Below are 113695 nucleotides of genomic sequence, written 5' to 3'. Positions count from 1 at the left end.
GTGAACTCGGCATGGTCTCCTCCGCGCTCTACCGCTACTTCCCCAGCCGCGACGACCTGCTGACCGCCCTCATCATCGACGCCTACGACTCCATGGGCGAGGCTGCCGAGGCCGCCCACGCCGCAGTCGCGGACACCGGCCCGCTGCGGCGCTGGGTCGCGGTGTGCGAAGCGGTGCGCGGCTGGGCGCTGGAGAATCCCCACGAGTACGCGCTGATCTACGGCTCCCCGGTCCCCGGGTACAAGGCGCCCCCCACCACCGTGCCGGCCGCCTCGCGCGTCGGACTGCTGCTGATCGCCGTCGTGCGCGACGCCCACCGGGGCCGAGGCGTGGCACTCACCCCGATCCCCGCCGAACTGCGCCCCGAGGCCGAGCGGTTGGCCGCCGACATCGCCCCCGACCTGCCACCGGAGACGGCGGTGGCGCTCGCCGCGGCCTGGGCGCAGGTGTACGGGCTGGTCGGGTTCGAGCTGTTCGGCCAGTTCAACCGGGTGGTGGAGGACCGGGAGGGGTTCTACCGGTACGCCGTCAGCCGGATCGCCCATGGGGTGGGGCTCGTGTTCCCCGAGGGGGAGAAGGAGTAAGGAAGGGGAGAAGGAGTCGGGGCGGGTGCGGCGGAAAGGGCGCCCCCGGCCTCGTACTCCCCGGGGAGTACGGGTGATCACCTCGCCCGGCGGACGCCGTCGAGGGGCGGCGCCGTCTAGCGTGGCGGACATGGACGAGCAGCGCGGACGCGGACGCGGGGGAGGCCCGCCCCGGTGGTGGGGGTACCGGCGCGGGGAGGGGCCGGCAGGGGCGGACCGGGGTGCCGGCCGGTGGCCCTGGCGTTCCGTCGTCCCGCTGACCGCCTTCGTGCTCCTCGGCTCGAAGTTCGCCGCCGGCCGGCAGGAAGGGGACCGCGCCCACCTGGACCTCTTCGCGTGTCTCCTGCTCGTCGCCGGTTCGGCGCTGCTGCTGTGGCGGCAGCGGCATCCGGTGCTCGTCGCCTTCGGCACCGCCGCTGCCGCCATGGTGTATCTCGGCGCCGGATATCCGTACGGGCCGGTCTTCCTAACCGTGGCCCTGGGCTGCTTCAGCGCCGTCGTCGCCGGGCGCCGCGGGGCCGCGTGGGCGGCCGTCGGGATGCTCTGGGCCGGGCACGTACTGATCGCGCACTGGCTGTACCGGTGGCTGCCGCCGTCCGGCGACGAGGCCGCCTCCTGGGGTCAGGAGCTTGTTGTCGCCGCCTGGGTGGTGGCCATCGTTGCGGTCGCCGAGCTGGTCAGGGTGCGACGGGAGCAGTGGGACCGGGAACGCGCCGAGCGCGCCCAGGCCGTCCGCCGGCGAGCCGACGAGGAGCGGCTGCGGATCGCGCGCGAACTGCATGACGTACTCGCGCACAGCATTTCGGTCATCAACGTGCAGGCCGGGGTCGGTCTCGCGCTGCTCGACTCCGACCCCGAGCAGGCCCGCACCGCGCTCACCGCCATCAAAGGGGCCAGCAAGGAGGCGCTCGGCGAGGTGCGTCAGGTGCTCGACACGCTGCGTACGCCGGGGGACGCGCCGCGCGCTCCGGCGCCCGGGCTGAACCGGCTGTCCGAGCTGGTGGAGCAGGCGGCGGCGGCCGGACTGACCGTCGAGGTGCGCGGCGCGGCCCCGAAGCTTCCGCCGGGTGCCGATCTCGCCGCCTTCCGGATCGTCCAGGAGGCCCTCACCAACGTCGTACGGCACTCCGGTTCGCGGCACGCGCGCGTGCTGGTCGAGGTGGACGAAGCGGACGGCACCCTGCGGCTCCGCGTCGACGACGACGGGCCCGCGACCGGCGCCGACGCGGGTGGCAGCGGGAACGGGCTGGCCGGCATGCGGGAGCGGGCCGTCGCCCTCGGTGGCACGATCGAGGCGGGGCCGCGCGCGGACGGCGGTTTCCGGGTGCTTGCGCGGCTGCCACTCAAGGCGCTGCCACTCAAGGCGAAGGAGGACCGGTGATCCGTGTACTGCTCGCCGACGACCAGTCGTTGGTCCGCGCGGGGTTCAGGGCACTGCTCGACGCGCAGCCCGACATCGAGGTGGCAGGGGAGGCCGCCGACGGGGAGGAAGCGCTGCGCGCGGTACGTGAACTGCGCCCCGATGTCGTCCTGATGGACATCCGCATGCCCGTGCTGGACGGGCTCGCCGCGACGCGCCGGATCACCGGCGACACCGCGCTGAACGACGTCAGGGTGGTCATGCTGACCACCTTCGAACTCGACGAGTACGTCTTCGAGGCGATCCGCAGCGGCGCCTCCGGTTTTCTGGTGAAGGACACCGAGCCGGACGAACTGCTGCGTGCCGTAAGGGCGGTGGTCGCCGGTGACGCGTTGCTGTCGCCCGGAGTCACCCGGCGTCTGATCGGCGAGTTCGCGGCCCGTTCGAAGGAACCGGCCGCCGCCGACGCCCTCGCCCGGCTCACCGAACGGGAACGGGAGGTGATGGCCCTGGTCGGAATGGGCCTGTCCAACGAGGAGATCGCCCGTCGTCTGGTCGTCAGCCCGCTCACCGCGAAGACCCATGTGAGCCGCACGATGGTGAAGCTGGGCGTCCGCGACCGGGCCCAACTGGTGGTGCTGGCCTACGAGTCGGGGTTGGTGCGGCCGGGCTGGCTCGGCTGAGGCCCGTCGGCGGCGCCGTTCTCGCGGGCGAAGCGGTTCAGTACGCTCACCACGCGCACGGTGAACAGGACGGCGCCCAGTGTCGCGCCCGAGGCGACGAGTGTGCCCTGCGCGGCGTCGGACAGGTCGAAGGCCCACGCGGGACCGGCCACCACCCCGAAGACGACGGCCGCGAGGAACACGGCGCTGCACAGGGCGTAGCCGATCTCCACGGTGACCGCGTCCCGCCGTGCCTGGGAGTCCCTCGCGCGGCCCTGCCCCAGGTGTGCCCCGTAGTTGTCCATCCGCTGAGTCAAACAGCCGGACGCCCGGCCGGGCAAGCCACCCCGGCCGGGCTCGGACGCTGGACAGGTCCGGTCAGTCGCGGGCCGCCACCGATTCGGGCGTCGCCGCCTCCTTCTCTTGCTGCTGCTGAAGGGACTTCGCGACAACGACGGAGCGGCCCGGACGCCGTGTGCGCAGTCCGGGGAGTGTGGCGAGCAGGCCGACGAGCGCGATGCCCGTCACCACGATCAGCCCGGGCCGGTAGGCGTCGAGGACGGCCTGCGGCGAGGGGTTCGCCGGGGTGCCCGCGGTGACCACCGCCGTCACGACGGCCAGGAAGATCGCCCCGCCCACCTGGACCGAGGTGTTCAACAGGCCGGAGACCATGCCCTGTTCGTGGTCGTCGACGCCGCTCGTGGCCTGGATGTTGAGCGAGGGGAAGACCAGTGCGAAGGCGCCGCCGATCAGGACCATCGACGGCAGGATCAGGGTGGCGTAGTTCGGGTCGAGGCTGACCCGGAGGAACAGGGCGTACCCGGTGATCATCAGCGCGAATCCCGCCACGATCAGCCGCTGGGTGCCGAACCGGTCGACGATCGCGCCCATCTTCGTCGCCGACAGCGCGACGATCGCACCCGCGGGAAGGAAGGCGAGCGCCGTGTGCAGCGCCGACCAACCGAGGAGTGACTGCATGTAGATGGTCACGAGGAACTGGAATCCGACGTACGAGCCGAAGAGCGTCAACGCGCCGAGCTGTGCGCGGATCTGGGGCCCGGAGCGCAGCACACCCAGCCGGATCAGCGGCCCGGCGGAGCGCCGCTCTACGCGGACGAAGACGCTGAGCAGCACGGCCACGGCGAGGAAGGACAGCAGGGTCCGGGCGGATGCCCAGCCGACCTGCGGGGCCTGTACGACGGTGAAGACCAGCAGCAGCATCGAGGCGGTGCCGAGAATCGCGCCGGGGACGTCGTAGCCGTTGTGGTCCTTCTCGCGTTCGCTGCGCGGCAGCAGCTTCAGGCCCGCGACCAGGGCGAGTACGGCGACCGGGGCCGGCAGCAGCATGGTCAGGCGCCAACTCGCCTCGGTGAGCAGGCCGGAGAGGACCAGGCCCATCGAGAACCCGGTGGCCGCGCAGGTGGTGTAGATGGACAGGGCCCGGTTGCGCAGCGGGCCCTCCGCGAAGGTCGTGGTGATGATGGACAGGCCCGCCGGTGCGGTGAAGGCGGCGCTGAGTCCCTTGATGAAGCGGCTGGCGATCAGCAGGGGACCCGAGTCGACGAGGCCGCCGAGCAGTGAGGCGAGGGCGAAGACGCCGAGCGCCACGAGGAACACCTGACGGCGGCCGAGCAGGTCGGCGGTCCTCCCGCCGAGGAGCAGGAGTCCGCCGTATCCCAGGATGTAACCGCTGACGATCCATTGCAGCGTCGAGGTGGAGAGGTCGAGTTCGGAGCCGATGGACGGCAGTGCGACACCGACCATCGACACGTCAAGTGCGTCCAGGAACATCGCGGCGCAGAGCACCAGCAGGGTGCCCCACAGACGGGGAGTCCAGCGTCCGTCGGTCGCTGGGGTGGTGAGCGGAGAGGTCATGTCGAAGACAGTACATGCACGTGCATTGAATGCAAGTGCAGTTAATGTGGATGCAACAAAATGGTCGGTGGTGCGGAACGCGGGTCGGCGTCAGACGGCGGACCTCTCCTGCCACAGGGCGGCGAGCTCGGGATCGCCGGTCACGCCGGGGAACGGCTGCCGGTTCCACAGCGCCAGGTAGAGAGCGGCCGCCGGGCCGGTCACCTCGCAGTCGGCCTCCTGAGCCGTCGACGCCGCCTGAGCCGTGGTTCGTTCGGCTGCCGCCGGCTCCGACGACAGACGTACGGTCCACACCGCGTCGTCCCTGTCCGTCGCCCGCACCCGCACCACCCGGGGTTCGTCCGTGCGGAGCCGGCTCTTGGTGCGGGCGTGGAAACCCAGCAGCAGTTCCTCGATGCCGTCCACGGCGAACTCCGGTGCGAGCGGCGTGCGTGCGGCACCGACGGCGGACTCGGCGTCCACCCGGTGGACGGCGGTTTCATGGGCCTGCCGCCGGGCCCAGAAGGCGAGGGGTGAGGGGGCCGCCATGAAGCTCCAGCACTCGACGTCGGGCGGGGCCGAGGCGAGGGTGTCGACGAGGGTGCGGTGGCCCTCCCGGAACCAGGTGAGCAGCGCGTCGCCGTCGAGGTCGGGCGGGCTGCCGGGGCGATGGGGTGACATGGTCCGCTCGGCGACGTAGGAGGCGGCCCAGCGGTGCACCCCGCCCGTGTGAAGCAGCAGGTCGCGCACCTGCCAGCCCGGGCAGGTCGGCACCTTGGCGTCGGTCCCCGCTCGCTCGGCGGCGTCGGCCATTAACCGGCCCTGCGCGTCCAGGATTTCCACGAAACGCACGATTTCCATCAGGCTGGCTCCAGTCGGGAGAGTGGGGTGAGTCGGGAGTTGAGAGGTTTGGGAGGAGTCCGGGCGGTGGTCGCTCACCTCAGGAACGCCTGGGTGGTCGCCACGAACCGGTTCGCGTCGTCGAGCCACGGGAAGTGGCCTGCACCGGGCTGGACGACGAGTTCGGCGTGCGGGAACAGTTCCGAGAGCTCGGCCATCGCGGGTGGCGGGGAGTTGAGGTCGACCTCCCCGGCCAGGACGAGGACCGGCGAGGCGAGAGAGGCGAGCGCCGCCCGGGTGGCCGCCGGGTCGAAGGCGCCCTCGGCGGCGAAGACGGCCGCGGCCTCGGCGTGGCGCTGTTCGTCCTCGGCCGTCCGGTGGGCACGCGCGGTCTCGTCCAGGCGGCCGTACCAGAAGGGGGCGATGGCCTGAAAGGTGTCGGCGTCGGGCCGGCCGGCGACGAGGGCCTCCAGGGCCGCGAACGCCTCCGGGAACCACGGCTCGTCCCGGCGCAGTTGTGCGGTCCGGATTCGGACGTCTCCGGTGACGGTGACGCCGACGGCCAGGACGCTCGGGGTGATCAGCGCGAGGCTGCCGACGCGCTCGGGGTACCGGGCCGCGTACAGCACGGCCAGGTTCGTGCCGGCGGAGTGGCCGAGCAGGTCGAGCCGGTCGAGGCCGAGGTGTTCGCGCAGGGCCTCGACGTCCTGCACGAGACGGTCGCAACGGTAGGACGCGGGGTCCTCCGGCACCGCGGACCGGCCGGTGCCCCGCAGATCGAGCATGATCAGACGCCGGTGCGCGGACAGACCGCCGAGGTCCCCGAGGTAGTCGGAGTCCCGCATCGGGCCGCCGGGAAGACAGACCAGCGGTGGCCCCTCCCCGAGTTCGCGACAGGCCAGCTCGGTTCCGTCGTACGCGGAGAAGACAGACATGGCCACGACTCTCGCAGCGGCGTTCCGTCCGGGCAACCGGGTTTTGCGCGGGGCCGAACCACGCAGGGGGCGTTGCCTGCGAACGTGTTCGACACTGCGGTCCCCGACGGTGCTGCACGTGGCGAGCTGCGACCGGGGTGCGGTGAGCGTCGACGAAGCGGGCGAGGTGTGCCTCGGCGACACCACCGGACTGCGGCTCGGCGGAGATCGTGGACGGGCAGATCCGGTCCCTGGGATTCACGGGTGCGTTCGTCGGCCTGGGGCCTGACGGGCGGGGGCCTTCATGTCGACTTCGGCGAGACGATGTACCGCGTCGCCGACTGATGCGTCGGGTGCGAGGTGACGTACGGTCAGTTCGTAGCCACGCGGCGCGTCGTCACGCCGATCAGGGCGGCGAGGGCCGCCAGCGCGGCCACGCTGGTGAGGGCGACGGGGAGGGAGAACCAGTCGGCCATGAACCCGATGGCGGGCGGGCCCAGGAGCATGCCGCCGTAGCCCAGTGTGGACGCGATCGCGACTCCGTCGGGTCCGGCCAGGGCGCCGGCGCGTTCGACGGCGACGGGAAAGAGGTTGGCGAGCCCGAGCCCGGTGATCACGAAGCCGAGTAGCGCCGCCCACAGTGAGGGCGCGAGTGCGCCGAGCAGCATGCCGACCGCCGCGGTCGCACCGCCGTACACCAACGTGCGGGTCTGGCCCAGGCGTTCCAGCAGCGTCGTACCGGTCAGCCGGCCGATGGTCATCGCGAGCGCGAAGCAGGAGTAGCCGATCGCCGCGAGGCCCGATGTGGCGTCCAGGTCCTGCTCCAGGTGCAGGGCGCTCCAGTCGGCCAGAGCTCCTTCGCCGTACGCCGTGCACAGCGCGATCAGGCCGAAGACGAACACCAGGCGGCGGGCGCGGGAGTCCATGCGGCGTGGAGTGCTCTCCCGCGGCGCCGAGCTCTCCGGTGAACCGGGCGGCTGATGGCGCAACAGGGTGCGGCCCGCGAAGAGGGTGACGAGCAGCCCGATCACGGTGAGGCCGAGCAGATGGCGGGTGGGGGACAGGACCCCGGCCACGAGTCCGCCGAGCCCGGCGCCGATCATGCCGCCGAGGCTGAAGGCCGCGTGGAAGCTGGGCATGACCGGGCGGCGCAGCGCGGCGACCAGTTCCACGGCGGCGCTGTTGAAGGCGACGTTGATGCCGCCGAAGGCCATGCCGAAGATCAGCAGGACGGCGCCGAGTGCCAGGGCGGAGTGGGTGAGCGGCGGCAGGGCGACGCTGAGGCAGAGGAGGACGGCGCAGACGACGGTGACCTGGTGGTTGCCGTAGCGGCGGCAGAGGCGCCCGGTGAGGACCATCGTGACGACGGCTCCGCCGGAGACGCCCAGGAGGGCGAGGCCGAGGGCGCTGGCGGAGGCGTCCGTCTGTTCCTTGATGGCGGGGATACGCACGACCCAGCCGGCGAAGACGAAGCCGTCGAGGGCGAAGAACACGGTGAGGGCGATGCGGAGTCGGGTGAGGGTGTTTCCCGGCATGGCGTTGCGCGTTCGGATTTTGTTTATTTGTGGCACAAATTGAGGCTAGGGTGGTGTCGGTGATCGGGGCAAGAGCGACGGTCAGGGCGAGACGCCCGGGACCGTGCCGGGGACAATCGAGTTCCGTGTCCCCGAGAAGATGACGCCGGGGTCGGACGGGGCGTGGTTGAGGACCCACAGGCCGATCAGTACGGCGAGGGTGAACACGACGGCGATCAGCACGGCGAGGACGAGCCGACGGCGTCGCTCCCGTCGCAGCCAGTCGCCGCGCGCCGTGCGGTAGGCGTCGGGGGAGGGGGCGGCGCTCACTCCGCAGGCCAGCGTCTCCAGGGCGGCGCGCAACTCCCTTTCCGTACGGTCCTGTTGTGTGCGGTCCTGGTTTGTGAAGGGCTGGTCCGCGAGGTCCTGTTCCGTGAAGTCGTTGTCGGCCCGGTCCGGGCTGGTGTCGTTCATCGCCGTGTCTCCATCGCCTGGGTCAGAGCGGCGATGCCGCGTGCGGTGTGTGTCTTGACCGAGCCGCAGGAGATGCCCATCGCGGCGGCGATCTCGCTCTCCTTGAGGCCCAGCCAGTGGCGCAGGACGAGCGCCTCGCGCTGCCGGGCGGGCAACTGCTGCAGGGCGCCGATCAGTACGCGCTGGTCGTCGTGGAGCAGAGCGGTGCTCTCGGCGGAGGCGACGGAGTCGTCCGGCGGGGGCGGGTTCTCCACATGCCGTCGGGCGACCTGGAGGTGGCGTATGCGCATCCGGGTCAGATTGCACACGGTGGAGCGCAGATACGCCTCCGCCGCCCCGGTCTCCCGCAGCCGCCGCCACTTCCGGTAGAGCTGGTAATAGGCCTCGGCCACCACGTTCTCCGGGTCGTCGGCACCCAGCAGGACGGCCAGTCGCAGCATCGAGGAGTAGTGCAGCTCGAAGAGGCCGGCGAGGGCGGCCTCCCGTTCGGCCTCGGCCGGATCGCCCGCCACGGGGGCAAGTGCCTCCCCCGGGGCGGCGGGGCGTGGAAGGAGCGGTGCGGTGACGGCCGGTTCGGCCAGGGCCGCGGCCACCGGTGGCATCACCGGCAGGGGCATGGGCTGTCTGCGTCTCACGGGTGGTTCGCTCCCGTCTCGGGGCGTCGCCTGACGGTCAGGCGGGACGGCAGGTCGGTCGCGTCGGCGCCGCGCGGGACGCCGAGACGTTCGAGGACGGCAGTGCCGAGCACGGCCACGGCCAGGTTGAGCAGCAGGGCGGCCAGACCTGCGTAGATCTGGAGGGGCCGGTCGGCGGGACCGAACGGCACGATGGACGAGAAACCCTCGCGCACCACCATGAACGTGCCGGCCGCCATACCGGTGGCCCACCCGGCGAGCAGCGCACGCGGATGCAGTCGGCCGGTGAACAGGCCGACGGCGACGGCCGGGAAGATCTGCAGGATCCAGACACCACCGAGCAGTTGGAGGTTGACGGCGTCCTGGTCGCGCAGCCCGAACACGAACGCGACGGCCCCCACCTTCGCGGTGAGCGACACCGCCTTGGCGATACGCACCTGCCGCTTGGGCGTGGCCGTCGGATGTACGTACTCGACGTACACATTGCGTACGAAGCTGGTGGCGGCGGCGATCGACATCACGGCGGCCGGGACCAGCGCGCCCACGGTGATCGCGCCGAACACCAGGCCCGCCAGCGGCCCGGGCATCAGCCGGTCGACCAGCATCGGCACGGCCGCCTCGGCACCGCCCTCCGGTGCCCGCACCCCCGCCGCCAGGGCCGCGATGCCGAGGAAGCCGAAGAGCGCCAGCAGCCCCGTCCACGCGGGCAGCGCCACGGCGACCTTGCGGACGGTACGCGTGCTGTCGGCGGCGAAACCGGCGGTGAGCACATGCGGGTACATCAGCAGCGCCAGCGCGGAGCCGAGGGCGAGTGTGGCGTACGCGGGCTGCTGGGCGGGGCACAGGAGCAGCGGCGAGTGGGCGGCGTCCGTTCCGCCGAGGCGCCGCGCCGCCCCTTCGAAGACGGGCCCGGGGCCGCCGAACCGGTTGAGGACCAGCCAGCAGACGACGCCCAGCGACACGAAGACGGCCACCGCCTTGAGCGCCGAGATGACGGCTGGTGCGCGCAGCCCGTGCCGGTACGTCGCCACCGCCAGCCCCGCGAACAGCGCCACCATGACCAGGTCTCCGGCGGCGCCCCGCGGATAAAGGCCTCCGGCGGTCAACACGGCTCGTATGCCCAGGAGTTGCAGCGCCAGATACGGCATCGTCGCGAGGATCCCGGTCAGCGCGACCACCAGCGCCAGCGGCGGCGAGCCGTACCGCCCGCGCACGAAGTCGGCGACGGTGATGTAACCGTGCCTCCGGGCCACCGCCCACAGCCGGGTCAGCAGGACGAAGGCGAGCGGGCAGACGATCACCGTGTACGGCACCGCGAAGAACGCCGGCGCACCGTTGCCGTACGCCAGTCCGGGCACGGCGGTGAAGGTGTACGCGGTGAAGATCGTGCCGCCGAGCAGCAGCCACGTCCACACCGGGCCGAGGCTGCGGTCGGCCAGCGCCCAGCCCTCCAGCGAGGGCAGCCGGTCGTTGCAGCGCAGGCGGCGCGCGGTCACGGCGAGCAGCGACGCCCCGCCGATCACGGCGAGGAACGTCGTGGTCATGGCGCTGTCCGCCATGGGTCACCGTCCTTGGTGTGCCTGAAACCCCTCGCCGAAGAGTTGCGCGGCCGGCCGGTTCGGAGGACAGGGATCCGGCGGGAAATCTTCTGGAAATTCGGTGTCAACCGTTTCCGGCGGGTGGGCAACTCTTGCACAGACCCACAACGAGCGGGAGAGGAGCGCAGGTCATGGCACGGACCGGACACCAGCGACTACGGCGCGTCGCCGTCACGGTGCTGCTCCTCGCGCCCGCGGCGGGGCTGCTGTGGGTCCCCTGGTACGCCGGTGCGAGGCCGTATCTCGCCGGGATGCCGTTCTTCTACTGGTACCAGCTCGCCTGGGTCCCGGGGAGCGGGCTCTGTCTGCTCGCCGCCTACGCGCTGACCAGGAAGGAAGACCGCGACCCCTGACCGGCTCGGCCGGCCATCGACGTCACCCCGCTGAGCCGCGCACCCGATGCGCGCTCAGCCATCACCCAACCACCGTCAAGGTGAGGAGCCGCCATGCCCGCATCAGCCATGCCCGAATCCGCTCGTCCGGCGCCGGAAGGCCCGCGGTCCATCCCCTCGGGTCCCTCCGGGCCCTCCCGGATGACGTCACGCTCGATCCTGGTGTGGGCCGTCGTCGCCCTGGTCGGCGCGGTCGGCTGGGGTGTCCTCGCGCTGGCCCGGGGCGAGGAGATCTCCGCGGTCTGGCTGGTGATGGCGGCCCTCGGCTCATACGCCATCGCCTACCGCTTCTACTCCCGCTTCATCGTCCGGCGCGTTCTGAAGCCCGACGACCGCCGGGCCACTCCCGCCGAACGCCTCGATGACGGCGTCGACTTCCAGCCGACCGACCGCCGGGTGCTGCTCGGCCACCACTTCGCCGCGATCGCGGGCGCCGGACCGCTGGTGGGGCCGGTGCTCGCGGCCCAGATGGGTTACCTGCCCGGCACCCTGTGGATCGTCGCCGGAGTGATCTTCGCCGGGGCGGTGCAGGACATGGTGGTGCTGTTCCTGTCCATGCGCCGGGACGGGAAGTCGCTCGGGCAGATGGCCCGGGACGAGATCGGCAGGGCGGGCGGCGCGGCTGCTCTGATCGCCGTGTTCGCCATCATGATCATCCTGCTCGGGGTGCTGGCCCTGGTCGTGGTCAACGCACTCGCCCACTCGCCGTGGGGCACCTTCTCCGTCGCCATGACCATCCCCATCGCCCTGTTCATGGGCTTCTGGATGCATGTCATCCGCCCTGGGCGGGTCGTCGAGACCAGCCTCATCGGGGTCGCACTGCTGCTGCTCGCGATCGTCGGCGGCAGCTGGGTCCAGAACTCCTCGCTCGCCGACACCTTCACCCTGAGCCCGACCACGCTGGTCTTCTGCCTGGCCGGATACGGCTTCGTCGCCTCCGTCCTCCCCGTGTGGATGCTGCTCGCGCCCCGCGACTACCTCTCCACCTTCATGAAGATCGGCACCATCGCGCTCCTCGCGGTCGGCGTCGTGGTCGCCGCGCCGGTGATGCGCGCCGACGCGGTGAGTGACTTCGCCTCCTCGGGCACCGGCCCGGTCTTCGCGGGTGCGCTCTTCCCGTTCCTGTTCATCACCATCGCCTGCGGGGCCCTGTCGGGCTTCCACGCGCTGGTCGCCTCCGGGACCACTCCGAAACTGATCCAGAAGGAGTCCCAGGTCCGGATGATCGGCTACGGGGCCATGCTGATGGAGTCGTTCGTCGCGATCATGGCCCTGATCGCCGCCGCCACCCTCGAACCCGGCCTCTACTACGCCATGAACGCCCCCGCCGGACTCCTCGGCACCACCGCCGAATCCGCCTCCCACGCGGTGGCGGGACTGGGCTTCACCATCACCCCCGACCAGCTGACACAGGCGGCGAAGGCCGTGGAGGAACAGACGCTGATCGCCCGCTCCGGCGGCGCACCCACCCTCGCGGTCGGCATGTCGGAGATCTTCTCCGGGATCTTCGGCGGGGCGGCCCTGAAGGCATTCTGGTACCACTTCGCGATCATGTTCGAGGCGCTGTTCATCCTCACGACGGTCGACGCGGGCACCCGGGTCGGACGCTTCATGCTCCAGGACATGCTCGGCAACGTCTGGAAGCCCATCGGCAGGGTCAACTGGAAGCCCGGCATCTGGCTGTGCAGCGGACTCGTCGTGTCTGCCTGGGGCTACTTCCTTTACAGCGGCGCCACCGATCCGCTCGGCGGAATCAACCAGCTCTTCCCGCTGTTCGGTATCGCCAACCAGCTGCTGGCTGCCGTTGCCCTCACCGTCTGCACGACCGTGCTGATCAAGTCCGGCCGACTGCGCTGGGCCTGGATCACCGGCGTCCCGCTGGCCTGGGTGGTCGCGATCACCTTCACGGCCGGCTGGCAGAAGATCTTCTCCGCCGATCCCCGGGTCGGGTTCTTCGCCCAGCGCGCCAAGTACTCCGACGGCATCGACGCCGGCCAGGTCCTGGCGCCCGCGAAGACCCTCGACGACATGCACACCGTGGTCACGAACTCGACGGTCGACGGCGTCCTGATCGCCCTGTTCCTGCTGCTGGTCTCGGTGGTCATCGTCAATGCGGCCGTGGTGTGCGTACGGGCCGTACGCTCGCCCGTCCCGCTCCCGACGACCGAGGCGCCGTACGTCGAATCCCGCATCGAGATCCCGGAGGGCGCCGCCGAACCCCTGGTGGGGGCGCGCTCATGAACGCCGCGCGCGGCCCGCGAGCCGTGTTCCGGTACCTGCGCTGGTACCTGCGCGAACTGACCGGAGAAGCCGAGTACGACCGCTACCGCGCCCGCCACCTCGGCCACCACCCGCACGCTCCTGTGCTGACCCGCCGCGAGTACGAGGTACTGCGCACCCTGCACCGGGAGACCCACCCGCAGAGCCGCTGCTGCTGACACCTGGGAACCCTGGGCCCCTGGCCCCCGGCCTCGGCCGGGGGCCAGGGGCCCAGGACGGTTCAGTCGCGGGTGGGCGGCGTGTAGAAGTCGCCGACCGACGTCCAGACGCCGTTCTTCACCTCCACCCTCTGCACACTGCGCGTGCCGAGGTGGCCGCTCGTGCTGAACTTCATCACCGGCGACACCCCCGGGTCCACGGTGGAGGCCTTCTGGTAGGCCGCGCTGATGGCCTGGGACGTGACGGACCCCTTGACGGTCCTGGCGATCTCGGCGAACACCTTCGCGTTGCTCCAGCCCCACAGTGCGAGGAATCCGGCGTCCTGACCGGGCTCGTACTTCGCCATGGCCGTGCGGAACTCCTTCACCGCGGGATCCGGGTCCGAGGGCGCCTTGACCAGCTGGACCGCCTTGACGCCTTCGGCGGCGTCCTTGGCCAGGGAGATCGTCGACTCGGCCGCCACCGGCGCGTAGGCGTAGGTGGGCAGTGAGAGTCCCTGGAGCTTGGCCTCCTTCATGAAGGCCGCCGCTTCGGGGGAGGTGAGGATCAGGATCACCGCCTGGGTCTTCGCGGCCTTGACCTTGCTGATCACCGGTGTGTAGTCCGTGGTCTGGTACTTGACCGCCAGCCGGTCGACCTCGACCGAGGGGTTCACCTTCTTCGCGACCGGCTCGACCTGCTCGGCCACGTTCACGAAAGCGGCCGGGTCACTGTGCACGACGAGGATCTTCTTCGCGCCGTCCTGCACCGCCCACGCGGCGACCGCGGCGGCCTGGTCCTCGTAGAGGGTCTGCGTACCGAACAGGCCCGGGCGGGGCGGGTCGTACCAGGACTCGCTGCCACCCACCTCGTTGAGGACCGGGACCTTGGACTGGGTGAGGACGAACGGGAAGGCGGCCTCGGCCTGGGAGGTGCCGTTCGCGTTGACGATGGCCACGACCTTGTCCTGGCCGACGAGTTCACGCGCGATCTGTACGGTCTGCTGCGGGTCGGCCGCGTTGTCCCTGACGGTCCACCGGATCTTGCGTCCGTTGACACCGCCCTGTGCGTTGACCATCTTGAAGTACGCGTCGGCGCCCGCCTTCTCGGGCACGCCGTACGAGGCGGTGGCACCGGTGAGGGGGAGCCACGCCCCGATGTGGATCTCCGACGGGTTGCCTCCGCCTGCTCCCGCGGAGTCCTGGTCGGCGCATGCGTTGGCCGTCAGCGCCACCACAGCCAGGACGGCCGTGGTTCCTGCGGCGCGACGGAGTCTTCTCATTGTCCGGAACACGTTCCACCTCGTTCACAACGGGATTCACACAACTGGGGAGGTCCGGGCGGCGTCCGCCGCGGTCGGGGCGGCCGTTTCCGGGCGGCCGCCGAAGTACGCCGCTTCCGCCAGGGCCGCGAACCCGGGGTCGCCCGGCCGCCCGTGGGCCGCGACGACGCCCTCGTGCAGCACGGCCACCTCGTGGCAGACGGACATGGCGCGGCTGAGGAGTTGTTCGAGCAGTACGACGGTCAGGCCGTCGTGGGCCAGCCGCACCAGTCGGTCGTAGACCTCGTCGACCAGCGCCGGTGCGAGCCCGAGCGCCGGTTCGTCGACGATCAGGACATCGGGCCGGACAATGAGCGCCCGGGCGATGGCGAGCATCTGCTGCTCGCCGCCGGACAGTCCGGCGGCGGAGACGTGCATCCGGTCGCGCAGCCGCGGCGGCAGCCACCCGACCGTCTCCTCCAGCCGCTCGCGCAGGGGCGCGCCGGTGATTCCCGCCGCGTACGCCGCCACTTCGAGGTTCTCGCGCAGGGACAGCGTCTTGAACAGGGCCCGGCCCTCGGGCGCCAGGCTGGTGCGGACGGCGTCGCCCGTCTCCCGCTCGCCGTGGGCGGGTTTCAGGGAGCCGTGCAGGATTCCGGCCAGGGTGCTCTTGCCCGCGCCGTTGGCGCCCGCGATCCCCAGCACGACTCCCTTGCGGACATCGAGGTCGACGTCCCGCAGGGCGGTCACCCCGCCGTAGCAGTGACCTGTGCCGCGCAGTCGAAGCAGGCTCGACTCGCTTACCCGCTCAGGTAGTTGAGCCCGGCTGCCGACCGTTCCCAGATATGACGAGCGCACCTTGGGATCCTGGAGGACGGTGTCCGGGGTGCCCCCGCCGATCGTGCGTCCGAAGTCGAACGCGATCACCCGGTGGGCGACGGAGAAGAGGTCGTCGAGGACATGGTCGATGATCACCACGGCGGTTCCCCCGGCGTGCAGCCGCCTGATGTGCCCGGCCAGCAGCGCCCGTTCACCCGCGTCGAGGCCGCCGAACGGCTCGTCCAGTACCAGCAGCCGCGGTTCCTCGGCCATCGCGCGGGCGAGGTCCAGCCGTTTCTGGAGGCCGAACGGCAGCTCCGTGGGGCGGCGGTCCGCCACCTCCGCGAGGCCCACGGAATCCAGCAGCCGCATGACGTCGGCCCGGTCCCGGGCCCTGACCCGGCGGCGGGTGCACAACACGTTCTCGGCGACGGTGAGTTCGGAGAAGACCTCCGCGTGCTGGAACGTACGGCCGATGCCCAGCCGGCGCCGCGCGGTCGCCCGCGCCGTCAGCAACGGCCGTCCGGCGAACTCGGCGGTCCCACTCACGCGGCCGTTGCCGGTCAGCCCCGACAGGGCGTTCAACAGGGTCGTCTTTCCTGCCCCGTTGGGGCCGATGACGGCCAGGATCTCGTCCTGCCGCAGCGACAGAGAGGCGTCCTCCAGGGCTTTGAGCCCGCCGTACGCGACGGACAGGTGCTCCAGCCGGAGCAGGACGGTGCCGTCGGCCGTGGGCCGGACCGGCACGAGATCCGCCTGCGGCTCGGGAACCGACGGGTTCCTGACCGCCGGCCGCCAGGGAACGCGCCGCAGGAGACCGCGCGCGGGTCTGGCGAGGAAGGGCACGACTCCACCGGGCAGGAAGAGAAGCACCGCGATCAGTACGGCGCCCTGCACCACCGGCTGGGGCAGACCGACCGCCGACGAGAGCGAGGGGTTCCAGGTCAGGTAGATGCCGCCGGCCACTGCGCCGACGACCGTGCCCACCCCGCCGAGCACACACGCCGCGATCAGCGAGATGCCGAAGGTCAGCGAGAACGGATCAGGGCTGACGAACCCGGTGAGCAGACCGAGCAGGACGCCCGCGAAGCTCGTGCACGCACCGCTCACCGCGAACGACAGCGCCGACTGCGCCTCGGGCGCGATGCCGATCGTACGGGCGGCCAGGGGATGCGACTTGGCGGCCACCAACCGCATACGCAGCCCCGAGGCGGCGGCCGGCACGGCCAGCCCGAGCACCACGGAGGCGGCCCCCACCGCGAGGTACTGCGCGTCGGTGCCACCGCCCAGGACGGTGCCCAGGCCGAGCGCGCTGCGCAGTTGGAGCACCGGAACTCCCTGGTCGCCGCCGGTCACACTGCTCCAGCGGTTGATGAGCTCCAGGGTCACCGTGGTGAAGGCGAGGGTCAGCAGGGCGATGTAGAGCACGGAGAACCTGGCACCCGCGTATCCGATGAAGGCGCCCAGGACCGCACCGGTGGCGACGGCACCGAGGACCACCGCCTCCAGGGGCCAGTCGTGGCCGCTGCCGTACGCGGCGAAGTAGGCGCCGATGGCGAAGAAGGCGGGGTGGCCCACCGACCAGATGCCGGACCAGCCGGCCAGCAGGCCGACCGACAGCACGACGACGGTGTACACGGCCGCCAGCCCCACCGAGTACATCTGGTACGCCGGGATGGCGCCGGACGCCATGCAGGCCATGAGCACCGCCCCGGCGGCCGGTCCCAGGGCGGCCTTCGCCAGGAGGGAACGGTTGAAGACCATGGATGCGACCCCTCAGACCCGTTGGAAGGTGCGGGTGCCGAACATGCCCTGCGGGCGGATCAGCAGGACCAGCACGGTGAACGTGAACACGAACGTGTCCCGGAAACTGGCGGAGACGTAGTTCGCCGCCAGGTTGTCCAGGACGCCGATGGTCAGTCCGCCCACGACAGCGCCGTACATGCTGGTGAGGCCACCCAGGAAGATCCCGGCGAAGGCCCGGAACAGCGGGGCGACGAGGGCGGTGGGCACCAGCCCGGAGCGGGGTGCGTACAGACAGGCGGCGAGCGCGGCGAGACCCAGGCCGAGCGCCCAGGAGAGCCGGGCGATGCGCTGTGCGCCGAGGCCGACGACACGGGCGGTCTCCGCCGACTCGGCCACCGCGCGCATGGCCGAGCCGAGCGTGGTGCGGGCGAACAGATAGCCCACCAGCGCCATCGCCACCGCTGCGACGGCGATCGTCACCAGGCTCTGGACCGGCACCGCGGCACCCGACCAGCGCACGGTCCCGTCGACCAGGCTGGGGAAGGACTTGGGCTGGTCGCCCCAGATCGAACCGGCCACGCTCTCCACCACGAGGGACACGCCCATCGTCACGACGAGCGCGGAGAACAGTTGGCCCTGACCCAGCGGCCTGATCACCGTCTCCCGTACCAGGAGACCGGCAGCCACGGTGATCGCGACGGCGGCGAAGACGCCGACGACCGTCGCCACGCCCCGGTCGTGGAGCGAGACCGCCACATAGAGGCCCAGGGTCGCGAGGGAGGCCATCGCGAAGTTCACGACGTCCGTGGCCCGGTAGATGATGACCAGCCCCAGACCCATGAGGCCGTACACGGCTCCACTGGCCACACCGCTGACCAGGACGAGCAGGAACTGACTCACAGCCACTCCCTTGAAGGAACTTGGGAACTCTGAACTCGGGAACATGCGGAACTCGGGGGCTCGGGCCCTGGGAAGAGCGCGTTTCGCGCCACTTACGAGAAACCGTGTTCACCTTGCGAATCATGGAGCGGATCCATAAGTCAAAGTGAACTCAATTCAGTACGCTAGGCATCCGGCGCCGGACGGGCAAGACTCGTGCACGACAATTTGTGCGTGCGGCCTACCGGCACTCAGGGTCGGACGGGCGCGGGTGCCTCGTCGAGCGCGGTGTGTGCCGCCGCGAGGCCGAAGACCAGGGCGGGGGCGAGGCCGCCTGCGTAGGCGCGCCGGTACAGTCCGCCCGCGTCCGCGCCGGCCGCGAGCAGGCCGGGGATCCGGCGGTGCCCGGCCGCGTCGGCGGACAGCGCGTGGGCGCCGGTGTCGATCAGCAGGCCCCCGAAGGCGAAGGTGATCGCCGGGGCCGCTTCGACGACGTAGAACGGCGGTTCGTCGAGCGGTCGGCCGTCGAGCAGCCGCCCCGGGGCCGGCGCGCCGTCACCGGTGGTGGTGGCGTTGAACTCCTTGATCCGGTCGCGGATCACGGCGCCCGGGTAGCCCCACTCCTCGGGCATCGACGCGAAGTCGTCCAGGCTCTCGGCCACCGCGCTGCGGGCCCCGGCGCGATGGCAGAGCTGGAACTTGTCCACGCCGGGGATGCCCTCCACGTACGAGGCGCTGATCCATTCGCGGTGCACCCGCGCGTCGGCGACCAGCAGGCCGCGGGCTCCTGGCCGTTCCAGCAGCGCCATGGTGGTCAGATGGTCGCCGACCGTCTCGTCGACGAAGCGCTCGCCCGTGGTGTCGAACAGCAGGGCGTGCTCGCTGTAGTAGAGCGCCAGGTCGACGAAGCGCGCGGGGTCGGTCAGGGAGACGTCGGCCGGCATCAGGTGGCCGTAGAACCCCGCGTCCTTCTTGCCGAACGCCGCGCCCGCCGCCCGGCCGAGCGCGAGACCGTCGCCCGCGCTGTGCGGGTTGGCCCGTAGCGCGATGTTCGCGGCCCGGGGGTGGATGTGCTCGGCGCGCAGGGCCGGGTCGCCCTGGAATCCGCCGGTGGCGAGCAGGGTCCAGGTGGCCTCGATCCGGCGTACGGATCCGTCCGGCAGGAGGCACTCCGCGCCCTTGACCACGCCGTTCTCCGTCAGGAGGGCGTGCGTCCGGGTGGCGGTCAGTACCTCGTGACCCCTGTCGCGGATCAGCCGCTCACAGGTGTCGAGGTAGTGATTGCTGTCGACCTGATGGCCGCGCCCGAAGCCGAGCACGGGTACCGGTGGCCGGCATTCCACGCCCAGCGACCGTATCCACGCGATGCCGTCGGCGAACCCGTCGATCAGGGCCTCGGCCAGCTTCGGGTCGCCGTCGGGATTCACCCGGCGCAGCTCCTCGAGGGTCGGGGCCGTCCATACGAAACCCGCGAAGCGGGCGGATCCGCCGGTGCGTTCCGCCTTCTCCACCAGGACCACCGAGCCGCCCTCGGCCGCCACCCGGGCGGCGGCCGAGAGACCGGCCATCCCGCCGCCCAGCACCAGAAGATCCACTGTTGCCGCATCCATAGCGGGTCCCACCGCCTTCATGTCGCCGATCGGATACAAGACGCTAATTGAACTCACTTCTGGAGTCGAGGGGTCGGTCGGAGCGTGGTGGAGCCGTACGAGTTCCGGCCGGACCGGTGGGGTCGGTCGGGTGGGGCATCGGTCGGGCAGGGGGTCAGTCGGGTACGAGAACCGCGCGACCCCGCACCTCGCCGGAACGCAGCGCCTCGATCGCCTCCAGCGCGCGCGACAGCGCGAACCGCTCGACCTCCACCTTCAGGGCCCCCTCGCGTGCCAGGGCGACGACCTGTTCCAGTTCGGGGAGGGTCCCCCAGAAGGGCAGGGAGATCCGCGTCCCGGGAGGGAGTGCGCCGGGCTTGCGGACCGTGACCTCCCCGCCGCCGCTGCCCACCACCGCCAGCTCTCCGCCCGCCCGCAGCACGCCGGTCGCGAGGTCCAGACTGGAGCGGCTGCCGACGAAGTCGAGCACGGCGACCGCCCCGACCCCGCCCGTCCGGCTGCGCAGGACCGCCGCGCTGTCGGGTCGCAGGAGCGTGCCGAAGTGTGCGCCGCACTCGTCGGCCAGAGTGAGTGCCTCCGCCCGTACGTCCACGGCCAGCACCTGCGCCGTCGTTGTGGCGCGCAGGATCTGGACGGCCAGATGTCCCAGCCCGCCGACGCCCAGCACGACCACACTCGTGCCGTCACCGATCGAGCGCCGGACCGTGGTCACGGCGTGGAACGCGGTCAGCCCGGCGTCCGACAGCGGTGCGGCCTGTACGGCGGCCAGCCCGCCGACCGGTACCAGCAGCCGTCCGGACGGCACGAGCAGCCAGTCGGCCATACCGCCGTCGCGTCCCAGCCCGGCCCCGGTGCCGACGCGGTCCGCGTCCAGTGCCGCGCGCCGGTCGCAGTAGTTCTCCGCCCCGGACGCGCAGCGTGCGCAACTTCCGCAGCCCCAGGGCCCGTACGCGACGACCCGCTCGTCGACCGCCGGGCCCACCGCGAGGGGACCCTGCTCCGCCACCCGGCCGGCGACCTCGTGCCCAAGGGTGAACGGGGTTCGGTAGGGGAGATCGCCCGGCCGTGCGTCGATGACATGGAGGTCCGAACGGCACAGGCCGGCCGCCTCCACCTGGATCAGGACCTCTTCGCCCGTGGGGACAGGCCGTGCCACCTCGCTGATGACCGGCGGGCCGCCCCACCGGGTCAGCCGGACCGCTCTTGCGCCGCCTGTTGACATACCTGGGACGCTAACAAAAATGAAGTCAGTTCAGGAAGCGGGCGGAGAAAAGTCGGGTGGAGGAAAGCGGAGGGAGAGGTGATCGCGCATGGGTGTCGAACACGCGGGACGACCGGGTGTCGAACACGCGGGACGGTCAGGTGGTGAGCACATGGGACGGTTCGACGGAAGGACCGCGCTCGTCACCGGTGCCGGATCCGGCATCGGCGCCGCGGTCGTCCGGCGGCTCGCCGCGCAGGGCGCCGAGGTCTTCGCCGCGGACATCGACCGCCTCGCGGCCGAGGCGGTGACGAAGGAACTGCCGCGAACGCACCCGCTGACCGTCGACGTGGCCGATTCCGCGGCGGTGGACCTGCTCTTCGACGAGATCGTACGACGGCACGGACGGCTCGACATCGTGGTGCACGCGGCCGGAATCGACGACCCCACGGCCAAGGAGTGGATCGCCGAAGCGCTGGTCGGGAACCGGCCCCCGGAGGTGACCGGGCGGCTCGACGACGACGCCTGGCGGCGCGTCATGCGCGTCAACCTGGACGGCACCTTCCACGTCCTGCGCGCCGCACTGCGGGTCATGACACCTCGCCGGTCCGGAGCCGTGGTCACCGTCGGCTCCTCCTCAGCCTTCGACACCCCGGCCGGATATCCGCACTACGCGGCCTCGAAGGCGGGCGCGCACGCGTTGAGCCAGTCCGTCGCGAAGGAGGCGATCGCGTTCGGCGTCCGCGTCAACACCGTGGCACCGGGACCGACCGACACCGGCATGGCCGTCAGAACCCCCGCCGCACTGCGCCAAGGCTTCGCCGATCCGCGCGTACGCCCGTATGCCACACCGGAGGAGATCGCCGACATCGCCCTGTTCCTCGCGGGTGACGAGGCCGCGAACCTCGTCGGCGCGGTACTCCTCGCCAACGGCGGACGCTTCACGGTCTGAAGGTCTGAAGGTCTGAAGGTCTGAAGGTCTGAAGGTTTGGAGGTCTGGCGGGCTGATGGTCCAGAAAACGCATTACGGCTGAAGGAGACTCGGATGTTCCGGCTCGACCCCGATCCGGCGCTGCTGCTGGAGAGTGACGAACAACGTCAACTGCGCGACATCCTGCGTCAGTTGCTGGCCGACACCTGCGGGCCCGAAGAGGTGCGCGCCCAGACGCGGAGCCCGCGTGGACACGACCGCCTGCTGTGGGACCGGCTCGCCGTCGAGGTCGGCGTGCACGGGCTCGCCGTGCCCGAGGAGTACGGCGGCGCCGGTGGCACCTTCGCCGACCTCGCCGTCGCCCTGGACGAGGCAGGGCGGGTGCTGTGCCCCGCACCGCTGCTGTCCACCGTCGTCCTCGCCGGGCACGCCCTGCTGGACAGCGGCGACCGGCGGGCCTGCGCACGCTGGCTGCCGGGCATCGTCTCCGGCGCGCTCACGGCCACGGTCGCCGGACTTCCGTGCCGGGCCGACGTGACCGCCGAGCGCGGTCCCGGCGGATGGGTGCTGCGCGGAGAGGCCGACTTCGTGCTCGACGGCGAGGGCGCCGACCTGCTGCTCGTCGCGGCCCGGGCGCCGGACGGGGAACGGCTGTTCGCCTGCGAGCCGGACGCCGCGACCGTCGACCGGGTCGCCCACCGCGTCCTGGATCCCACCCGCCGGCAGGCGCTGATCCGCTTCCGGGGGGCGTCCTGTGAACCGGTCGGCGAGGTCGGGCAGGCGTCGGGGATCGTCGGCGCGGTCCTCGACGCCGGGCGGGTGGCGCTGGCCGCCGAGCACGTCGGTGGCAGTGCGCACGCCCTGGACGCCGTACTCACGTATGTGTCTCACCGAACCCAGTTCGGCCGCGTGATCGGCTCGTTCCAGGCCGTCAAACACCGGCTGGCCGACCTGCTCGTAGAGGTCGAGGGCGCGCGGTCGGCGTCGGCGTACGCGAGCGCCTGCCTCGCCGGGCGGGCGGAGGAGACGCCGGTGGCGGCGAGCGTGGCAGCGGTGGTCTGCACCGGCGCCTACCGTCTGGCGACCGCCGAATACGTGCAGCTCCACGGCGGTATCGGCTTCACCTGGGAGCACCCGGCCCACCTGTACGTACGCCGGGCGCGGGCCGACGAGGCCCTGTTCGGCACCGCCGACGACCACCGGCTGCGGCTGGCCGGACTGCTCGGCCTCGGCGGCCGCTCCGGCTGATCGTCGGTCCCGGTCCATTGACAGGGCCAACCGCCGCACCCAGAATCGTACTGAATTCAGTTCAGGTTGGAGGAGCTCATGGCAGTCGAAGACGAGATCCAGTTCGAGCGCGACGGGCACGTGGCGCGGGTCTGGCTGAACCGGCCGCACAAGAAGAACTGCGTGACGGTGCCGATCCTCGAGCGGCTCGACGAGATCATCACCGAGGTCGACGCGGACCCGGAACTGCGCGTGCTGATCCTGCGCGGGCGCGGCAACACCTTCTGTTCCGGGTTCGACCTGGACAGCCTCCAGGCGGACTTCGTCGGCCGGTCCAACGCCATCGACGTCGCCGTACTGTCGGCGAAGGTGTGCGACCGGCTCTACTCGATGAGGACGCCGTCGATCGCCGTCCTCGAAGGCCATGTCACCGCGGGTGGCTTCGAGTTGATGATCTCCTGTGACTTCGCGATCGCCGCGGACGACGCACTGATCGGCGACTTCCACATCCGCCGGGCGCTGTTCGGTGGCGCCGGCCCCATCTACCGCGTGCCGCGGATGATCGGCGTCCGCAAGACCAAGGAGCTCATGCTCACCGGCAAGCTGCTCAGTGGGGTCGAGGCCGCCGAGTTCGGCCTCATCAATTCCTCGGCGCCCGCGGACAAGCTGGACGCGACGGTCGAGGAGTTCGCCGACCAGCTCATCGACAAGAGCCCGTTCACCATGTGGATCACCAAGATGACCATCGACCGCAGTCTCGACGCAGACATCCAGTCCCTGATGGTCATGGAGCACCTCGCGGTCGGTGTGATGCTCAACTCCGAGGACGCGGCGGAGGGCGTCGCGGCCTTCCTGGAGAAGCGGGAGCCGCAGTGGAAGGGCCGCTGAGCGGCGCGGCGCACGCCATCGGCCGACTGCACGGCTCGCGGTGCGCCGGGTGCGCGGTGGCCGTGTACCCGGCGGACCCGGCGTGTCCGCGCTGCGGGGGCCCGGCCGACCCGGCCGTCCTCTCGGACACGGGCATGCTGTGGACGTGGACCGTGCAGCGGTATGCGCCCAAGTCGCCGCCGTACGCCGCACCTGACACCGGGTTCGAGCCGTTCGCTGTCGGATACGTCGAACTCGCTGACGGGGTAAGGGTGTTGGCCGTTCTTGACGTATCGCCGGACGATGTCACCATCGGCATGGCGCTGCGGGTCGGGGCGGCGGACGGCGTCCCCAGGGCCGTTGCCGCGGGAGCCCTCGCATGAGTGCTGACGACGTCATGATCTGCGGCGCGGGGATCACCTCCTTCGCCCGTACGGAGGCCGGCGGCAGGCAGCTCGCCGTGCGGGCCGTTCGGGCGGCTCTCGCCGACGCCGGGCTTCCGTGGTCGCGCGTCCGAGCCGCCTACGGCGGCAGCGACTCGGCCGGGAACGCCGACACCCTCGTGGCCGAACTCGGTCTGACAGGCGTGCCGTTCGTCAACGTACGCAACGGCTGCGCGACCGGAGGCAGCGCCCTCGTCTCGGCCGTCAACGCCATTCGGGCCGGCGCGGCGGACGTCGCCCTCGCCGTCGGGTTCGACAAGCACCCACGGGGTGCCTTCGATCCCCGGCCGGCCGACTGGGGGCTCGACGAGGCCTACGGCCGTGACGGACTCATGGTCACCACCCAGTTCTTCGCCATGAAGATCCAGCGCTACATGCACGACCACGCGATCAGCGCCCGTACCCTCGCGCTGGTCGCCGAGAAGGCGTACGCGAACGGGGTGCGCAACCCCCACGCCTGGCGTCGTGAACCGCTCGACGCGGCCGAGATCCTGGGGTCGGGCATGGTCAACGACCCGCTGACCCGGTACATGTTCTGCTCGCCGGGACAGGGCGCGGTCGCCCTGGTCCTGTGCAGCCGAGCGGTCGCCAGGGAACTGGGCGGAGCCACGGTCGCGCTGCGGGCCGCCGTTGTGCGGACCCGCGGATTCGGTTCGTTCGAGGTGTTCAGCCCCTGGGCGCCGCCCGGCACACCGAGCAGCGTCAGCACGGATGCCGCCCGACTGGCCTTCGAGCAGGCCGGGTTGGGGCCCGGTGACATCGATGTGTGCCAGCTGCAGGACACCGAGAGCGGCGCCGAGGTGATGCACATGGCGGAGTGCGGGTTCTGCGAGCACGGCGAGCAGGAGCGCCTCATCGCCTCCGGCGCCACCGCGATAGGCGGCACGCTGCCGGTCAACACCGACGGCGGCTGCATCGCCAACGGCGAGCCCATCGGTGCCTCCGGACTGCGCCAGGTCCACGAGATCGTCCAGCAATTGCGCGGAAGAGCGGGCGAACGACAGGTGCCCGGCGGCCCGTCGAGCGGCTTCACCCAGGTGTACGGCGCACCGGGCGTCAGCGCCTGCACCGTGCTGACCCGCTGAGCCGCCAAGGCGCCCCGCGGCAGGAACGAAGGGAGGAGAACCATGAGTGACATCCCCGGCCCCGAGGAGTTCAGGGCCGAGGCCCGACGCTGGCTGACCGGCGTGGCGAAGACCCGCGCCGCCCGTCAGGAGTGGGGCCGCGGCGACGACTCGGTGGCCGTCTTCGAGAACCGCACCGAGGCCGAGGAACGTGAGCACACCGACCGCACACGGGAGTGGGAACACACCCGGTACGACCAGGGGTGGGGTGCGCTCGACTGGCCGAAGGAGTACGGCGGCCGTGAACTGCCTGCCCACTACGAGCAGTTGTACCGTGCGGAGGAGGCCGCCTTCGACGTCCCCCGGCGCACCGAGATCTTCCCGGTCACCCAGCAGCTCGTCGCCCCCGCGATCCGCGTCTGGGGGACGGCGGAGCAGAAGCGGCGGTGGCTGCGCCCCATGCTGCGCACCGACGAACTCGCCTGCCAGCTCTTCTCCGAGACGGAGGCGGGCTCGGACCTGGCCGCCGTCCGGACCCGGGCCGTGCCGGACGGCGACGGTTGGATGCTGCGCGGCCACAAGGTCTGGACGTCCGGCGCACAGGTCGCCACCTGGGGCGTCGCCGTGTGCCGCACCAACCCGGGCGTGCCCAAGCACGCGGGTATCACGGTCTTCCTGGTCCGGATGGACGCGCCGGGGGTGACCGTACGTCCCATCCGCCAGATGACCGGCGGCTCCAGCTTCAACGAGGTCTACCTGGACGACGTGTTCGTCCCCGACGCAGACCGGCTCGGCCCCGTCGGCGAGGGCTGGCGGGTCACCCTCACCGTGCTCGCCGCCGAACGCCTCGACTCCGGCGGACTCGGCCTGGGCAACGCGGACCGCGCCCTCGACCTAGCCCGGCACCTGCCCCGACCGCTCACCGGCGGCGAACGGCAGCAGGCGGCCGACCTGTTCGTCCGTGCCCTGGTCCAGCGGCTCATCGGCCTGCGCGTCTCGGCGGCCCTGGTCGCCGGGCGTGAACCGGGCGCTGAGGCCTCGGTCGGCAAACTCCACGCCACCGCGACCATGCGCGCCACCACCGATCTGGTCCAGCAGCTCCTCGGGCCGCGGCTCGCCGCCGACACGGGGGAGTGGGGCACCTTCGCCTGGACGGAACACCTGCTCGGCGCCCCCGGCTACCGCATCGCCGGTGGCAGCGACGAGATCCAGCGCACCATTCTGGCGGAACGCGTACTCGGGCTGCCCAAAGAGCCGAAAGGAGCGGGGAGTTGAGCACCACGACCGAGGTGACGGAACTCGCCGCACGGGTCCGCGCGCACCTCGCCGACCGACACCCGGGCGAACCCTTCGGGGACCTGCGCACCCTGCCCGGAGGACACTCCGGACTCACGTACGCCATCACGGCGGGGACCACCTCGTACGTGGTGAAGGCGGTACCGCCCGGGCAGCGTCCCGTCGGTCGCAACGACGTGCTCCGGCAGGCCCGGATCCTGCGCGTTCTCGCCGGATCACCGGTGCCCGTGCCGCGGGTGAGCGCCGTCGACGAACGCGAACCCGCCTGGTTCGCCATGGAGTTCGTCGCGGGCGAGGCCGTCGAGCCGGTCCTCGACGAGCACCGGATCCATCCCCGGCTGTGCCGCACGCGGATGCTGGCGCTGGCCGACGTACTGCGAGACCTGCACGGAACGGGAGCGGTGACGTCCGGGGCGCCGGCGTCCGAACCGCTGCTGGAACCGGACGGTGAACTGGCGCGCTGGGCCCGCACCATGCGAGCCGTACCATCCGAACTCCGCTACGGAGCCGAGGAGTTGCTCGACCTGCTGGCAGCCCGCGTCCCGACGGCCGTGCCGCCCGTGCTGACCCACGGGGACTTCCGGCTCGGCAACGTCCTGTGCCGGGGCGAGCGGCCGGCCGCCGTCATCGACTGGGAGATCTGGACCCAGGGGGACCCCCGCGGCGACCTCGCCTGGTTCCTGCTCTTCGCCGACCACCGCAACTTCCCCCGGCTCGGGCGCCCGGTGCCGGGCCTGCCGGGCGAGGGTGAACTGCTCGCCGCGTACCTCGACGGCCGCCCCGAACCTCCCGACCTCGACTGGTTCCGTGCCCTGGCCCGCACCAAGATGGCCGCGATCATGGGCCACAACCTGCGCAGACACCGCGAGGGCAAGCACCACGACCCCGACCAGGAACGGCTGCCGCCGACCATCGCGGCCATGATCCGCTCGGCGCGCGACATCGTCGCCCGCAGGCCCTGAAGGAGCGCCACTCATGGATTTCGGACTCTCCCCGAAGGCCGAAGAACTCCGCACCCGGATGGCCGCGTTCATGGAGGAGTACGTCCTGCCCGCCGAAGCCGTGTACGACCGGCAGCTGGCCGAGGCCGACGACCCCCATGAACTCCCGGCGATCATGCGGGAGTTGAAGGAGAAGGCGCGCGCCGAAGGGCTCTGGAACCTCTTCCTCGCGCACGGCGACCGAGGCGCCGGCCTCACCAACCTCGAATACGCTCCCCTCGCCGAACTGGCCGGACGGTCGGTGATCGGCCCCGAGGTGTTCAACTGCTCCGCCCCCGACACCGGCAACATGGAACTGCTCGCGCTCTTCGGAACTCCCGAGCAGCAGGACCGCTGGCTACGGCCCCTGCTGGCCGCCGAGATCCGCTCCTGCTTCGCGATGACCGAACCGGAGGTCGCGAGCTCCGACGCGCGCAACATCCGCACCCGGATCACCCGGGACGGCGACGAGTACGTCGTGAGCGGCCGCAAGTGGTACACCTCCGGCATCCTCGACCCCGACTGCCGACTGATCATCCTGATGGGCGTCACCGACCCCGACGCCCCCACCTACCGGCAGCAGAGCATGCTGCTGATCCCCCGGGACACCCCCGGCATCACCGTCCTGCGCGACCTGCCGATGTTCGGCTACACCGACCGCTGCGGCCATGGCGACGTGCTCTTCGAGGACGTACGCGTGCCGGTGTCCGCCGTGCTGGGCGGCGAAGGGGACGGATTCGCCCTGGCACAGGGACGGTTGGGGCCCGGACGCATGCACTACGCCATGCGAGCCGTCGGATTCGCCGAGCGCGCACTGGAGTTGATGTGCCGCCGCACCCTCACCCGCACCGCCTTCGGGGGCGCGCTCGCGGAGCAGGGGGTCGTGCGGGAGTGGATCGCGCGCAGCCGTATCGAGATCGAGCAACTGCGGCTGCTCGTCCTCAAGTCGGCCTGGCTGATGGACACCCAGGGCAACTCGGCCGCCCGTACCGAGGTCGCCGCCATCAAGGTGGCCGCGCTGGAGGTCGCCCACCGGGTGGTCGACCGCGCCGTCCAGGCGCACGGCGCGGCCGGGGTCAGCGACGACACCGTACTGGCGCGGCTGTACGCCATCACCCGGGCACTGCGGATCGCGGACGGCCCCGACGAGGTCCACCTACGGACGGTCGCACGACGCGAACTGGCCAAGTATCCGGAGGAGTCGGTGTGAACGAACAGGTACTGAGCGGCCGGGTCGCCGTGATCACCGGCGGCTCCCGGGGCATCGGCCTCGGGATCGCCAAGGCGTACCGGCAGGCGGGCGCCCATGTGGTGATCGCGGCCCGCAAACCCGACGGACTCGCCTCGGCACGTGCGGAGTTGCTGCGCGTCAAGGGCGACGGCGAGGTCCACGAAACAGTCGCCAACGCGGGCGAGCCGTCCGACGCCGAACGGTGCGTCGAGGAGACCATGGCCCGCCTCGGACGCCTCGACATCATGGTCAACAACGCGGCCACCAACCCCTATATGGGCGACCTCATCGACCTCGACCTGCCACGCGCGGAGAAGACGGTACGGGTCAACCAGTTCGGGATGCTCGCCTGGACCCGCTGCGCATGGCGGGCCTGGATGGCGGAGCACGGGGGAGCGGTCGTCAACATCGCCTCCGTCGGCGGACTGGTCGTCGACCCGCACATCGGCTGGTACAACGCGACCAAGGCGGCCATGCTGCACATGACCAGGCAACTCGCCTACGAACTCGGCCCGAGGGCACGGGTGAACGCGATCGCGCCCGGACTGATCAAGACCGAGCTGGCCCGGGCCGTCTGGGAACCGCGAGAGCCCATCCTGACCGCGAAGCTGCCCCTGCGCAGGCTCGGGACCGTGGAGGACGTGGCGCACGCGGCCCTCTTCCTGGCGTCCGACGCCTCGTCCTGGATGACGGGGCAGACGCTGGTCCTGGACGGCGGAGCGACAGCGCTGCCGATCGGGGTGGACGGATGAGCCCCGTGGCAGGACCGGCGGTGCACCCGGTGACGGACCTGTTCTCGCTGCGGGGTCGGACGACCGTCGTCACCGGGGCGTCCTCCGGTCTCGGAGCGCGGTTCGCCACCGTGCTCGCCTCGGCCGGTGCCACCGTGTTCGCCGCCGCCCGGAGGCTGGAGAAGCTGAAGGGACTCGCCGACACCGACCCACGGATCCACCCCGTCGTCTGTGATGTCTCGCGGGAGGAGGACCGGCTGCGGCTGATCGCGACCGCACTCGACGAGAGCGGCCGGATCGACGTGCTCGTCAACAACGCCGGCGTGCCCGGAGCCGTACGCGCCGAGGAGGAGAACGCCCAGGACTTCGCCGACGTACTGGCCGTGAACCTGGTCGCGCCCTTCCACCTCGCCCGGCTCATGGCGGAGGCGCCGACGCCGGCTTCGGAGTCCTCATCCGGTCGTACGAGATCGGTCGTCAACGTGTCGTCCGTCCTCGGGCTGGTCTCCGGCGCCCCGCTGGGCGGCGCGGCCTACGCCGCGTCCAAGGCCGGCCTGGTCGGGCTGACCCGCGAACTGGCCGGACAGTGGGGGCCGTTGGGGGTGCGGGTCAACGCTCTCGCCCCCGGCTGGTTCCACTCGGAGATGACCGAGGGGCTCTTCTCCGACGAGCGCTCCCGGCGCTGGGTCGAACGCGGCACGATGCTGGCGCGCGGCGGTGAGCGGGGGGAGCTGGACGGGGCGCTGCTCTTCCTGGCCTCGGACGCGTCCTCGTACTGCACCGGGCACGTGCTCACGGTGGACGGCGGGTGGACAGCGCGATGAGGGTCACCGTGGAGGTCGACGGCGACGGGCTGGCACGGGTCGAGATGTGCCGGGGTGCGGGCAACGCGATCGATCTGGCGATGGCCCGGGGGCTCCTGGACGCCGCCCGGGAGTGCGAGAAGGCGCGGGCGCGGGCCGTGCTGCTGACCGGACGGGGCCGGTCCTTCTGCGTCGGCGGCGACCTCAAGGAGTTCGCCGCGCTGTCCGGGGAGGAGTTGGCAGCACATCTCGCCGAGGTCACCGACGCACTCCACGGAGCACTGCGCATCCTCGCCGGGCTGGACGCCCCGCTCGTGGCCGCCGTCCAGGGGGCGGTCGCGGGAGCGGGGCTCGGGCTCGCGACGGCGGCGGACGTGAGTGTCGCGGCGAGCGACGCCCGCTTCACGGCCGCGTACACCGCGATCGGCTACACGCCGGACGCCGGGACCAGCTGGTCGCTGCCCCGGCTCGTCGGACCCCGGCGAGCCATGGATCTGCTGCTGACCAACCGGCGGGTACCGGCCCCGGAGGCGCTGGAGATGGGGCTGGTGAGCAGGGTCGTCGAACTGGAACGGTTGTACGAGGAGGCAGTGGAGGTGGCGGGTGCGCTGGCGCGCGGCGCCACGGAGGCGTACGGCGCGAGCCGACGCCTGGTCGACGGGGCGTTGTCGGTGGGCCTCGGCGAACACCTCGATGCGGAGGCCCGCCGGCTGGTCGCCGCCGCGGTGTCCGCGGAGGGCCGGGAAGGCGTGGCGGCGTTCCTCGCCGGGCGCCGGCCCGACTTCGGACGCCGCGACCGTGCGCGGTCGGACCCCGCTCGGGCGGACGGCGAACCCGGGACCCGGTCGGTCTTCGAGTCGAAACCGACTTGAACTTGGGTCTACTCTCGGACGACCGGACGGTGATCGGTACCGTCGGTGGAGCAGAGGGAGAGACGATGGCAAGGGCGCGGATCGTGGATCCGGAGGAGGGGCCCAGGTCGAAGCGTGGCGCGATCCTCGTGGCCGCCGTGGAGCGGTTCGGCGAGGACGGCTACGAGAACACCAAGTGGTCGGAGGTGGCGGACCGGGTCGGCATCGGGCAGACCGCGCTCTACCACTACTTCGAGTCCAAGGCCCACTGTCTGCTCACCATCATGCGCCTGGAGCTTCAGCGCTCCCACGACATGTTCGTCGAGGTGACGTCCGGAGAGACGGAGCCCGTGGAGGAACTGCGCGCGGCCGTACGCTCCGCCTTCGCGGTGACCGACCACGAGATCCGCCAGATGCGCATCCTGCAGGCCAACATGTCCCTGCTCGCCACCCCGCGGAAGTCCAAGCGCGAGGAGACCGAGCGCGTCGCGGCCCGTCAGCTGGTCCAGATGGTCGAGCGGGACTGGACGAGCCTGCTGATGCGCGGCATGGCCAAGGGTTCCTTCCCGGTCCGGGACGCGCACACCCTCGGTCTCGGTGTCCTCGGCATGATCGTGAGTGTCTGGCGCTGGTACCGCCCGACCGGCGCGATTCCGCTGCCGGAGATCAGCGAGATGATCGAGGGGTGTGTGGTGCGGATGGTCGCGGAATAATCCTTCGGTCCTGTCGGCGCCCCGCCTCTTGTCGGAGGCGGGACGCTGTCTTACAGTCAAACTGAACTGAACTCAGGTTGTTTCATGGAGCTGAGGGAGAGCGATCAGTGATGGTGCTTCGCGAATACATGGCCAGAATGGACGGCCAGGACCCGGACAAAGCCCTCGAACTCCTGGAGCCGGACTTCCGGTTCCTCATCGCCCTTCCCAGCGGCCAGCAGTCCGGCACCTCCCGTGCGGACTTCGCCGAGTACATCGCGGGCCGCGCCGCGGTGGACCGTACGCATGAGATCACGCGGTACGCGGTCGACGGCGACGTCGAGACGGCGTACGGCTTCGTCGTCGAGAAGGGCGTGGCCGTAGGTGCGTTCCTGTCCGCCGTCCGGGTCTCGCCGGACGGGCTGATGGCGCGCTACCAGTCGTTCTTCACCACCGACTTCGACCTGGTGGACCGGCCGTGACCGCCCCGGCCACGCCCGCCGCGTCGTTCCTGACCACCTGGTTCGGCATCCTGGACAGCGACGACGCCAACCGGATCCTCGATCTGATCGGCGACGACTTCGCCTTCTCCATCCTGTTCTCCACCGGCGGCGACACGGGCACCGACTTCCACGGCGGCCGGGCCGAGATGGAGGGCTATCTCGCCCAGCGCGAGACGGGTGTCCGTACCCACCACCTGCTCACCGCGTCGACCGTCGGCCGAGACGAGCTGTACCTCGGTGAGGTACGCAGGTCGGGAGTGCCGGAGGCGACCTTCGTGGCCTCGGCGCGGCTCGACGAAGACGGCAGAGTGCGGCGCCTGATGATCGGACGCTCGCCCGCGGTCCTGTTCACCTGACTCACCCGAGGAGGACGGATGTACAACCTCGTACTGCTGGCGGCCCGGCCGCCCGAGTGGACCCACGAGCGGTTCATCGCCTGGTGGCGCGGCGAACACGCCGAACTCACCTACCGGCTGCCCGGACTCAGATCCTGGCGGCACACCGACATCGACGCGGCCCTCGAACCGCGCTCGGAGGGCTGGGACGGCCTCTCCGTCCTGAGCTTCGACACCGCCGACGATCTGCGCAAGGCGCTCCGCAGCCCGGAGTGGGCGGCGGCCGTCGCGCAGGTCGGAGACATGCGCGGCCGCCGGATCGCCGTCATGGGCGGCGAGGCGGAGCTGTACACGGGCTGAGCCCGGTGTGCACGGGCGGGCCGAAACGGTGCTTCACCCCTTCGCGAAGAGGCGAGGAAGCGGATGCGACAGACAGTGCGGGAGTTCTACGACCGGGCCCAGCGGGCCGACTTCACAGCGGTCGTCGACGACCAGGGCCGGCACGGCGCCCGTGACCTGCTCCAGCGTGCGGCCGATCTGGCCGAGACGATCACCCCGGACTGGACGCCGGGCGGCACGGTGCTCCTCCAGGCCGACAACTCTTGGCGCACCGTCGCCACGACCCTCGCCGTCGGACTGACCGGCGGTGTCCTGGCACTGGTCAACCGGCACACGACCGCTGCCGAGTTCGAGGCCGCCATGGAGGACATCAGGCCGGACGTCGTGATCGCCGAACCGTCGGCGACGGCGGAATGGGACGTCGGCCGGGCCCTGCCGGACGCGCGGACGGCCGAGGGCCTCGACGGCTGGACGGTACGAGCCGGCAACGGTCCGCACGATGTCTCCCGCTGGTCCGGCGGCGCCCTCATCGGACTCACGTCCGGCTCCACCGGACGGCCCAAGGGCGTCGTCCAGTCCGAGGACTCCCTGCGGTACGCGTGCTCCCGCACGGTCGACGTCAACGGTCTGCACGACGGCGACGCGGTGGCCGCCGTGGTCCCGCTCTCCTCGACCGCCGCCTACTGCTTCGGGGTCTGCCTGGCGCTCATGCTGGGCGGACCGCTCGTACTGACCGGCCGATGGGACCGCGAGGAGGCACTCGCGCGGATGGCCGGCCACGACGTCAGGTGGACCATGTGCGTACCGACCATGGCCCTCCAGCTGGGCGCGGCCGCAGCCGGCTCGAAGGCCCTAGGCGGGGTCCGTTCGATGACCGTCGGCGGCGGCCCCATGGACCGAGGTGCCCTCGCCCGCGCCGAACGCTCCCTGGGGACCAGAATCCTGCGCGTCTTCGGCATGTCCGAATGCCTCGGCCACACCTCGCCCCGGCCCGACGACCCCGAGGAGATCCGCCTGGGTTGTGACGGACGGCCCTTCCCCGGCACCGACCTCAGGGCGGTCGCGGCCGACGGCACCGTCCTCGGACCGGGCGTGACCGGGCGCGCCCAGGTGCGCGGCCCGTCCCTCTTCCTCGGCTACGCCCGCGACGGCAGGACCGAGCCGCCGGCCCTCACCCCGGACGGGTACTTCCCGACCGGCGACCTGCTGACGACCGGCGAGGACGGCACGGTGACCGTCATGGGCCGGGAGAAGGACGTCATCATCCGTGGCGGACGCAATCTCGACGTCACCGAGATCGAACGCGCCGTCGCCACTCACCCGGCGGTGGCCCGCGTCTGCGTGACCCCCGTCCCGGACCCCCTCCTCGGCGAACGTGCCGCCGTACTCCTCGTGCCCGAGGACGGCAGCGGCGAACTCGGCCTCGACGAACTCCGTGAACACCTCGCCAGGACCGGCCTGTCCAAGGCCAAATGGCCCGAATTCGCCTTCACCGTGAGCGAGTTGCCGCAGACCACCGTGGGCAAGCTCGACCGCTCGGGAGCACGTGGCCTCGCCCGCCGACTGCACGCGCGGATACCGGCATCCCATGACCAGCACCGCCAAGGAGACGCATGACCACCCCCACGCCTCCCACCCCCACGCCTCCCGGCCCCCGCTTCGACCGCGGACGGTGGGCGGAAGGCGGACCCGAGACCGTACGGCCCGGCGTCCACCGCATTCCGCTCCCGTTGCCGGACGACGGACTGCGAGCCGTCAACGTCTACGCCCTGGAAGGGCTGACGGAAGGGCTGGTCCTGATCGACGGAGGCTGGTCGATCCCTGAGTCCCGCAAGGCACTTGAGGACGCCCTGACCGGCCTTGGCCACGACCTGGGCGAGATCAGCCACATCCTGGTCACCCACATCCACCGCGACCACTACACCCAGGCCGTCGAACTGCGCAGGCTGTTCGGCTCCCGTGTCTACCTCGGCGCGGGCGAACAGCGCGGGCTGGAGCTGCTCGGGGAGCTGCGCTCGGACCAGCCGTACGGTTCGCTGCGAACGCTGCGCCGCGCCGGGGCCCACGAACTCGCCGACCGGGTCGAGGCGATGGACCACGGAGGCTTCGACCCCAGCGTGTGGGAGCCCCCGGACCGCTGGCTGCGGGAAGAGGAACTCCCCTTCGGGGAAGCGGCGTTGACGGTGATTCCGACGCCCGGCCACACCCGGGGTCATGTCGTCTACCTGGACCGGGCCCGGGGGCTGCTGTTCTCCGGCGACCACGTCCTGCCGCACATCACCCCGTCCATCGGGTTCGAACTCGGCGGCGCCGACCTGCCGTTGGGCGACTACCTGGACTCGCTGCGCCGGATGACCACGCTCACCGACGCGCGACTGATGCCCGCGCACGGTCCGGCCGGTGGCAGCGTGCACACGCGCACCGAGGAGCTCCTGGCCCACCACGACGACCGGCTCACCGAGACGCTGACCGTACTCGGCGACCGGACGCGCAACGCGTTCGATGTGGCGGGGGAGTTGGGATGGACCCGGCGCAGGCTGCCCTTCACGGACCTGAACGCCTTCAACCAGATGCTCGCCGTCAACGAGACCGCGGCGCACCTGGACGTACTGGTGGCCCGCGGCCGGGCCGGCCGCACACTGGCCGACGGCGTCAACTGGTACGCGGCCATGCCTGTTTGACACCGGCCGGCACCCTCCAGGCCGTCCGCCGCACCCATCCATCACCGGCCGTACCTTTCCAGCCCAGGCCCGCACCTCCAGCCCGTCCGGCGTTTGAGGACGAGGCCCCTTCAGGGCCGACAGCGGGGTCTGGGGGCGCAGCCCCCAGGTACAGGATGGGACGGGTAGGGGCGGCGGGGGCGAAAAAGCCGCCCGGCTCAGCGCGCTGTCCACCCCCCGTCGACATAAAGCTCCGACCCGGTCACAAAGCTCGCGTCGTCGGACGCGAGAAAAGCCACAGCCCCGGCCACCTCCCCGGGCGTACCGAGCCGGCCCAGCGGCGTCCCCTCGACCATCGCGGCCAACCGGGGCGTGTCGTGCCACAGTTCACGTGAACGGGGCGTCTCGATGAAACCGGGATGCAGGGAGTTCACCCGGACCCCGCGCTTGGCCCAGTGCAGCGCCGCGTTCTTCGTCATCAGACGTACCGCGCCTTTGGCAGCGTGGTACGAGAACTGGGCACCGAAGCCGCCGACCGTACCGAAGATCGACGCGACGTTGACGATCGAGCCGCCGCCGGAGCGTTCGATCGCCGCGCCGCCATGCTTCATACCGAGCCAGACCCCGGTCTGGGTCACGCCGAGAACCTGTTCCCAGGACTCCATGGTCTCCGTCTCGACCGTGTGCATGGCGGCGATGCCGGCGTTGTTCACCAGCACGGACAGGCCGCCCAGCGCGGAGGTCACCGCGCCGACGACCTCGCGCCACGCCGCCTCGTCCGAGACGTTCAGTGCCAGTCCCAGGGCGCCTCCGCCGACCTCCTCGGCGAGTTTCTCGCAGCGACCGGCGTCGAGGTCGGTCACCACGACCGCCGCGCCCTCCGCCGCGAGCCGCCGTACGACGGCGTCACCGATGCCTCCCGTGGCGCCGGTCACCAGCGCCGTCCTCCCGGCCAGTCCCGACAGCATCGAGTCCCCTCTCCTGTGGTCTCCTCCGGTGGGCCCCGGCCCATGTGCCGGTCGTCCTCAGTCCCGCACACCGAGCCAGGCGAGCGCGCCGCCGTCGATCACGTACGACGCTCCCGTGATGAACGCCGCGTCGTCCGAGGCCAGGAAGCACGCCAACTTGGCCGCCTCCTCCGGGCGCCCGAGCCGCTCGACCAACTGCGGTGCGGTCAGCTCGCGTTCCATGGCCGCCCGGTCGTGCGCCGCGGCGAAGTAGTCCTGGGCGAGTGGTGTGTCGATGACGCCCGGGCAGAAGCAGTTGCAGCGCACCGGGGCCAGATCGACGGCGGTCACCTTGGTCAGATGGATGACACCGGCCTTGCTGACACCGTAGGCGGGCGCGTTGGGGAAGCCAGTGAGGCCGGAGACGGAGGCGGTGTTGACGATGGCCGGCCCCCGCCGTGAGCGGCGCAGGTGCGGTGCGGCGAACTTGGTGGTCAGCCACACCGCCTTGAGATTGACCTCGTAGACGGCGTCCCAGACCTCCTCGGAGAGGGCGTCGACGCCACGGTCCCGGTCCGCCGTGAACGCGGTCTCGATCACTCCCGCGTTGTTGACCAGGACGTCGAGGCCGTCGAAACACTCCGCCGTACGCGCCACCATCTCCTGGATGCTGTCCCGCACGCGCAGATCGCAGACGATCACCTCGGCCCGCGCGCCCTCGGCGCGGACGAGGTCCGCCGTCTCGGCGGCGGTCTCCTTGTTCCGGTCGGCGACCGCCACGGCGGACGCGCCCTCCTGGGCCAGCCGCACCGCGATCGCCCGCCCGATGCCCTGCCCCGCACCGGTGACGAGCGCGGTCTTTCCGTTGAGAGAACCCAGCATGAGTCTGCTCCCTGATCCAGGACTCGCATCCTGAACCGGATCATGAAGAACCACAAACCTGAACTGAACTAGCTTCATTTTCTCTGAGTCTAGATTTGCGGGTCGGCGGGGGACAAGGCCCACGGCGGAGTGAAGTTCGGCCGAGAAACATCGGGCGGGGTCCCCTGAAGGGCGCTTCGCGCCTTACGTTCTCCTCAGCGATCTTTCCGTCCGACCTGTCCGCCCCCCAACTCCGCGCACCGGGAGCCCCCTTGGACGCCGAAGACACCCCCACCAGCACCACGGACGACACCTGGTTCGGCCCGCTTTCCCGCCGCAGATTCCTCCAGGCCACCGCCACCGCCGCAGCCACGGCCACCGCACTCGCGACCGCCGGTACGACGGTCGCGTCCGCCGCGCCCGGTTCGACGACCAGCCTCACCTTCACCGCCGCCACGGGCGGGTCCGCGACGCTCGCCCCCTCCGGTGACCGGCTGGTCGCCGAGGTCCAGAACGTGCTGTGGGCCGTGCCGCGCGCCGGTGGCGCCGCCGTCGCGCTGACCTCGCCCGGCCTCGAACCCACCCGCCCGCAGTTCTCGCCCGACGGCAGCCGTCTCGTCGTCTGTGCCTACCGGGGCGGAGGCTTCCACCTCTGGACACTCCGGCCCGACGGCACCGGGCTGCGGCAGCTCACCGACGGGCCGTGGGACGACCGGGGGCCGGCCTGGTCGCCGGACGGCACCCGGGTCGCGTTCGCCTCCGAGCGCGGGGGCGACACCGTGACCGGCGCCCCGTACCGCGTCTGGGTCGTCGACGTACGCACCGGCGCGCTGACCCGGCTCACCGGCCGCTCCGGGCAGCAGGGCCCGGGGCAGGACACCGCCTGGGAGGACTTCGACCCGACCTGGTCGCCCGACGGCACCCGGGTCCTGTTCGTACGGGCGACCGTGCCCGCGCCGGGCACCCTTCGCGCGGCCACCGTCGCGTCGGTGGCCGCGGACGGCTCGGGCCCGGTCACCGCGGAGCACACCGACGACTCCGGTGCCCAGCTCATGACCCCGGCCGTCTCACCGGCCGGACGCCTCGCCTACCTGCGCACCACGGCCGCACCCGCCGCCTCCTGCACCCTTGTCGTGGACGGCACACCGGTCGCAGTGGAGGGCGATCTCCTCCCGGCGCCGCCCCGCTGGACGCCCGACGGCGAACGCCTCCTGCTGAACGTCGACGGCCACTTCCGTCTGGTCGACCCGGCCGCGCCGGGCGACGGCGAGGAGATCCCGTTCACGGCCACACTGCCGGTGAAACGGCCCGACTACCGCGTCAAGGCGTATGACTTCGGCCAAGCGGCCGCCGGTGCCCGTCCCGTGCGCGCCCTCCACCTGCCCGCCCTCTCCCCGGACGGCCGGACCGTCGCCTTCGCTGCGCTCAACGCGCTGTGGACCGCAGGCACCAGGGGCGGCCGTCCACCCCGCAGAGTTCTCCAAGTCCCCAGCACGCGCTATGTGTTGGCGCCGACGTGGACACCCGACGGCACGGGACTGGTGTACGCCGACGATCGCGACGGTCTGTTCACCGTACGGCGCCGGGACCTCGACTCCGGCGCGGAGACCGTGCTCGCCGGGGGCGGCCGGGTCTTCCCCGCTCTCTCGCCCGACGGGACACGGCTGGCCTGCCTGGACATGTCGGGCAACCTCGTGGTGCGCGACCTGCCCGACGGCGCCGAGCGGGTCCTGGCCGCAGCACTCGGAGCGGGCGGCCTGCCCGGCCGCCCAAGCTGGTCGCCGGACGGCCGGTACGTCGCCCTGTGCGACCGGAACCGGGTCAACCAGCGGTTCCGCGAGGGCTACAACCTGATCCGTGTCGTCGACACCACCACCGGCACCGCCGCCCTGCACGCCGTAGCCCCGCACACCTCGATCGCCGACCGTTACGACTCCGGCCCCGTCTGGTCCCCCGACGGGCGCTGGATGGCGGTCGTTGCCGAGTCGGCGCTGTGGCTGCTGCCGGTCCGCGCGGACGGCACGCCGGACGGGGAACCCCACAGGCTCACCAGCGAGGCGGCCGACCATCCGTCCTGGTCCGCCGATGCCCGCACCCTCTGCTACCTCTCCGCGGGCACCCTGCGCCTGATCGACATCGCGGACGGCAGTACCCGTACCGTCCGTGTCCCGCTGGACTACCGCAGCCCGAGGCCGGCCGACACGGTGGTGCACGCGGGCCGCTTCTGGGACGGCACCGGGCCGGACGTCCGCGAGGACATCGATGTCGTGATCCGCGACGGCCGTATCGCGCAGGTCGCCCCGCACCGGGCAGGCCGCCCGGCCGTGCGCCGGATCGACGCGAGCGAGCGCACGGTGATCCCCGGCCTGTGGGACGCGCACACCCACCCCTGGCAGTCCACCTACGGCGGCCGCCAGACCGCGCTGCAGGTCGCGTACGGCATCACGACGGCCGTCTCCCTCGGCGGCTTCGCCTACGAACAGGCCCGCATCCGCGAGGCCGTCGCCGCGGGAGCCCTCACCGGACCCCGGCTGCTGTCCACCGGCGAACTGCTCGACGGAGGCCGCGTCGCCTACAGCATGGCCCGCGCCCACCGCACCCCCGAGGGCCTGCGCCGCACACTGGCCCGTGCGGAGGCGCTGGACTGGGACTTCGTGAAGACGTACGTACGTGCCCCCGGCTGGGTGATGAAGGAGGCCGCCGACTTCGCCCACGACCGGCTCGGGGTACGCAGCGGAAGCCATCTGTGCAGCCCCGGCGTGCAGCTGGGCCAGGACCTGACGACCCATCTGCAGGCCACCCAGCGACTGGAGTTCGGGCACGCCACCACTGCCACGGGACGCGCCTACCAGGACCTTGAGGAGATCTACACCCGTACCGACTTCCATCTGATCGCCACCCCGTTCACGGCGTTTCCCCTGCTCGGCGCCGACCCCGCCCTCGCGAACGACCCGCGCGTCACCACGCTCATGCCACCGTGGGACACGGCGCTCGTCCGGCAACAGGCGGCGGCGCCGCCCACCGAGGCTCAACTGACTACGCTGGACCGGGAGTTGGACGTCTATCGGCGGATCCTCGCGGCGGGCGGACTGGTGGCGCTCGGCACGGACCAGCCGCTCGTCCCGGTGGGCCTGCATCTGCACCTGGCCCTGCGCGCCCTGCACCGCGCCGGCCTGTCACCGGCGGAGGTGCTGCGCACCGCCACCCTGCTGCCCGCGCGGGTTTTCGGTGCCGATGCCGACCTGGGCACGCTGGAGGAGGGAAAACTCGCCGACCTGACGATGGTGGACGGCGACCCGTTCACCGACTTCGACACCCTGATCCGCACCGTGGGGGTCCTGCGCGGCGGCATCCCCTTCGAGCAGGCGGACCTGGTCGACGCCTTCCCGTCCGCCACCGCCCGGCACCACGCCCCACAGCGGTCGGCCTCGGGCGAGGACTGGCTGGAGGTCAGCCGCCACATGCGACGGGAGGGCTGCTGCTCCCCGGAGAGCGCAGGCTGACCGCCGGGCAGGGTCGCTCCGCGATGTGACGTGGGTCTTTGCCGTGGCTGGGTAGTCTCGGGCCATGCGGATCTCCGTTTCCTCGGACATGGACGAACCCGTGGCCCGCGCCCTCCTCAGGCAGTTGCGCGACCTCGGCCACGACGTGGTGACCCACGGGGCCCTGAGTCCCGGCGACGACCCGCAGTGGGCCGCCTGTTCGGAGGCGGCGGCCCGCGAGGTCGCCGCCGGGACCGCCGACCAGGCCGTCGTGTGCTGCTGGACCGGCACGGGCGCCTCGATCGCCGCGAACAAGGTGCCCGGTGTCCGCGCCGCCCTGTGCACGGACGCCTACACGGCGGACGGCGCCCGCCGCTGGAACGACGCCAACGTGCTCGCGCTCAGCCTGCGCCTGACCTCGGAACCGCTGCTCAAGGAGATCCTCGACGCCTGGTTCGCCGCTGAGGCGAGCACGGACACCGACGACCGGGCGAACGTGGCCCGAGTCGAGCGCCTCGACGACGGCAGAAACTCCCGGTGAATCAGTTCGATCGAAGGGGGCGGCCCTCGGCCGCCCCCTTCTCGTCGTTCACCGCCCTGCGCCGAACTCCCGCTTTCGCGCATGGGTGCTTGATTCTGCTCGAAACTGGACTGTATCTTGCAGGAACGAGCATTCCGTAGGTTCTCTCGGGGAAGGGCACACGACATGACCCATGTAGAGGACGAGCTGAGAAGCCAGCCCGAGTGCTGGACCCGCGCCGCCGCGGAGGCGGCCGAGCATGCCGGCGTGCTGCCGGTGGCGGGGGAGCGGGTCGCGGTCGTCGGCTGTGGCACCTCCTACTTCATGGCGCAGGCCGTCGCGGCCCTGCGCGAAGAGGCGGGCCAGGGCGAGACGGACGCCTTCGCCGCCTCCGAGTTCCCCTACGGCCGCCGCTACGACCGGGTCGTCGCCCTCACCCGTTCCGGCACCACCACCGAGGTTCTCGACCTGCTCCGGCGAGTGAAGAGCACCGAGCCCGTGGGTGCGCGGACGACCGCCATCACCGCCGATCCCCTAACTCCCGTACGGGAAGCCGCGGATGGCCTCGTCGTACTCGGCTACGCGGACGAACGGTCCGTCGTGCAGACGCGGTTCGCCACCACCGCCCTCACGCTTCTCCGCGCCCACCTCGGACTGCACGACGAGGCCGTGGTCGACGACTGTCGTACGGCGTTGGCGACTCCACTGCCCGAAGGGCTCGTCGAGTGCACACAGTTCACCTTCCTCGGCCGGGGGTGGACGGTGGGGCTCGCCAATGAGGCCGGACTGAAGATGCGCGAGGCGTCCCTGTCCTGGACCGAGGCGTACCCCGCGATGGAGTACCGGCACGGTCCCATCAGCGTCACCACCCGGACCACGGCGACCTGGATGTTCGGCGAGGCACCGGAAGGCCTGGCCGAACAGGTGCGGGCCACAGGGGCGTTGTGGGTGCCCGGCGCTCTCGATCCGCTCGCCGAACTCGTGCGTGCCCAGCGCCTCGCGGTCGCGGTGGCGGCGGCGCGAGGCCTCGACCCGGACCGCCCGCGTCACCTCACCCGCTCGGTGATCCTCACCCCGTGACGCCTGTCGGCGGCCAGTCACCGCGCACTCGTTGACCGAAGTCCGACCGAAGTTCGACGAGGTACGACCGAAGTCCGATCGAAGTCCGATCGAAGTCGACCGAAGGGGAAGTGGCCGTGCCGATCGTCACCACCGGTGAGCTCATCACCCGGGCCGCCGCCGCGCGTACAGCCGTCGCCGCGTTCAACATCATCACCCTGGAACACGTCGAGGCCGTCATCGCCGGTGCCGAGGAGGCGGGTTCACCCGTCGTCCTCCAAGTCAGCGAGAACGCCGTCAAGTTCCGCTATGGGCGGCTCCTCCCGCTGGCCCGTGCCGCGGCTTCGGCCGCCGAACGCGCCGCCGTACCCGTCGCTCTGCACCTCGACCATGTGCAGAGCGACGGACTGCTGCGCCAGGCGGCCGGGGCCGGATTCAGCTCCGTGATGTACGACGCGGCACGGCTCCCCTACGCGGAGAACCTCGCCGCGACCCGGGCCGCCGCCGACTGGGCGCACGCCCAAGGGATGTGGATCGAGGCCGAGTTGGGTCAGGTGGGCGGCAAGGACGGTCGGCCACCGCTGGACGCGCACGAACCCGGGGCCCGAACCGACCCCGCCGAGGCGCAGGCCTTTGTCGCCGAGTCGGGGGTGGACGCCCTGGCGGTGGCCGTCGGCAGTTCGCACGCCATGACCACCCGGACGGCAGCCCTCGACCAGGACCTCCTGAAGCGGCTGTCCGCCGCTCTGGACGTCCCGCTCGTCCTGCACGGCTCGTCCGGTGTGCCGGACGACCAGCTCACGGCCGCCGTCGCGGCAGGAATCACCAAGGTCAACATCGGCACGGCCCTGAACATCGCCATGACCGGCGCCATCAGGGTGTTCCTCGCCGCCCACCCCGAGGCGGTCGACTCGCGCTCGTATCTGAGCGTGGGACGTGAGGCGATGGCACGGGCGGTGACCCGGATCATCGGCGTGCTGGGCTGACGGTCACCAGCGCTGGTAGTTTTTTACCATGCGCGAAACGGAGCTGCACCTCGGCGAACCGCCCCACGTGGCGAACGCGGGCGTCGGCGTGCACGGCGTAGCGAGCCGCACCGACGTCTTCCGGCTGCCGGAGCTGTGGCAACTGCACCTCTACCAGTACGAGGCCGAGCTCACCGTCGACGGCACGGTGCACGTGATCCGCCCCGGCCGGGTCAGCCTCGTACCGCCCGGCAGCACGGTCCGCTTCCGCTACCAGGGCCGCTCCGAACACCTCTACGCCCACCTGCGCGTCCCGCCCGTCGGTCCGTCGCGCACGGTGCCCGTCGTGCAGGACGCCGGCCCGGAACTCCCCGTCCTCACCGGCCTGTTGCTTGCGGCGATCGCCGCCGTGCCACGGGCGCCCGAGCACACGAGAGCCGAGATCTGGACCGCGCTGTGGCGCATCGCCCACCTCACCCCGGACACCGAACGCCCGGGCCCGGGACCGCACCCGGCGGTCGGCGCCGCCATCGCGTACATCGAGGGGCGGCTGGCCGCCCCGCTCACCGTGCCCGCCGTCGCCCAGGCGGCGGGAGTCTCGCACAACCACCTGACCAGGCTGTTCAGGGCCGCGACCGGCGACACGGTGGTCGGCTACATCCGCCGCCGCAGACTCGACCGCGCCCGCCACCTGCTGCGCGCCTCGACCCTGTCCATCCCCGCCGTGGCCGCCTCGGTGGGCATCCCGGACCTTCAGGCGTTCAACAAGGCCTGCCGACGCGAACTCGGCGCGTCACCCCGCGCTCTGCGGGGAGAGACGACCACTACAGCGCTGTGAACTGGTCTGAATTCACCATCACTGCTTCACGGCCTTCAGGACGACGAACTTGGCGTCGCTCGCGACGAGTTGGCTGTTGCCGAACAGCTTCCGCAGCTTGAGGTGATAGCCGAGATGACGGTTGCCGATCACATACAGCTCCCCGCCCGGCCGCAGCGCCCGCCGCGCGCCCGTGAACATCCGCCAGGCCGTGGCGTCGGTCGTCGCCTGGTGGGTGTGGAACGGCGGATTGGTGAGCACGACGTCGACACTCCCGTCCTCGATCCCGGCCAGTCCGTCGCCGACCCGGAACTCGGCACGCCCGTCCGGCAGGCCGTTGGCCCGGTACGTCGCCTCCGCCGAGGCCACCGCCTGGAACGACTCGTCGACGAACAGCAGCTCGGCCTCCGGCGCGGCCAGCGCCACCGCCGTACCGACCACACCGTTTCCGCAGCCCAGGTCCACCACCCGGGCGGTGCCCGACGGCTCCGGCAGCTGCCGGAGGAAGAACCGGGTGCCGATGTCGAGGCGCTCGGCGCAGAAGACACCCGCGTGGTTGACCACCGGGTGTCCCGACGCCGGGCCGATGCCGTCGGGCAGCTCGTAGCGGTACGGCCAGGGACTGGCACCCCGGTCCGCGGACGGAGCGACGGTGGCGTGGATGAGCCGGGCCTTCTTCTCCGCGAGGGAGGTCCGGGTCGGGCCGATGATGCGCTCGAACAGCTTCAGCGTCGAGGTGTGGATCTCCTTGACCATGCCGGAGCCGACGACGACCGTGCCCTCGCGCAGGGCCGGCGCCAGCCGCAGCAGCTGGTCCTCGAGGAGCGCGAGACTCTTCGGCACCCGCACGAGCAGCACGTCCACGCGCTCGGGCGGTGCGTCCTGCGTCGTGAGCAGCCGCACGGAATCCTCGTCCGCGCCCGCCCGCCGCAGATTCGCCCGGGTCGCCTCCTGGGCCAGGAACGAGTCGGTGATCTGCGTGGGCCGGTGCGGGGCGAGAGCCGTGGTGAGCGCGCCCCAGCGGTCGCCGACGATCACGACCGTGCCGGACAGGTCGGTCCCGGACTCCGCGAGGTGCCCGAGGAGGTACTCGTCGGAGGCGTCCCAGGCGCGCAGCCGCTCACGCGGGTCGGCGGGGAAACGGGTCAGTGTCAGCTCGGACCAGGGAGTCTTCATACGGTCGTTCATCGTGCCCCAGGCTAACCGAGCCGCAGCTCACGCCCCGTCGGCCCCCGTCGGCTCTCCTGGGGCAGGATGGAAGCCATGGATGCCGAGCTGTTCTCCAGGGCCCGTACGGAGATCGCGCCGGGCGCGGTACACGTGCCGGACTGGCTGGACGCGGGGCGTCAGCGCGAGCTGCTGGACGCCTGCCGCGACTGGGCGCGCCCGCCCGCCGGCCTGCGCACGGTCCGGACGCCAGGCGGCGGCACGATGACCGCCCGCCAGGTGTGCCTCGGCCGCCACTGGTACCCGTACGGCTATGCAAGCACGGTCGTCGACGGCGACGGCTCGCCCGTGAAACCGTTCCCGGAGTGGCTGGGCGAGCTGGGGAGGGAGGCAGCCGCGGCGGCCGGGTTCGACAGTGACGTCGACCACGACATCGCGCTGATCAATTTCTACGACTCCGACGCCCGCATGGGCATGCACCGCGACAGCGACGAGAAGTCGGACGCGCCCGTGGTCTCCCTGAGCCTCGGTGACACCTGCCTCTTCCGCTTCGGGAACACGGCGACACGGACCAGGCCGTACACCGACGTCGAGCTGCGCAGCGGTGACCTGTTCGTCTTCGGCGGCGCGTCCCGGCTCGCCCACCACGGGGTGCCGCGGGTGTACGGGAGCACGGCGCCACCCGAGTTGGGACTGACCGGCCGGTTGAACATCACGCTCAGGGTCAGCGGTTTCTAGGCCTACTGTGCGGTCACCGGGCGTAGGGATCATGGGAGACTCGCCCTCATGAGCGGCAAGGCTGACCCCCGGACGGCGGGGGAGGGGACCACCTCTAGGACGCGGTTGGACCGGGGGCGCGGCGCACTCGGGCCCGCCTTGGAGCTCGTGCACACCGGCAGGGCGCCCACCCGGGCCGTGCTCACCGCCGAGCTGGGGGTCACCCGGGCGACGGCCGGTGCGGTGGCGTCCGAGCTGGAGGCGCTCGGGCTGATCAGAGTGGACGCCCGGCCGGGGGCGGCGGCCGGTTCGCAGGGTCGCCCCTCGCACCGGCTCGAGGTCGCCGAGGACGGGCCGGTCGTCCTGGCCGCCCAGGTGCACGCCGACGGGTTCCGGGCCGCGCTGGTCGGGCTCGGCGGGCGGATCGTCGCCACCGCGCCCGGCTGCGAGACCGTCGACGCCGACCCGGCGAAGGTGCTCGGCTCGGTCGTCGAGGCGGGCGCCGAGCTGCTGCGCGACACCGGCAGGCGGTGTGTGGGCGCCGGTCTCGCCGTGCCCTCCGCTGTCGCCGAACCCGAGGGCCTGGCCCTGAACCCGCTGCACCTCGCCTGGCCGGCCGGTTCGGCGGTACGGGAGATCTTCGCCGAGCGCGTACGGGAGGCGGGCATCGCCGGTCCGGCCTTCGCGGGCAACGACGTCAACCTCGCCGCGCTCGCCGAACACCGGCACGGCGCCGGACGCGGCGCCCGCGACCTGCTGTGCGTGGCCACCGGGCACCGGGGTGTCGGCGGGGCGCTGGTCCTCGACGGGCGCCTGCACACGGGCAGTTCGGGCCTCGCACTCGAAGTCGGGCACCTCACCGTCAACCCCGAGGGACGCCCCTGCCACTGTGGCAGCCAGGGCTGCCTGGACGTCGAGGCCGACCCGCTCGCCTTCCTCACCGCGGCGGGCCGCGACCCCGGACCCGAGGTGTCCCTGCTCCAGCAGGCCAACGACCTGATCCGCGGCCAGTACACGGACCCGACGGTCCGCACGGCCGCCGAGACCCTGATCGACCGCCTCGGCCTGGGCCTGGCGGGCCTCGTGAACATCCTCAACCCGGACCGCATCATCCTCGGTGGCCTGCACCGCACTCTCCTCGACGCCGACGCGGACCGCCTGCGCGCGGTGGTCGCCGACCGCAGTCTGTGGGGCCGCAGCGGCGGCGTGCCCATCCTGGCCTGCACGCTGGACCACAACAGCCTGGTGGGAGCGGCCGAGCTGGCGTGGCAACCGGTACTGGACGACCCGCTGGGCGCGCTGGCCCAGCGCTAGCAAGGATCGTCCTGAAGCAGCGCGAAGCAGTGAGGAGCAGCGGGAAAGAGCCCGCGTACTCCCGGGGAGGTACACGTACTGCCGTCGGCCGTACGACGACCCGGACCCCCTCCCGGCGCGAACCTCGAGTCATCAACGAAAACCCCGACCCGGGAGATGACTCGACATGCAGACCCTCGCGAACTGGAACGGTGGCCCCGGCCCGTGGATCCTGTTCTTCCCGCTGATCTGGGCGTTCGTCGTGATCGGCGTCGTCACCGTCCTGCGCCGCACGGCCTGGCGCGGTCGCCGTGGCCCGTGGCGCCCCGTGAGCGGCCGTGACGACACGCAGGACCGGCTCTCCGGCGACGCGCCGCTCGCCGTACTGGGCCGGCGCTTCGCCTCCGGCGAGATCGACGAGGACGAGTACTGGCGGCGGCTCTCCGTCCTGGACGAGCAGTTCGGTGCCGCAGGCGGGCGCCCGGGCAAGGGCGGTGCGGTATGACCACCGCCGCCACCACGACCCGTACGGCGGCCGGTGTCGTCGACGCGGTGAAGGTGTACGGCGGTGGCGACACCGCCGTACGGGCCCTCGACGGGGTGAGCGTCGGCTTTCCGGCCGGGCGGTTCACCGCGATCATGGGGCCCTCGGGTTCCGGCAAGTCCACCCTGATGCACTGTGCGGCAGGCCTGGACACCCTCACCTCGGGAACCGCGTTCATCGGTGACACCGAACTCGGCGCGCTCGACGACCGGCACCTGACCCTGCTGCGCCGTGACCGGATCGGCTTCGTCTTCCAGGCGTTCAACCTGGTCCCGACGCTGACCGTCGCCGAGAACATCACGCTGCCGATCGACCTGGCCGGCCGAGACGGTGACCGGGAGTGGATCGACACCCTCGTCGACGTGGTCGGCCTGCGCGACCGGCTTCACCACCGCCCCTCCGAACTCTCCGGCGGCCAGCAGCAACGCGTCGCCGTGGCACGGGCGTTCGCCGGACGTCCCGACGTCGTCTTCGCCGACGAACCGACCGGGAACCTCGACTCGCGCTCCAGCGAGGAGGTCCTCGGCCTGCTCGGGCGGGCGGTGCGGGACATGGACCGCACGGTCGTCATGGTCACCCACGACCCGGTCGCCGCCGCCCACGCCGACCAGGTCCTCTTCCTGGCCGACGGCCGTCTGGTGGACCGGATGGAGTCCCCGACCGCCGACAAGGTCCTGGACCGGTTGAAAGCCTTCGAGGTGCCCTCATGAACGCCTCCGCACGCGCCCTTGGCCCCACCGTCCGCATCAGCCTCGCCTCGCTGCGCGCCCACAGGCGCCGCTTCGCCGGTACGTTCCTGGCGGTGTTCCTCGGGGTGGCCTTCCTGGCCGGCACCCTGGTCATGGGCGACACCCTGCGCGCCGGCTTCGACACCATGTTCGGAGACGCGACGAGCGGCACCGACGCCGTCGTCCGCAGCGCCGACGCCATCACGACCCCCGGCGAGAGCCAGGGCGTACGCGGGCCGGTCCCCACCGACCTGGTCGACACGGTCGAGCGGGTCCCGGGCGTCGCTGCCGCCGCCCCCGACATCCAGGGCGCGGGCCAGCTCCTCGCCGCCGACGGCCGACCGATCGGCGGCCAAGGCCCGCCCACCCTCGCCGGCAACTGGATCACCGACCCGAAGCTGAACCCGTACCGACTCGCCGAAGGACGCGCCCCGGCGAGGTCCGGGGAGGTCGTCGTCAACCGGGGTACGGCCGAAAAGGGCGACCTGAGGATCGGCGACACGACGATCCTGCGTACGCCCGACCCGGTGAGGGTGACGATCGTCGGACTCGCGACCTTCGCGGGCGAGGACGGCATGGCGCAGGTGACGTTCACCGGGATGACCCAGGCGGACGCCGAGAAGTACCTGACCGCGAAGCCCGGGCAGGCGGCGAGCATCCAGGTGCGGGCCGGTCCCGGGGTCGGTCAGCAGGAGCTGGTGGTCCGGCTGACTCCCGTACTGCCCAAGGGAGTTGAGGCGATCACCGGTCAGGAGTCGGCCGAGGAGAACACCGAGATGATCTCCAGTCGGTTCCTGGACATCTTCACTCTCTTCCTCCTCGCCTTCTCGGGCGTGGCGATCCTGGTCGCGACCTTCTCCATCCACAACACCTTCGCGATCGTCGTCGCCCAACGCACCCGCGAGAACGCCCTGTTGCGCGCGCTGGGCGCCTCACGCCGCCAGGTCACCGCGGCCACGCTCGTCGAGGCGACCGCGGTCGCCGTGACGGCGTCGATCGTGGGCCTCGTCGGCGGCATCGCCATCGCCGCAGGCCTCCAGGCGCTCTTCCCGGCCATCGGATTCCCCTTCCCCGAAAGCGACTTGGTGATCAGCGGGCTGTCCATGCTGCTGCCGCTCGCGGTCGGCATCGTGGTCTGCCTGAGCTCCGCCCTGCTGCCCGCCGTACGCGCCGGCCGCACCGCACCCCTGGCCGCTCTTCGGGAGACGGCCGTGGACCGGTCGGGTGCCTCGTCCGTCCGGGCGGTCACCGGCGCGGGTCTCGGGGCCCTCGCGCTCGCGCTGACGCTGACCGGCGTCCTCGTCTCACCGTCCTTGTGGCTGGCGGGACTTGGCGGCGTACTGGCTCTCGCGTCCTTCGTGGTCCTGGGCCCGGTCGCGTCCACGACAGTCGTACGGGTCCTCGGCGGCCCCCTCGGCAGACTGCGTGGAGTCACCGGGGATCTCGCCCGGCGCAACGCCCTGCGCAGCCCGAAGCGGACCGCCGCCACTGCGAGCGCCCTGATGATCGGCGTGGCCGTCGTCTCCCTGTTCACCGTGTTCGGCGCCTCGCTGAAGGCCACCATGGACCAGACCGTGTCACGGTCCTTCGCGGGCGATGTGGCCGTGAGCACCCCCTCGTTCGGCGCGGGCGGCAGCGGACTCAGCCCGGCCCTCGCTCCCGCGATCGCCCAGCGGCCCGAGGTGGCGGACGCGGTCGGACTCGGCCGGGGAGTCGCCGAAGTCGACGGCCGGGGACGGGCGTTGACCGTCACCGACCCCGTCACGCTCGGCCGGGTCTTCGACCTGGGTGAGATCCGCGGCTCGCTGACCGGCCTCGGCACCGACGGCATCGCCGTCACCCGGGCGGAAGCCGACCGCCAGGGTCTGCGGACCGGCGACACCACCGAACTCGCCTTCACCGACGGCCGGAAGGAGAGCTTCACCGTCCGCGCCGTCTACGGCCGGTCGGAGCTCGTCGGCGACTACGTCATCACCCGTGCCGCCTGGGTACCGCACCGCGCCCAGGACTCCGACACGTTGATCGCCGTCTCCTTCAAGGACGGCGTGGGTACGGACGCGGGCAAGGCCGCCGTCGAGCAGGTCGCCGCACGTTTCGGCGACCCCGAGGTGCAGACCCGCGACGAGTTCGCCCAGTCATCGGCCAAAGGCATCGACATGATGCTCACCCTCGTCTACGCGCTGCTCGCCCTCGCGGTGCTCATCGCACTGCTCGGCATCGCCAACACGCTGACCCTCGCGATCCACGAACGCACCCGTGAACTCGGCCTGTTGAGGGCGGTCGGTCAGACCCGGGCCCAACTGCGTGCCATGGTCCGCTGGGAGTCGGTCCTCGTCGCCGCCTTCGGCACGGTGGGCGGGCTCGCCCTCGGTGCCTTCCTCGGCTGGGTGCTGGTGAAGGCGTCGGACGGCGCGAGCGACAGTGTCTTCGCCTTCGCGCTGCCGTCCACACAACTCGCGGTCGTGGCCCTGGTGGGCGTCGCGGCCGGCGCACTCGCGGGTCTGCGCCCGGCCCGGCGGGCGGCACGTCTGGACGTACTGCGGGCCGTCGCCACCGAGTGACGTACGGGCACGGCGAGGCGAGGGGGTGGGAGATCGGCGGTCACCGCCCGGTCAGCCGACAACGGCCGACCGGGCGGGAGCGTGTTCCGGCCTGCGCCGGACTGCCCCCGACTTGTGTCCCTTGTCGTACGGCGGCTCGTCGAACCCGGGCCCGTCACACGGCTGCTCCTCGAACGGCAGCTGTGCGGGCGCCGCGGTCGCGGGCCGGGTCTCCGGAGCCGCCACCACAGGTGCGACCGTCGGCAGGGTGAACCACACGACCTTTCCGGACTCGCCGTCCGGCCGCACACCCCAGCTCTCGCTGACCGCGGCGACCATCGCGAGGCCGCGTCCGCAGGTGGCGGTGGGATCCGCGTCCCGGAGTTCGGGAATGCGCGGGTCGTGATCGTGGACCGAGACGGTGAGCCGGTCGAGCAGGACCTCGATCTCCACGGTGCACAGCTTGTCGGGCTGGGCGTGCCGGTGGACGTTGGTCAGCAGTTCGGTCACACCGAGCGAGGCCCGGTCTATCAAGGGATCCAGATGCCAGTAGCGCAAATGTGCAGATACGATTCTGCGGACCTGGCCGATCCGCGACGGCAGGGCTTGGAGCTCCACCGTGCAGTGCCTGCTTGGGTGACTGATCACGGCTTGCGACTCCCCGAATTGAGGTCCGGAAGAAGACACGAGAGCGGATCCAGCAGATGGCTGTCTGTAATGGCCGCCTGCTGTCTATGACCGGCGGGCTGGTTCGCAGCGTTATCACCGGTAAACCCAGAGTGATGTGTGACAAGCGTGACTCAGGGGGCGGAAACCCGCAACTCGCGGCATGGTTCCGGGCGCACTCGGTGCCCGCGCCAAGCGGGGCCCCACGGTCCCTGACGTCCTAGGGCCTAGTGCCCGCGCCCCGCCGCCTTGCGTACGGCCTCGATGAAGCGGCTCGCCGCGGGCGGGCCGGGCCGGCCCGGCGCGGGGTCGTGTTCCCCCAGCGTCAGCAGGTATCGATTGCCGTTGAGGTCGGCCAGCGCCCGGTCGTCGGCCGCGAACCAGGGCTTCGACGCGCGCACCGCCTGCACGGGAGCGCTGTCGATCTCGCTGCCGTAACTGGTGAGCAACTCCAGCCTGCCCCCGCTGATCCGGACCTGTCCGGCCCGGGTGAGGGAGCGCAACCTCTTCCCGATCCGCACGCCCGTGGCCGTGAACTCCGGCTCCGCCATGATGCTCCGCCCCCTAGTCGGCCTGTGCCGAGATGCGTGGTCGTCCCGCGTGAAACGTGATCCAGTGTGTTGATCCAGTGTGCGCCCCCGTGCCGTGCAGTCTGCCCGCCCCCGGCGAGGAGCACCAGTGCGTACGACGCTCCGCGCCAACCGGCGGGAGCACTCACCGGGATGCGCCCCGCGCTCCTCCGCCCCCGTCCCGCCTTTCCCCATCCCTCACCCCAGGCCTCCCTTTGGGTCTCCCAAAGGGGTGTTTATGCAGGTGAGGAGCGTGTGCAAGGTGTCTATGATCGAGGTGTCCGGCTGCCCGACGAGCCGTCGGCGTGCGTATCGCAAGGAGCCTGACGTGAGCATCCCCGACCCCACCCGGACCGCCGAAACCCTGGACACGCTCGACGTGGACCGCAGCGACGCCGACTACCGGGGCTGGCTCAAAGAGGCCGTCCGCAAGGTCCAGGCCGACGCCAACCGCTCGGCCGACACCCACCTGCTGCGTTTCCCGTTGCCGGAGAAGTGGGGTATCGACCTTTATCTGAAGGACGAGTCCACCCACCCCACCGGAAGCCTCAAGCACCGCCTCGCCCGCTCTCTCTTCCTCTACGGGCTGTGCAATGGCTGGATCCGCCCCGGCCGCCCGGTGATCGAGGCGTCCAGCGGCTCCACCGCCGTCTCCGAGGCGTACTTCGCGAAGCTGATCGGCGTGCCCTTCATCGCGGTGATGCCCCGCACGACCAGCGCCGAGAAGTGCCGCCTCATCGAGTTCCACGGCGGCCAGTGCCACTTCGTGGACGACTCCCGCAAAATGTACGAGGCCTCGGCAGCCCTCGCGGCGGAGACGGGCGGCCACTACATGGACCAGTTCACCTACGCGGAACGGGCCACGGACTGGCGCGGGAACAACAACATCGCCGAATCCATCTTCCGCCAACTGGAACTGGAACGTTTCCCGGAACCCACCTGGATCGTCGCCACGGCCGGCACCGGCGGCACCTCGGCGACGCTCGCCCGCTACGTCCACTACACACAGCGCGACACCCGTATCTGTGTCGCCGACCCGGAGAACTCCTGCTTCTTCGAGGGCTGGACCACCGGCGATCCGGACGTCACGTGCGACTGCGGCTCCCGCATCGAGGGCATCGGCCGCCCTCGAATGGAGCCCAGTTTCGTCCCCGGCGCGGTGGACCGCATGATGAAGGTCCCGGACGCGGCGAGCATCGCAGCGGTGAGAGCCCTGGAACAAGCCATCGGCCGCAAGGCGGGCGGCTCCACCGGTACAGGCCTGTGGAGCGCCCTCAGGATCGTGGCGGAAATGGTCACGAAGGACCAACAGGGCAGCGTAGTAACCCTCCTGTGCGACCACGGAGACCGCTACCTGGACAAGTACTACTCGGATACGTGGCTGAAGGAACAGGCCCTGAACATCGAGCCGTACGGAGCAAAAATCGAGGGCTTCCTAAAAACAGGCCTGTGGCCCAACTGACCTCTAGGGGCGCGGGGAACTGCGCGACAAGCCACAGCGGCGCCGCACCCGCAAACGCACCAACCGAGGCACCCCTTTAGGCGCACCCTCAACTGCCAACTTCACCGGCGACAACCAGCCGCCGCAAATGCTCCGAAACCTCAGCCCGAGCCTCAGGCACCAACCCCGAGTCCGTCACCAACGTGTCCACCTGCTCCAACGCCGCGAACGAACTGAGCCCCACCGTCCCCCACTTGGTGTGGTCGGCGACCACGACAACGCGCCGAGCGGACTGCACCAGCCGCCGATTCGTCTCCGCCTCCGCGAGGTTCGGCGTGGACAGCCCGGCCTCGACCGATATCCCGTGCACGCCCAGGAACAGCATGTCGAAGTGGAGTGACGCGATCGCCTGGTCGGCCACCGGCCCCACCAGCGAGTCGGACGGCGTCCGCACCCCGCCGGTCAGCACGACCGTCGCCGCCCCCTGCCGTTGCCCCGACACGCGCTGCGCGGTGTGGAAGACGTCGGCCACGCGCACCGAGTTGGTCACCACGGTCAGATCCGGCACGTCCAGCAGATGATGCGCCAGCGCGTACGTCGTCGTACCGCCCGACAGAGCGATCGCCGAACCCGGCGCGACCAGTTCCGCCGCGGCCCGGGCGATGTCCTCCTTGGCCGTCAGTTCCAGGCCGGACTTGGCCTCGAACCCCGGCTCGTGGGTACTCGCCTCGACGACCGGCACCGCGCCGCCGTGCACCTTCTCCAGGACGCCCTGGCGGGCCAGGGCGTCGAGGTCACGGCGAACCGTCATGTCCGACACGCCGAGCTTCCGGGTCAGCTCGTTGACGCGAACGCCCCCGCGACGCCGTACCTCGTCGAGGATCAGGGCGCGGCGCTGCTCCGCGAGGAGGTTCTGGTTGTCATTCACGGCCGCTCCACGTCTTTCCGGGGTTGCTCCGGGCCTGCCGGTCCACTCGCCCCCACCAACTCCGACACGTCCCGCACACCCGCTGTGCACCTGCTGCGAACCCGCTCCGACAAGGACATTCCTCCTGCTAGCGGCCCGGCGGACGTCCCATACTCGCATGGGCCGGTACTCGTCGCGCCACTGCCCGTCACGACGCGGACATGTCACTCTGGCAACACCGGCTCCACGCTTGTCACACGGATCGGGGAGATTCCGTGACGAGAGGTGTACGGAGCCCACCTGGCGGAGATCCTCCAGTCCCGCCCGGCATCGTCGTTCACAGGACGCGTGGCCGTCGGCGGGGCACGGGGGAAGCACGAGCGACGGGGGAAGTGCGAACAGTGGAGCACGTACAGGAACGGGCCGCGGCGCCCGGAACGGACAGCGCGGCCGGGCCGCCCGAAAGACCCGAACGGACCGGGGCGGCGACGACCACCGGCATCGCCCTGGAATTACTGGTCCACGGCGTGGGAGGTGCCACGCCCGAGAAGATGCTCAACGATCCGCGGACCGTCCGCATCACCGGCGACGACACGGCCGCTGTCTTCCGGCGAGTGGACGACGCCGGGGCGGAGGACCGGCCCGCGGACCCGCACGGCGCGCCGGTGCGCGAGGCGTACGTGTGGTGCAACCTCACCTCCGGGAACGGCACGCGCGCCCTGTGGCTGTTGCTGCTGCCGTTCATGGTGGTCAACCTCGCCCACTGGATGCGCCCCACTGCCCGCGACCGGCAGCGCACGGTCCGCCTCTACGGCCTCCTGGTGCGCCTCGCGGGCCTGACCCTCACCGTCCTCCTGGTCGCCGCCGCCTGCGAGGTCGCCCTCGACCTCACGGCCTGGCAGTGCGCTGGCACCCGCTCGTGCGCCGAGGCGCACTCGTGGCTCGGTTTCCTCTCGCCGACCGAGTCGGGCGGCGGCTGGTGGAGCGTGCCGGGCCGCCGCCTGGCCCTGGCCGCCGTGGTGCCCGCCGCGCTCACCGGCCTGCTGTGGTTCCTGTCCCGTCGCACCTGGCGGGCGTACGAGTCCCAGCGGCCGATGGCCCACGCCCCCGAGCCCGCCGACGAGAACATCCGTACGGCGCTGGGGCGGCCCGGATTCTGGTACGGCCGACGGCTGGTCGCCCGGCTGCGCGCCGCGCACACCGCGGCCGGCCTGCTGACGGTCGCCGCCGCCCTCGGCTCGGCCGCCGCCCGCCACGACCGCGAACCAGGCGGTCCGGCGATCCTGGCGACCCTGGCCGGGCTGCTGTACGTGTCGCTGGCCGCCGGGGCCGTCGCCGTGGTGTGGGTGGTGTGCCGCCGGGGACGCAGCGAGAGACGCCTCGACCAGGAACTCGACGCCCGGCTCGTCCGCCTCCTGCCGGGCGGCGCGCTCGCCCTGCTGCTCCTGACGGCCGTGTACGCGGGCTGGTCGCGTCCCGGGTGGCGGTCGGCGGGGCGGCTGCCGGGCGACACGACCTTCGGCACCCTCGCACTGCTCCAGGGGATCATCGTCGTCGTCCTGGCCGTCGTCGCCCACCTGCTGTACCGCACCCACCCCGACCCGCGAGCCGCTCTGCGCGGCCTCGGCGGACCGGCCGTCGCGACGCTCGCCTGCGCGCTGGGCGGCGTGATGTCCGGCGGCGTGTCCCAGCGCGTCGCCGACTGGCTGGACGGCACCGGCGCCACCGTCGAAGGACCGCCCGTGCTGCTGACCTGGCAGGCATCGGTGATCCCCGCCGTGCTCCTGGTGGTCCTGGGCCTGATCGGCTGGCTGGCCCGGCGCACCCTGCAACTGCGCCGCGCCGAGCTGGACGCCGTCGAGCAGGACTACGACGACGGCTCCGGGGAGCCCATGGACGCCGCGCGCACCCGTCGGATCGCGAGCATGCGAGCGATGGCCGCCCTCACCGACCGGGCGCCCCGCATCGTCGGGATCACCTCCGCGGTCACGCTGCTCCTGGGCGCTACCGCGCTGATCGGAGCCCGGATCACGGACGACACGCCGGGAGACGCCTCGCACGGCACGTACGGGATCGTCCAGGGCGCCGCCGAGACCGCCCAGGCCCTCGGGTCCTGGCTGATCGGAGTCGGCTTCCTGCTGTTCGTCACCTGGGGACGGCGCGCCTACAAGGACCCGGCGGCGCGGCGCACCATCGGCATCCTCTGGGACGTCGGCACCTTCTGGCCGCGCGCCTCCCACCCCTTCGCACCGCCCTGCTACGCGGAACGCGCCGTGCCCGACCTCACCTGGCGGATGGCCACCTGGACCGAGGCCACCGGCGGACGCCTGGTCCTCTCCGGGCACTCCCAGGGCAGCGTCCTCGCGGCGGCCGCCGCCTGGCAGCTGAAGCCGTCCGTGCGGCGGCGCGTCGCGCTGCTGACGTACGGTTCACCGCTGGAGCGCCTGTACGGGCGCTGGTTCCCGGCCCATTTCGGCCCCGCCGCGCTCACCTCGCTGCACCACGACGTGGCCTGCTGGCGCAACCTGTACCGACTCACCGACCCGATCGGCGGCCCCGTACACCTGCCCGGCGACTGCGGCCCCGAAGTGGACCGCGCACCGCTCAAGGACCCGCTCGCCTACGGCCGCGACAAGGAGCATCCGCTGCCCTCACCGATCCTCGGCCACTCCGACTACCAGGCCGACCCGGCCTTCGCCGACGAGCGCGAGGAACTGCTGGGGCGGCTGACGCCACCCGAGGCGCTGCCCGGACCTAGGCCAAAGGCCGGGGTTCAGGGCAGCTCGGGCAGGTCCTCGGGGTAGAGCAGGGTCAGGTCGTCCGTGCTCGGCTCGGGGTGCTGGGCGACGCGGCCCGCGTGCCGCTCGACCATCGCTTCGAACGTCTGCCGCGCCGTGCGGCCGTTGCCGAACGTCGCACCCTTGGGGATCGCCTCGAAGTACTTCAGCAGCGACTCGGAGGCGCCCGGGCCGAGCCGGTACTCGTGCTCCTCCGACTGCTGCTCAACGATCCGCAGCAGTTCCTCGGGGCCGTAGTCACCGAACGTGATGGTCCGCGAGAAACGGGAGGCGACCCCGGGGTTGATCGACAGGAAGCGCTCCATCTCGGCCGTGTAGCCCGCGACGATCACCACCACGGCCTCCCGGTGGTCCTCCATCAGCTTCACCAGCGTGTCGATGGCCTCCTTGCCGAAGTCACGGCCGGAGTCCTCCGGGGACAGCGCGTACGCCTCGTCGATGAACAGCACACCGCCCCGCGCCCGGTCGAAGGCCTCCTGGGTGCGGATCGCCGTCGAACCGATGTGCTCGCCGACCAGGTCCACCCGGGACACCTCGACGAGATGGCCCTTCTCCAGGACACCGAGCGCGGCCAGGATCTCGCCGTAGAGCCGGGCGACCGTCGTCTTGCCGGTACCGGGGGAGCCCGTGAAGACCAGATGGCGGCGGGCGGAGGCCGCCTTGAGGCCCGCCTGCTGCCGGCGCCGGCCGACCTCGATCATGTCGGTGAGGGCCCGCACCTCGCGCTTGACGCTCTCCAGGCCCACCAGCGCGTCGAGTTCGCCCAGGACGTCCTTCGAGGACCGCGCGGCCTCCTCCGGCGCCGAGGGGCCGACCGCCGACTCCGGCTCCGCGCTGCGCTGACCCGGGATCCCGCCCAGCACCCCCGCCGACTGGACCGCTGTCAGCACGGCCGTCTCCGGCACCAGGGGCGTGCGCAGGGCCGCGCTCTCGTCGCTGGTGCAGTCCTCGACGACCGGCCCGCCGCCGGTGGCCGCGCCGGAACCGCCGTCGGCGAACTCGTAACCACCGCGCGCGCAGCGTTCCGTGCGGCACTTCGTCAGCGTCGTTCGGCAACCGTCTATGACATGGAAGCCGTAGCCCTCGCTGCCCGTCACCCGGCAGTGCAGGAAGCTGCCCCGGCCGCCCGCCGACACATAGAAGCCCGCCTCGGCGGGGGAGTCGACCGTGCAGCGCTCGATGGTGGGGTCGGCGCCCTTGGTGACGATCACGCCCGTCTGGGTGCCGACCACGGTGCAGCCGTTGAGTGTGCCGCCGCTGCCGTGGTCGCGGAACCAGGCGCCCGTCGCCGCGTCCCGGATCCGGCAGTCGTCGAGCTGAGCGGTCGCGCCGTCACTGACCGACACAGCCGTGTTGCGCACCTGCGAGAGATCGCTGTCGACGACGTCCGCGCGTGAGCCCCGGTCGAGCACGAACAGCGCGTCCGGCACGTCGTGCACCCGGCAGGACTCGAGGACGGCCGTGGCGCCGTCGCTGATCCACACCGCCGGGTAGTCGCCGGTGCTGTCGAAGATCTCGCACTGGTTGGCGTCCACGCGTGTGCCCGGATCCCACACCGACAGCCCGTTACGCCCGAACTGACGCACCGTCGTGCGGGTCAGGGTGAGAACCGAGCGGGACCGCAGGTCGACCGCGTTCTCCGGGATGTCGTGGATACGGCAGTCGGCGAGCGTCAGCACGGCGTCGGTGTCGAGCGTCACGCCGTCCGCGGACGTACGGTGCACACCACAGTCGGTCAGGTGGGCCGTGGCCCGGCCGGTGATGTGGACGCCGCTGCCCTTGACCTCGTAGATCTCACAACCGACCGCTTCCAGCGCCGAGTTCTCGCCCGAGACCGACAGACCGACGCCCGAGGCGTGGTGCACGCGGCTCCGCTCCAGACGCGGACGGCCGCCGTCGCGCACGGTCACGCCCGCCTGGCCGGCCGCGACGACCTCGCACTCCTCGAACACCCCGCCCGCGTCGTCCAGTACGGCGATACCGGCGCCCGCCGGGTTGTCGACCGTGCAGCGTCGCACCGTTGGGCGCGCGCCACCGCGCACCTCGATGCCCGCGGCGGACCGGGTGACGATCCGCAGGTCCATCAGCTCAGGTGTGCCCTCCTCGACGAGCACGGCCGCCGAGGTCGGGTCCTGGCCCTCCACATGCAGGTCCTGGACCACCGCCGAGGCACGCACGGTGAGCGGTACGCCGTCGGCGGGTGCGATGCGCACCGAGCCGGGGGAGCCCTCCGGCCCGCGAAGTGTCACCGCCCGCTCGACGACGAGGTTCTCCCGGTAGGTGCCGGGCGCGACGGTGAGGACGTCGCCGTCCGCCGCGGCCTCCAGGGCGGCGGCGAGCGACGCGTACTCACCCGTGCGGCGCCGCCACCTCGAAGTGCCGGTGTGCGTCACCTGGACCGTGCCCTGTGCCATGGCGCTGCTGTGCCCCCACCTCGTGGAACGCGGGATGTCGCGGAAGGTGCCGAACGATGTCGGCCGGTCCACCGTAGCGTGCGCGGGCACGGTGGGTTGACCAGAGCCGAAAGGCGGTCAACTACCGGTCCCGGTCCGGCCCCAGTCGGGTCCGGCCCGGTCCCAGGCCTGGTCCCAGCGGGCGTACCGGCGACGGACCATGCGCCAGAGGACCAGCCGCCGGACGCTCTCGACGAACCCGGCCGACAGGACGGCCGCACCGAATCCGGCGAGTACCGCGTGGGTCGTCGCGGTGGCGGTGTCCAGCGGCTGGGCGGCTATTCGCCCCTGTTCGTCCGTCCACAGCGTGAAGTGGTCGCCGGGATGCGGGGACTTGAGGCTCGCCATGACCTTGCCGTGCTGCTGCGTGCCGTCGGGTCCCCTCCAGTCGGCCTCCACGCGGCTTCTCGCCTCCCGAGGGGAGGCCGACTCGGGGTCGGGCTCCAGCGGGGAGCGGGCCAGCCTCTTGATCACGGTGGCCGTCACGAGATGACGGGCCTCGCGCTGGTCCCGTACGGCCTGTTGCAGCGCGCCCTGGGCGGCACCGCCGACGAGGACGCCGATCAGGGGCGCCGCCAGCAGGATCAGCAGCAGGGCCGCGAGCGCCACCCAGGCCTCCGCCAGGTCGGTCGCGCGGCGCAGCGGATTGTGCCGCCAGCGCCAGAGTCCACCGATCGCCCGCACAGCCGCACCCCCTTCCCGCTCCGTGATAACCCGGTCCGAGAAGTTCACGCACGACGCAGGCCGAAGAGAGAGCGAAATCACTGCTCGCCGGCTCTCGTCCAGGCAGTCTCATGAACTTCTCACAAAGGCCAACGGATCAGCCCCGTGCCGGTGTTCCCGCCTCCGGGACCAAATGGGGAGATCACGCCCGCCTATGCGATGACCGTGAAGGGATCGCCGACGCGGATGGTGCCGGGGTTCTCCGGAATCAGGTTCTGTCCGAAGATCAGCTGGTTGCCGAAGCGGCGATGGCGTCCGAGGGTGCGCAGTGGTTCCCGCCCGCGTTCGGAGGTGTCCTGGTCGGTGGTGGTCACCACACACCGCCCGCACATCTTGGCGACCCGGAAGGAGACCTCGCCGATGGCGATCCGGGACCAGTCGTCCTCGGCCCAGGCGGCCGTCCCCGACACGACCACGTTGGGCCGGAAGCGGTTCATGGGCAGGGGGCCCTCCTGGGCGCGATCCCCTTGCGCGATCAGGGCGTTGAGGGCGTCGAGCGAGGCGAGCGTGGTCACGAGCAGGGGATAGCCGTCGGCGAAGCTCACAGTGTCGCCGGGCAGTGCGAACTCCGGGTCGACCGCGCGGCGGGTGGCCGGGTCGTCCATGTGCAGAAGGCGTACGTCCTCACCCAGATACCCCCCGCACCAGGCATGCGCGTCGTCACCCGCGAGCACCGCCTGCACCTTGGTGCCGAAGATGTCCACCGTCGTCGTGCCCGTCACCTCCGGGACAGGCACGGTCAGGGGTGTGCGACCGGGTGCCGACAGACGAATGCCGCCGTCGGGCAGCAGCTCGGCCGCGGCCTGCGCCAGGCGCGGGTGCTGGCGTTGGGTGACGACCTTCCCCTCGGCGTCGATCAGAACCCAGCGCCGGTCTCCGGCCAGCCCCCAGGGCTCCACCACGGCCTGCCGGGGTGCCTGGCCCCGGAACGCCTTGACCGGATGGATGTGAATCGAGTGCAGCTCCGCATTCCCCATGCCGCCATCGTGCCAGCAGGCACGGACACTCCGGGGGCGAGATTCAGTACCCGCGGTACTGCTGGTTGTTGTACGGGTCCTGGTACGGAGTCGGGGCGGGCCGGGGGGCCGCGGGGCGCATCGCCTCGTAACCGGTGGCCGCCGCCGGACGCTGCTGCTGCATCGGCTGGCCGGCGGGATAACCGCGCGGCGGCGCCTGCTGCGGGATGTACGCCGCCGGCGCCTGCTGCAGTGGCGAGGGCTGCTGCGCCTGCGGGTAGCCGTAGGACTGGGCCTGCTGGGACGGGCCGGCCGGCAGCGCGGGAAGCGAGGACGGCAGCGCGGGCAGGTTGTTGCCCGTGTCGTAGGCAGCGGGGACCCGGATCGGAGCGATCTGCGGGGCCCCCCGCTCGGCGACGAGCGAGTCGTAGATCGGGGTGTCCGGGAAGGCGGAGTAGTAGCCGCCGCCGTAGGTGGAGCGGGGGGAGGTCATGGCACATAAGTTAAACCCACGATGAGGTGGTTGGGGAGACCGATAAGAGGGTTGTTTTCCGTGTCGGCGGTGATGTGGGACCCCCAATGCGAGCGAACTCGGCAAAAGGGGCACAGGATCGTGCTGTGATCAGGTAAAGGCCAGGTTCCGGGCGGGTTACCGACGGGTCGCCCCGCGTTCTTCCCTCCTTCGTCAGGAGAGTTCAACGGGAGTTCACGGGCCCGGGAGCATAGGTTGTCGGCGAGGCTGGCAGAGATGGGGGCAGACATGTCGATGTCCAAGGGATCCAATACGCCGGTGCCCACGGTGGCACTCCGGGTCGAACTGGGCTGGCGCTCCGGTGCGGGTGTGCCCGACGCGGACGCCTCCGCGCTGCTGCTGATGTCCGGAAAGGTCCGTTCCGACGGCGACTTCGTCTTCTACAACCAGCCCGTGCACTCCTCCGGCGCGGTCCGGCACGAGGGCAAGCGGGACGACGGCGGCCGGGTGACGGACACCCTTCTCGTCGACCTCGCGCGCGTGGAGCCGGCCGTCGAGACCGTGGTCCTTGCCGCCTCCGCCGACGGAGGAACGTTCGGGCAGGTTCCCGGTCTGTACATCGAGGTCCGCGACGCGGCGCAGGGCACGGTGGTGGCCCGTTTCGACAACGCGGGCGCCAGTGTCGAAACCGCGTTCGTGCTCGGTGAGTTCTACCGTCGGCAGGGCGCCTGGAAGTTCCGCGCGGTCGGACAGGGCTACAGCAGCGGACTGGCTGGCCTGGCCACGGACTTCGGCATCACCGTGGACGAGCCCTCACCCGCGCCCGCCGCGCGGGCCTCCGCGCCCATGGCTCCGCCTGTCGCAGCTCCGCCCGTCACACCTCCGGTCACCCTGCCTCCGCCCCCCGCGCCGCCCGTGACCATGCCCCCGCCTCCCGCCGCGCCGGTACGGCTGACCAAGGTGACGCTCACCAAGGAGGCCCCGTCCGTCTCGCTCACCAAACAGGGAGGCACCTCGGGCGCCCTGCGCGTCAACCTCAACTGGCAGGTCCACAAGCAGTTCTCGGGGTGGGGCAGCAAACTCGGCCGCGCGGTCGCCCAGCACTCCGACCTCGACCTCGACCTGTGTGCCCTCTTCGAGCTCTCCGACGGCAGGAAGGGCGTCGTACAGGCACTCGGCAACGCCTTCGGGGCACTGCACCAGCCGCCGTACATCCACCTCGACGGCGACGACCGCACCGGGGCCATGTCCAGCGGCGAGAACCTCACCGTCAACCTGGACCACAAGCAGGACTTCCGGCGCATCCTCATCTTCGTGACCATCTACGCGGGCGCGCGTTCCTTCGCCGACCTGCACGCCACGGTCACCCTGACCCCGGCGAGCGGAGCCGCGGTCGACTTCTCGCTCGACGAGTGCACGGTGCCCTCCACGGTGTGCGCGCTCGCCCTGATCACCAACAACGGCGGCGACCTGATCGTCCAGCGCGAGGCCCGCTATCTCGTGCCCGAGCGCGGCGTGAGCCCGCAGCGGACCGTCGACCACGTCTACGGCTGGGGCATGAACTGGACCCCCGGCCGCAAGTGACGCACGAGGCTCAGCTCTCCTCGGCGGCGGTTTCCGGCCGGGCGTACGTCCGGCCCTTCCAGGCGGCGCCGCGTCCCCGGTAGTGACGCACCGCCGAGTCGACCGTCATGAGGAGGTACAGGAACGCGGTGAACGGCAGCAGGGGAGCGAGCCACAGCGGCTGCCCGTAGTAGCGCAGCATCGGGGCGTACGTCCCCGCCATCACGACCCACGCGAGGCCGCCGCACACCGCCGCGGGTGTCGTCCCGGTGGCGAGCCCGGCGAACAGGGCGAACGGCGGCACCAGATACACCAGCGCGAGGCCGAGCACCGTGCCGAGCAGGAGCGGCGGGCTGTGGCGCAACTGTGTGTACGCGCTGCGCGAGACCATCCGCCACAGGTCGTGCAGGCGCGGGTAGGGCCGCACGCTGTCCACCCGCTCGGCGAGCCCCAGCCAGATGTGGCCCCCGCCGCCCTTGACGGCCCGCGCGAGGGCCACGTCGTCGATGACCGCGTGGCGGATGGCGTCCGGGATCCGGGCCCGTTCGGCCGCCTCCGTACGCAGCAGCACGCACCCGCCCGCGGCGGCCGCCGTCCGGGATCCCTTCCGGCCGATCCGGCGGAAGGGATAGAGCTGAGCGAAGAAGTACACGAAGGCCGGTACGACGAGCCGCTCCCAGGCGCTCTCCACCCGCAGCCTGGCCATCAGCGACACGGCGTCGAAGCCGCCGCCCCGCGCCGCCGCCACCAGCTCCCGCAGGCTGTCCGGCGCGTGGGCGATGTCCGCGTCCGTCAGCAGCAGGAACTCGGGTTCACGCGCGCGTGCCAGGTCGATGCCGTGGCGCACGGCCCACAGCTTGCCCGTCCAGCCCGCGGGCGGTTCACCGGGCGAGTCCACGGTCAGCGGCAGCCCTCCGTGGTGGCGCGACAGTTCCCGGGCCAGCTCCCCGGTGCCGTCCGAACTGCCGTCGTCGACCAGGAAGACCTCGGCCCGGCCCGGATAGTCCTGGGCGAGCAGCGACGGCAGACTCGCGGGCAGTACACCGGCCTCGTCGCGCGCCGGGACGACGACACAGACGGCCGGCCAGGACTCCGGTTCCCGGTCGTACGACGGCAACCTGACGTCCGTACGCCAGAAGAAGCCCTGGCACAGCAGCAGCCACAACCAGGAGGCGAGTGATCCGACGGCGGTCCACACAACGGCGTTCACCGCCGCAGTCTGCCCCACCCCGAAGGCCCGTAAGGGCACGCCGTTTATAGTGACCGGGTGAAGATCGCGCTGATGGACTCCGGAATCGGACTTCTGCCGGCAGCCGCGGCGGTACGGCGGCTGCGGCCCGACGCGGATCTCGTGCTCTCCCTGGACCCCGCGGGCATGCCCTGGGGCCCGCGCACCACGCAGGACCTCACCGAGCGCGCCCTGGCCGTCGCCGAGGCCGCCGCCGCGCAGCGGCCCGACGCCCTGATCGTCGGCTGCAACACCGCGACCGTGCACGCGCTGACCGCACTGCGCGCCCGCTTCGAACCGGAGCTGCCGGTCATCGGAACGGTTCCGGCGATCAAGCCCGCCGCCGCGGGAGGCGGCCCCTTCGCGATCTGGGCCACCCCCGCCACCACCGGCAGCCCCTACCAGCGCGGCCTCATCCGGGACTTCGCCGAGGGCGTGGCGGTCACCGAGGTGCCCTGCTGGGGACTGGCCGAAGCCGTCGAACACGCGGACGAGGCGGCCATCGACGCCGCCATCTCCGCCGCGGCAGCCCTCACCCCCGACGAGGTAACGACCGTCGTCCTGGGCTGCACCCATTACGAACTCGTCGCCGAGCGCATCAGGGAGGCCGTCCAGCAGCCCGGCCTCCCCCCGCTCGTCCTGCACGGCTCGGCCGGCGCGGTGGCCGCCCAGACGCTCCGCAGGCTCGGCGCGCACCCCGCCCCGGAGTCGGCGGCCGACGGCACCCTCACCGCACTGCTGAACGGCACCGCGGGCCCGCTGCCCGCGGCCGCGCTGGTCTACGAGGAGGGCCGGCTCCTGCAGGCGGCCACCCCCGTCCGCTGACCGGCTTGCGTGCGGGGGCCGGGCGGAGCAGTCACCCTCCGCAAGCCGGTGCCCGCGGAGCGGAATCTGAGTAGTCTCAAAAGCATGAGGGACCTCTCCCGCGAAGAGACCGTGCCGACCGAGATCTGGACCGGCCGGGCGACCAACCGCGCCCAGTGGCTGCTGGCGCTCGGCGGCTGCGCCTTCATGGCACTCGGTATCGAATTGGCCGTCGACTCGGCGTGGACTTCCGGTGTCGCACCGCTCGCCATGTCCGTCGTGGGCTGCATCGCGGCCGGGCTGCTCGTCCTCTTCGGTACCCTCGCGTTCGTGCACGTCGCCGTGAAGGTCGACAAGGACGCCCTCGAAGTGCGCTGCGGTCACATCGGCCTGCCGCGCCGCCGTATTCCGCTGTCACAGATCGTCGGCGCCGAGTTCGTGGCGAGGGTCACCCCGCGCCAGTGGGGCGGCTGGGGCTACCGCTGGCGGCCCCAGCAGGGCACCGCGGTCGTCGTACGCCGGGGTGAGGGCGTGATGCTGCGCCTCGGGGACGGACATACGTTCACGATCACGGTGGACAACGCGGAGGCGGCCGTACGTGTCATCAAGGACCGGCTGCGGGGCGCGGCGGGAACCGCACTCTGACCGTCGGCCCGCTCCCGCCACGGGTCACCGGTGTTCCCGCTGCTCCCGCGCGCGTGTCGACGCCGGGGCCGGGTCAGGGGGCTCGTAGACGAGTGGCCGGGCCGTCGCCAGGCCTGCCAGGAGGCCCGCGCCCACGGTCACCGTGGTGAAGCTCAGCACATTGCCGACCGCCGCGAGGGCGGCCACAGCTGTCAGGGCCGCGCCCGCGGTCAGCGCGACGGAGGCCGGGCGCGGGGTGCGCCACAGGCTGTACAGCACCCAGCAGAAGACCGCTGCCAGCAGGGCCACACCGACCACGCCCTGCTCGGCCGCCTGTTGGAGGGGCGCGGAGTGCGGTCGGGCCTCGGCCGGCAGCGACAGGGAGGCCGTCTCGCCGAGTTCCGCGAACCTGCCCGGCCCCACGCCCAGCGCCGGTTCACGGTGCGCCAGCGTCAGGGCGTCGCGCCACAGCTGGAGCCGATGCTCGCCCAGTTGTCCCTCCAACGAGTCGGACAGGCCGCCCGGCAGTACGTCCTCGGCGGCAGCCCAGACCGTCCCGGTCACCAGGGCCGCCGTCAGTGCCAGCCCCGCGAGGCCCACCCCCCGGCGCGGCATGTGGTCCGCGGTGAGCGAACAGAGCAGGACGGCGGCACAGAGGCCGAATCCGGCGACCGGGCCGAGCACCGCCGACGCCCCCGTGATTCCGGCGGCCAGGGCGCGCAGCGCCAGTCGCAGCAGCGGCGGGCGGGCCGCCAGGGCGGCGCAGCTGACGGCGCCGGTGGCCAGGACCAGAAGGGCGGCCACAGCTCCGAGGTGTCCGGGCGGAGCGGCGGTCTGCGGCCCCGGCAGAGTGTGCGCCGCGGCCACCGCCAGCCCGAACCCGGCCAGCGCCGCCGTACAGGGGGCGGCGACCGGCAGCAGCGCCCCGCAGATCCGTCCCGCCGCGTAACCGGCGGCGACCGCGAGCACCGCCAGGAGCATGCCCTCGGGGCGGCCGTCATGCGCGGCCGCGGTGATCAGCGACCAGGTGGCACACGCGCCCAGTACGACGACGCCCGCCGCGTCGGAAACGTTGCGTCTCTCACTGTCCGACGGCGCGTCCGCCGCCGACGTCATCCCCGTGGACCCCAACCCGTCGCCCCCCGACCTGTGACGGGCCCCGACCGCACGGGCCGTCACCGGCGCGCACGTCAGGGGCTCCGGCACACCGTAACGGCTGGTGCGTCATTTGTGGACGAGTTGCGCAGAAACGATGCGGCAGGCGGGCCTGACCGGTCCCACCGTCACCGGCCGGACCGTGCTGTCGGCGGCCCGGGCAGGCGCCGTACACTCCCGGAGTGACCGCCACCGCTCCTTCCACAGCCGAGCCGGACCAGCTCGAACCGCAGCTCGCGCCCGCTTCGCGCCGCGCCCGGCTGCTGCGCCTCTGGCCAGCCGCCACCGCAGCGCTCGCCGGAGTGCTGCTGTACGTCAGCTTCCCGCCCCGCACCCTGTGGTGGCTCGCGCTGCCCGCGTTCGGGCTCTTCGCCTGGGTGTTGCGCGGCCGGTCCTGGAAGGCGGGGCTCGGCCTCGGCTATCTGTTCGGCCTGGGTTTCCTGCTTCCGCTGCTGGTGTGGACCGGGGTGGAGGTCGGCTCGGGCCCCTGGCTGGCACTGGTCGTCGTCGAGGCCGTCTTCGTCGCGCTGGTCGGCGCGGGCATCGCGGCCGTGTCCAGGCTGCCCGGGTGGCCGCTGTGGGCGGCGGCCGTGTGGATCGCGGGCGAGGCGGCACGCGCGCGCGTGCCGTTCCGCGGCTTCCCCTGGGGCAAGATCGCCTTCGGCCAGGCGGACGGCGTCTTCCTGCCGCTCGCCGCGCTGGGCGGCACCCCCGTGCTCGGCTTCGGGGTCGTCCTGTGCGGGTTCGGGCTGTACGAGGTCGTGCGCCAGGTGATCGAACGGCGCCGTACCGGTGCCGGGGCGTCCGTACCGCGAGCCGCCGCGGTCGTCGCCGCGCTGAGTGTGGCCGTCCCCGTGGTGGGCGCCCTGGCCGCGCGGACGCTGGTGAGCGACAAGGCCGAGAACGGCACCGCGACCGTCGCCCTCATCCAGGGCAACGTGCCCCGCGCGGGCCTCGACTTCAACGCCCAGCGGCGTGCCGTGCTCGACTACCACGCGCGGGAGACCCTGCGGCTGGCCGCCGAGGTCAAGGCCGGCAAGGTGGCGCGGCCCGACTTCGTGCTGTGGCCGGAGAACTCCTCCGACGTGGACCCGTTCGCCAACCCCGACGCCGCCGCGGTCATCGAGAACGCGGCCAGGACGATCGGGGCGCCCATCTCGGTCGGCGGTGTCGTCGAACGGGACGGCAAGCTCTACAACGAGCAGATCCTGTGGGACCCGGTGAAGGGCCCGACCGACACCTACGACAAGCGGCAGGTCCAGCCCTTCGGCGAGTACCTCCCGCTGCGCTCGGTGCTGGCGCACATCAACAAGAACTGGACCACCATGGTCCACCAGGACTTCAGCCGGGGCAGCAAGCCGGGTGTGTTCACCATGGACGGCGCCAGGGTCGGCCTGGCCACCTGCTACGAGGCCGCCTTCGACTGGGCGGTGCGCGACACCGTCACCCACGGCGCCCAGATGATCTCCGTGCCGAGCAACAACGCCACCTTCGACCGCAGCGAGATGACCTACCAGCAGCTCGCGATGTCCCGGATCCGCGCCGTCGAGCACAGCCGGACCGTCACGGTCCCGGTGACCAGCGGGGTGAGCGCGATCATCATGCCGGACGGGAGGATCACCCAGCGGACCGGCATGTTCGTGGCCGACTACCTGGTCCAGAAGGTCCCGCTGCGCTCCTCGGAGACCCCTGCCACCAAGCTCGGCATCCTGCCCGAGATGCTCCTCGTCCTGGTCGCCGCCGGCGGTCTCGGCTGGGCGATCGGCGCGGGAGTGCGCGGGCGGCGCGCCGGTGGCGTGTAGTCGTACGCCGGTCGCACGCCCCTGTGATCAACAGGAGTGACCGGGCCGCCCGGTTAGGGTCGGGGCATGGCTACTCCTGACTTCATCAGCGCCCTCCGGGCCTCCGCCGGCCACCAGTTGCTCTGGCTCCCCGGTGTCACCGCCCTCGTCTTCGACGACGAGGGACGGGTGCTTCTGGGCCGGCGCACCGACACCCGCAAGTGGTCGGTGATCGGCGGCATCCCGGACCCGGGTGAGCAGCCGGCGGCCTGCGCGGTGCGTGAGGTCTACGAGGAGACCGCCGTCCGGTGCGTGCCCGAGCGGGTCGTGCTGGTCCAGGCACTGGACCCGGTGACGTACGAGAACGGCGACGTCTGCCAGTACATGGACATCACCTTCCGCTGCCGGGCCGTCGGCGGGGAGGCGCGGGTCAATGACGACGAGTCCCTGGACGTCGGCTGGTTCACGGCGGACGCGCTGCCGGAACTGAACGAGTTCTCGCGGTTCCGGATCAAGCAGGCGATGTCCGACACCGAGGCCCCCACCTGGTTCGACACCGCCGGTTTCGCGAACCTCGGATGACCTGACCGTCGCCACGCGGTGACCGGCCCGCACGACTCTCCGGCGGGCCGTCTCGCATTCCGGGTCAGCGGCGAACCGGCAGGGCCGTGTTCACCGGTCAGTCGCGGCCCGCGCCCCGGTAGAGGTCCAGCTCACCGTCGAGTTCCACGGCCAGGACGGTCGCGTACTCGTCCAGGTCGTCGGCCCCGGGTGCGTCGATCCAGGTCACGCCGGGCACCTTGTCCAGGCCCCCGGTGACATGGTGGCCCAGTTCGGTGCCTGTGCCGACGACCGAGACACGCCGTACCGCGTTGCGCAGGCCCCGGATCGACACGGCCTCGCGGGGCGCGTCGAAACAGACCAGGTACAGGGTGCGCCGGTCGGCGGAGAGCGTGCTCGGACCGTAGTGGTGCCCGGCGGGCAGCCCCGCGACCGTGCCGTACACCGCGTCGGCGTGCTTCGTCACCCAGGCGCCGAGCCCCTCCAGCCGCTCGACCTGCTCCGCGGGAATCGTGCCGTCCTCCATCGGGCCGGCCCCGAGCAGCAGGTTGCCGCCCATGCCGATCGTCTCCGTGAAGTAACGCACCAGCTGGCGCACCGACTTGAAGTCGCGGTCCTTGGCCCGGTAGCTCCACGAGTCGTTGATCGTCAGGCACAGTTCCCACGGGCCGTCCGGGGCGACCAGCGGAACGCCCTGCTCGGGGGTGGCGTAGTCGCCGTAACTGAGCATGCGGGCGTTGAGGATGGTGTCCGGGTTGCCCGCGAGGATCTGCTCGGACAGTTCCCGCATCCGCCACTGCTCCTCGGTGCGCTCCCACTCGCCGTCGAACCAGAGGACGTCGGGGCGGAAGCGCTCCACCAGCTCGCCCACCTGGCCGTCGCGGTAGGCGAGATAGCGTGCCCAGGCCTCCGGGTCCTCCTCGCCGGGGCGGGCCTGGGAGTAGTCGTTGGGCTCGACGATGTGCGGGCCGGGGTGGCGTTCGCTCGCGTAGTCGGGGTGGTTCCAGTCGGAGTGCGAGTAGTACAGGCCGACCTTGAGGTTCCGCTCGCGCAGGGCGTCGACGAAGCCGGTGACCAGGTCGCGGCCGGTCGGGGTGTCCCGGACCACGTCCAGACCGCGGTGGTCGGTGTCCCACAGGGCCACGCCGTCGTGGTGCTTGGTGGTGAGGACCGCGTACTGGGCGCCGACGCGGGCGAACAACTCCGCCCATGCCTGAGGGTCGTAGCGCGAGGCGGTGAAACGGTCGAGCTGTTTCATGTACTCCTCGTGCGTGACCTCACCCGTGTAGAAGGACCACGACTCGGCCCAGCCGTCCACGGCGTAGATGCCGTAGTGGATGAAGATGCCCAGCTTGGCATCGGGGAACCAGGGTTGCATCGGCATGGGCCCACGCTAGGCACGGGCTCCCGGCGCGCGCGTGGGCGCCGGTCACCACTTCTGGTCTGTTTTCACCATCGGCGACGCCACCTGCACGGGTGTCCCGAACGGCTCCCGATGTGTCCTGCCGGGTCACGCATGCCCGCGATCGCCTCGGGTAGGCGACTGCCACTGTGCCCGGGGCCTGCCGTGCTCCGGGCGGCCCGTACGACCGCCGCTACCAGGGGACCCATCATGGAGACACCCGCCAACCAGGACACCGCCACACCGGCCCGACGGGCGCTGGACGCCCTGGCCTACAACACCCAGGACCCGGCCGCGCTGGACGTCCTCGCCATGAGTGACGTGCTGGTGCCCGTACCGGACGACGTCAGTGATGTGGACGCCCGCAACCCCTCGACCGTGGCGCTGCCCGTCCTGGAGGAGCCGGACGGGCGGGAGGCCGTGCCCGTGTTCACCTCGGAGCCCGAACTGGCCGAGCTGCTGCCGGCCGTCTCCCGCTACCGTCTGATCCCGCTGGGGGCTCTCGCCGACCAGTGGCCCACCGGCGATCTGTCCCTCACCATCGACGCGGCCTCCCCGCACGGGATGACGGTCACCTCCGAGGGTGTACGAACCCTCCTGGCCAGGCCGTTCGAGTACTGAACCCCGCCGCCCGTCCGTGCTCGCCGCCCAGCGTCCCGCGAGGCGGGTGCCCCGGATCTCCGGGGCCCCGTCAGGGGGAGCTGCGGACGAACCCTGCCGCACCGGCTCTGCAGCGGAGCGCCTACTCGCCCAACGTGCGTGCCAGCGCGGCGCGTTGGAGCGGCAGCACCTCGCTGTGCAGCTCGCGTCCCCGAGCCGTCAGAGCGACCCGCACCCCGCGCCGGTCCTCCACGCACATGCTGCGCTCCACCAGCCCGTCCTTCTCCAGCCGCCCGATGAGCCGGGACAGCGCGCTCTGGCTGAGGTGGACCCGGCCGGCGATGTCCTGCACCCGGCACTGCTCGCCCGGGCCGGTGGCTTCCCTCGAGGCGGCCGCCTCGGCGACGAGGACGTCCAGCACCTCGAAGTCGCTGGCGCCCAGGCCGTGCGGATGCAGTACGCGGTCGATCTCGCACATCGTGCGCGCGTGCGCCGCCAGGATGTCCCGCCACTGGTCCGCCAGACCCGCACCGGCGTTGTTCGCTGCCATGTACTCCATGTTAATGCGTATGCATAAAAACCGGCGTGGCCGAGGCGGTGTGATCGCCGACTCAAGCAGAACCCAAGCGGAACTCAGGCAGAGCCCCGCTTGATCAGCTCGGTGGGCAGGATCACCGCCGCCGGATCCTCGCCGCCGATCTGCGCCAGCAGCACTCGGACCATCTCGGCGCTGATCCGGTCGTAGGGCTGCCGGATGGTCGTCAGCTGGGGGCGGGCGGCGAGGGCGGCCGAGGAGTCGTCGAAGCCGCCCACCGACACGTCCCCGGGGACGCTGCGACCCGCCCGTTCCAGTGCCGTGAGCACGCCTTGCGCCATCAGGTCGGACGCGACGAACACGGCGTCCAGGTCCGGGGACCGGGTCAGCAGTCGCTCCGCGCCCGCCTCGCCACTGGCCCGGCTGTAGTCGCCGGAGACGACGAGGCGCTCGTCGTACTCGATGCCCTCCTCGGCCAGTACCTCGCGGTAGCCGGCGAGGCGCTCCACACCGCCCGGGGTGTCGAGCGGGCCGGTCACCACGGCGATGCGGCGGCGGCCCAGGGACAGGAGGTGGCGGACCATGTCCCGGGCGCCGTCGCGGTCGTCCGCCGCCACGTAGCTCACCTTGGAGCCGAGGCCGATCGGCTTGCCGCACGCGACCAGCGGTACGCCCGCCTCGCACAGCTCCTGCGCGACCGGGTCGCCGGAGTGGCTGGAGACCAGCAGCACCCCGTCGACGTGACCTGCGGTGATGTACCGCGTGAGGCGGCGCCGCTCGTCCTCCGTGCCCGCCAGCATCAGCAGCAGCGGGATGTCGTGCGCCGCCAGTGCCTGGGTGCAACCCCGCAGCAGGACATTGAAGTTGGGGTCCTCGAAGAAGCGTTCCTGAGGCTCCGTCAGCAGGAAACCGATGGAGTCGGAACGGCCGGTGATGAGCGAACGGGCGTGGCGGTTCACCACGTAACCCGTCTTGCGGATGGCTGCGTTCACCGCCTCGTGGGCGGTCGGGCTGACGTAGTGCCCGCCGTTGAGCACGCGCGAGACGGTGCCTCGGGACACTCCCGCCTCGCGGGCCACGTCGTGGATCGTCGGCGGTTTGCGCCGGCCCCCGGTATTGCTCATGGTCATGACTTTACGGCTCCGGAAAGCAGGTCGAGGCTCCAGAACCGCTGGATGACCAGGAAGAGCGCGATCAGCGGGAGGACCGCCAGGAAGGCGCCCGTGATCACCAGCGTGTAGAGCGCCGGGGTGGCCGCTCCCTGTTCGAGAAGCGTGAACAGACCCAGCGTGATCGGGAACTTCTCGTCGTCGCTGAGCATGATGTAGGGGAGCAGGAAGTTGTTCCACACCGCCACGAACTGGAACAGGAACACCGTCACCAGGCCCGGGATCATCATCGGGAGCGCGACCCGGGTGAAGATGCGCCACTCGCCCGCGCCGTCCATCCGCCCGGCCTCGACCACATCAGCCGGCACCGCCGCGGCGGCGTAGATGCGCGCGAGGTAGATGCCGTAGGGGGAGAGGATCAGCGGCAGCAGCACGGACGCGTAGGAGTCCGTGATGTCGGCCTTCGCCAGCAGCAGGTACTGGGGGATCGCGAGGATCACCGGCGGCATCAGCACGCCGGCCAGCAGGACGCTGAACACCGCCTCGCGGCCCCGGAAGCGATAGATCGCCAGGGCGTAGCCACTGATCGCCGAGACGGCCGTCGACAGGAGGGCGCCGAGGCCCGCGTAGAGGGCGGAGTTGCCCATCCACTTCCAGTAGACGCCGTCGCGGTAGGCGCTCAGCTCCTTCACGTTGTCGGTGAAGCCGCTGCCGGGCAGGAACGTGAACGTGGAGAACAGTTCACTGCCCGACTTCGTCGCCGCGATCACCACCCACGCCACCGGCAGCAGGCAGTACAGGGCGCCCAGGAGGAGAGTGATCGTCGGGACCAGGGCGATCCTGCTGCGCAGGGGCGGGCGCCCGGCGGTGCCGGGCCTGGTGCCCGTCGCCGCTTCCGGCTTGCCCACGGCAAGAGAACTCATCGTGCTGCCTCCTGCTTGTTACGGGAGTTCGCGGCCCGCAGGAAGCCGAACGAGAGGACGAGCGTGACGATCGCGATGATCGTCGCCTCGGCCGCCGCCGAGTAGATGTCACCCTTGCCGAAGGCGTCCTGGTACACCTTCATCAGCGGACTCCACGTCGTGGACACGGAGTTGGTGAGGGGCTTGAGGGTGGTCGGCTCGCTGAACACCTGGAGTGTCGCGATGATCGAGAAGAAGAAGGTCAGCACCAGCGAGGGCGCCACCATCGGGATCTTGATCCTGAGGGCGATCTGCAGCGGGGTGGCGCCGTCCAGCTTCGCCGCCTCGTACACCTCGGCCGGGATGGACCGCAGCGAGGTGTAGATGACGATCATGTTGAAGCCGGTGCCGCCCCACACCGCGATGTTGGAGAGGGCGAGGTAGAGCGGACCGCCGTCCAGCAGGTCCGGCTGCGGCAGCCCCAGCTTGTCGAGGACGAAGTAGAACGGGCTGACGTCCGGCAGGTAGAGGAAACCCCACAGCAGCGCGGCGACGACGCCCGGGATGGCGTACGGCAGGAAGATCGCGAGCCGGGTGAAGGGGGTGAACCGCACCTTGTCCGCGTCGAGCATCAGCGCGAGGACGAGGGCGAGCCCCAGCATCACCGGGACGACGATCGCGCCGTAGCCGGCCACGCGCAGCGCGCCGCCCAGCAGCTCGCTGTCGGTCAGGGCGTCGGTGTAGTTCCCGATACCCGCCCAGACCTCCTTCCGCGCCCCGGCACCGAGGCCCAGGCCGGACACCTTCACCTTGTGCAGGCTCAGCCAGAGCGCGTAACCGATGGGCAGCGCGAAGAAGAGGGCGAACAGAATCACCGCGGGGAGAAGGAACGCGTACGGGGCCCCCTTGACCCCGTACGACGTCCGGCGTGCGCTGGTCACTCCGCGACTCCGAAGCCCTGCTTCTTGAGGTCGGCGACCGTGTCGTCCTGCATCGTCTTCAGAGCGGCACCGAAGTCGGACTTGTTCTTCGCGGCCGAGGCGAACGCGTCCTTGAACGAGGTGTACGCCACGTTCACGTTCGGGCCCCACGCGGAGGGCGCCGTCGTCTTCGCGATCTCCGCGGCCTTCGGGTAGAAGTCCGCCTGGTTGGAGAAGAATTCGGGCGACTTGACGAACGCGCCGCTGAGCTGGGCGCCGGTGGCGGCCGGGTAGATCCCGCCCTCCTTGGCGAGCGCGGCCAGCGCGTCACGGTCGGTGTTCAGCCAGGCGGCGAACTTCGCGGCGGCCGACTTGTGGTTCGAGTCGGTGGTGACCGCGGTCGAGGAGCCGCCCCAGCTGCCCGTCACGTCCTCGCTCACGGACCACTGGGGGAGCGGGGCCATGGCCCACTTGCCCTTGGTGTCCGGCGCGGCCGTGGTCAGCGTGCCCGGCGCCCACACCGCGCTGACCCACGCGATCTGCTTGCCGGTGTTGAGCGCCTTGTTCCAGGCCGGGGTGTACATCGGCTGGTTGTCGATGGCGTCGTCCTTGACGAGGTCGCCCCAGAACTTGGCGACCTTCTCGGTCGCCGCGTCGTCGATACCGACCTTCCACTTCTCGCCGGAGGTCGTCCACCACTTGGCGCCGGCCTGCTGGGCGAGGCCCGCGAAGAGACCGGAGTCGTTGGCGGAGAAGGTGGTGAGGTCCTTGTCCGGTGCCTTCTTCTTCAGGTCCTTGGCGGTCTGGGCGAACTCGGCCCAGGTGGTCGGGACCTTCAGGCCGTACTGCTTGAAGAGGTCCTCGCGGTAGTAGAACATCATCGGCCCGATGTCCTGCGGCACCGCGTACACCGCGTCCGTGCCGAGGGTCGTCTGCTGCCAGACACCCTCGGCGAAGTCCTTCTTCGCGTCGCCGACCTCGCCGGAGATGTCCGCGAGGGCGTCATTGCTGACCAGCGTGGGCAGCGCCTGGTACTCGGCCTGCACCAGGTCGGGCGCCTTCTTGGCCTTGTGTGCGGTGAGGATCTTGGTGACCAGGGTGTCGCCGGACGCCTGCTTCTTCACCGTGACGGTGATCTGCTGCTCCTTGCCCGGCCCCTTGTTCCACAGGTCGACGACCTTGTCCATGCCGGGCGTCCAGGTCCAGTACGTCAGCGACACCGGGCCCGACTGGGCGTCGCTGTCGTCGTCGGACCCGCAGGCGGCGAGTGTGGTGGCGCCGAGCGTGACGGCGACCGCGGTTGCCACGAGGCGCCACTGCTTCGTGTTCGGCATGGAACTTCTCCCCTGACCTTGGGGTCCTCGCCTGCTGCGAAGACCCGTCATGCTTCTGTGAGCGTTCACAGTAGAGAAACACACTGGACACTTGTCAATGGTTGTTGCCATGCGGTTATCTAGGCCACGCGCCATCCACCACTGTGTGTGCACGTTCCCAAGAAGTGTTCCAAAGCGACTGACCATCGGGAGACATTCCATGCCGGAGACCACCCCCACGGGCCTCACCAGGCTTGCCTTCGGCGGGGACTACAACCCCGAGCAGTGGCCGGAAAGCGTCTGGCAGGAAGACGTCCGGCTGATGCGCGAGGCCGGTGTCACCATGGTCAGCGTCGGAATTTTCTCGTGGGCCCTCCTGGAGACCGCGCCCGGGGTGTACGACTTCGGCTGGCTCGACCGACTCCTGGACCTCCTGCACGAGAACGGCATCCGCGCCGACCTCGGTACGCCCACGGTGGCCCCGCCGGCCTGGTTCTACCGGCAGCACCCGGACGCGCTGCCGGTGACGCCCGAGGGCGTGCGCTACGAGTTCGGCTCCCGTGCCGCGATCTGCCACAGCAACGCCGACTACCGTGCCGCCGCCGCGAACATCACCACGCGGCTCGCCGAGCGCTACGGCGCCCACCCCGCGCTCGCCATGTGGCACGTCCACAACGAGTACGGCGTCCCCGTCTCGGCCTGTTACTGCGACTCCTGCGCCGCCCACTTCCGCCGCTGGCTGGAGACGGCGTACGAGACCGTCGATGGCGTCAACGAGGCCTGGGGAACGGCCTTCTGGGGCCAGCGCTACACGGCCTTCGAGCAGATCAACCCGCCGCGCGCCGCGCCCACGGTCGGCAACCCGGGCCAGGCGCTGGACTACAAGCGCTTCGCCGACGCCACCATGCGCGAGAACTTCGTGACGGAGCGGGACATCCTGCACCGCCTGGCGCCCGGCATCCCGGTCACCACGAACTTCATGACCGCGCTCAGCCAGTGCGACTCCGTCGACTACTGGGCCTGGGGCCGCGAGGTCGACATCGTCACCAACGACCATTACCTGATCACCGACGGCCGCCGCACCCACGTCAACCTGGCGATGGCCGCCGACCTCACCCGTTCCGTCGGCGGCGGCGCTCCCTGGATCCTCCTTGAGCACTCCACCTCGGGTGTCAACTGGCAGGCCCGCAACCCCGCGAAGGCACCGGGCCAGATGGCCCGCAACTCCCTCGCCCATGTGGCCAGGGGCTCCGAGGGCGCGATGTTCTTCCAGTGGCGCCAGTCCCGGCGCGGCGCCGAGAAGTTCCACTCGGCGATGCTCCCGCACGGCGGAACGGAGACCCGCGTCTGGCGCGAGGTCGTCGAACTCGGCGCGTCCCTCGACTCGTTGGCCTCGATACGCGGCACCCGCACGGTCGCCGACGTCGCCGTCCTGTGGGACTGGCACTCCTGGTGGGCGCAGAACCTCCAGTGGCGCCCCAGCGAGGACCACGACCCGCGCGAGCGCGCCGACTCCTTCTACGAGGCCCTGTACGACCGCCACCTCACGGTCGACTTCGCCCACCCGGAAGCCGACTTGTCGGCCTATCCCCTTGTCGTCGTTCCCGCCCTGTACCTGATGACGGAGGCCGCCGGGAACAACCTCAGGGAGTACGTCGAGAACGGCGGCACCCTCGTCGTCTCCTACTTCTCCGGCATCGTCGACGAGCACGACGCCGTCCACGAGGGCCCCTACCCGGGCGCCCTGCGCGACGTACTCGGCCTGACCGTCGAGGAGTTCTCGCCGCTGCTCCAGGGCGACTCCGTACGCATCACGGGCCCCGACGGCTCCGAGCTGACCGGCGACGTGTGGACCGAGTTCGTCGTCCCGCGCGGCGCCGAGACCGTGTGGACGTACGCCGACGGACTCACCGCCGACCACCCGGCCGTCACCCGCCACCGCCTCGGTGAGGGCACCGCCTGGTACGTGTCGACCCGCCTCGACGCGCTCGGCCTGGACGCCCTGCTCGGCTGGGCCACCGAGGACGCCGACATCGCGCCCCGCGCCGACCTCCCGCACGACGTCGAACTCGTCCGCCGCACCGGCGAGTCGGGCACCTACCTGTTCGCCGTCAACCACACCGCGTCGGACGCCAAGGTGCCCCTGGAGGCCCCCGGCACCGAACTGCTGACAGGTGAACGAGCCGCGGGCCGCCTCGCGCTGCCCGCCGGAGCCGTCCGGGTCGTACGACTCGACGGCTGAGCCGCAAGTTCCCCTCCGCCCGTGTGTGCCACGAGAGCCGCGGGCGGAGGGGCCCCTCCTTCCCCTCGGGAGGGACACCCCCAACCCCATCACGTCGAAGGGACGACGGACGACGATGTTCCATCCCAGACGCACACCCAGGCCCATGACCAGGCGCGCACTCAGGGCCCTGCTGCTCCCGCTCGCCGCGGGCCTAGCCCTCACCGCCCTGCCCGCCACCTCGGCGCAGGCGGCGAGCACCCTCACCAACGGCGGCTTCGAGGCCGACGGTTCGGGTGTGGCGGTTCCGAACGGCTGGTCGGAGTACGGCGACACGGGCGCCTCGTACGTGGAGTCCGGTGGCCACGGCGGCAGTTACCGCCTGTCCCACTACTCCGCCTCCGCCTACAAGGTGGAGACCTACCAGTACCTGTCCGGGCTGACCAACGGCAACTACAAGCTCACCGCGTGGGTGCGCTCGGGCGGCGGACAGAAGTCGGCCTACATAGCGCTGAAGAACTGCGGCAGCGCCGAGCAGCGCACCGACCTGCCCGTCTCCGCCAGTGGGTGGATCCGGATCGTCGTGCCGATCGCGGTGACGAACAACCAGTGCACGATCAGCGTCAACTCCGACGCCAACGCGGGCAACTGGATCAACGTCGACGACCTGACCTTCGCCTCCGGCACCGGCGGACTGTCCGTCAAGGGCGCCGACATCTCCTCCCTCCCCAAGAGCGAGGCGCTGGGCGGTACTTACAAGACCAGCGCTGGGACCACGACGGACGCGCTCACCGTCCTGAAGAACTCCGGCATGAACTACGCCCGGGTCAAGGTCTGGGTCAACCCGGCCGACGGCTACAACAACAAGGCGCGCGTCCTCGCCCTCGCCAAGCGCATCAAGGCGCAGGGCATGAAGCTGCTGGTCGATTTCCACTACTCGGACATCTGGGCCGACCCGGGCGCCCAGAGCAAGCCGTCCGCGTGGGCCGGACACTCGTACAGCCAGTTGAAGACGGACGTCTACAACCACACGTACGACGTGCTCAATGCCCTCAAGTCCCAGGGCACCACCGCCGACATGGTCCAGGTCGGCAACGAGATCAACGGCGGCATGCTGTGGTCCGAGGGCTCGACCGACAACTGGTCGCAGCTCGCCGGCCTGCTCAACTCCGGCTACGACGCGGTCAAGGCGGTCAACTCCGGTACGACCGTGGCGCTGCACCTGGCCAAGGGAGGCGACCTGGCGGGCACCCGGTGGTGGTTCGACAGCGCGGTGTCCAACGGTGTGAAGTTCGACGCCATCGGGCTTTCCTACTACGGCTACTGGCACGGCCCGCTGTCGGACTTCCAGACCACCCTGGACGACGCGGCCGCGCGCTACGGCAAGCCGGTGTTCGTCGCCGAGACGGCCTACCCCTTCCGGCTCGACAGCGAGGACTCGCACGAGAACATCATCGACACGACTGGTGAGCTCGTCTCCGGGTACGCGGCGTCCACGGCCGGTCAGTCGGCCTGGTTCCGGGACATCCTGAACATCGTGGAGGCCGTTCCGAACGGCCGGGGCCTCGGCGTCTTCTACTGGGAGGCGACCTGGACCGCGGTCACCGGCAACGGCTGGGACCCCACGGACTCGTCCTCGGGCAACGGCTGGGAGAACCAGGCCCTGTTCGGCTACGACGACAAGGCGCTTCCCGCGATGACGTGGTTCAGCCACCGCTGAGCCGTGAGTGACGGGGGTTCGGCCGTCTGAGGGGGGCGGCCGGGCCCCTGCTTGTTGGGCCGCAAGGGCTTGCTCGAACGCATGTACGTGACAGAAAGAGTCCGACCTCGGCCAAGAGGTACGAAGCCCCGGACGCGGTGGCCCCGACTGCGGGACATTGGGAGGTACGGCACGCGGTGACCGGGACGAGGAGGCGCGATGCTGAAGAGACCGGGAGGCGGGCAACGCCTGGAGATCCTGGAGTGGCTGAAGGACCCGGCCGCGCACTTCCCGCCCCAACGGCACGGCGATCCCGTCGAGGACGGTGTCACGGCCGCCGCCGTCGCCGCGAAACTCGGTGTCCGCCGCTCTGTGGCCCACACCCACCTGGGTCTGCTCGCGGGCATCGGCATGGTCCGGACGAAGAGAATCCGCTGGCGCACGTTCTACCGCCCCGACGAGGTTCGTATCGCGGAGGTGGCGCGGATGTTCGAGAAGGGCTGGTAGGCGGGGGCTGTCCGCCGTCGGCCGGCCGGGTGCGTCGGCTTACCGCGAGTCGTGTGTCGTGGTTGGCGAGGCGGCCGGGCCGAGCGCGCGGTGTCGATGCATCCGGGGTGCGGTACAGCACCCCGACAGGGGAGCACCCCGACAGGGGCGCGGGGAACCATGCGACAAGCCCCACCGGCCCACAGGCCACTGGACGCGCCAGAAGCGACCGGATGTGCCGAGGGCGCCGACCGATCCGGATGCAGTCCCCGTACCCCCGGCGCTACCCTGGTGACCGGCCGCGATCAACCGCTCGCGGCGCGGCGGTGGGGCCCGCCGTACCCGAACCGCGGCAGCTTCGCCGCCAACGGTCCCTACTTGCTCACACGAGCGCGCCCGCACAGCCGGGCGCCGGCGAGTAGGAGACGTACGACCATGACCACCCCCGACCTCAGGACCGGGACCGTCGCCGCCCCACCACGCCCTTCCGTCCTGCACGGTCAGGCGCCGGTCGTCGCGGTGGTCGCGATCGGCGGCGCGATCGGCGCCAGTGGCCGTTACGCGGCTTCGCTGGCCTGGCCCGCGCGGACCGGCGGATTCCCCTGGACCACCTTCTGGATCAACGTCGTCGGCTGTGCCGTGATCGGCGTCTTCCTGGTCGTCATCACGGAGACCTGGGCCGCCCACCGCCTCGTGCGCCCTTTCTTCGGCACCGGAGTGCTCGGTGGCTTCACCACCTTCTCGACGTACGCCGTCGACATCCAGAAACTGGTCGACCACGGCCGTCCCGGCACCGGGCTCGCCTACCTCGCCGCGACCCTGCTCGCGGCCCTCACCGCCGTGACACTCGCGGCGACCGCAACCCGCCGGGTCCTGAAGCGGAGGCGACGATGACCAGACTCACCGGCCGTGCCCTGCGCCTGACCGCCCTCATCGGCGAGCACGACACGTGGCACCACAGGCCGCTCTACTCGGAGATCGTCCACCGCGCCCGGGCGGCCGGTCTCGCGGGCGCGAGCGTCTTCCGCGGCATCGAGGGTTTCGGCGCCTCTTCCCTCATCCACACCTCGCGTCTGCTCTCCCTCAGCGAGGACCTGCCGGTCGCGGTCGTCATCGTCGACACCGAGGAGAACGTACGGTCCTTCCTGCCGCAGCTCGACGAACTCGTCACCGAGGGGCTCGTCCTCCTCGACGACTGCGAGGTCATCAGGTACGTCGGCCGGACAGAGGGGAAACCGGGCGAAGCGGACAGGCAGGGTAAGAAGTCGTTGTGAACTGGCTGCTCGTGGCGGCGGGCGGAATGGTCGGCGCGCCCCTCCGCTATCTCACCGACAGGTTGGTGCAGTCCCGCCACGACACGGTCTTCCCCTGGGGCACCCTCGCCGTCAACGTCACCGGCTGCCTGATCCTCGGCCTGCTCACCGGCGCCGCCCCGGGCTCGAACCTCCAGTTGCTCCTGGGTGCGGGCCTGTGCGGGGCGCTGACCACGTACTCGACCTTCTCCTACGAGACGCTGCGGCTTGCCGAGGACGGAGCCGGTCTCCTCGCCGTCGCCAACATCGTTCTGAGCGTGTCGGCCGGCCTGGGCGCGGCTTTCGTGGGGGTGTGGGTGGGTGGCGCGCTGTAGTCGCGGGGCGTCCGGGACTTGTCGGCATGTAGTAGGACTGACCCTGCCGCTGCCCGTCCCTCTCCAGCAGAACTGGATTCCATGAGCGCCATCTCCATCGGTCAGGCCGTCATCCTGGGAGCCGTCGAGGGGGTGACCGAGTTCCTGCCGGTCTCCTCCACCGGCCATCTGAAGATCACCGAGGGGCTGATGAACATCCCCGTCGACGACGACGCCGTGGTCGGCTTCTCGGCCGTCATCCAGGTCGGCGCGATCGCCGCCGTGTTCGTGTACTTCTTCAAGGACATCGTCCGGATCGTCTCCGCCTGGGGGAGGGGCCTGAGGAACCGCGACGAGCGGTACCACCACGACTACAAGTTCGCCTGGTGGGTCATCTACGCCACGATTCCGATCGTCGTCGTGGGTCTCGCCGCCAAGCCGCTGATCGAGGGCCCGCTGGCCTCGCTGTGGGTGGTCGCCGCCTCGCTGATCGTCGGGAGCGGGGTGATGTGGGCCGCGGACCAGATGGGCCGGCACAAGCGCGGTGAGGACGACACGTCGTTCAAGGACGCGATGCTGGTGGGCAGTTCACAGATCCTCGCCCTTCTCTTCCCCGGCTTCTCCCGCTCCGGCGCCACCATGTCGACGGCGCTGATCCTCGACCTCGACCGGGTCGCCGCCACCCGCCTCTCCTTCTTCCTCGGCATCCCCGCGCTGACCGGTGCCGGGCTCTACGAGCTCAAGGACGCCCTGGGTGCGGGCGTGGGGGTCGCGCCGCTGGCCGTCGGCACGGTGGTGTCCTTCGTGGTCGCCTACGGCTCCATCGCCTGGCTGCTGAAGTTCGTCGCCAAGCACTCCTTCAACGCCTTCGTGATCTACCGGATCGTGGTGGGCCTGGCGCTCTTCGGGCTGCTGGGCGCGGGTGTACTGAACTGAGCCGGCGCAGGGTGGGAGACCGGCCCCCGGACTTCCATGGACTCCCACCCTTGACAGCCCCCTCCCGTCACCCGCAGGATCACCTCCGTGAACCTGTCAGACAGCCAGACAGGTGGCTCGGTGCCGCGGCGCGTCAGCGCTATGGAAGCGGTCCTCGGTCATCTGCGCAGCGCCATCGAGCGCGGAGATTACGCCGTGGGGGACAAGCTCCCCTCCGAGGCCGAACTGTGCCGCCGCCTGGAGGTGAGCCGGCCCGTACTGCGGGAGGCTCTGCGGGCCCTGCAGACCATGGGCCTGACCGTCTCCCGGACCGGCAAGGGCACCTTCGTGGTGTCCAGCACCGTCGAGGACCCCACCTTCGGCGACTACGCGGCGAGTGACCTCCTCGAAGTCCGTCGGCACGTCGAGATCCCGGTCGCCGGCTACGCGGCCCTGCGGCGGACACCCGAGGACCTCGACCACCTCGCGCACCTGCTGGAACGCATGGAGCACGAGACCGACACCACCGCGTGGGTCGCCATGGACACCCTCTTCCATCTGGCCGTGGCCCAGGCCGCCCAGAACCCGGTGTTCCGCCGGGTGATCGAGGAGATCCGGGACGCGCTGGCCCGTCAGTCGGCGTTCCTGAACGAGCTGGGCGGCCGGCGCGAGCAGTCCAACCGTGAGCACCGGGCGATCGTCGAAGCCCTGATCGACCGCAGCGAGGACGACGCGGTGGCGGCCATGTCCCACCACCTCGACCGGGTCTCGACGAGCCTCACAGACATCGTGCGCGCCGCGCACACGGACACCCCCACAGGACCATCCCCGGAAGGCGGACCCGAGGCGTGAGCGAGCAATCCCTCCAGGACGAGACGGCGAACGGTACGGCGCAACAGAAGGCCGCACACGTCGACGCCGGTGACGCGGGCTACAGCAAGTCGCTGAAGGCCCGGCACGTCAACATGATCGCCATCGGCGGTGCCATCGGCACCGGCCTGTTCCTCGGCGCCGGCGGCCGGCTGGCCGACGCCGGCCCGTCGCTCTTCATCGCCTACGCGGTCTGCGGCGTCTTCGCCTTCCTCGTCGTCCGGGCACTGGGCGAACTCGTCCTGTACCGGCCGTCGTCCGGGGCGTTCGTGTCGTACGCCCGTGAGTTCCTGGGCGAGAAGGGCGCGTACGTCGCGGGCTGGATGTACTTCCTCAACTGGGCCACCACCGGTATCGCCGACATCACCGCGGTGGCCCTCTACACCCACTACTGGGGCATGTTCTCCGACATCCCGCAGTGGGTGATCGCACTGATCGCCCTCGCGGTCGTCCTCACCGTGAACCTGATCTCGGTGCGGTTCTTCGGCGAACTGGAGTTCTGGTTCGCCATCATCAAGGTCAGCGCCCTCGTCGCCTTCATGCTGATCGGCATCTTCCTGCTGGCCACCCAGCACCAGGTCGACGGCACGACCCCCGGCCCGGCCCTGATCACCGACAACGGCGGCATCTTCCCCAACGGTCTGCTGCCCATGCTGCTGATCATCCAGGGCGTCGTCTTCGCCTACGCCTCCGTCGAACTCGTCGGTGTCGCGGCGGGCGAGACCGAGAACCCCGAGAAGATCATGCCGAAGGCGATCAACTCGATCATGTGGCGGGTCGGCCTCTTCTACGTCGGCTCGGTCCTCCTCCTGTCGATGCTGCTGCCGTGGAACAAGTACACGTCGGGCGAGAGCCCCTTCGTGACCGTCCTGTCCAACCTCGGCATCCCGGCGGCCGGCGGTGTGATGAACCTGGTCGTCCTCACGGCGGCCATGTCGTCCCTCAACTCGGGCCTGTACTCCACCGGCCGCATCCTGCGCTCGATGGCGATGTCCGGCTCCGCGCCGAAGTTCACCGGCCACATGAGCCGCAGCCAGGTCCCGTACGGCGGCATCCTGCTCACCAGCGGCTTCTGCGTACTCGGCGTCGGCCTGAACTTCGTCGTCCCCGCCGACGCGTTCGAGATCGTGCTGAACTTCGCCGCGATCGGCATCCTCGCCACCTGGGGCATGATCATGATCTGTCACCTGGTGTTCTGGCGGAAGACCGAGAACGGCGAGCTGAACCGGCCGAGCTACCGCCTCCCCGGCTCCCCGTGGACCGAACTCGTGACGCTGGCCTTCCTCGCCTCCGTCCTGGTCCTGATGTACGCCGACGGCGGCGCCGGCCGCACCACCGTGCTGTGTCTCCCGCTGATCGCCGGAGTCCTGGTCGCGGGCTGGTACGGCGTCCGCAACCAGGTGGCCCGCAAGGCCGCCGAAGCGACCGCGTCAGCCGGATCCACAGAATCCCCCGAGTCCCCCAAGTCCAACGGGTCGGCCGGAGCCGACGCGTGAACCACGCAGTGATGCAGGATGAAGTAATGCAGGAAGCAGTGCAGGCAGCCATGTACGGCAGTTCACTCGCGGACGCTCCCACGATCCGTGAACCCCTTCACTCGCCCGTCGCGCACCTCGTGCGCGGCGGGGTCGTCGAGGGCATCCACTACGGTTCCGTCGTCGTCCTCGGCGCCGACGGCCAGGTGGAGCTGCAGATGGGCGACATCGAGGCGGCCTTCTATCCGCGCTCCGCCCTGAAGCCCGTCCAGGCGGTGGCCATGCTCAGGGCCGGTCTGCCCCTCGACGGCGAGCTGCTCTCCCTGGCAGCCGCCAGCCACTCCGGCGAGGAACGCCACCTGGCCGGCGCCCGCCGCATACTGGAGCTGGCCGGTCTCGCCGAGGACGACCTGCGCAACGTACCGGACCTGCCGTTCGACCCGGTGGTCCGCGACGTCTGGATACGCGAGGGCCGCCTGCCCTCCCGCCTCGCCCAGAACTGCTCGGGCAAGCACGCGGCCATGCTCTACACCTGCAAGCTCAACGGCTGGCCCCTCGACAGCTACCTCGACCCCGGCCACCCCCTCCAGCAGGCGATCGCCGAGATCGTCGAGGATCTCACCGGGCAGCGCATCGCCCGGGTGACCGTCGACGGCTGCGGCGCACCCCTCTTCTCCATCTCCCTGCACGGCCTGGCCCGCGCCGCGGCCCGGATCACGACCGCCGCCCCGGACACCCCGGAGGCCCTGGTCGCCGACGCGATGCGCGACCACGCCGAGATGGCCTCCGGCTCGGGCCGCGACGTGGCCGCGCTGATGCGGGCCGTACCCGGCTTGCTCAGCAAGGACGGCTTCGAGGGCGTCCAGGTCGCCGCCCTCCCGGACGGCCGGGCCGTCGCGGTGAAGATCGCCGACGGTGCGAACCGGGCGCGGGTTCCGGTGACGGCGGCGGCGCTCGTCCGGGCCGGTGTCGAGGAGGCGGCGCTCGCGGAGTTCGCGGGTGAGCCTCTGTTGGGCGGCGGGCAGGAGGTCGGACGGGTCCAACCGGTCCGTGCGCTCGATCCGGTAGCGCGTCGGTAGCGCTTCGGTAGGGGGATCCGCGCGGATTTCTTCGCCCCCGCCGCCCCTACCCGTCCCATCCTTCTGGGGGCTGCGCCCCCAGACCCCCTTTCGCGCTGAACGCGCTCGTCCTCAATCGCCGGACGGGCTGAAGTGCCGGCCCCTCTCACGAAAGTAGGCTCGCCCCACCATGACCGCAGCAGCCCAGCGCAGCGCCGCCGCAGTCCACCGCAGCGAACACGACCTGCTCGGCGACCGTGACGTTCCCGCCGAGGCGTACTGGGGTGTCCACACCCTCCGCGCCACGGAGAACTTCCCCATCACCGGCATGACCATCTCCGCCTACCCGCATCTCATCGACGCCCTCGCCGCCGTCAAGGAGGCAGCCGCCCTCGCCAACGAGGAACTCGGCCTCCTCGACCCGAAGAAGGCCGCCGCGATAGTCGAGGCGTGCCGGGAGATCCGTGGTGGCCGGCTGCACGACCAGTTCGTGGTGGACGTGATCCAGGGCGGGGCGGGCACGTCGACGAACATGAACGCCAACGAGGTCGTCGCGAACCGTGCGTTGGAGCTGCTGGGCCATGCCAAGGGCCAGTACGAGTACCTGCACCCCAACGAGGACGTCAACCTCGGCCAGTCCACCAACGACGTCTACCCGACCGCCGTCAAGATCGCGACCGTCTTCGCGGTGCGGGAACTGCTCAAGGCGATGGCCGTGCTCCAGGACTCATTCGCCCGCAAGGCGGTCGAGTTCCACGATGTCCTGAAGATGGGGCGTACCCAGCTCCAGGACGCGGTGCCGATGACGCTCGGGCAGGAGTTCTCGGCGTACGCCGTGATGATCGAGGAGGACCGCAGCCGCCTCGCGGAGGCCGTCCTGCTGATCCACGAGATCAACCTCGGCGCCACCGCCATCGGCACGGGCCTCAACGCCCCTGCCGGATATGCCGAGTCGGCCCGCCGACACCTCTCCGCGATCACCGGTCTGCCGCTCGTCACGGCTGCCAACCTGGTCGAAGCCACCCAGGACTGCGGGGCGTTCGTCCAGATGTCCGGCGTGCTCAAGCGGGTCGCCGTCAAGCTCTCCAAGAGCTGCAACGACCTGCGCCTGCTCTCCTCCGGGCCGCGCGCCGGGCTCGGCGAGATCAACCTGCCGCCGGTGCAGGCCGGTTCGTCGATCATGCCCGGCAAGGTCAACCCCGTGATCCCGGAGGTCGTCAACCAGGTCGCCTTCGAGGTGATCGGCAACGACGTCACCATCACCATGGCCGCCGAGGCCGGACAGCTCCAGCTCAACGCCTTCGAGCCGATCATCCTGCACTCCCTCTCGGAGTCCATCACCCACCTGCGCACCGCCTGCCTCACCCTCGCCGAACGCTGCGTGGACGGCATCACCGCCAACACCGAGGCGCTGCGCGCGAGCGTGGAGAACTCCATCGGCCTGGTCACCGCCCTCAACCCCTACATCGGGTACACGGCCGCCACCGACATCGCCAAGGAGGCCCTCGTCAGCGGCCGGGGTGTCGCCGAACTCGTCCTGGAGAAGGGCCTGTTGCCCGCCGAACGACTCGCGGACCTGCTCCGCCCGGAGATCGTGGCGGGCAACGGCGCGTAGCGCTCCGCTGGAAGCGTGGCAGGGAAACCGCGGGCCCGTCGTGGCCGGTCGCGCGGTTCCTCGCACCCCTCAGGGGCCTGCTTGCGCACCCGATTTCGCCAGGACAGGTCCGGAGGGAGAATGGCGATCATGGCATCAGCTCCGTCGTCCTCGTCGTCCGCGCCCCCGACCTTCCAGCCGGTCCTGGAACGCATCGCCGAGGAGATCGGGCGCACCCCCGGCCGAGGACGCCCCGCCGACTACATCCCGGCGCTCGCCGCCCGCGACCCGCGCAGCTTCGGCATGGCCGTCGCCGAACTCGACGGCACGGTCTACGGGGTGGGGGACTGGCGGGAGCCGTTCTCCGCGCAGTCCGTCACCAAGGTGTTCACGCTCGCCCTCGACCTGGCCCGCGAGGGCGACGAACTCTGGGAGCACGTCGGCCGCGAGCCCTCAGGCAATCCCTTCAACTCCCTGATCCAGCTGGAGTACGAGAACGGCATCCCGCGCAACCCGTTCATCAACGCGGGCGCTCTCGTCGTCACCGACCGTCTGCACACCCGTACCGGCGACGCGGCCGGAACGCTCCTCGACTTCCTGCGCGCGGAGTCCGGCAACCCCGGCCTCACCTTCGACAAGGAGGTGGCCGCCTCCGAGGCCGGACGCGGCCACCGCAATGCCGCCCTCGCCCATTTCATGGCGTCGTACGGCAACATCGACAACCCGGTCCCGGACCTGCTGGACCAGTACTTCCGCCAGTGTTCCGTCGAGGCGTCCTGCGCCGACCTCGCCCTCGCCACCGGCTTCCTGGCCCGGCACGGCGTCCGAGCCGACGGCACCCGCCTCCTGACCCGCAGCCAGGCCAAACAGATCAACGCCATCATGCTGACCTGCGGCACCTATGACGCGGCAGGCGACTTCGCCTACCGGGTGGGCCTCCCCGGCAAGAGCGGTGTCGGCGGCGGCATCATCGCCGTCGTCCCCGGCCGCTGCACGCTGTGCGTATGGAGCCCCGGACTGGACGAGAGGGGCAACTCGGTGGCCGGCGTGGCAGCCCTGGACCGCTTCACGACACTGACGGGAGTATCGGTCTTCTGACTGAGAAGCAGAGGGCTTTCGGTGGCGGCGGCTTGTCGCCTTTCCAGGACCACGGGCGGCCGGGTTCAAGCGCCGGCGAGCTGTCGCTTTTCAGGGGCGCGGGCGGCCGGGTTCAAGCGCCGGCGAGCTGTCGCTTTTCAGGGGCGCGGGCGGCCGGGTTCAAGCGTCGAGGAACTGTCGCTCTTCAGGAGTAGGGGCGGCCGGGTTCAAGCGCCGGCGAGCTGTCGCTTTCAGGGGCGCGGGGAACTGCGCGACAAGCCCCCACGGGCCCGCACCCGACGAACAACCCCCAACCACCCACCCACCGGTAACACGCACGCCCCCGCCAGGAAGGCCCCCCGTAGCCCCCCGTCCACCCACCCTTGCCACGCTTCCCATGTGCCCACGGTTCCCGAGACAACCCTCTCCCGCTGTCAGGCCACAGGCCTCATCGGCACCGCATGCCTGGCCCTCGGTGGCGAGAGCGCCGGAGCCCTCCCCGTACGGGAACTCATCGCACCCTCCACCGCCCGCGCCGCACTGGGCCTGGTCGGCGTCTACTTCGGCGTCGTCCTCCTGATAGCCGCCTGGACGCTGCTCGGCAGACTGGTCCGCAGCACGAATCCGCCCACCGTACGTTCGCTGATGCTCGTCCTCGCCGTCTGGGCGGCCCCGCTCCTCCTCGCCCCGCCCCTCTTCAGCCGCGACGTCTACAGCTACCTCGCCCAGGGCGCGATGGTCGACGCGCACATGGACGTGTACACACACGGCCCCGCCCTGCTCGGCGGCCCGCTCGCCGCCGAGGTCGCCCCCGTGTGGCAGCAGACCGGCGCCCCCTACGGCCCGCTGTTCCTCGCCGTCGCGTCCGGGCTCTCCGGCCTGACCCGGGGCGAGATCCCCGCCGGCCTGTTCGGCATGCGCCTGGTCGCGCTGCTCGGCGTTGCGCTGATGGCGGCGGCCCTGCCCCGCCTCGCCCGGCACAGCGGCGCAGACCCGGCCGCCGCCCTCTGGCTCGGTGCCCTCAACCCGCTGGTCCTGCTGCACCTGGTGGCCGGCGCCCACAACGACGCGATCATGCTCGGGCTGCTCGGCGTCGGCCTGGTGGCGGCGCTGGGCCGGTGGCCGATCCTGGGGGCCGTCCTCGTGACGCTCGCCGCCCTGGTCAAGGCACCCGCCATCCTCGGCCTCGCCGCCGTCGTGGCGCTCCAGATCCGCGCGGGTCGCAGCCCGGCGCGGGCTGTACTGACCACGGCGGGCGCGGCGGCCGCGACCACCGTCGCCGTCACCACGCTGGCCGGCACCGGCTACGGCTGGATAGGCGCCCTGAAAACCCCGGTGTCACCCCAGAACTGGGCCCTCACCAGCCTCCTCGGCCGCGCCACCGCCGCCGGTCTCACGGAGATCGGCAGCGGTCTGGCACCGCTCGCCGTCCCGGCCTGGCACCTTCTCGGGATAGCGGTCACCGTCCTCGCCATCGCCTACATCTGGCTGCGTCGCCCCCGCATCGGCCCGCTCTACGCACTCGGCCTCAGCCTCGCCGTCGTGGTCGTCCTCGGCCCGGCGATCCGGCCCTGGTACGCCCTGTGGGCCCTGTTCCTCATCGCCGCCGCCGCGCCCAGCACCAGCCAGGCGGTACGCCACCGCCTCGCCGCCGTCACCGGAGTCGTCGCGCTCCTGGCCCTGCCGAGCGGCGCACCCGCCGGCACCGAGGAACTGGTCCTGGCCGTGTCCGGCGGCGCACTGGCCCTCGTCGTCCTGTGGCAGGCCCACCAGGCGGCCCACGTACCCCTGCGGGAGAGCACCGGATGAGCCCTGTGAGACTGCCCCGCACCGACCGGGAACGGCTGCTCGTGGTGCTCGCCCTCGCGGTCGCCGTGACCGTGTTCACGGCGACCGTGCCGCTGCTGCGCGGCTGGTTCGACCTGCGTGTCTACTACGGAACCGTCGACACCTGGGTCCACCACGGCGGCCGGATCTACGACTACCGGGTGCCCGGCACGGCGTACGGCTTCACCTATCCGCCGTTCGCGGCCGTCAGCATGCTGCCGATGGCGCTCCTCGGGCTGCGCGCCGCGATCACCGCCGCACTGCTGCTGAACCTGGCGGCGCTCGGCGCGGTGGTGTGGATGGCCGCCGGGCCCGTGCTGCGCCGGTACGGCTGGTACGGCTGGGCCCTGACCGGCTGCGCGCTGGCGCTGTTCGAGCCCGTGCGGGACACCTTCAGCTTCGGCCAGGTGAACCTCGTACTGCTGGCCCTCGTCCTCACCGACGCCTGGCTGCTGACGACCGGGCGGGCCCGCTGGGCCGGCATCGGGATCGGGTTCGCCGCCGCCGTCAAGCTGACGCCCGCCCTCTTCATCGGCCTGCTGCTGCTCGCCGGCCGACGCCGGGCCGCCGGGGTCGCGACGGCCGTCGCCGGTGCGGCCACCGCGCTCGCGGTGTGGATCGCGCCGGACGCCTCGCGCTACTACTGGAGCGAGGCGCTGTGGGACACCCGGCGCATCGGGCAACTGGCGTACGTGTCGAACCAGTCCCTCCAGGGTGTGCTGGCACGGCTGGCCGAACCGGGCGAACCCAGTCGTGTCGTGTGGCTGGTGGTGGTCCTGGCCGTCCTCGGTGTCTGGGCGTGGCGGGCACGGCGGGCCGCCGCGGTGGGGGACTGGTGGGGCGCTTTCGCGCTCACCGGGCTGACCGCCTGTCTGGTCAGCCCGATCACCTGGGTGCACCATCTGGTCTGGCTGCTCCCGTCGTTCGCCGTCCTGGTGCGCACCGGGCACGCGCGCGTGGCGGGCGCGTTGTACGCGGTGCTGTGCACGAGCGTGGTGTGGCTGTGGTTCGACGACGCGTCCGGCGTCGACGGCTTCGTGGGCGGCAGCGCATACGTCTGGGTCACGCTCGGGCTGCTGTTGTGGCTGCCGGTGGACGCAGCCGGTCAGACCCGCTTCGGGCCCGCGACGCGCAGCACGAGCGACACCGCGCCGGCACCGAGCACGGCCGCTCCCAGGATGGTCCAGGTCTCCGGCCAGCCCGGCCCGCGGTCGGACGTCACGGCGGCGGCCGTCGGCACCGGCGCCCGCACCTGCGTCGATGCCTGCACCGGTGCCTGCGGGCCCGCCTGCGACGCGGGCCGCGCGGCGTCCAGCGAACCCACGGGATCGACGCGTCCGGCGGCCCCGAAGCCCCAGTCGAGCAGCGAGCGGGCCTCCTCGTAGACGGCGTAGCCGTCGCCCTCCTGAGGGTTCATCACGGTGACGACCAGGGTGCGTCCGCCCCGGCGGGCGGCGGCGACCAGAGTGTTGCCTGCCTTGCTGGTGTAGCCGTTCTTGACGCCGATCACCCCCCGGTAGCGCTCGACGCCGTTGGCGCCGGTCAGCAGCCGGTTGGTGTTCTGGATCTCGTACGACCAGCCGCCCCCGCCGGGGAACTTCGCGTAGGCCGTGCCGCAGTACGAGGCGAAGTCGGCGTTGCGCAGCCCGGCCCGCCCGAACACCGCGAGGTCGTACGCCGACGACACCTGCCCCGGCGTGTCGTAGCCGTCAGGCGAGCGCACATGGGTGTCGCGGGCGCCCAGGGCGCGGGCCTTGGCCTGCATCCGGACGGCGGTGTCGCGCCAGCCGCCGCTCATGGCGGCCAGGACGTGCACGGCGTCGTTCCCGGAGTTGAGGAACACACCCCGCCACAGGTCGGAGACCCCGTACGTACGCCCGGCCGCGACGCCGACCAGACTGCTGCCGGCGCCGATGCCCGCCAGGTCTGCCTCGGTGACCTTGTGCCGCAGGCCCGCGGGCAGCGTGGGGAGCACGGTGAGGGCGAAGAGTGTCTTGAGTGTGCTGGCCGGCGGCAGATCGCGGTGCGCGTTGCGCGCGGCGAGAACCTCACCGGTGCCGGCGTCGGCCACCAGCCACGACAGCGCGGACACGTCCCGGGGCAGGCGGGGCGCCCCGGAACGGAGCCGGGCATGGGTGCCGGAGCGGTACAGCAGCCGCGCGTCCGCCGCGGCCGCTGTCGTCGGCTTCGGCGTCGGCGTGATCGGGGCGGCACCGGTGCGGGCGGATGCCGGGACGGGCGCGAGCGCCAGCACGCCCGTCACACACAGAGCACAGCAGGAGGCGGCGATCCGTGATGCCGCCGACGAGGACACCGAGGATGCAGCACTACGAGCAGAGAATCCGATGGTCATATCGCAAACGTAGGAATGGGTGCGCCGTATGCCGTGGTGCCGTGGCCGAGGAGCGGGCCCGAACACCCGGATGCCACACCCGAGAGCCCATACACGGGAGCCCACGGACACCGTCCGGGCCGGGTCAGCCGGCGGGCAGCGTCGGCTGGATCCGGCGCAGGAAGGTCGCGTTGTCGGGCGTGTCGCGGAGCCGCTCCAGGAGGGTCTCCAGGTTTGCCTGGCCGTCCCGCGTCTGCAGGGCCCGCCGAAGTCCATGTACGGCCGTCAACTCGGCCGGGGACAGCAGGAGTTCCTCGCGACGGGTACCGGACGGATTGATGTCGACGGCCGGATAGACGCGCCGGGAGGCCAGGTCGCGGTCCAGCCGGAGCTCCATGTTGCCGGTGCCCTTCAGCTCCTCGAAGAAGAAGCCGTCGGCGCGTGAGCCGGTGTCCACCAGGGCCGTGGCGAGGATCGTGAGCGAACCGCCCTCCTCGGCCAGGCGCGCGGCGCCGAACAGCCGCTTCGGCCCGATCAGTGCGGCAGCGTCGACCCCGCCGCTGAGGGTGCGGCCACCGGAGGCCGCCGCGTTGTTGTGGGCCCTGCACAGCCGGGTCAGGGAGTCCAGGAGGATGACGACGTCCTCGCCCGCCTCGACGAGCCGCTTGGCCCGCTCGACGACGAGTTCGGCAAGCGCGATGTGCTGCTTGGGCGTCTTGTCGAACGTTGAGGCGTACACCTCGCCCCGCACGGAGCGCCGCATGTCGGTCACCTCCTCGGGCCGTTCGTCGAGCAGCACCACCATCAGGCGGCACTCGGGGTGGTTGCCGGCGACGGCCGCAGCGATCTGCTGGAGCAGCACGGTCTTGCCGGTCTTGGGCGGGGCCACGATCAGTCCGCGCTGGCCCTTGCCGACGGGTGCGATCAGGTCGGTGACGCGCCCGGTGAGTCCGGCCGCCGGGTGTTCGAGGCGGAGCCGGTCACGGGGGTGGAGCGGGGTGAGGTCGCGGAAGTGACGACGGCCGCGCAGCTCCTCGGGGGTACGGCCGTTGATCAGCCCGACCTCGGTCAGCGCGCGCTGGGTGCCTTGCGCGCCGGTGACGAGGTCGCCCTTGCGCAGGCCGTGACGGCGGATCAGCGCCGGGGAGACCTGCAGGTCGGTGGGCGTGGGCAGGCAGCTGTCGGCGGCCCGCAGATACCCCTTCCCGTTGCCGTCGATGTCGAGGACACCGGTCGCGATCCGGGCCGGGGGCAGTTGTTCTACCGGGGGGTGTTCGAGTGTGGTGGTCATGGTCGGAGAGTCCTTTCACGGACGGAGACGCATGCCCCTTGAGGCACGCGGAAGACAGAGCAGAGGGAGGGCCGCGAGAACTGGGCGCGCCGGGCGCACCGCGGGCGGCGGAAGACAGCGACACCTCGGGTACGGCAGAAACGCATCGCCGTTGGTGAGGTGGTACTGGGAAGAGCTGATGCACCGGTCGGATACCGACGGGCGGGTCAGCGAACTGAGGAGGAACAGCACCGGCGCCCGAGAAGGGGCGTACACAAGTGCTGTCAGGACCGTACCACGGGATATGCGAGAACGGGTGTGAGTCGCGTCTCAGCGGCTCGCGAGGAGCCCGTACAGGAGCGGGATGCGCGGCTCGGGCAACCGCCACCAGCCCGACGTCGTACGTTCCATACGGGGCCAGCGGGGCCAGGGCAGTTCGTCGCTCTCGCGCAGCCGCCGGATGGTCAGTCCCGCCCCGATCAACGCGTTGACGACCTCGTCCATTCCGTGCGGCCACTCGAAGCTCTCGGCGGCCCCGGTCACGGCCGGACCGTCGGTGTAGGTGAACGTCGCATCGCGGTGCACGGCGTCCCGCGCGCCCAAGTAGTCGTGCCGCAACAGGAGTTCACCGGTGTCGCCCGAAGCGGGCTTCGGGCTCAGCGAGTTGAGCAGCGGATGGAACTCCGCGATGTACAACAGGCCGCCGGGGCGCAGGAGTTGGGCGATCACCGCCGCCCAGCGGTCCAGGTCGGGCAGATAGCACAGGGCGCCCTTCCCGGTGTACACGACGTCGAACCGCCGCTGCTCCAGGGCCTCCACGGCGTCGTAGACGTTCGCCCGGACGTACGTCACGTCGAGTCCCGCCTTCGCCGCGATGTCGCGCGCGGCCGTCACGGACGCCTCGGAGAAGTCGAGGCCGACGGCCCGCGCCCCGCGTTCGGCGAAGGCGAGGGTCTCCGTGCCGAGATGGCACTGGAGGTGGAGCACATCACGGTCGGCGAGTTCGCCCAGGTCCGCCCACTCCCAGGAGGCGAACCAGCGCGACGGGTCGAGGTTCTCGCCCAGGCCGTAGAAACGGCTGGCGAGATGGACGGGGGTACGGGCGTCCCAGTTGGCCTCGTTGGCCCGCATCATGCGCGCGTGCTCGTCGGTGGTCATGGGGGCCATCCAACCAAAGCGCGCCCGCCGCGGTAGTGCTTGAGGCGGTCACACCGACCGCGTTGGCGGGCCACTCCCGGGAGGCCCGGGGTTCGGTCAGGCGGACCCGGCGGCCTGTGCCTCCTGGGCGATCCGCTCGAACTGGGCGCCCATGGCCGCCGACAGCGCCTGCGCGGCCGACAGCGGGCGGACCATGACGGTCAGTTCGTCGATCAGGCCGTCTTCGTCGAGATGCAGGAGGTCACAGCCCTGGATCTCGCGTCCGTCCACCCGCGCCGTGAACACCAGTGCGTGGTCGCGGCTGTCGGGCGCGCCGATCTCCCGCTCGTACCGGAAGTCCTCGAAAACCCGGTACGCCCCGCGCAGGACGGCCGCGGTGATCGCCTTCCCCGGGTAGGGCCGGAACGCCACCGGACTGGTGAACACGACGTTCTCCGCCAACAGCTTCTCGACGGCGTCAAGATCCCCGGCTTCCACCGCTTCCCGAAATGCGCGCATCCGCCCACCCTAAAGGGTGAACCTTCCGAGTGGGCGTCCACGATGCCGACCCGCGCGCTCCCCCTAAGCTGAGCCGATGTTCAGCCCCGAAGGCCCCACCCTCCGTGAACTCGCCGTGCAGGCCCTGTCGTCCGTCGAGCACGGCTACGACCTGCTCGCGCCGAAGTTCGACCACACCCCGTTCCGCACCTCGGACCCGATCCTCGACGCGGTGGCGTCGGCGCTCGGCCCCCTCGGGCCGTTCGACGACGGCCTCGACCTGTGCTGCGGTACGGGCGCCGGTCTGGAGGTGCTGGAGCGTGTGTGCCGGGGGAGCGTCACCGGGGTCGACATCAGCGCGGGCATGCTGGAGGTGGCCCGACGCCGGCCGGCGACGGGTGAACGGGCCGACGGGCCGCGCGTCGCCCTGGTACGCGGCGACGCCCGAGCCCTGCCGTTCGCCTCAGCCCCTTCCGCCCCATCCGACGCCCCCGCGTTCGATCTGGTCGTCAGCTTCGGGGCGTTCGGGCACTTCCTGCCGGGCGAGTTGCCGGGGCTGTTCGCCCAGGTCCACTCCGTGCTGAGGCCCGGCGGGCGCTTCGCGTTCCCTGTCGTGGCCCCGGCCCGCCCGGGAACGCGGGCCTACTGGGCGCTGCTCGGCTTCGACGCGGTGATGAGGGTACGCAATGCCGTGTGGAAGCCGCCGTTCGTCATGTACTACCGGGCCTTCCGACTGGCCGACGTACGGCGGGAGTTGACGCGCGCCGGTTTCGACGTGGAGACCCGCGCCCTGCCCGAGTTCGGCCGGCGGCCCGACGGCAGTCCGCGCTGCCGGATGGTGGTGGCGACGCGGACACCCGCCGGGTGACAACCCGTCAGCTCTTGATGAACTCCAGCAGGTCGGCGTTGAACGCCTTCTCGAACTCGCCCACCAGGCCGTGCGGGGCACCCGGGTAGACCCTCAGCGTCGAGTCCTTGACCAGCTGCGCCGTCTTCTCCGCCGAAGCGGCGATCGGCACGATCTGGTCGTCGGCGCCGTGCGCGATGAGCGTCGGTACGTCGATGCGGCCCAGGTCCTCGGTGAAGTCGGACTCCGAGAACTGCTTGACGCAGTCGTAGGCGGCCTTCAGGCCGACCTGCATGCTCCACATCCAGAACGCGCGGCGCATGCCCTCGGACGGGGTCGCGTCCGGCCGGTTGAAGCCGAAGAAGGCCTCGCTGAGGTCCCAGTAGAACTGCGAACGATCCCCCTCGACACCCGCCCGGATACCGTCGAAGGTGTCGAGGGGCGTGCCCTCGGGGTTGGCGTCGGTCTGCAGCATCAGCGGCGGCACCGCGCCCAGCAGCACGACCTTGGCGACCCGCGCCGTCCCGTGCCGGCCGATGTAGCGGGTCACCTCGCCGCCGCCGGTGGAGTGACCGACGAGGATGACGTTGTCGAGGTCGAGCGACTCGATCAGTTCGGCCAGGTCGTCCGCGTACTGGTCCATGTGGTTGCCCTGCCACGGCTGCGAGGAGCGGCCGTGTCCGCGCCGGTCGTGCGCGATGGCCCGGAAGCCGTGCTCGGCGACGAGACGGGACTGGCCGTCCCAGGTGTCCGCGTTCAGCGGCCAGCCGTGGCTGAACACCACCGGCTGCCCCGTGCCCCAGTCCTTGAAGAAGATCTCGGTGCCGTCGGAGGTGGTGAACGTACTCATGGAGGGGTGCCTCTCGAAAGGTAGGACGTAGTCGGACAGTCGCACGACCCGCCGTGCGCCGCCCGAGGTCGTACCCCGACGCTATGCGTCCCCGGCCGGCAGGGAATCTGTCATATGACTGCGCCTGCCATACACCCTGTACGACTCACTGCCAGCCTCTGGTCCTTACCTGGTTCACAGTGCGCTGTACAGGGCGTCGATCAGCGCCATCTTCCGCGGGTCGTTGGCGATATGCGGACCCATGCGGTTCATGACGTACCCCAGCGACACGCCGGCATCCGGGTCGGCCAGCCCGCAGGAACCGCCGAAGCCGTCATGGCCGTACGCCCTCGGGTTGGGCCCGTACCAGCCGTTGTCGCCGCTCAGCCACAGGCCGAGCCCGATCTCCGTCTCGTAGTCGAAACGCGCGCCGAGCACCAGGTCGCGACAGCTGCCCTGCCCCTCGCGCACCCGCTCGGCCATCTCGGCGGAGAGGATGCGCTGCCCGCCGTACGAGCCCTGTCCCGCGAACACGCCGTACAGCGCGGCGATCGCGCGGGCCGTGCCGTGGCCGCCCGCCGCCGGAATCTCGGCGGCCCGCCACTCGGGGCTGTTCGCCTCGGCGGCGCCCGTGACCGGATTGGCCACGGCGGCGATCGTGACGGGCGTCAACTGGGCGAAGATCGCGGCCTGTTCACTGGGTGAGGGAGTCGGCGGCGGCACCAGCTCGGCGGCCCGCCCGGCCTCCTTCTCCGGCAGCCCGAGGCGGAAGTCGATGCCCAGCGGCCCGGTCACTTCCCGCTCCAGGAAGGCGCCCGGCAGCAGCCCCGACACCCGGCGGACCACCTCGCCGACCAGGAACCCGTACGTCAGCGCGTGATATCCGGACCGTGTCCCCGGCTCCCACCACGGCTCCGTCGCCGCCAGCCGACGGGTCGTCAGTTCCCAGTCGTAGAGGTCGGCGAGCGAGTGCGGCTCCCGCAGACCGGACAGGCCCGAGCGGTGCGACAGCAGATGCCGTACCAGCACGCCCTCCTTGCCGGCCGCCGCGAACTCCGGCCAGTACACGGCCACCGGGGCGTCGAGGTCGAGCAGCCCCCGGTCGGCGAGGATGTGCGCGCACAGCGCTGTCGGACCCTTCGACGTCGACCACACGTTGACGAGCGTCTCGCGTTCCCACGCGCGCGTCCGCCCCGCGTCGGCCCAGCCGCCCCACAGATCGACCACGGTCTCGCCGCCGACCGTGACGCTCACCGCGGCGCCGAGCTCCCCGCGGTCGCGGAAGTTCTCCTCGAACGCCGTACGCACCGCCGAGAAGCGTGCGTCGCAGTCGCCGTGAACGGGTGACACGTGCTCGGACATGGGTCCTCCGCGGTTCGCCGGAACTCCGGGCCACAACGCTGTGACCCGGGCACCGTCGAACATACCGACCGGTCGGATCGCGCGGAAGGCATCGGGACCGACCAGTTCCCCCTACGGAAACTGCCGAGCCGTCAGGCGTACGAGCGCAGCCAGTTCAGCTTCGTCGCCTCCTGGAACGGGCCGCCGCCCTCGTGGTCGTTGAAGTCGTAGACCTCGATCTGCTTGTCGTCGTGCGCCCAGGCGTTGAAGGCCGCGAAGACCGTCGACGGCGGGCAGGTCTGGTCCTCCAGTGCCGTCGAGAAGAGCGCCGGGGCCCGGCCGCGGGCCGCGAAGTGCACACCGTCGAAGTAGGAGAGCGTGTTCAGCGCGTCGGCGGTGCGGCCCCGGTGGGTCTTGAGGTAGCTGCCGATTTCGCGGTAGGGGTGGCGGTCCGTGAGGGTCGCCGCGCGCGGGAAGTCGCACAGGAACGGCACGTCCGGGGCGATCGCGGCCAGGTCCGGGACCAGCCCGCCGACCGCGAGCGTGATCCCGCCGCCCTGGCTGGAACCGAGGACCACCGTGCGCGCCGGGTCGACCAGGGGATGCGAGCGGGCCGCCTCCACCGCGCGCACCGCGTCCGAGTACACCCGCCGGTAGTAGTAGTTCTCGGGGGCGTCGATGCCACGGGTCATGAATCCGGGGTACGAGGGCGCGTGGCCCACCGGGTCCGCGGTCCCGCCACCGCCGCCCCAGGCGCTGCCCTGGCCGCGTGTGTCCATGGCGAAGTGGGCGCGGCCGGTCGACGCCCACAGCAGGTTCTCGTGCGGCAGGCCGCGTCCGCCGCCGTACCCGATGAACTCCACGACCACCGGCAGCGGCCCGGAGGCACCGGCGGGCACCCGCAGCCAGCCCTTCACCGGGTGGCCGCCGAATCCGGCGAACGTCACGTCGTACACGTCGACCGTGGCCAGCCCCGTCTCCACCGGCTCGAAACGGGCGTCCAGGTCGTGCTCGCGGGTCTCCTGGAGGGTCTTGGACCAGAACGCGTCGAAACCGTCGGGCTCGGCGGAGTCGCTGTGGTACTCGCGGAGTTCGTCGAGGGGGAGGTCGAACTGGGCCATGTAGGACCGCCTTCGTGAGGTCGTGGCAAGCGCTTGCGGATGATCACACCGTACGTGGGCGAACCGACGACCCGCCAGGCCTCAGGACCGGGACAGGGCCCGCGCGAGGGGCGTGCGCCTCTACGATGGCGCCCATGCCGACTGCTGTGGAACTGCTGGTCAGGGACGCCGAACTGCTCGTCGTGGACGGTACGCGCGAGATTCCCGGCGGGTGGGTGGCGGTCGACGCCGGGCGCGTCACCGCCGTGGGCACCGCCGGGACCGAGCCCGAGGCCCGGACCACCGTGTCGGCGGCCGGGCGGCTCGTCACCCCGGGCCTGATCAACACGCACCACCACATCTACCAGAACCTCACGCGCTCCTACGCGCCGGCCGTGGGCGGCACCCTCTTCGACTGGCTGACCACGCTCTACCCGCTGTGGGCCGCGCTCGACGAGGAGGCGGCGTACGTCTCCGCGTACGTCGGCATGGCCGAACTCCTCATGGGCGGCTGCACCACCTCCTCCGACCATCTGTACGTCCATCCACGCCCCGGACTCGTCGACGCCGAGATCCGCGCCGCCCGCGACATCGGCTTCCGCTTCCACGCCACGCGCGGTTCGATGACCCGGTCGGTCGAGGACGGCGGTCTGCCGCCCCGGAGCGTCACCCAGACCGAGGACGAGGTCCTCGCCGACAGCGAACGGCTCATCAAGACCCACCACGACCCGCGCCCCGGCGCGCTGATCCGGGTCGCCCTCGCGCCCTGCTCACCCTTCTCGGTGACCAGGGAGCTGATGACGGCCACCGCCGAACTCGCCGAGCGGCACGACGTACGTCTCCACACCCACCTCGCGGAGGACCACGACGAGGACACGTACTGCCTGGAGACCTACGGCTGCCGGCCCGTCGAGTACTTCGAGGAGGCCGGGTGGATGAGCGACCGCACCTGGGTCGCGCACTGCATCTATCCGAACGACGCCGAGCTGCGCCGGCTGGCCGCCGCGGGCGTCGGAGTCGCGCACTGTCCCAGCTCCAACATGCTCATCGGCGGCGGCACCGCCCGGGTGAAGGAGATGCGTGAACTGGGTCTGCCCGTCGGTATCGGCTGTGACGGCTCCGCCTCCACCGACCATGCCTCGCTCTGGATGGAGACCCGCGGCGCCCTCCTTCTCGGCCGCTACCGGGGCGGCCCCGGTGCGATGACCGCGCGCGACGCCCTCGACATCGCCACCCGGGGCTCGGCGCGCTGCCTGGGCCGCGCCGACGAGATCGGGCACCTGCGGCCCGGTGCCTGCGCCGACCTCGTCGTCTGGGACCTGCACGAGGTCGCGCTCGCGGGTGCGCTCAGCGACCCCGTGGAGGCGTGGCTGCGCTGCGGACCGGCCCGCGCCTGGACGACAGTCGTCGCCGGACGCGTCCTGGTCGACCGGGGCGAACCCGTCCTGCCGGGCCTGAGGGACGCACTCACCGACCACCGCCGGATCGCCCGCCGGATGCAGGAGACGGTGTGACGAGCGACCCCGCCCGTCAGGCCCGTCGGCCCGTCCACTCCGGTTCCGTACGCGCCCAGGCGCGCTCCCACTCCCCGAGTCGGCGCTGAACGGCCGTACGGCGTAAGGCAGTTCGGGCGAAGAGGACGATCGTGGCGGTCATCCCCGCCGCCCAGATCCCCACCGCCAAGGTGTACTGCCGGACCGCGACTGCACCGGGCGGCGGAGCGACGGCCCGCCCGCGCGCGTCGAGCCACAGGTCGACGGCGTCCCCGCGCCGCGTACCCGCCGGTACCTGCGCCGTCGCCGTACGCGCTCCCGCCCCGGGCTCCGTCCACAGCACCCGCGCACGGGACAGGTACGGTCTGCCGGCCGGCGCCGGGGGAGTCCCGGACCCGGTATCAGCCACGGCCACGGCATGGACGCGATGACGCTCGGCACGCTGCGCGGTGGCCGTCGCCCGCCCCTGGTCGTACGCCCACCGGGCCGCGAAAGCCCCGGTCAGGGGCGCGCCGACGAACAGCAGCACGGCGACGACGAGCCCCGTCCATGCCTCGACCACGTCGGAGCGGCGGCGCAGCGGATTGGGCCGCCGGTGCCGGCTGTACACCCGTGTTCGCCCGAAGACCCCCATCCGCCCATCGTCGCGCGCGGCACCGACCGAACGGGAGCCGCGTACGAGGGTCAGCGCGCACGACCCGCCCGCGCCCCCATGGGCCCGGCGCACCACCGCACGCCGTGTCGCTTCCTCGGCTTTCTCAGCTTGCTCGGGTTCCTCGGCGTGTTCAGCCGAAGCGTTCGATCCGGATCCGGTCCACGGGCTGGCCGGCCGCCACCAGCAGCCGCGAGGCGTGCTCGGCGAACGCGTTGGACCCGCACACGTACGCCTCCCACCCGCCCGGCGGCTGGCCGTCGGCCAGCAACCGCGCCACCTGGGAGGCCGCCAGCCGGCCCACCGGCACACCTTCGGGTGCCCGGCGCGTGAAGACGGGCGTGGTCTCGGCACCGTACTCGCGCGCGTAGATCAGTTCCTCGGGGCCGCGCGCGGACACCAGCAGCCGCAGCGGCACGGCCAGGCCTCGCGCGCGGTGGTGCCGGATCATCGACATCAGCGGTACGACCCCGGAACCGGCGCCGAGCAGCAGCGCGGGACGGTCGCCCGGCCAGGCGAAGAACCCGCTGAGCGGTCCGCGGACCTCCACCTCGTCACCGGGTTTGGCCAGGGTGTGGAACCAGCCGGAGACCTCACCGTCCTCGACGTGGTCCAGGGTCAGTTCGATGTGTCCGGCGTCGTCCGGGGGCGAGGCGATCGAGTAGTGGCGCTGGGCCGTGTAACCGTCGTCGGCGGTCAGCCGCAGCATCAGGTGCTGGCCGGGCAGATGACCCGCCCAGCCGGGCACCGCGAACCGGAAGGTGGACGCGTGGGGTGTCTCCCGCCGGACCTCGGTGAGGGTGGCGGTCTGCCAGTGGGCCGCCGCGCGGTTGCTGACGGCGATGCGACCCGGCACCGCGAACCGGGTCGGGGGCACGAAGGCGCCGGTCGGTGTGGTTTCGGAGGTGGTCCTAGTCACCGGAGTACCTCTGCTCCTCCCACGGGTTCCCGCGCGCGTGATAGCCGTTCTGCTCCCAGAACCCCGGCTCGTCGTGGTCGAGGAGGCGCAGACCCGCGATCCACTTGGCGCTCTTCCAGAAGTACAGGTGCGGCACCAGCAGCCGCGCCGGGCCGCCGTGCTCGGCGGGCAGCGGCCGGCCCTCGTACTCCCAGGCGATCCACGCCCGGCCGCCGGTCAGGTCGGCGAGCGGCAGGTTGGTGGTGTACCCGGTGTGCGAGTAGGCGACGGCGTGGGTGGCGGACGCGTCGGGCCGCACCGCGTCGAGGAACGCGTCCAGGGACACGCCCCCGAAGCGCACGCCGAACTTCGACCAGCTCGTCACACAGTGGATGTCACCCTCGTACGCCGACGCGGGCAGCGCGTGGGCCCCGGCCCAGTCCCAGGTGCGCTCCTCGGCCACCAGGCCGTCGATCCGGAAGGACCAGTCCGCGGGCGCCAGATCGGGGGTGACCTCGGCGGACAGCACGGGCCAGTCGTCGCCCGCGTCGTACTGGCCGGGCGGCAGTCCGGCGTTCTGGACGCGGGGGCGTCCGGTGAAGCCTCGGGTGACGTTCATAGGGTGGATGCCTCACGGTCAGGCCTGGTCAGTGGGTACGCCTACCACCGTACGGGGTCGCCGCGCATGCCCCGGACCCCGGGCCCGTGGGTGATCATTGCGGGTGTATGAACTCTCCCCCAAGGCCGCACCACCCCGGGAATAGCCCTCCCGTGATCGGCCTTGGCGATGAGTGCGGGTTGTGGTGACCGGCGTTTCGGCCGGTCCGGCGCGAGCGAAGGAGAGTGGGAGCAGATGCCCAAGGCGTACGGCTTCACAGAGTTCGGCGGTCCGGAGACCGAGGCGTTCCTCGACGTGGACCGGCCGCGCCCCGGCCCCGGACAACTGCTCGTGGCGGTGCGCGCGGCAGGCGTGAACCCCGTCGACTGGAAGCAGCGCACCGGCTACGCCCGAGCGGGCGGTGCGGCGCGCGACCTGCCCGCCGTCTTCGGCAACGAGGTTGCCGGGGTCGTCGCGGAGGTCGGTGAGGGCGTCACCGGCTTCGCCGTCGGAGACGCGGTCTTCGGCAACCCGGTCACCGGCGGCTACGCCGAGTACGCGCTGCTGCCCGTCACGGTGGCTGCGCCCAAGCCCGCCGGGCTGTCCTTCACGGACGCTGCGGCCCTGCCCGTCGCGGCGGCCACCGCGTACGACGGCGTCGACCAGCTCGCCCTGCCCAAGGGCGCCACCCTGGTGGTCACCGGCGCGGGCGGCGGGGTCGGCGCCGCGATCCTCCAGATCGCCCGGACCCGGGGACTGCGGGTCGTCGGGGTCGCGAGCGACGGCAAGAAGGACTTCGTCGAGTCGCTGGGCGCGGTCCACGTCCCGTCCGGCGCTGACTTGGTGGCACGGGTGCGGGCGGCGGCCCCGGAGGGTGTCGACGGGGTCTACGACCTGGTCGGCGGCGAGGTGCTCGCCGAGGCCGCGACCCTGCTGACCGACAGCACGAAGCTGGTCACGGCGGGCGCCCCCGCGGAGGTCGTGGAGGCACTGGGCGGGGCCCGGGTCGTCCGCGCCCGCAACGCCGCCGTGCTCGAAGCGGTCGCGGACCTCGTCGTACGTGGTGACCTGACCCCGCATGTGACGCGCACGTTCCCGCTCGACCGGGCCGGCGAGGCCCTGCGCACGGTCGAGGAGGGCCATGCGCGCGGCAAGACAGTCATCGTGGTCGAGGCGACGCCCGCGGAGACCGAGGCCGCCGTATGAGCACCGCACACCCCCTCGACCATCCCGCCCTCGCCGCCCTCACCGGCCCGCACGCCCACTTCGCCGAATGGCGGGGCCGGATCGTCCGCTACCCCGTCGACGTGACGCCCTGGCTGGCGCTGCCCGCCGAACTGGACGACCGAGACTGGGCGGACCTCGCCGCGCTCGCCGGCCCCGGGGCCGATGTCCCGCTGCTCGGATTCCAGGGACAGGTCCCGGACGGCTGGGACATCACGTTCCACGCGGAGGGCGTGCAACTCGTGGACGAAGGAGCGGCTGCGGCGCCGGACCCGGAGGCGGTGGAGCTGGGCCCGGCCGACGTGCCCGAGATGCTGGACCTGGTCGCCCGCACCAGGCCCGGCCCCTTCCTGCCCCGCACCGTCGAACTCGGCACCTACCTCGGAATCCGCCGGGGCGGCGCGCTCGTCGCGATGGCGGGGGAGCGGCTGCACCCGCCCGGCTGGACCGAGATCAGCGCGGTCTGCACCGACCCGGCCGCTCGCGGCGAGGGCCTCGCCACCCGGCTGATCCTCGCCGTCGCCCACGGTATCCGCGCCCGCGGCGAGACCCCGTTCCTGCACACCGCCGCCGACAACACCAACGCCATCCGGCTGTACGAGTCCCTGGGCTTCCGGCTGCGCCGCACCACCGTGTTCATGGGCGCCCGGGTGCCCGAACGTCTCGGCGAAGAAAGGGAGTTGGCAGTGCAGTAGGAGAGCGAATTCCGTACGGGACGCCTGGGGCCAACTGTTCGGGTAATGTTGCCGTCCGGCTGCGGATCGCCCCAGCCGGACATCACCTGGGAGGTGAGACCCATTACCGCTGTGTCAGGTCGGGTGCTCTCACCTCAAGGCAGCGCGGACCGCCTCCGCTAGGCGACCGCGAGAGCGCCCTTCGGCTTCCGAAAGGCTCTCGGTTCCATGCCCATGCCCTCCAGTTCTGCGTCCCCCTCGCTCAACCCCGCCCCGGCCTCCGTCGCCGCCGCCCTGCGCGCGGCCGGCTGTGTCTTCGCCGAGGACGAGGCACGGCTGATACTCGCCACCGCCCGTGACCCGCAGGAGACAGCCACCATGGTCGCCCGCCGCGCGTCGGGCCTGCCCCTGGAACACGTCCTCGGCTGGGCCGAGTTCGGCGGCCTGCGCATCGCCGTCGAGTCAGGCGTCTTCGTGCCCCGCAGACGCACCGAGTTCCTGGTCGCCGAAGCCCTCGCCCAGGCACCGGACGCGTCCGTTGTCGTGGACCTGTGCTGCGGCTCGGGCGCGGTCGGCGCCGCCCTGGCCGCCGTACTGACCGGAGTCGAACTGCACGCCGCCGACATCGACCCCGTGGCCGTGCGCTGCGCCGACCGCAATGTCGCCGCGTACGGCGGACACGCCCACGAGGGCGACCTGTTCGACGCCCTGCCCGCCGACCTGCGCGGCCGGGTCGGAATCCTCGCCGCCAACGTGCCCTACGTCCCCACCGAGGAGGTCGGACTGCTGCCGCCGGAAGCGCGCGACCACGAACCCCTCGTCGCCCTGGACGGCGGCGGCGACGGCCTCGACGTGCTGCGCCGGGTCGCGGCCGGGGCACCCGAGTGGCTGGCACCCGGCGGCTGCCTCCTGGTCGAGACGAGCGAACGCCAGGCACCGTCGGCGGTAGCCGCATTCGAGGCCGGCGGCCTGGTCACGCGCCTGGCGGAGTCCGACGAGCTGTACGCGCACGTGGTGGTCGGAGTCCGTCCCTAGGCACCCCCTCGGGTGCTGCCCCGAGAAAACGGTCGGCCGTCCGTGCGAACGTGCTCGCACGAACGGCCGACAGCCGGGTGTGGTCGTCGTTCAGAGCCGGTAGGGCTTGGAACGCCGACGCAGTGCCCAGGCGGCCGCCGCCGCACCGCACGCGATCAGGGCGCCGCCCGCCGCGAAGGTGAGGGTGCCGTAGTCCTTCGCGGCGCCCCCGAGACCGCCCATGACACCCCGGCTGGGGGAGGCCGTTGCCGTGGCGGAGATGGTGGGCGTCGAGGCGGTGCTGACGATGACGGCCTGGGAACCGGCTGTGGTCCCGTTCGAGCACCGCACGATGACGGTGTAGGTGCCGGTGCCGACGTCGGACCAGACGGCGGACTGGCTGGCGGCTGTCCCCGAGAGCGTGACCCTGCGCCCCTCGGAGAAGGACCGCTGGCTGCTGTTGAGGAGCGAGGCGTCGCCGTAGCCGCTGCCGCTGCTCGTGGGGCACGAGGTGGTGGTCACCGAGACCGTGGATCCGCTGGTGCTCACGGAGATCCCGGCCGCCGAAGCCGTCTGGGCGGTCAGGGCGAGCGTGAGCAAGGCGGCGGCCGCCACGGTCGGACCGGATCGGACAATGAGGAGAGGAACGGTTCGCATGTGGACTGCCCTTCGGCGGCACGGTTGGCGGTACGTCCCATGCGCCGCCGAAGGTCGGGGATCGCCCGTGCTGCTTCGGGGCCAGCCAACGTGCCCTCGCCCCGGCCCGCACCCGGACAGCCACCGGGCAGGTGACGGATTCGTTCGTACGGCGGACCCCCTCTGGGCTGTCAGGGCGATCCGGAACCAGCCCGGCGTCGTCGTACTACGGCGCCGTCACCACCGTCCGCTCCGCCGAGAACCCGCCCCACGTCCCGTCCGGCAGCCGCGCCCTGATCCGCACCCGGTACGCGACCCCCGCGTCCCGGCCCACGTAGAAGCCGTACGACGCCCGTCCGCGCGGAGCGGGCCCGCCCCACACGAGGGAGGTGGCCGGACGCCCGTCGAGTTGGATCTCGTACTCCGTGATCACTCCGTCCACGCGCGGCGGCATCCAGGAGAGGTCGAGGTAGTACGCCCCGTCCGTACGACGGGTCGCCGCACGGAATCCGGCGGGGGCGGTGGCGCGGCCGTCGTCGGTGCCGGGCGCGGTGGTGAGCCGTACGGGAGCACCGGCGGGTGACACGTTGTCGGCGGCGTCGCGGGCGCGGACGCCGAAGGTGTACCGGGTGCCCGGACGCAGCCCGGTGACCACGGCCGTCGTCCGGTCCCCGGCCACGGTGTGGATTCGCGACGTGCCCTGGTAGACGTCGTACGAGACCACACCCCGCTCGTCCGTGGACGCCTCCCAGGACAACTGGACCGACCGGCTGCCGACGGGCCGGCCCCGCGTGCGGCCGGGGCGGGTCGGGGCCGTGGTGTCCTCGGCAGACGCGGCCGGGGTCGTCGCGCGGACGCCCTCGCTGCGCGGTCCGGAGCGCCCGTCACTGCTCCGCGCCCGCACGGTGAAGACGTACGCGGTGGACGGGGCCAGGCCGACGACGTCCACCATGCGCTCCGTGCCGGGCACCTCCCTCACCTTCACCTCGCCCCGATACACCTCGTACGCGGCGACCTCGGGCCCGTCCGGCGACCGGTTCCACATCACGTGCACGCTGGTCGCACTGCCTGCGGCGGCCGTCACCCCGGCCGGTGCCGACGGGGGCCGGCTCTCCGTGCCGCTCCCGTCCCCGCTCCAACCGCAGGACATGGTGAACAGCAGCGCCCCGCAGCCGGACATGACGTACCTGACGACGCGTCGCACGGCCGCTCCCTCCGCCGCCCCTCCCGCACGGTATTGGTCCGGACCAATATGGACCCGGTGGGACGTACGCATCAAGGCGTGTGCATCAAGAGGGATGCGACTGCTTCGTACCCGACACGGACTCAGGTGCTCGGCCCCTGTCGGGAGTTCGGGGCGTGCACCGTACGGCCCCCTAACGGTGGCCGCGTGATGAGACGGGCACCAGATTGGACCGAGTGTCCGTCAGATCCCCCAGGAGAGGCCCCTATCGTGCGTGTCCAGACGCTGACGCTCGCCGTGGCCGGCGCCGCCCTGCTCGCCCCGACCGCGCTGCCCGCCGCCGTCCACCCGAACGAGCCGGTGCGCTACGAGGGCGGGGTCCGGGCCTCCGATCTGCTGGCCAAGGTGCGTGACTGCGCGCCCGTGTCCAACGGCCACTACCGCAGCGACGCCGGAGCCCCCGCGGACATCCCCGTCTGCGGTACGGACGACGTGGTGTTCTGGAAGGCCGACATGGACATCGACTGCGACGGCCAGGCCGGGCCGCGCTGCAACGGGCGCACCGACCCGTACTTCGCGGACTCCACCGCCTACCAGCAGTCCGACGGCCGCTATCTGGACCCCGAACGCCTGCCGTTCATCGTCGTCCCGATGGCCAGTGGCATCTGGAACTACCGCGACCACGGCATCCGGGGCGGCTCGGTCGCCGCCGTCATCTACAAGGACCGTGTGCAGTACGCGGTCGTCGGCGACACCGGCCCGCAGGACATCATCGGCGAGGCGTCCTACGCCGCCGCCGCGGCCCTGGGCATCAACCCCGACCCGCACGGCGGCGGAGCGGCTTCCGGCGTCACGTACATCGTCTTCAAGAACGCCAGGGTGTCGCCGATCGAGAACCACACGGCGGCGGTGGAGGCGGGGGAGCAGCTGGCGAGGCGGTTCGTGGGCCAGGAGGCGGAGAGCACCGAGAGCACGGAGAACACCGACAGCGCCGAGAGCGACGCGACCGTGGCCGGCGACTCAACCGACTCATCCGACTCGACTGACTCAACCGGCTGAACCAGAGGGGAAGGGCGGCGGGGGTGGCGGCTGGCCGGTGGTGAACCGTTCGCCGCCGCTTCCTCCTTCCTCCCTTCCCCCCCGCGCTCCCTCACACTTTGCGGTACGCGTACGCCTCCTCGGCCGCCGCCTCCACCGCCGCGAGGTCTGCGCCCGTCGACGCCGTGACGACCGCCGCCACCGCTCCCTCGACGAACGGGGCGTCCACCAGGCGTGTTCCGTCGGGGAGTTCGTCGCCCTCCGCGAGAAGCGCCTTCACGGTGAGGACCGCGCTGCCCAGGTCCGTCAGGACGGCGATCCCGGCACCCCGGTCCACGGAACGGGCCGCCGCGGTGATCAGTTCGGCGCTCGTGCCGAGTTCGCCGGACTCGGTGCCGCCCGCGGCCGCGACGGGCGCGGTCGCACCGTGGACGAGACCCCGGGCCAGGTCCGCCACCGAGGCGGCCACCGCCGCGCTGTGCGACACCAGCACCACCCCGACCAACTGTTCGCCCCTCTCGCCGCCCAGGCCGGTCGCGTCACTCACCGGCGGTCTCCGCGAGAGCCGCGACCAGCAGCGCCGCCGAGGTGGCCCCCGGGTCCTGGTGACCGATGCTGCGCTCGCCGAGGTAACTGGCTCTGCCCTTTCGGGCCTGCAGCGGCACGGTCGAGAGAGCGCCCTCCTCGGCAGCCGTGCGTGCCGCGGCGAACGAGTCGGTTAGGGCGTCCACGGCGGGTACCAGGGCGTCGATCATCGTCTTGTCGCCGGGCGAGGCACCGCCGAGCGCCATCACCGCGTCCACCCCGGCGCGCAGCGCGTCCGCGAACTGCTCCTCGCTCACCTCGGCCGCATCGCCCAGTGCCTTGCCCGTCCGGCGCAGCAACGTGCCGTACAGGGGGCCGGAAGCGCCGCCGACCGTGGAGATGAGCCGGCTTCCGGCGAGCACGAGGACCGCGCCGGGCGTGTCCGGTGCCTTCTCCTCCACGGAGGCGGCCACGGCGTCGAAACCGCGCCGCAGATTGCTGCCGTGGTCGGCGTCGCCGATCGGCGAGTCCAGGGCGGTGAGCCGCTCCGCCTCGCGGCCGACGGACACGGCCGTCGCCGTCATCCAGCGGCGGAAGAAGTCGGCGTCGAGCACAGGATCTCCTTGCGTGGTAGGTACGTCGGTCGCTGTCACACCCGGGCGCCGGACCCTGACCGCTCCGCGCGTCCGGCCGGGTTCACCCGCTCTCACCCGGCCTCACATGCCCCAGCGCAGACCAGCCGTCCGCACCGGCGCGTCCCACAGCCGCAGCAGTTCCTCGTCGATCTCGCACAGGGTCACCGAGGCGCCGGCCATGTCGAGCGAGGTGACGTAGTTGCCGACGAGCGTGCGGGCCACGGCGACCCCGCGCCCGGCCAGCACCCGCTGCACCTCGGCGTTGAACCCGTACAGCTCCAGCAACGGAGTCGCACCCATCCCGTTGACCAGGACGAGCACCGGATTACGCGGGTTGAGATCCTCCAGCACGGCCTCCACCGAGAAGTCGGCGATCTCGCCGGAGGTCATCATCGGCCGCCGCTCCCGGCCAGGTTCGCCGTGGATACCGACGCCCAACTCCAGCTCGCCCGGCGGCAGATCGAAGGTGGGGCTGCCCTTGGCGGGGGTGGTGCAGGCGCCGAGCGCGACGCCGAAGCTGCGGCAACGGTCGTTGACCTGCTGGGCGACGGAGCGCACCTCCTCCAACGGACGTCCCTCGTCCGCCGCAGCACCGGCGATCTTCTCCACGAACAGGGTGCCGCCCGTACCGCGCCGCCCGGCCGTGTAGAGACTGTCGGTGACGGCGACATCGTCGTTGACGAGGACTTTCGCGACCTGGATCCCCTCGTCCTCGGCGAGTTCGGCCGCCATGTCGAAGTTGAGGACGTCGCCGGTGTAGTTCTTCACCACGAACAGGACACCCGCCCCGCTGTCCACGGCAGCCGCGGCCCGCACCATCTGATCGGGCACCGGAGAGGTGAACACCTCACCCGGGCAGGCCGCCGACAGCATCCCCGGTCCCACGAACCCCCCGTGCAGCGGCTCGTGCCCGGACCCACCACCGGAGACGAGGGCCACTTTCCCGGCAACGGGCGCGTCCCGCCGTACGATCACCCGGTTCTCCACGTCGACGGCCAACTCGGGATGCGCCGCCGCCATGCCCCGCAGCGCGTCCGTGACCACGGTCTCCGGAACGTTGATGAGCATCTTCATGGGTACCTCCTGACGAGACCGACAGAGGCGCGTGGCCTGTGTCCCTGCCGGTCGGGCTGGTTTCTGCAAGTGGTCGATCTCGACGGTACGCGGCGGTCGCGGGCGGTCAGGTGGGCGGGCCGGATCGGAAACGGGTCGGTGAAAACGCTGCTGTCGGCAGTATCGACCTTGCCGTGGCGAAGGTCACGTGCGTGGAAGCGTGAAAGCCTGCCTGAACACCAGCGAGACCCCCGAGGCGGAGGCGTCATCGCGCTGTGGCGCCGGCGCGGGCAATGTGTGGGCGTGGTCGGCGGAGCGAACTACGATCGTGGGTCATGGTCGTGCTACGAGCGCCGGAATCCGGCGAATGCAATCTCCGAAGCGGGCGGGAGAGTCGGAGGCCGAGTCGGTTTCGTCGTACCGGGTCGGGGCACACCCGACACCCGGCGGCCGCTCACTCATGAGGAGATGACGCAGTGCTCCGAAGCGCGGGTGGTGATGGAGCGGCTGACCCGGGCGCGGCTGCTGACCGCAGACGAGGACGGCGTGCAACTCGCCCACGAGGCGCTCATCACGAGCTGGCCCCGGTTGCAGGGGTGGATCGAGGAGGACCGCGAACGTCTGCGCCACCACCGCACGCTCACGGAGACGGCCCGCGCCTGGCAGGAGCACGGCAGTTGCCCCGGCATGCTGTACCGGGGCGCTCAGTTGGCGCGGGCGGCGGAGTACTTCCCGGACCCCGCTGCCCACCCGGCCCTGACGGCGCCGGAGCGCGCCTTCCTCACCGCCTCGCACGAGGCACGTGAGGCGGAGCGCCGCGCCACCGACCGGATCGACCGCCGCCACCGCGTCCTCACCCGGTCGCTGTCCGCCGTACTGGCGGTGGCGCTGCTGACCGCCTTCGCCGTCTGGCGGGCACACGACGACGCCCTCCGGCGCCGGACCCAGGACGCGGCCCGCCGGGTCGCTTCCGCCGCCGACGGGCTGCGCACCACCGACCCCCGCACCGCGCTGCTCCTCAGCGCCGCTTCCTGGCGGATCGCCAGGCTTCCTG

The 113695-nt window shown here is 71.5% G+C and carries 107 protein-coding genes and 1 pseudogene (2 of these 108 running past the window's edge); 62 read left to right on the top strand and 46 right to left on the bottom strand.

All coding sequences use genetic code 11. The features are described from left to right. The 3 genes from OG241_RS03390 to OG241_RS03380 form a co-directional block, all read left to right on the top strand. Window positions 1-584 carry the 3' portion of a TetR/AcrR family transcriptional regulator gene (locus tag OG241_RS03390; RefSeq protein ID WP_405813575.1) on the top strand. Its footprint begins 124 nt before the window's first position, so the window shows 584 of its 708 coding nt (coding positions 125-708); the start codon falls outside the window, past its left edge; it ends in the stop codon at window positions 582-584. A 130-nt stretch (window positions 585-714) separates the two neighbouring features. Next, the gene (locus OG241_RS03385; protein ID WP_405813573.1) at window positions 715-1965 is read left to right on the top strand and encodes a sensor histidine kinase; all 1251 of its coding nucleotides are present in this window, start codon (window positions 715-717) and stop codon (window positions 1963-1965) included. After that, window positions 1962-2627 (top strand): response regulator, encoded by a 666-nt coding sequence (locus OG241_RS03380; protein WP_405813572.1) that lies wholly within the window; start codon window positions 1962-1964, stop codon window positions 2625-2627. The genes OG241_RS03385 and OG241_RS03380 overlap by 4 nt, the downstream gene beginning before the upstream one ends. On the opposite strand, the gene OG241_RS03375 is transcribed toward OG241_RS03380, so the two are convergent. The 8 genes from OG241_RS03375 to OG241_RS03340 form a co-directional block, all read right to left on the bottom strand. Continuing rightward, entirely contained in the window at window positions 2588-2911 is a 324-nt protein-coding gene (locus tag OG241_RS03375; protein ID WP_405813571.1) for a DUF6332 family protein, read from the bottom strand. The two genes, OG241_RS03380 and OG241_RS03375, sit on opposite strands and share 40 nt — an antisense overlap. Window positions 2912-2984: 73 nt before the next feature. Further along, window positions 2985-4481 (bottom strand): MFS transporter, encoded by a 1497-nt coding sequence (locus OG241_RS03370; RefSeq protein ID WP_405813569.1) that lies wholly within the window; start codon window positions 4479-4481, stop codon window positions 2985-2987. Window positions 4482-4571: 90 nt separating this feature from the next. After that, window positions 4572-5321, bottom strand: a complete 750-nt coding sequence (locus OG241_RS03365; RefSeq protein ID WP_405813568.1) for a maleylpyruvate isomerase family mycothiol-dependent enzyme — start codon at window positions 5319-5321, stop codon at window positions 4572-4574. Window positions 5322-5395: 74 nt separating this feature from the next. After that, window positions 5396-6235, bottom strand: coding sequence for an alpha/beta fold hydrolase (locus OG241_RS03360; protein WP_405813566.1), 840 nt, complete (start codon window positions 6233-6235; stop codon window positions 5396-5398). A gap of 350 nt (window positions 6236-6585) precedes the next feature. Continuing rightward, window positions 6586-7749 carry an MFS transporter gene (locus OG241_RS03355; RefSeq protein WP_405813565.1) on the bottom strand — a complete coding sequence of 388 codons (1164 nt, stop codon included), beginning with the start codon at window positions 7747-7749 and terminating at the stop codon, window positions 6586-6588. A gap of 81 nt (window positions 7750-7830) precedes the next feature. Then, complete coding sequence (locus OG241_RS03350) at window positions 7831-8202, bottom strand: hypothetical protein (RefSeq protein WP_405813563.1); 372 nt, start codon at window positions 8200-8202, stop codon at window positions 7831-7833. Then, complete coding sequence (locus tag OG241_RS03345; RefSeq protein ID WP_405813562.1) at window positions 8199-8837, bottom strand: sigma-70 family RNA polymerase sigma factor; 639 nt, start codon at window positions 8835-8837, stop codon at window positions 8199-8201. The genes OG241_RS03350 and OG241_RS03345 overlap by 4 nt, the downstream gene beginning before the upstream one ends. After that, window positions 8834-10396, bottom strand: a complete 1563-nt coding sequence (locus OG241_RS03340; protein ID WP_405813560.1) for a sodium:solute symporter — start codon at window positions 10394-10396, stop codon at window positions 8834-8836. The genes OG241_RS03345 and OG241_RS03340 overlap by 4 nt, the downstream gene beginning before the upstream one ends. 170 nt (window positions 10397-10566) lie before the next feature. On the opposite strand from OG241_RS03340, the gene OG241_RS03335 reads away from it, so the two are divergent. The 3 genes from OG241_RS03335 to OG241_RS03325 all read left to right on the top strand — a co-directional run bounded on the left by OG241_RS03335 (window position 10567) and on the right by OG241_RS03325 (window position 13265). Next, window positions 10567-10788 (top strand): DUF3311 domain-containing protein, encoded by a 222-nt coding sequence (locus OG241_RS03335; protein ID WP_405813559.1) that lies wholly within the window; start codon window positions 10567-10569, stop codon window positions 10786-10788. Window positions 10789-10881: 93 nt separating this feature from the next. Beyond that, window positions 10882-13068, top strand: coding sequence for a carbon starvation CstA family protein (locus OG241_RS03330; protein ID WP_405813558.1), 2187 nt, complete (start codon window positions 10882-10884; stop codon window positions 13066-13068). Beyond that, window positions 13065-13265 (top strand): YbdD/YjiX family protein, encoded by a 201-nt coding sequence (locus tag OG241_RS03325; RefSeq protein WP_405813557.1) that lies wholly within the window; start codon window positions 13065-13067, stop codon window positions 13263-13265. The genes OG241_RS03330 and OG241_RS03325 overlap by 4 nt, the downstream gene beginning before the upstream one ends. Before the next feature lie 62 nt (window positions 13266-13327). Here OG241_RS03325 and OG241_RS03320 read toward each other — a convergent pair whose 3' ends face one another. From OG241_RS03320 to OG241_RS03300, 5 genes are all read right to left on the bottom strand, one after another. Then, entirely contained in the window at window positions 13328-14527 is a 1200-nt protein-coding gene (locus OG241_RS03320; RefSeq protein WP_405813555.1) for an ABC transporter substrate-binding protein, read from the bottom strand. Between the two features lie 36 nt (window positions 14528-14563). Then, window positions 14564-17089, bottom strand: a complete 2526-nt coding sequence (locus tag OG241_RS03315) for an ATP-binding cassette domain-containing protein (protein WP_405813554.1) — start codon at window positions 17087-17089, stop codon at window positions 14564-14566. Window positions 17090-17101: 12 nt separating this feature from the next. After that, window positions 17102-17971 carry a branched-chain amino acid ABC transporter permease gene (locus OG241_RS03310; protein WP_405813552.1) on the bottom strand — a complete coding sequence of 290 codons (870 nt, stop codon included), beginning with the start codon at window positions 17969-17971 and terminating at the stop codon, window positions 17102-17104. 230 nt (window positions 17972-18201) lie between these two features. Then, window positions 18202-19560: an FAD-dependent oxidoreductase gene (locus OG241_RS03305; RefSeq protein ID WP_405813551.1), complete on the bottom strand. Its 1359-nt coding sequence runs from the start codon at window positions 19558-19560 to the stop codon at window positions 18202-18204. A 154-nt stretch (window positions 19561-19714) separates the two neighbouring features. Continuing rightward, window positions 19715-20782 carry an alcohol dehydrogenase catalytic domain-containing protein gene (locus OG241_RS03300; RefSeq protein WP_405813550.1) on the bottom strand — a complete coding sequence of 356 codons (1068 nt, stop codon included), beginning with the start codon at window positions 20780-20782 and terminating at the stop codon, window positions 19715-19717. 151 nt (window positions 20783-20933) lie between these two features. Between OG241_RS03300 and OG241_RS03295 the strand changes: the two genes are divergently transcribed. The 17 genes from OG241_RS03295 (at window position 20934) to OG241_RS03215 (ending at window position 35735) form a co-directional block, all read left to right on the top strand. Further along, entirely contained in the window at window positions 20934-21713 is a 780-nt protein-coding gene (locus tag OG241_RS03295; RefSeq protein WP_405813549.1) for an SDR family NAD(P)-dependent oxidoreductase, read from the top strand. Window positions 21714-21806: 93 nt separating this feature from the next. After that, window positions 21807-22940, top strand: a complete 1134-nt coding sequence (locus OG241_RS03290) for an acyl-CoA dehydrogenase family protein (protein WP_405813548.1) — start codon at window positions 21807-21809, stop codon at window positions 22938-22940. A 78-nt stretch (window positions 22941-23018) separates the two neighbouring features. Then, entirely contained in the window at window positions 23019-23807 is a 789-nt protein-coding gene (locus OG241_RS03285; RefSeq protein ID WP_405813546.1) for an enoyl-CoA hydratase/isomerase family protein, read from the top strand. After that, a complete protein-coding gene (locus OG241_RS03280) occupies window positions 23792-24169 on the top strand; it encodes a Zn-ribbon domain-containing OB-fold protein (RefSeq protein WP_405813545.1) in 378 nt (125 codons plus the stop codon). Before OG241_RS03285 ends, OG241_RS03280 begins: the two co-directional genes overlap by 16 nt. Continuing rightward, window positions 24166-25314, top strand: coding sequence for a thiolase family protein (locus OG241_RS03275; RefSeq protein WP_405813543.1), 1149 nt, complete (start codon window positions 24166-24168; stop codon window positions 25312-25314). The genes OG241_RS03280 and OG241_RS03275 overlap by 4 nt, the downstream gene beginning before the upstream one ends. Window positions 25315-25356: 42 nt before the next feature. Then, the gene (locus OG241_RS03270) at window positions 25357-26568 is read left to right on the top strand and encodes an acyl-CoA dehydrogenase family protein (RefSeq protein WP_405813541.1); all 1212 of its coding nucleotides are present in this window, start codon (window positions 25357-25359) and stop codon (window positions 26566-26568) included. After that, on the top strand, window positions 26565-27551 hold the full coding sequence (locus OG241_RS03265; RefSeq protein ID WP_405813540.1) for a phosphotransferase family protein: 987 nt from the start codon (window positions 26565-26567) through the stop codon (window positions 27549-27551). Before OG241_RS03270 ends, OG241_RS03265 begins: the two co-directional genes overlap by 4 nt. 13 nt (window positions 27552-27564) lie before the next feature. Continuing rightward, window positions 27565-28779 carry an acyl-CoA dehydrogenase family protein gene (locus tag OG241_RS03260; RefSeq protein WP_405813539.1) on the top strand — a complete coding sequence of 405 codons (1215 nt, stop codon included), beginning with the start codon at window positions 27565-27567 and terminating at the stop codon, window positions 28777-28779. Beyond that, window positions 28776-29552 (top strand): SDR family oxidoreductase, encoded by a 777-nt coding sequence (locus tag OG241_RS03255; RefSeq protein ID WP_405813538.1) that lies wholly within the window; start codon window positions 28776-28778, stop codon window positions 29550-29552. The genes OG241_RS03260 and OG241_RS03255 overlap by 4 nt, the downstream gene beginning before the upstream one ends. Beyond that, a complete protein-coding gene (locus OG241_RS03250) occupies window positions 29549-30355 on the top strand; it encodes an SDR family NAD(P)-dependent oxidoreductase (protein ID WP_405813536.1) in 807 nt (268 codons plus the stop codon). The genes OG241_RS03255 and OG241_RS03250 overlap by 4 nt, the downstream gene beginning before the upstream one ends. Next, a complete protein-coding gene (locus tag OG241_RS03245; RefSeq protein ID WP_405813534.1) occupies window positions 30352-31206 on the top strand; it encodes an enoyl-CoA hydratase/isomerase family protein in 855 nt (284 codons plus the stop codon). Before OG241_RS03250 ends, OG241_RS03245 begins: the two co-directional genes overlap by 4 nt. Window positions 31207-31271: 65 nt before the next feature. Beyond that, window positions 31272-31898 (top strand): TetR/AcrR family transcriptional regulator, encoded by a 627-nt coding sequence (locus OG241_RS03240; protein ID WP_006381532.1) that lies wholly within the window; start codon window positions 31272-31274, stop codon window positions 31896-31898. Window positions 31899-32008: 110 nt separating this feature from the next. Beyond that, entirely contained in the window at window positions 32009-32359 is a 351-nt protein-coding gene (locus OG241_RS03235; protein ID WP_405813533.1) for a nuclear transport factor 2 family protein, read from the top strand. After that, window positions 32356-32736: a hypothetical protein gene (locus OG241_RS03230; protein ID WP_405813532.1), complete on the top strand. Its 381-nt coding sequence runs from the start codon at window positions 32356-32358 to the stop codon at window positions 32734-32736. The genes OG241_RS03235 and OG241_RS03230 overlap by 4 nt, the downstream gene beginning before the upstream one ends. Window positions 32737-32754: 18 nt before the next feature. Further along, window positions 32755-33075 carry an EthD family reductase gene (locus OG241_RS03225; protein ID WP_405813530.1) on the top strand — a complete coding sequence of 107 codons (321 nt, stop codon included), beginning with the start codon at window positions 32755-32757 and terminating at the stop codon, window positions 33073-33075. A gap of 63 nt (window positions 33076-33138) precedes the next feature. Beyond that, window positions 33139-34671 carry a class I adenylate-forming enzyme family protein gene (locus OG241_RS03220; protein WP_405813529.1) on the top strand — a complete coding sequence of 511 codons (1533 nt, stop codon included), beginning with the start codon at window positions 33139-33141 and terminating at the stop codon, window positions 34669-34671. Beyond that, window positions 34668-35735, top strand: coding sequence for an MBL fold metallo-hydrolase (locus OG241_RS03215; RefSeq protein WP_405813528.1), 1068 nt, complete (start codon window positions 34668-34670; stop codon window positions 35733-35735). The genes OG241_RS03220 and OG241_RS03215 overlap by 4 nt, the downstream gene beginning before the upstream one ends. Before the next feature lie 197 nt (window positions 35736-35932). Here OG241_RS03215 and OG241_RS03210 read toward each other — a convergent pair whose 3' ends face one another. After that, window positions 35933-36682: an SDR family NAD(P)-dependent oxidoreductase gene (locus tag OG241_RS03210; RefSeq protein WP_405813527.1), complete on the bottom strand. Its 750-nt coding sequence runs from the start codon at window positions 36680-36682 to the stop codon at window positions 35933-35935. Between the two features lie 57 nt (window positions 36683-36739). After that, the gene (locus tag OG241_RS03205; RefSeq protein WP_405813526.1) at window positions 36740-37543 is read right to left on the bottom strand and encodes an SDR family NAD(P)-dependent oxidoreductase; all 804 of its coding nucleotides are present in this window, start codon (window positions 37541-37543) and stop codon (window positions 36740-36742) included. Between the two features lie 251 nt (window positions 37544-37794). Between OG241_RS03205 and OG241_RS03200 the strand changes: the two genes are divergently transcribed. The 5 genes from OG241_RS03200 (at window position 37795) to OG241_RS03180 (ending at window position 44386) form a co-directional block, all read left to right on the top strand. Continuing rightward, entirely contained in the window at window positions 37795-41025 is a 3231-nt protein-coding gene (locus tag OG241_RS03200; RefSeq protein ID WP_405813525.1) for an amidohydrolase family protein, read from the top strand. Between the two features lie 64 nt (window positions 41026-41089). Further along, entirely contained in the window at window positions 41090-41545 is a 456-nt protein-coding gene (locus tag OG241_RS03195; protein WP_405813524.1) for an RpiB/LacA/LacB family sugar-phosphate isomerase, read from the top strand. A 165-nt stretch (window positions 41546-41710) separates the two neighbouring features. Beyond that, window positions 41711-42604, top strand: coding sequence for an SIS domain-containing protein (locus OG241_RS03190; RefSeq protein ID WP_405813522.1), 894 nt, complete (start codon window positions 41711-41713; stop codon window positions 42602-42604). Window positions 42605-42720: 116 nt separating this feature from the next. Then, entirely contained in the window at window positions 42721-43569 is an 849-nt protein-coding gene (locus OG241_RS03185) for a ketose-bisphosphate aldolase (protein ID WP_405813521.1), read from the top strand. A gap of 28 nt (window positions 43570-43597) precedes the next feature. Further along, complete coding sequence (locus OG241_RS03180; protein WP_405813520.1) at window positions 43598-44386, top strand: helix-turn-helix domain-containing protein; 789 nt, start codon at window positions 43598-43600, stop codon at window positions 44384-44386. Window positions 44387-44404: 18 nt separating this feature from the next. On the opposite strand, the gene OG241_RS03175 is transcribed toward OG241_RS03180, so the two are convergent. Further along, window positions 44405-45553, bottom strand: a complete 1149-nt coding sequence (locus tag OG241_RS03175; RefSeq protein WP_405813518.1) for a methyltransferase — start codon at window positions 45551-45553, stop codon at window positions 44405-44407. A gap of 75 nt (window positions 45554-45628) precedes the next feature. Between OG241_RS03175 and OG241_RS03170 the strand changes: the two genes are divergently transcribed. From OG241_RS03170 to OG241_RS03150, 5 genes are all read left to right on the top strand, one after another. Then, complete coding sequence (locus OG241_RS03170; RefSeq protein WP_405813517.1) at window positions 45629-46270, top strand: alpha-ketoglutarate-dependent dioxygenase AlkB family protein; 642 nt, start codon at window positions 45629-45631, stop codon at window positions 46268-46270. Window positions 46271-46318: 48 nt separating this feature from the next. Continuing rightward, window positions 46319-47563 (top strand): ROK family protein, encoded by a 1245-nt coding sequence (locus OG241_RS03165; RefSeq protein WP_405813515.1) that lies wholly within the window; start codon window positions 46319-46321, stop codon window positions 47561-47563. Between the two features lie 166 nt (window positions 47564-47729). Beyond that, complete coding sequence (locus tag OG241_RS03160) at window positions 47730-48047, top strand: SHOCT domain-containing protein (protein ID WP_405813513.1); 318 nt, start codon at window positions 47730-47732, stop codon at window positions 48045-48047. Beyond that, the gene (locus OG241_RS03155) at window positions 48044-48796 is read left to right on the top strand and encodes an ABC transporter ATP-binding protein (protein WP_405813512.1); all 753 of its coding nucleotides are present in this window, start codon (window positions 48044-48046) and stop codon (window positions 48794-48796) included. The genes OG241_RS03160 and OG241_RS03155 overlap by 4 nt, the downstream gene beginning before the upstream one ends. Then, window positions 48793-51375 carry an ABC transporter permease gene (locus tag OG241_RS03150; RefSeq protein ID WP_405813510.1) on the top strand — a complete coding sequence of 861 codons (2583 nt, stop codon included), beginning with the start codon at window positions 48793-48795 and terminating at the stop codon, window positions 51373-51375. The genes OG241_RS03155 and OG241_RS03150 overlap by 4 nt, the downstream gene beginning before the upstream one ends. A gap of 51 nt (window positions 51376-51426) precedes the next feature. Here OG241_RS03150 and OG241_RS03145 read toward each other — a convergent pair whose 3' ends face one another. Next, complete coding sequence (locus OG241_RS03145; RefSeq protein ID WP_405813509.1) at window positions 51427-52002, bottom strand: ATP-binding protein; 576 nt, start codon at window positions 52000-52002, stop codon at window positions 51427-51429. 245 nt (window positions 52003-52247) lie between these two features. After that, window positions 52248-52571, bottom strand: coding sequence for a hypothetical protein (locus tag OG241_RS03140; protein ID WP_405813508.1), 324 nt, complete (start codon window positions 52569-52571; stop codon window positions 52248-52250). A gap of 346 nt (window positions 52572-52917) precedes the next feature. Between OG241_RS03140 and OG241_RS03135 the strand changes: the two genes are divergently transcribed. Beyond that, window positions 52918-54051, top strand: a complete 1134-nt coding sequence (locus tag OG241_RS03135) for a PLP-dependent cysteine synthase family protein (protein ID WP_405813506.1) — start codon at window positions 52918-52920, stop codon at window positions 54049-54051. An 88-nt stretch (window positions 54052-54139) separates the two neighbouring features. Here OG241_RS03135 and OG241_RS03130 read toward each other — a convergent pair whose 3' ends face one another. Beyond that, complete coding sequence (locus tag OG241_RS03130; protein ID WP_405813505.1) at window positions 54140-54958, bottom strand: DeoR/GlpR family DNA-binding transcription regulator; 819 nt, start codon at window positions 54956-54958, stop codon at window positions 54140-54142. 380 nt (window positions 54959-55338) lie between these two features. Between OG241_RS03130 and OG241_RS03125 the strand changes: the two genes are divergently transcribed. Continuing rightward, the gene (locus OG241_RS03125) at window positions 55339-57741 is read left to right on the top strand and encodes a hypothetical protein (RefSeq protein WP_405813504.1); all 2403 of its coding nucleotides are present in this window, start codon (window positions 55339-55341) and stop codon (window positions 57739-57741) included. On the opposite strand, the gene OG241_RS03120 is transcribed toward OG241_RS03125, so the two are convergent. From OG241_RS03120 to OG241_RS03105, 4 genes are all read right to left on the bottom strand, one after another. Beyond that, entirely contained in the window at window positions 57711-60149 is a 2439-nt protein-coding gene (locus tag OG241_RS03120; RefSeq protein WP_405813503.1) for a right-handed parallel beta-helix repeat-containing protein, read from the bottom strand. The two genes, OG241_RS03125 and OG241_RS03120, sit on opposite strands and share 31 nt — an antisense overlap. 117 nt (window positions 60150-60266) lie before the next feature. Beyond that, window positions 60267-60872, bottom strand: coding sequence for a hypothetical protein (locus OG241_RS03115; protein WP_405813502.1), 606 nt, complete (start codon window positions 60870-60872; stop codon window positions 60267-60269). A 191-nt stretch (window positions 60873-61063) separates the two neighbouring features. Continuing rightward, window positions 61064-61888 carry an MOSC domain-containing protein gene (locus tag OG241_RS03110; RefSeq protein ID WP_405813501.1) on the bottom strand — a complete coding sequence of 275 codons (825 nt, stop codon included), beginning with the start codon at window positions 61886-61888 and terminating at the stop codon, window positions 61064-61066. Between the two features lie 43 nt (window positions 61889-61931). Further along, window positions 61932-62360 (bottom strand): DUF6643 family protein, encoded by a 429-nt coding sequence (locus OG241_RS03105; RefSeq protein ID WP_405813500.1) that lies wholly within the window; start codon window positions 62358-62360, stop codon window positions 61932-61934. A 267-nt stretch (window positions 62361-62627) separates the two neighbouring features. On the opposite strand from OG241_RS03105, the gene OG241_RS03100 reads away from it, so the two are divergent. Beyond that, window positions 62628-63923, top strand: coding sequence for a TerD family protein (locus tag OG241_RS03100; RefSeq protein WP_405813499.1), 1296 nt, complete (start codon window positions 62628-62630; stop codon window positions 63921-63923). A gap of 10 nt (window positions 63924-63933) precedes the next feature. Here the strand turns inward: OG241_RS03100 and OG241_RS03095 are convergent, their stop codons facing one another. Next, the gene (locus OG241_RS03095; RefSeq protein ID WP_405826020.1) at window positions 63934-65100 is read right to left on the bottom strand and encodes a glycosyltransferase; all 1167 of its coding nucleotides are present in this window, start codon (window positions 65098-65100) and stop codon (window positions 63934-63936) included. Window positions 65101-65169: 69 nt separating this feature from the next. On the opposite strand from OG241_RS03095, the gene OG241_RS03090 reads away from it, so the two are divergent. Together OG241_RS03090 and OG241_RS03085 are read left to right on the top strand one after the other, a co-directional pair. Continuing rightward, window positions 65170-65955, top strand: coding sequence for a glutamate racemase (locus OG241_RS03090; protein ID WP_405813498.1), 786 nt, complete (start codon window positions 65170-65172; stop codon window positions 65953-65955). Between the two features lie 84 nt (window positions 65956-66039). Then, window positions 66040-66579 carry a hypothetical protein gene (locus tag OG241_RS03085; protein WP_405813497.1) on the top strand — a complete coding sequence of 180 codons (540 nt, stop codon included), beginning with the start codon at window positions 66040-66042 and terminating at the stop codon, window positions 66577-66579. Window positions 66580-66603: 24 nt separating this feature from the next. Here OG241_RS03085 and OG241_RS03080 read toward each other — a convergent pair whose 3' ends face one another. After that, window positions 66604-67674 (bottom strand): O-antigen ligase family protein, encoded by a 1071-nt coding sequence (locus tag OG241_RS03080; RefSeq protein ID WP_405813496.1) that lies wholly within the window; start codon window positions 67672-67674, stop codon window positions 66604-66606. Between the two features lie 221 nt (window positions 67675-67895). Between OG241_RS03080 and lnt the strand changes: the two genes are divergently transcribed. After that, window positions 67896-69515, top strand: coding sequence for an apolipoprotein N-acyltransferase (lnt, locus tag OG241_RS03075; protein WP_405813495.1), 1620 nt, complete (start codon window positions 67896-67898; stop codon window positions 69513-69515). A 66-nt stretch (window positions 69516-69581) separates the two neighbouring features. Further along, entirely contained in the window at window positions 69582-70076 is a 495-nt protein-coding gene (locus OG241_RS03070; protein ID WP_405813494.1) for an NUDIX hydrolase, read from the top strand. 97 nt (window positions 70077-70173) lie between these two features. Here OG241_RS03070 and OG241_RS03065 read toward each other — a convergent pair whose 3' ends face one another. Beyond that, window positions 70174-71439 carry an alpha-L-fucosidase gene (locus OG241_RS03065; protein ID WP_405813493.1) on the bottom strand — a complete coding sequence of 422 codons (1266 nt, stop codon included), beginning with the start codon at window positions 71437-71439 and terminating at the stop codon, window positions 70174-70176. 228 nt (window positions 71440-71667) lie between these two features. On the opposite strand from OG241_RS03065, the gene OG241_RS03060 reads away from it, so the two are divergent. After that, the gene (locus tag OG241_RS03060; RefSeq protein ID WP_405813492.1) at window positions 71668-72078 is read left to right on the top strand and encodes an SseB family protein; all 411 of its coding nucleotides are present in this window, start codon (window positions 71668-71670) and stop codon (window positions 72076-72078) included. Between the two features lie 121 nt (window positions 72079-72199). On the opposite strand, the gene OG241_RS03055 is transcribed toward OG241_RS03060, so the two are convergent. The 5 genes from OG241_RS03055 to OG241_RS03035 all read right to left on the bottom strand — a co-directional run bounded on the left by OG241_RS03055 (window position 72200) and on the right by OG241_RS03035 (window position 76857). Further along, a complete protein-coding gene (locus OG241_RS03055) occupies window positions 72200-72607 on the bottom strand; it encodes a MarR family winged helix-turn-helix transcriptional regulator (RefSeq protein ID WP_405813491.1) in 408 nt (135 codons plus the stop codon). Between the two features lie 83 nt (window positions 72608-72690). Continuing rightward, complete coding sequence (locus OG241_RS03050) at window positions 72691-73722, bottom strand: LacI family DNA-binding transcriptional regulator (RefSeq protein WP_405813489.1); 1032 nt, start codon at window positions 73720-73722, stop codon at window positions 72691-72693. After that, window positions 73719-74624, bottom strand: a complete 906-nt coding sequence (locus tag OG241_RS03045) for a carbohydrate ABC transporter permease (RefSeq protein WP_405813488.1) — start codon at window positions 74622-74624, stop codon at window positions 73719-73721. The genes OG241_RS03050 and OG241_RS03045 overlap by 4 nt, the downstream gene beginning before the upstream one ends. Then, window positions 74621-75544: a carbohydrate ABC transporter permease gene (locus tag OG241_RS03040; RefSeq protein WP_405813487.1), complete on the bottom strand. Its 924-nt coding sequence runs from the start codon at window positions 75542-75544 to the stop codon at window positions 74621-74623. Before OG241_RS03040 ends, OG241_RS03045 begins: the two co-directional genes overlap by 4 nt. Continuing rightward, window positions 75541-76857: an ABC transporter substrate-binding protein gene (locus OG241_RS03035; RefSeq protein WP_405813486.1), complete on the bottom strand. Its 1317-nt coding sequence runs from the start codon at window positions 76855-76857 to the stop codon at window positions 75541-75543. The genes OG241_RS03040 and OG241_RS03035 overlap by 4 nt, the downstream gene beginning before the upstream one ends. A gap of 199 nt (window positions 76858-77056) precedes the next feature. Here OG241_RS03035 and OG241_RS03030 point away from each other — a divergent pair, with 199 nt between their 5' ends. From OG241_RS03030 to OG241_RS02965, 14 genes are all read left to right on the top strand, one after another. After that, window positions 77057-79078, top strand: coding sequence for a beta-galactosidase (locus OG241_RS03030; RefSeq protein ID WP_405813485.1), 2022 nt, complete (start codon window positions 77057-77059; stop codon window positions 79076-79078). Between the two features lie 115 nt (window positions 79079-79193). Further along, entirely contained in the window at window positions 79194-80777 is a 1584-nt protein-coding gene (locus OG241_RS03025) for a glycosyl hydrolase 53 family protein (RefSeq protein WP_405813484.1), read from the top strand. Window positions 80778-80975: 198 nt separating this feature from the next. Next, entirely contained in the window at window positions 80976-81263 is a 288-nt protein-coding gene (locus OG241_RS03020; RefSeq protein ID WP_405813482.1) for an ArsR family transcriptional regulator, read from the top strand. A 414-nt stretch (window positions 81264-81677) separates the two neighbouring features. Further along, complete coding sequence (gene crcB / locus OG241_RS03015; protein WP_405813480.1) at window positions 81678-82136, top strand: fluoride efflux transporter CrcB; 459 nt, start codon at window positions 81678-81680, stop codon at window positions 82134-82136. Next, a complete protein-coding gene (locus tag OG241_RS03010; RefSeq protein WP_405813479.1) occupies window positions 82133-82516 on the top strand; it encodes a DUF190 domain-containing protein in 384 nt (127 codons plus the stop codon). The genes crcB (OG241_RS03015) and OG241_RS03010 overlap by 4 nt, the downstream gene beginning before the upstream one ends. Beyond that, window positions 82513-82869: a fluoride efflux transporter CrcB gene (gene crcB / locus OG241_RS03005; RefSeq protein ID WP_405813477.1), complete on the top strand. Its 357-nt coding sequence runs from the start codon at window positions 82513-82515 to the stop codon at window positions 82867-82869. The genes OG241_RS03010 and crcB (OG241_RS03005) overlap by 4 nt, the downstream gene beginning before the upstream one ends. A gap of 81 nt (window positions 82870-82950) precedes the next feature. Continuing rightward, a complete protein-coding gene (locus OG241_RS03000) occupies window positions 82951-83784 on the top strand; it encodes an undecaprenyl-diphosphate phosphatase (protein ID WP_405813475.1) in 834 nt (277 codons plus the stop codon). A gap of 141 nt (window positions 83785-83925) precedes the next feature. Next, window positions 83926-84615, top strand: a complete 690-nt coding sequence (locus OG241_RS02995; RefSeq protein WP_405826018.1) for a FadR/GntR family transcriptional regulator — start codon at window positions 83926-83928, stop codon at window positions 84613-84615. Continuing rightward, on the top strand, window positions 84612-86129 hold the full coding sequence (locus OG241_RS02990; RefSeq protein WP_405813473.1) for an amino acid permease: 1518 nt from the start codon (window positions 84612-84614) through the stop codon (window positions 86127-86129). The genes OG241_RS02995 and OG241_RS02990 overlap by 4 nt, the downstream gene beginning before the upstream one ends. Window positions 86130-86179: 50 nt before the next feature. Then, window positions 86180-87187 (top strand): asparaginase, encoded by a 1008-nt coding sequence (locus OG241_RS02985; RefSeq protein ID WP_405826017.1) that lies wholly within the window; start codon window positions 86180-86182, stop codon window positions 87185-87187. Between the two features lie 169 nt (window positions 87188-87356). Beyond that, window positions 87357-88781, top strand: a complete 1425-nt coding sequence (aspA, locus tag OG241_RS02980; protein ID WP_405813471.1) for an aspartate ammonia-lyase — start codon at window positions 87357-87359, stop codon at window positions 88779-88781. Window positions 88782-88901: 120 nt separating this feature from the next. After that, window positions 88902-89858, top strand: a complete 957-nt coding sequence (locus OG241_RS02975) for a glutaminase (RefSeq protein ID WP_405813469.1) — start codon at window positions 88902-88904, stop codon at window positions 89856-89858. Window positions 89859-90236: 378 nt separating this feature from the next. After that, window positions 90237-91646 (top strand): polyprenol phosphomannose-dependent alpha 1,6 mannosyltransferase MptB, encoded by a 1410-nt coding sequence (gene mptB / locus OG241_RS02970; protein ID WP_405813467.1) that lies wholly within the window; start codon window positions 90237-90239, stop codon window positions 91644-91646. A 5-nt stretch (window positions 91647-91651) separates the two neighbouring features. Continuing rightward, window positions 91652-93049 (top strand): glycosyltransferase 87 family protein, encoded by a 1398-nt coding sequence (locus tag OG241_RS02965; RefSeq protein ID WP_405826015.1) that lies wholly within the window; start codon window positions 91652-91654, stop codon window positions 93047-93049. Window positions 93050-93132: 83 nt separating this feature from the next. On the opposite strand, the pseudogene OG241_RS02960 reads toward OG241_RS02965, so the two are convergent. The 4 genes and pseudogenes from OG241_RS02960 to OG241_RS02945 all read right to left on the bottom strand — a co-directional run. After that, window positions 93133-94017 (bottom strand): annotated as a pseudogene (locus tag OG241_RS02960) (D-alanyl-D-alanine carboxypeptidase family protein); the annotation flags it as partial. 124 nt (window positions 94018-94141) lie between these two features. After that, window positions 94142-95287 (bottom strand): transcription termination factor Rho, encoded by a 1146-nt coding sequence (gene rho, locus OG241_RS02955; protein ID WP_405813466.1) that lies wholly within the window; start codon window positions 95285-95287, stop codon window positions 94142-94144. 309 nt (window positions 95288-95596) lie between these two features. After that, the gene (locus OG241_RS02950; protein ID WP_405813465.1) at window positions 95597-96424 is read right to left on the bottom strand and encodes a class I SAM-dependent methyltransferase; all 828 of its coding nucleotides are present in this window, start codon (window positions 96422-96424) and stop codon (window positions 95597-95599) included. Window positions 96425-96520: 96 nt separating this feature from the next. After that, window positions 96521-96922, bottom strand: a complete 402-nt coding sequence (locus OG241_RS02945; protein ID WP_405813464.1) for a nuclear transport factor 2 family protein — start codon at window positions 96920-96922, stop codon at window positions 96521-96523. A gap of 76 nt (window positions 96923-96998) precedes the next feature. On the opposite strand from OG241_RS02945, the gene OG241_RS02940 reads away from it, so the two are divergent. After that, entirely contained in the window at window positions 96999-97769 is a 771-nt protein-coding gene (locus tag OG241_RS02940; RefSeq protein WP_405813463.1) for a class I SAM-dependent methyltransferase, read from the top strand. 7 nt (window positions 97770-97776) lie between these two features. On the opposite strand, the gene OG241_RS02935 is transcribed toward OG241_RS02940, so the two are convergent. From OG241_RS02935 to OG241_RS02925, 3 genes are all read right to left on the bottom strand, one after another. Continuing rightward, window positions 97777-98598, bottom strand: a complete 822-nt coding sequence (locus OG241_RS02935; RefSeq protein WP_405813462.1) for an alpha/beta fold hydrolase — start codon at window positions 98596-98598, stop codon at window positions 97777-97779. 174 nt (window positions 98599-98772) lie between these two features. After that, a complete protein-coding gene (locus OG241_RS02930; protein WP_405813461.1) occupies window positions 98773-99939 on the bottom strand; it encodes a serine hydrolase domain-containing protein in 1167 nt (388 codons plus the stop codon). Between the two features lie 131 nt (window positions 99940-100070). Further along, window positions 100071-101039, bottom strand: a complete 969-nt coding sequence (locus tag OG241_RS02925; RefSeq protein ID WP_405813460.1) for an acetylxylan esterase — start codon at window positions 101037-101039, stop codon at window positions 100071-100073. 134 nt (window positions 101040-101173) lie between these two features. Here OG241_RS02925 and OG241_RS02920 point away from each other — a divergent pair, with 134 nt between their 5' ends. Continuing rightward, the gene (locus OG241_RS02920) at window positions 101174-102532 is read left to right on the top strand and encodes an 8-oxoguanine deaminase (RefSeq protein ID WP_405813459.1); all 1359 of its coding nucleotides are present in this window, start codon (window positions 101174-101176) and stop codon (window positions 102530-102532) included. Window positions 102533-102548: 16 nt separating this feature from the next. Here the strand turns inward: OG241_RS02920 and OG241_RS02915 are convergent, their stop codons facing one another. From OG241_RS02915 to OG241_RS02905, 3 genes are all read right to left on the bottom strand, one after another. Next, window positions 102549-103145, bottom strand: a complete 597-nt coding sequence (locus tag OG241_RS02915) for a hypothetical protein (RefSeq protein ID WP_405813458.1) — start codon at window positions 103143-103145, stop codon at window positions 102549-102551. Between the two features lie 151 nt (window positions 103146-103296). Further along, window positions 103297-104082 carry a ferredoxin reductase gene (locus OG241_RS02910; protein ID WP_405813457.1) on the bottom strand — a complete coding sequence of 262 codons (786 nt, stop codon included), beginning with the start codon at window positions 104080-104082 and terminating at the stop codon, window positions 103297-103299. Further along, window positions 104075-104680: a sulfite oxidase-like oxidoreductase gene (locus OG241_RS02905; protein WP_405813456.1), complete on the bottom strand. Its 606-nt coding sequence runs from the start codon at window positions 104678-104680 to the stop codon at window positions 104075-104077. Before OG241_RS02905 ends, OG241_RS02910 begins: the two co-directional genes overlap by 8 nt. A 234-nt stretch (window positions 104681-104914) precedes the next feature. On the opposite strand from OG241_RS02905, the gene OG241_RS02900 reads away from it, so the two are divergent. The 3 genes from OG241_RS02900 (at window position 104915) to OG241_RS02890 (ending at window position 107592) form a co-directional block, all read left to right on the top strand. Next, the gene (locus OG241_RS02900) at window positions 104915-105865 is read left to right on the top strand and encodes an NADP-dependent oxidoreductase (protein WP_405813455.1); all 951 of its coding nucleotides are present in this window, start codon (window positions 104915-104917) and stop codon (window positions 105863-105865) included. Beyond that, window positions 105862-106578 (top strand): GNAT family N-acetyltransferase, encoded by a 717-nt coding sequence (locus tag OG241_RS02895; protein WP_405813453.1) that lies wholly within the window; start codon window positions 105862-105864, stop codon window positions 106576-106578. Before OG241_RS02900 ends, OG241_RS02895 begins: the two co-directional genes overlap by 4 nt. A 207-nt stretch (window positions 106579-106785) precedes the next feature. Next, window positions 106786-107592 carry a putative protein N(5)-glutamine methyltransferase gene (locus OG241_RS02890; RefSeq protein ID WP_405813451.1) on the top strand — a complete coding sequence of 269 codons (807 nt, stop codon included), beginning with the start codon at window positions 106786-106788 and terminating at the stop codon, window positions 107590-107592. 90 nt (window positions 107593-107682) lie between these two features. Here OG241_RS02890 and OG241_RS02885 read toward each other — a convergent pair whose 3' ends face one another. Together OG241_RS02885 and OG241_RS02880 are read right to left on the bottom strand one after the other, a co-directional pair. Beyond that, entirely contained in the window at window positions 107683-108228 is a 546-nt protein-coding gene (locus OG241_RS02885) for a hypothetical protein (protein WP_405813450.1), read from the bottom strand. A 205-nt stretch (window positions 108229-108433) separates the two neighbouring features. Continuing rightward, complete coding sequence (locus OG241_RS02880; RefSeq protein WP_405826013.1) at window positions 108434-109387, bottom strand: fibronectin type III domain-containing protein; 954 nt, start codon at window positions 109385-109387, stop codon at window positions 108434-108436. A 273-nt stretch (window positions 109388-109660) separates the two neighbouring features. On the opposite strand from OG241_RS02880, the gene OG241_RS02875 reads away from it, so the two are divergent. Then, complete coding sequence (locus OG241_RS02875; RefSeq protein WP_405813449.1) at window positions 109661-110449, top strand: glycoside hydrolase family 75 protein; 789 nt, start codon at window positions 109661-109663, stop codon at window positions 110447-110449. Between the two features lie 91 nt (window positions 110450-110540). On the opposite strand, the gene OG241_RS02870 is transcribed toward OG241_RS02875, so the two are convergent. From OG241_RS02870 to dhaK, 3 genes are all read right to left on the bottom strand, one after another. Beyond that, window positions 110541-110975, bottom strand: coding sequence for a PTS-dependent dihydroxyacetone kinase phosphotransferase subunit DhaM (locus OG241_RS02870; RefSeq protein WP_405813448.1), 435 nt, complete (start codon window positions 110973-110975; stop codon window positions 110541-110543). Beyond that, complete coding sequence (dhaL, locus tag OG241_RS02865; protein ID WP_405813446.1) at window positions 110968-111567, bottom strand: dihydroxyacetone kinase subunit DhaL; 600 nt, start codon at window positions 111565-111567, stop codon at window positions 110968-110970. Before dhaL ends, OG241_RS02870 begins: the two co-directional genes overlap by 8 nt. A gap of 102 nt (window positions 111568-111669) precedes the next feature. Beyond that, window positions 111670-112662 carry a dihydroxyacetone kinase subunit DhaK gene (gene dhaK / locus OG241_RS02860; protein WP_405813444.1) on the bottom strand — a complete coding sequence of 331 codons (993 nt, stop codon included), beginning with the start codon at window positions 112660-112662 and terminating at the stop codon, window positions 111670-111672. Between dhaK and OG241_RS02855 the strand changes: the two genes are divergently transcribed. Next, window positions 112594-113695, top strand: partial view of a WD40 repeat domain-containing protein gene (locus tag OG241_RS02855; RefSeq protein WP_405813442.1) — the start only. 1952 nt of this gene lie beyond the right edge of the window; 1102 of the gene's 3054 nt are visible here — the first part of the coding sequence; the start codon lies at window positions 112594-112596; its stop codon lies off the right edge, out of view. The two genes, dhaK and OG241_RS02855, sit on opposite strands and share 69 nt — an antisense overlap.

This window comes from Streptomyces sp. NBC_01390 (genome assembly GCF_045040105.1).
Lineage (GTDB): Bacteria > Actinomycetota > Actinomycetes > Streptomycetales > Streptomycetaceae > Streptomyces.
The sequence above is the reverse complement of the archived record's forward strand: the minus strand, read 5'-3'. Positions and strand labels throughout refer to the sequence as shown.

Coding starts and splice junctions, on each gene's coding strand:
- OG241_RS03190 (WP_405813522.1), top strand. CDS start 41,711: ATGACCCATGTAGAGGACGAGCTGAGAAGCCAGCCCGAGTGCTGGACC.
- OG241_RS03215 (WP_405813528.1), top strand. CDS start 34,668: ATGACCACCCCCACGCCTCCCACCCCCACGCCTCCCGGCCCCCGCTTC.
- OG241_RS03360 (WP_405813566.1), bottom strand. CDS start 6,235: ATGTCTGTCTTCTCCGCGTACGACGGAACCGAGCTGGCCTGTCGCGAA.
- OG241_RS02950 (WP_405813465.1), bottom strand. CDS start 96,424: ATGACCACCGACGAGCACGCGCGCATGATGCGGGCCAACGAGGCCAAC.
- OG241_RS03340 (WP_405813560.1), bottom strand. CDS start 10,396: ATGGCGGACAGCGCCATGACCACGACGTTCCTCGCCGTGATCGGCGGG.
- OG241_RS03070 (WP_405813494.1), top strand. CDS start 69,582: ATGGCTACTCCTGACTTCATCAGCGCCCTCCGGGCCTCCGCCGGCCAC.
- OG241_RS03045 (WP_405813488.1), bottom strand. CDS start 74,624: ATGAGTTCTCTTGCCGTGGGCAAGCCGGAAGCGGCGACGGGCACCAGG.
- dhaK (WP_405813444.1), bottom strand. CDS start 112,662: ATGAAGATGCTCATCAACGTTCCGGAGACCGTGGTCACGGACGCGCTG.
- OG241_RS03050 (WP_405813489.1), bottom strand. CDS start 73,722: ATGACCATGAGCAATACCGGGGGCCGGCGCAAACCGCCGACGATCCAC.
- OG241_RS03105 (WP_405813500.1), bottom strand. CDS start 62,360: ATGACCTCCCCCCGCTCCACCTACGGCGGCGGCTACTACTCCGCCTTC.
- OG241_RS03175 (WP_405813518.1), bottom strand. CDS start 45,553: ATGAACGACCGTATGAAGACTCCCTGGTCCGAGCTGACACTGACCCGT.
- OG241_RS03155 (WP_405813512.1), top strand. CDS start 48,044: ATGACCACCGCCGCCACCACGACCCGTACGGCGGCCGGTGTCGTCGAC.
- OG241_RS03335 (WP_405813559.1), top strand. CDS start 10,567: ATGGCACGGACCGGACACCAGCGACTACGGCGCGTCGCCGTCACGGTG.
- OG241_RS02930 (WP_405813461.1), bottom strand. CDS start 99,939: ATGTCCGAGCACGTGTCACCCGTTCACGGCGACTGCGACGCACGCTTC.
- aspA (WP_405813471.1), top strand. CDS start 87,357: ATGACCGCAGCAGCCCAGCGCAGCGCCGCCGCAGTCCACCGCAGCGAA.
- OG241_RS02900 (WP_405813455.1), top strand. CDS start 104,915: ATGCCCAAGGCGTACGGCTTCACAGAGTTCGGCGGTCCGGAGACCGAG.
- OG241_RS03140 (WP_405813508.1), bottom strand. CDS start 52,571: ATGGCGGAGCCGGAGTTCACGGCCACGGGCGTGCGGATCGGGAAGAGG.
- OG241_RS03085 (WP_405813497.1), top strand. CDS start 66,040: ATGAGGGACCTCTCCCGCGAAGAGACCGTGCCGACCGAGATCTGGACC.
- OG241_RS03080 (WP_405813496.1), bottom strand. CDS start 67,674: ATGACGTCGGCGGCGGACGCGCCGTCGGACAGTGAGAGACGCAACGTT.
- OG241_RS02895 (WP_405813453.1), top strand. CDS start 105,862: ATGAGCACCGCACACCCCCTCGACCATCCCGCCCTCGCCGCCCTCACC.
- OG241_RS02920 (WP_405813459.1), top strand. CDS start 101,174: ATGCCGACTGCTGTGGAACTGCTGGTCAGGGACGCCGAACTGCTCGTC.
- OG241_RS03020 (WP_405813482.1), top strand. CDS start 80,976: ATGCTGAAGAGACCGGGAGGCGGGCAACGCCTGGAGATCCTGGAGTGG.
- OG241_RS03010 (WP_405813479.1), top strand. CDS start 82,133: ATGACCAGACTCACCGGCCGTGCCCTGCGCCTGACCGCCCTCATCGGC.
- OG241_RS03275 (WP_405813543.1), top strand. CDS start 24,166: ATGAGTGCTGACGACGTCATGATCTGCGGCGCGGGGATCACCTCCTTC.
- OG241_RS03170 (WP_405813517.1), top strand. CDS start 45,629: ATGGATGCCGAGCTGTTCTCCAGGGCCCGTACGGAGATCGCGCCGGGC.
- OG241_RS03320 (WP_405813555.1), bottom strand. CDS start 14,527: ATGAGAAGACTCCGTCGCGCCGCAGGAACCACGGCCGTCCTGGCTGTG.
- OG241_RS03250 (WP_405813536.1), top strand. CDS start 29,549: ATGAGCCCCGTGGCAGGACCGGCGGTGCACCCGGTGACGGACCTGTTC.
- OG241_RS03100 (WP_405813499.1), top strand. CDS start 62,628: ATGTCGATGTCCAAGGGATCCAATACGCCGGTGCCCACGGTGGCACTC.
- OG241_RS03000 (WP_405813475.1), top strand. CDS start 82,951: ATGAGCGCCATCTCCATCGGTCAGGCCGTCATCCTGGGAGCCGTCGAG.
- OG241_RS03375 (WP_405813571.1), bottom strand. CDS start 2,911: ATGGACAACTACGGGGCACACCTGGGGCAGGGCCGCGCGAGGGACTCC.
- OG241_RS03305 (WP_405813551.1), bottom strand. CDS start 19,560: ATGGATGCGGCAACAGTGGATCTTCTGGTGCTGGGCGGCGGGATGGCC.
- OG241_RS03290 (WP_405813548.1), top strand. CDS start 21,807: ATGTTCCGGCTCGACCCCGATCCGGCGCTGCTGCTGGAGAGTGACGAA.
- OG241_RS03210 (WP_405813527.1), bottom strand. CDS start 36,682: ATGCTGTCGGGACTGGCCGGGAGGACGGCGCTGGTGACCGGCGCCACG.
- OG241_RS03235 (WP_405813533.1), top strand. CDS start 32,009: ATGGTGCTTCGCGAATACATGGCCAGAATGGACGGCCAGGACCCGGAC.
- OG241_RS02975 (WP_405813469.1), top strand. CDS start 88,902: ATGGCGATCATGGCATCAGCTCCGTCGTCCTCGTCGTCCGCGCCCCCG.
- OG241_RS03160 (WP_405813513.1), top strand. CDS start 47,730: ATGCAGACCCTCGCGAACTGGAACGGTGGCCCCGGCCCGTGGATCCTG.
- OG241_RS03120 (WP_405813503.1), bottom strand. CDS start 60,149: ATGGCACAGGGCACGGTCCAGGTGACGCACACCGGCACTTCGAGGTGG.
- OG241_RS03060 (WP_405813492.1), top strand. CDS start 71,668: ATGGAGACACCCGCCAACCAGGACACCGCCACACCGGCCCGACGGGCG.
- crcB (WP_405813480.1), top strand. CDS start 81,678: ATGACCACCCCCGACCTCAGGACCGGGACCGTCGCCGCCCCACCACGC.
- OG241_RS02985 (WP_405826017.1), top strand. CDS start 86,180: ATGTACGGCAGTTCACTCGCGGACGCTCCCACGATCCGTGAACCCCTT.
- OG241_RS02890 (WP_405813451.1), top strand. CDS start 106,786: ATGCCCATGCCCTCCAGTTCTGCGTCCCCCTCGCTCAACCCCGCCCCG.
- OG241_RS03245 (WP_405813534.1), top strand. CDS start 30,352: ATGAGGGTCACCGTGGAGGTCGACGGCGACGGGCTGGCACGGGTCGAG.
- OG241_RS02915 (WP_405813458.1), bottom strand. CDS start 103,145: ATGGGGGTCTTCGGGCGAACACGGGTGTACAGCCGGCACCGGCGGCCC.
- OG241_RS03055 (WP_405813491.1), bottom strand. CDS start 72,607: ATGGCAGCGAACAACGCCGGTGCGGGTCTGGCGGACCAGTGGCGGGAC.
- OG241_RS03205 (WP_405813526.1), bottom strand. CDS start 37,543: ATGCTGGGTTCTCTCAACGGAAAGACCGCGCTCGTCACCGGTGCGGGG.
- OG241_RS03240 (WP_006381532.1), top strand. CDS start 31,272: ATGGCAAGGGCGCGGATCGTGGATCCGGAGGAGGGGCCCAGGTCGAAG.
- OG241_RS03295 (WP_405813549.1), top strand. CDS start 20,934: ATGGGACGGTTCGACGGAAGGACCGCGCTCGTCACCGGTGCCGGATCC.
- OG241_RS03195 (WP_405813524.1), top strand. CDS start 41,090: ATGCGGATCTCCGTTTCCTCGGACATGGACGAACCCGTGGCCCGCGCC.
- OG241_RS02935 (WP_405813462.1), bottom strand. CDS start 98,598: ATGAGTACGTTCACCACCTCCGACGGCACCGAGATCTTCTTCAAGGAC.
- OG241_RS02940 (WP_405813463.1), top strand. CDS start 96,999: ATGTTCAGCCCCGAAGGCCCCACCCTCCGTGAACTCGCCGTGCAGGCC.
- OG241_RS02945 (WP_405813464.1), bottom strand. CDS start 96,922: ATGCGCGCATTTCGGGAAGCGGTGGAAGCCGGGGATCTTGACGCCGTC.
- OG241_RS03300 (WP_405813550.1), bottom strand. CDS start 20,782: ATGTCAACAGGCGGCGCAAGAGCGGTCCGGCTGACCCGGTGGGGCGGC.
- OG241_RS03030 (WP_405813485.1), top strand. CDS start 77,057: ATGCCGGAGACCACCCCCACGGGCCTCACCAGGCTTGCCTTCGGCGGG.
- OG241_RS03065 (WP_405813493.1), bottom strand. CDS start 71,439: ATGCCGATGCAACCCTGGTTCCCCGATGCCAAGCTGGGCATCTTCATC.
- rho (WP_405813466.1), bottom strand. CDS start 95,287: ATGACCACCACACTCGAACACCCCCCGGTAGAACAACTGCCCCCGGCC.
- OG241_RS03220 (WP_405813529.1), top strand. CDS start 33,139: ATGCGACAGACAGTGCGGGAGTTCTACGACCGGGCCCAGCGGGCCGAC.
- OG241_RS03355 (WP_405813565.1), bottom strand. CDS start 7,749: ATGCCGGGAAACACCCTCACCCGACTCCGCATCGCCCTCACCGTGTTC.
- OG241_RS03180 (WP_405813520.1), top strand. CDS start 43,598: ATGCGCGAAACGGAGCTGCACCTCGGCGAACCGCCCCACGTGGCGAAC.
- OG241_RS03330 (WP_405813558.1), top strand. CDS start 10,882: ATGCCCGCATCAGCCATGCCCGAATCCGCTCGTCCGGCGCCGGAAGGC.
- OG241_RS03150 (WP_405813510.1), top strand. CDS start 48,793: ATGAACGCCTCCGCACGCGCCCTTGGCCCCACCGTCCGCATCAGCCTC.
- OG241_RS03025 (WP_405813484.1), top strand. CDS start 79,194: ATGTTCCATCCCAGACGCACACCCAGGCCCATGACCAGGCGCGCACTC.
- OG241_RS02925 (WP_405813460.1), bottom strand. CDS start 101,039: ATGGCCCAGTTCGACCTCCCCCTCGACGAACTCCGCGAGTACCACAGC.
- OG241_RS03385 (WP_405813573.1), top strand. CDS start 715: ATGGACGAGCAGCGCGGACGCGGACGCGGGGGAGGCCCGCCCCGGTGG.
- OG241_RS03370 (WP_405813569.1), bottom strand. CDS start 4,481: ATGACCTCTCCGCTCACCACCCCAGCGACCGACGGACGCTGGACTCCC.
- OG241_RS02995 (WP_405826018.1), top strand. CDS start 83,926: ATGGAAGCGGTCCTCGGTCATCTGCGCAGCGCCATCGAGCGCGGAGAT.
- OG241_RS03165 (WP_405813515.1), top strand. CDS start 46,319: ATGAGCGGCAAGGCTGACCCCCGGACGGCGGGGGAGGGGACCACCTCT.
- OG241_RS02905 (WP_405813456.1), bottom strand. CDS start 104,680: ATGAACGTCACCCGAGGCTTCACCGGACGCCCCCGCGTCCAGAACGCC.
- OG241_RS03365 (WP_405813568.1), bottom strand. CDS start 5,321: ATGGAAATCGTGCGTTTCGTGGAAATCCTGGACGCGCAGGGCCGGTTA.
- OG241_RS03110 (WP_405813501.1), bottom strand. CDS start 61,888: ATGGGGAATGCGGAGCTGCACTCGATTCACATCCATCCGGTCAAGGCG.
- OG241_RS02880 (WP_405826013.1), bottom strand. CDS start 109,387: ATGTCCGGCTGCGGGGCGCTGCTGTTCACCATGTCCTGCGGTTGGAGC.
- OG241_RS03325 (WP_405813557.1), top strand. CDS start 13,065: ATGAACGCCGCGCGCGGCCCGCGAGCCGTGTTCCGGTACCTGCGCTGG.
- OG241_RS03260 (WP_405813539.1), top strand. CDS start 27,565: ATGGATTTCGGACTCTCCCCGAAGGCCGAAGAACTCCGCACCCGGATG.
- OG241_RS03315 (WP_405813554.1), bottom strand. CDS start 17,089: ATGGTCTTCAACCGTTCCCTCCTGGCGAAGGCCGCCCTGGGACCGGCC.
- OG241_RS03270 (WP_405813541.1), top strand. CDS start 25,357: ATGAGTGACATCCCCGGCCCCGAGGAGTTCAGGGCCGAGGCCCGACGC.
- OG241_RS02885 (WP_405813450.1), bottom strand. CDS start 108,228: ATGCGAACCGTTCCTCTCCTCATTGTCCGATCCGGTCCGACCGTGGCG.
- OG241_RS03285 (WP_405813546.1), top strand. CDS start 23,019: ATGGCAGTCGAAGACGAGATCCAGTTCGAGCGCGACGGGCACGTGGCG.
- OG241_RS03035 (WP_405813486.1), bottom strand. CDS start 76,857: ATGCCGAACACGAAGCAGTGGCGCCTCGTGGCAACCGCGGTCGCCGTC.
- OG241_RS03350 (WP_405813563.1), bottom strand. CDS start 8,202: ATGAACGACACCAGCCCGGACCGGGCCGACAACGACTTCACGGAACAG.
- OG241_RS03225 (WP_405813530.1), top strand. CDS start 32,755: ATGTACAACCTCGTACTGCTGGCGGCCCGGCCGCCCGAGTGGACCCAC.